The organism is Ningiella algicola, from assembly GCF_028401415.2.
GTDB lineage: Bacteria > Pseudomonadota > Gammaproteobacteria > Enterobacterales > Alteromonadaceae > Glaciecola.
In genome coordinates, this window is sequence record NZ_CP171821.2 from 1,672,190 (window position 1) to 1,787,532 (window position 115,343).

Sequence of the window (115,343 nt, forward strand, 5' to 3'; positions counted from 1 at the left end):
GCCTTTATGCGTATCCTTAGCAACAGATGAGAACACCCCACTTGGAAACCATGTTTTTGCTATATCTATCGATTGATTCTTCAGACAAATCGGCCTCACAAAAGGGACGACTATATCGCTAAAGGGAATAATCAGCGCCATTTCATCAGACAACAATCGCCAACCGTTGTTGGCTAAGTATGCAGTTAGCGTACTTTTACCTGAGCCCGGTGGCGCAGGAAAGATAATTGCCTTGCCATTTTTTTCCAATACTGCACTGTGAATGATAACGTGTTGTAATTCATGCGCGGCTACAGTCCAATTCATACCCCATTCGAGCATAGCAAAGCCCTGATTATGATTTAGTGGCTTAAAAGGCTCTCGTGTATCACAAAAAAAGCGCGCCTGAGGTTTGTAAAAACTTCTGACACCACCACTTTTCATAACAGACAGCTGATAATCAATATAGTGGCAAGATAAATCGCCATCTATGAACTTTTGCTGGTATATTCGTTTCGCGTTATCGAGTACTAAATCGATATCAGTGATTATCTGGAATCTAAAGGGAGATAAGTCGAGTTGAAAGGTCTTGGATTTCAATTATTCGATGCCGTCGTCTTTTAAACAAATAAAACCCTTCGCCAATAATTCTTCAATAACAGCTTGCGCGCTTGGGTTGTCTTCTCGGACACACTGAAATACTTCGGATATGGTTTCATGATTCATGCCGATAGAGACCACGTCTGTTGAGAATGGATTGTAAAATGCAACGCCGCTTTGATCAGAAAAGGGATGCGAAAGCATCCCCTTAACCAATATATATTGCGTCTTCACCAACGCGATTACATCATTAACCGACTAACTTGTCCGGTATTGTGTAGCTCTTTTAACTCCCGTGCAAGTTGACCTCTTCTATTCCTTGAGAGGTCTCTTAAGCGCGTGGCAAATTCTGCGGGATTACTAAACGAAGCTCTTGCATTTGCTATTCCGCCAGTGTAGACGACTGGGAAAACAACTCCTGAACGACCATGATGCAAAGCGTTAAAGTACGTGCTGAGGAGATAAACGTTTATTTCGTTTTCACCGCCAAATTCGTAAATACCATCTTCGTTGCGAGTTAGAATTTCACCAACCGTAACTTTGTTTCTTTTTTCGCGGCTGACGTTGTATGCACCCCGTCCGAATATATCCTTGAACCTCATTAACTTTTCATGCCTTTCCAAAGCATGCGCCCAATAATCTGGACCTTGAAGATGAAGAGATTGATTTCCGGCCATATCTGAGCCGTGGCCAGATGCAACGATTGAATTTGTGAGTCCACCTGTTGCCCAGACCGACTTAGCTGGAATCGAGGCAATCAGCGCACCGGCAGTCGCACTTCGTAAAAATTTTCGTCGTCCATTTTTCGACTCAGCAATCGTCGCTTTCGCATTTATTTGATCTTTTGAGTTATCTTGTTCCATTAGTACCACCGTGTTCTTCTATTACTGGGACAACATGCAATTATTACACCAAAACCCAAACTATTGATTTAAATGGAAATTCGTTAAGCACCCCATAGGAGGTGATAAATTTCCTGACAATTATAACTCAATATCATTCTTCTGCGCTAACGCTTTTAATTGTGCAACAGGAATAGCATAACTAATACCACTTGGATTGGTTAATGCAGCTTCCTTACCGGCCTGCACAAACACTTTATTTATAATCGCAATAACTTCCCCGCTTTGCACTTCAAATACGGGACTACCGCTGTTTCCCGGGTAAGCCGTGGCGTCCAACTGATAAATCATGAAAGGCTTGTTGAGGCGTTTTAACATATCGATTGTGAGTTGATTTGCGTTCCGTGCCGGATTGATGTCTGGCGCGACGGCCGCAATCATTCCTCTGTGGGTTGCAGGGTATAAGCCCAACACAGCGCCGATTGGGAATCCCGTAAAAAACACATCCGTTCCTGCGGGTTTTAAATTGCGTTCTGCCAGCTTTAAGGCTGGTAATTTTTCAGACATGGACAATATCGCCAAATCGTGGACCGGGTCTATCGCGAGTAACTCCAATTTTAGCACCTTCATTCGCTGCCCCTCTCCCGCCATTGCCACATAATTTTGCACAATATCGAGTCTTAACTCTCTCGCAACGACGTGATAGTTGGTGACAATATAGGACCCATTTCCTGTTACGAATCCTGTTCCGAGTAACTGAGGGTTTTTTGCTTCCAGTGGAGTGAAAATTCCAATTCCAACAACGGATGGCGTTATCTCATTTATCAATTCAACCATAGACGTAGAGGCAACAGCTTTTGAACAAGATAAGAAAATAATCAACGCCAAGCTTGAGCTTACTGAGAATTGTTTAATAGGAAAGAAGCTAATTGTTTGAAGATACATGTTATTGCAACGCCTGATTATTTAATAGTTTCTGACTGACTTACAATTGTTACCTCAGTCATTACTGAAATTACTGTTATGGTTTAGGTTAAACGATAATAGCCACTTGTTTAACTGCTAGTGACATTAAAATTAAAATATGATGTAAAATTGTTGACCTCATTTACGAGCTAGTTAGGTATGTACATCACATACGCGCACTTGTAAAAATAGTTGCGTATTGCAACTTTATATGCTCACGCCCGCCGCTTTAATGAAAATAGCAAACAGCGAAAGGTATCCCACACACTTATTAGGTATTTACTTTAATACCTTTTGAACGCTTTTGTACGCGCTTTTATGGCTTAATTTATGCAATCAAACTTATGATTTAAGTGAATATTTATGGACGGACAAGCTAAAAAATGTCGCTGAAGTAAACGCTATTCATAACGCGGGAAGGAAAATTTGATAAAAAAAAGTGCTTTACTTTCATGATGTTCACGCTAACATCTGTGGGAAATGCGAAGTCTTTTGTGTTGCAATTCTGCGACATTATAGCGGTCCACACTCGTAACATGCACTTTCCGTTTCAAATTTATACCTTTAAAGATCATTTAATACACAGCTTGCCTTGGAATCGCAGTAAGGTTGTGTTCGATGACTGGAGAAATTGCCATGTTAGTACAAAACACGAAAAGTGTAGAAAAACCAAGTTTTTTACCACGTGATACGGATATTACTTCAAAACTAGGGTCACAAAAAAAGCAAAAAACGGATGCGTCTGCGCGCCGACTAGAGCGCAGGCGGTTGCACGAGCAACAGGTTCAAAAAGAAGCTCAATGGGTTCTTCAGCACTTTACCAAGCATTTTAATGCTGTGAAGGCTGAATCTAAAGCCGAGCTTGAAAGCGCATATCGCATTCGGCACGAAGTTTTTTGCGAAGAAATCAAAATTTTCGAAGGTAACGACACACGACTCGAGAGAGATCATTACGACGACTATGCAGAACAGTGTTTAATTCAGCACAACCGTTCGGGCGATTACGCTGGCAGCGTTCGTTTGATAATGCCTGAAAACGAAAATCAAATTCTCCCAATCGAAAAACAAGGATTACAATTTATTGATAATAAGAGTGTACTTCCAAGTAGGTTTAATCGAAATGAAGTCGCTGAAGTTTCAAGAATCCTTATTCCAAAAGTGTTTAGACGCAGAAAGTTAGACTTAGCAGATTGCGCTGCAAATACTGGAATCAATGTAGAGCTCTACGATGAGAATGACATCAGGTGTTTTCCATTCATTGCAGTTGGTTTGTATATGGCATGTACAGCCATGTTTAAGAATCGCGGCAAGAAACACATATACTTTATGGCTGACCCACGACTAGGAAAAAGTATGCAAGTCGTTGGACTAACCATGACACAGATTGGCGAAGAATTTGAGTATGTTGGGCGACGTGTGCCATACTACATTGACTTTGAACATTTTCTGGATAACCTTAAACCATCTTTTGAGTGCATGCTCAATCAATTTTTACGGACAATCGATTAAAAGCTCAGCGCCGTATATCTGTACTTTATAATACTAACAGGGACGTTTGCGCAGTATTTTTTTATAGCATTTTTCAGTAACTGATGTTAATTCTTGTTGTATTGTGCCGATACAAAGCACATGCAACGTTAACGAAAGTACGAAAATTATGTTTGAATACGAAAATGCCTTTTCCCGCAACATAGGCTGGATAACCAGACAAGAACAGTCTGTCATAAGACAATCGAAGATCGCCATTGGCGGGCTTGGTGGCGCTGGAGGAGAACATGCGCTTACTCTTGCGAGAATGGGCTTCGAAAACTTCCATTTATCCGATTTCGACGAATTTGAAATTCACAATTTCAATCGTCAGGCCGGTGCATTTATGTCAACAGTCGGTAAACACAAATGCTCCACGATGGCGGACATGATCAGGGATATCAATCCAAACGCTAACATTAAAGAGTTTCCCACAGGCCTAAACGAAGAGAACATTAATGCTTTCTTTGAAGGTGTGGATGTCTACGTAGACGGCATCGATTTTTTTGCACTATCAGCCAGAAAACTCGTCTACCAAGCCGCTCAAGATAGAGGTATTCCAAACCTTTTGGCGGCGCCTTTAGGTTTAGGCGTTTCCTTAGTTTGCTTCACAAAGGATTCGATGGGCTTCGACGAATATTACCGATTTAGTGAGAGTAAATCGGATGAAGAGTCGTTTATTAAGCTGTTGATAGGTTTGTCACCTGCATTGTTACACACGAAATACCTGGCAGATGCAAGCGCAGCAAACTTTAAAGAACAGCGCGGCCCCTCAACGCCCATGGCAATCAAACTGTGTTCAGGTTTACTAGTGAGTAATGTTTTTAAACTAATCTTGAAGCGCGGAAAGGTAGTAACTGCACCGAGAGTTCTCCAATTCGATGCGTATCGAGACAAGTTTGTGACTTCTTACTGCCCTTTTGGAAACGGTGGACCAATTCAGCGACTGAAATACCTTATCGCGAAAAAAACGGTGTCGTAATCTTAAGCTGTTATAGAATAAGCGGCGCTCAGCGTACTTAAGAGTTTTACATACAGGTGACTTGAATGACGCCCGTATCTAAATTGCAAAGAAGTATGGCTCTTTCCTCACTATAAATGATTAATTGCCTTAAAAAAGTGTCTGTTTTTTTTACAACTTAGTACAGCAAGTAATTAAAAATTTATATTTTTTTATACATTTCAATAACTTGCTTAAGTGGCACGCCATATGCTTAATCGTTTCCAAGCAATTAGCTAAATACACAATAAGGAAAGTATAATGCTTAACACATTTAAAAAAGTTGCACTTGCAGGGGCATTTTTGACGATGTCAGCAGCTTCTTCTGCAGCGGGTCTACCGTTTACGATAGATAACTCACTTGGTTACACAGACGGCGGAACAAGCACAACGTTTACCGCGAACATCATGAGCGGTAATTACCAAGAGGTTATCGTGGTAACTGACGCAGCGGCTGGTTTGTTTGAAGCGACAATTCTTTTGTCTTACACTTCGTTTCAAACCTTCCCTAATAACACGGGTTTGACAACTGACTACGGTTTGTATTCGATGATTAACATCAGCGGTCAAGTTACAGACAACTCGTTACCGACAAGCATCACGACTGGTAATTGGACGGGCGATTTTAACATGGTACTAGACGTAGAGACCGACACCAACACATTCGTTCCTAGCGCGCTAGCAGGTATCGGTATGGCTAACCTTTCGGCTGCTGAACTCGATGACGACATTGAGTTGTTCACTGGTACGATAGCAGGCGGCGGTTCTGTTGGTAACTTGAACGCAGGTGGGTTCGGCCTTGATGGGAACAACATCACGCTATCTGCTGACGGTCTCAACTTCTTTGTTGCACCAAACCCATTTTACCAGCTACTAATTTCTGACGGCGACTTAGAGGACTTCTTTTCGCAAGTTGACTTCTCACTTGAAGGTGTTGTTCAGCGTTTCAGTGGTGAAGCTAGCGTAGAGTTTGTTTCTTCACCATCAGTAGTTGCGTTGCTTGGTCTAGCACTTGCTGGCATAGGCTTTAGAGCACGCAGCAAAAAATAAACTACCGTTTTATTCGAAAAGCGACCTTATCGGTCGCTTTTTTTTTGCTTATCGATTATCTTATTCGCTCTTACACGGAGTGAATAAATGTCTAATAGTTTAAAAACATTCGGAATTTTATGTTTCGCAGTCTTTATGAGTGCCTGCTCTCAGCAGCTAAGCGAAGAACAAGCAATTGAAGAAGCAAGCACCGCGATTTCAGAAAATAGACACGATGTCGCAGAAATTATATTAAAAAAGTATCTTGCTAGTGATAAAACATCCGATCCGGCAAGGATACTACTTGCAAAATCTCTGGTACTGCAGGGTGAATACCAAAACGCCATTTATCAATACGATAGAATCAACTCTGCGCTAGACGCCGAAGCCTTTGAGCTTCAGATGGAAGCTCGTTATATGCTCGATGAGAGAGAGCCTCTAATCGAGTACTACGAAGCTAGTCATCGAGACAGCAATATTACCAATGCGGACATTGTCTATGCTTTGGTTAAAGCAAGAGTTCAACAAGACACCACTGCGTTTGATGATATTATTAAAACCTTATCTTCGATAGACCAGACAAACCTTAGCTTTCAACAACTTTTTGCTCAATCTGTGAGCATGTATGAGGCAACGCGCGATACTAGCGAATTCTTAGTTGCACTGGAAGATTTCCAGCAAAACAATCCAAATTACGCCGACAATTGGCTGTTCCTAGAAGTGGCTGCCAATTTTGCACTGGCAGAAATGAACTTTGATCATGCGCTTGCGCTCTTCGAACAGCTCATAGATTTAAGGCCCCAATCACCAAAACCAAGGCTCTCAAAAGCAACAACGCTTGTTTGGGCAGAGCGGTGGGACGAAGCAGAAAGAGCTATCAATCAATTGCTAGCGCGCTACCCTGAACAACCCGTTGTGAACCAATTAAAAGGTCTTGTCTTGATTGAACGACAAGACTTTGAAACAGCTAAGCTCCATATCGAAAAGGCAATTGTAGGAGGTTACGAAACACGCAGAAATTTGCTTATCGCAGCTGAACTTAATTTCGCCCTTGATAACTATGAGCAAGCGATAGATTATCTTGAAAGAGGCCTTCAAGGCGTCACTCAAAATACAAATTATCATAATATGCTCGTTTATTCTCGCGCCAAAGTAGGAGATGAAGAGGCAGTTCTGTCTCAAATCGATAAAGCATCTGTCGTTTCGAGAATTAATATTAGCAATATGGCATCGTTGATAGATGGCATGAGAGAAACCGGCAACACAGAAGGCATTCAAAGACTGGCTTCAACGCTCAAGGATAAAGCAATAGCCGACCCAGCAGTACAGCTTGAAGCGAGCGTGTATCAACTTCAAGGTAATCCTGAAGCTGCATTTCCAGAAATTGTCTCGTCTAGTCAGAATTTTATACAGCAATATTTACGCAGTGATGACTCTGCAACTTTTTCGCCAGAGAGACTGTTCGTTGCAAAGAGCTTTCTTATCGGAGATTTAGTGGAGAATAAGCGTTTCCCCCAGGCACTTGACTTAGCCAACGCGCTTATCGAAAAGTCGCCCGACGAACTCACTAATTACGCCTTTTTAGGCGAGATATATAACGCTCAAGGAGAGTTTGACAAAACCTTAGCGCTGTTTGAAGAAAAGCCTGAAGCCTTAACAAATGCCGCAGCGTACCAATTAGCCACTTCTGCATACCTTGGCTTGTCAAACGTGCAAGCTGCAACTAATACAGTTCGTCGAGCATTAACAGAATTTCCTTATAATATCGTGTTGCTTCAACAGTATGTGTTTGTTGAGAACACCCGCGGTGAGCGTGATGAAGATTTTATTAGCGGACGATATCGAAACCCATCTACCAGCGAGTCCGATAGCATATTCATGAATTTTTACTATGCCATGCATAATGAAATGGATAAAGCTATAGAAGCAATTACGCAATTGTCTGATGATACGCCCAAAAGCATCCTTTATTGGTATACCGTCGCACAAAGCTATATTGAATCAAATGACTTGTCGTCCGCTAAGCAGGCAATTGATAATACTAAAACGCTTGATTTGGTCTCGTATCAAGAGCTTCAATATGTGCTAAGCACTTATCAAACATTGGACGCGAAAGCTGACGAGTTAGAAGTTATCAACAAGTACTTGCCTTCCTTTCCAGTTAACAAAGATATCAGGCTTAGAAAAGTGGCTCTTTTACTGGATCTCCAACAGGCGACAGACGCCTATTCCATGCTGGGTACCTTCGAAGACGACTCTGAAACCTATTTTCGATTAAAAGCCCAAGCCGCATTTAATTCTGGTAATCTCACCGATGCTGGCACATGGTACGATCGAGCTTATCGAGAGTATCCTAATGTTTCCACGGTCATCGACTACGCTCAGTATTTAGTCAGTGTTGGACAGAACGAACGGGCGCGGAATATTCTTGGGCAATTCAACAGCACTCAAGAAACAAACCTCAATACTTTGTTGTTCCAAGCAACACTGGAAAGCGGAAGAAAGTCCATCAGTTTATATGAATCGGTTCTTGAAATAGACGCCACTAATCTGATCGCACTAAATAACGTTGCGCTGCAATTACTCGAGATTGGTGATACACAAAGTGCGCTTGATTACGCGACTCGCGCAAGTGAACAAAGTCCTGATAACGCAGAAGTCAAAAACACCTTGGAGATGGTCAAACAGAAGATGTAGCCCCGGTCATATATGCCTTTACTTAGGTTCTCGTTTTTATCACCTTTGCCGGATTACCAGCAACAATGGATTGAGCGGGAACCTCATTCACCACCACCGAACCTGCAGCAATAATGCTGTTTTCACCCACATTTGACATCACCACTGCGTTATTACCAATCCAACAGTTGGTGCCAATTTGAATTTTTTCAAACACACCTCCTTGTTCTCTAATGGGTTTAGTCAAGTCCTCAAAGTTATGCTGTTGTTTGCCACTTAATATATGAACGCCGCTTCCGATGAGCGTATCTTTTCCAATTTTACATTTCCCGATATTGCTTTGTGGGCCAATATATACGCCTTGTTCAATATCCGTATCCATATGCGAAAGCAAAGTAGCAAAACTCAAAACTACAGTGCTATCGAATCGCGCTAACGCTATTGAGTAAAAAGCGCTTCGCAAGTAACACCCTATTTTACCCGGCAACACACTCAAAAATTGACTATGCGCACTCAGCGCTCCATCTTCATCAAATATACGAAGGAGAAAAAATGTAAGGATTGCTGGCAGTACTATGATGAGTGAAATGAAATAGACTACTTTTTTTATTATGCTTTTCATTGTCGATTTACAGCCTATTGACTTATGCGTTTTGATATAGGTAATTCTCGGGCTAATCGCTCGTTTGTTTGCGCGCTGATCCCCCACAGTTCGAGCATAGAGCATATCAGCAATTACTCCCGTGGAATAAGCGTATTTTGTTGATTTATTCACCGCCGTCGATTAGATTATCATCCTCTTTTATTCTGGTACAGGGAGTTCACAACAGATGCAGACAATGCAGCAGGCAGACAGCGTCAAATTGAAGCTTGAAGACGATCGCCCTTTGCTTATCGTCGTTGTTGACACCGAAGAGGAGTTTGACTGGAGCGCACCTCCCAATCGCAATGAAACAAGCGTTTCACATATGCACAGTTTAGACCTCACGCATAATATCTGTACTGATTTTGGACTCTCTCCCTGTTACGTTATCGATTACCCGATTGCATCTCAACGAGATTCAATCGAAATACTGCGTGCCTATGCGGATAAACAACAATGTGAAATTGGCGCCCATCTACACCCCTGGGTAACCCCTCCAATGACAGAAACGCTCTCCGTTTCCAATATGTACCCTGGAAATCTCGACAAAGAGATTGAGTTTGATAAATTGCAATCGCTTGTGAATCAAATTGAAACCAGTTTCGGGCGTAAACCTACTAGTTACAAGGCGGGTCGCTACGGCTTTGGCACAAATACGCTCAATACAATTAAAGCGCTAGGCTTTAATGTCGACTTGTCTTTTTGCCCGCCTGTAAATCATAGCGCCGATGGTGGGCCCGATTACTCTCACTGCACTTCAGATATTTTTCAATTTCCCGATAGCAATATATTGGGTATCCCCATTACAGGCGCATTTACTGGCGCGCTGGCCAGCATGGCACCGCAAGCTTTCGATGCAGCTAAACGTTTAGAGGCACTGAAAGTGCCGGGTATACTCTCAAGGTTAAATTTATTAGATAGGTTGATTCTATCGCCTGAGGGATATACTTCAGATGAACATATTCGGCTTGCGAAACACCTATATAATAAAGGACAGCGAGTATTCACCTGGAGCTTCCATAGTCCAACCGTTGTGCCGGGATTTACCGAATATGTACAAAGCGATGCAGACCAAGCGCGATATTTAGACGCATTTAAGCGCTTTTTTGATTTCTTTTTTAATGACATGAACGGACGTGCAAGCACGCCGGCACAAATATACAAGATGACGGAGATGTAAAATGATTGTTTTGGGAATATCCCCATTAGACAAAGACGCCACAGTTTCAATTGTCAAGGATGGCAAGGTACTATTTGCGGCTGGTGAAGAACGCTTTTCGCGTAACAAGCAGCAAGATGGATTTCCACATTTTGCTATTGAAAAGGCGCTCGACTACACCGGATTGTCGGTATCCGATATCGATAGGGTTGCCTACGCGTTCTTAGATGCAGAAAAAGAAAAAGAAATATTCACTAAGAATCTGAAAAATGAGCGCGATTTCATTAATGCTTTTGATGCGCCAGACGTGGCAAGCGCCATTAAAGATGCTAAAAAGCGAGTTCCTAACCGCAAAGAAGCTATCCATGGCCTAGATAATCCTAATGAGAAAATGGATAAAAGCATCTTACACAAGACTTACTATAACATGACATCAAAGAGCGATTCGCTCTCCAAAAAAGCCGCTATTGATGGTTCACAATCCTGGGCTGAGGTGGCAGAAGAAGGTCATTTCGCTTATCAAAAACAGTTACTAGATGGTCTGAAGAAATTAGGTTTAGAAGATAAGCTGGTTAGAATCGACCATCACCTGTCTCATGCAGCCAATGCGTATCTTTGCAGTGGATATGATGAAGCGCTCTGTATCACTTTAGATGGCTACGGTACCGGCCTCGCGGGCTCTGTTAGCCTTGCTAAAAACGGAAAAATTAAGCGCTTGCATGGAATTGAATATCCAAGTTCATTAGGCACTATGTACGAGCACGTGACTTCAAGTCTTGGTTTTAAGCCTTCCCGTCACGAAGGTAAGATTGTCGGTTTAGCGAGCTACGGTGACCCCGACATTCTAACTCCCCTGCTGATGAGCCGAATCGAGCAAAAAGACGGCGATTTTAAAATATACCAAGCAAACAACATATATTTATCACGCTTATTAGCTTCTGAGTTTCCGAAGATTGACGTTGCTGCAGCCTATCAAAAAACACTTGAGCTCGTGGCAAGTGAGTTTGTGAGCTATTGGGTTCAAAAAACCGGGATTGACACGGTGGTGTTATCCGGCGGTGTTACTGCAAACGTTAAACTCAACCAGCGTATTTTTGAAGTTGATGGCGTAAACCATATATTTGTATATCCAAATATGGGTGACGGTGGGTGTGGGACCGGCGCGGCGCTCTATTTAAGTAGTAAAGGCGTAGAGCCAACAATATCTAACGCATACTATGGCCCTGACTATAGCGACGACGAAATAAAGCAAACCTTAGAAAAAGAAGGTCTTGCGTACACGCAACCCGAAGACTACGCAGCTAAGGTGGCGCAACTTATTCATAATGGCAATGTAGTGGCTCGATACAGCGGCCGCATGGAATATGGCCCCAGAGCCTTGGGCAATCGCTCAATTATGTACCATGGCCGGGAGCCGGAAGTAAACCAATGGTTAAACAAACGCTTAGGACGAACTGAGTTTATGCCCTTCGCGCCAGTCACTTTGTTTGAGCACGCAGATGAGTGTTATTTGAATGTTAAAGGCGCAGAACATGCAGCTGAATTTATGACAATTACCTTCGATTGCACTGACAAAATGAAGCAAGACTGTCCGGCTGCTGTGCACATTGATGGCACTGCTCGTCCGCAGTTGATAAGACGTGAGGTAAACGAAGGGTATTACGACATTTTGTCCGAATATCACAAAATAAGCGGTATCCCAAGTTTAATTAACACAAGTTTCAATATGCATGAAGAGCCTATTGTATGCTCGGTGGAAGATGCGGTGCGCGCTTTCTTGCAAGGGAAGCTTGATTATTTAGCCATTGGTAGCTTTTTAGTGCACCACCCCGAGAACACCAAAAATTAAATCGGTGAGCAATCAGACTATCAAGGTTGAAATTCAACGGGAATTCAACCTTGATATACTCGCAAGGCAATGGCAAACGCTGGAGCAAGTCTCGACCCATCGCTTTTTCTTATCTTGGCATTGGATATCGGCGTGGCTTAAAACCTTTCCTATATCGCCTATTCTTATAAGAGCTTTTAAAGGTGAGCAAACGCTTGGCTTGGGGTTTTTATGTGAAAAATCATTTCGGCGAAACCGTTTTTTTTCTATTAAACAAATTTTACTGAATGAAGCGGGTATCGGTAACTATGACCAACAATGGATTGAGTACAACGATTTCCTTGTTCACGACAGCTTTCGAGATGACACTCTCAGCACAATGTTAAACGCGATACACAATGAGCTAAATTGGAATGAGTTTGCCCTAGGTGTAAGCGATTCTGCCACTGTAATGAAATGGCAAAAAGTCTTAGGTCTACAGCCATACGTGACATGGAAAACTCGCGCACACCATTTAGACTTAAGCGCGCTTCGACACTCACAGAACGATTACTTAGCGTCACTTTCTAAAAACTCTCGCTCTCAGATAAGGCGAAGTATCAACTTTTATAAAAAACGCGGCGACCTGCGCATAAAGCATGCTAGCACTGTGAATGACGCCTTGGCTATGTTTGATAAAATAGCACCGCTGCACATTGAGCGGTGGGGCGAGGGTTATCAAGAAAGTGGCTTTGCTAACCCGCATTTCGTCAATTTTCACAAACTCATCATCCGTGAAAGTTTTGAAAGTGGGAATGTGGATGTTATACAGGTCAGTGTAAATGAAGATGCAATAGCGTATTTCTACAACTTTATTTACCAACAACGCGTTTATTTTTATCTGAGCGCATTGCAATACGAAAGCGATAACAAAGCCAAACCGGGTTTAGTCGGGCACGCACTGTGTATTCAAGAGTACCTCGACAATGGTATGCAAAGCTACGATTTTATGGGGGGTGGAGAAAAGTATAAAGATAGCTTGTCTACTTGCCACGACCAGTTTTATCGCGTTTCATTTCAGCGGCCTACTGTTGCGCTTAAATTAGAGTCTAGTTTGCGCAAGCTTAAAAATCGCATAAAAAACCATCAAAGTTTGAGCTTTGATGCACCTGAGTCGGACTAGAGCATGAGTAAAAAACGCTATATCGTACTCATATTAGCGTGCATAGGCTTTGCTCTTGCTTCGTTGTGGCTCAGCGAGCGAAACAACCGCCTATTGCTTCGCTATCTTCTGGATGATTATCAATCAACACAAGGGCAATCAACCCTGCTCGTGGGAAGCTCAACTATTGCCCGGTGGCCCACGCAGCAAATGCCGCGTTGTCTGCCTGCTGCAAAACGCGGTTTTGAAAATGGCATGGTGTCGCATGCAAAGCAATATCTTAGCTTGAGCCCTCAAAGTCCTAAGCGCGTTGTGGTGTATGTAGGCGAAAACGACCTGTATCAAAGCGTGGACACAGACACTCTGCGCGACAACACCAGCGCCCTCATTAACGACTTGTTAGCGTCGAGCGTTTCGCAGGTGTATGTATTATTAGTGAAGTATTCACCTAGTCGAGCCAAAAGCCATGCAGAGTTTGATAGTTTTAATCGCTGGTTGGTCGAAAGCTATGCTGAATCAGAAAAGGTCAAACTAGTACCTTTAGATAAAATTGCATCTAGCCACTTTTATGTCGGGGATGGCATTCACCTTAACCACGCAGGGTACAAATTGCTGTCGTCTTGGGTTAATAGGATGTGCACAGGTGAAGCGCTTGAACAGTCGCTTATATTACCTAGATAGCTTGCGCGCTATCTTGATGCTCCTTGGCGTGGTGTTGCATTCGGCTGCGCCATTCACTCAATCAAAATACTGGTTAGTAAGCTATTCCAATTCGTCACTCTTTTTAGATTACCTTAATGCAAGCATTCATAGCTTTAGAATGCCGCTATTCTTTATGATTGCCGGTTTTTTCAGCTTAATGCTAATCGAACGCATGTCCAGTGCCCAATATCTTAGAAATAGGGTGCTGAGGCTTTTACTTCCATGCGTTGTGGTATTATTCACCTTTAACATGCTTCAAGCGCTGGTGCTTACTTATTTCAGCCAAAGCTACGAAGGCTTTGACCTTGAAAATATCCTGTCACATTGGCAAGGACATTTTTCAATATCCCATCTGTGGTTTCTGATCAATTTGTTTATTTATTGCTGTTTTCTGTTGCCAGCAGCTTGGCTGACCCATGCCTTGTTCAAAGACGCTTTAGCGAGGCTTAGCATATATCGTCACAACAAAAGTCTCTGTCTAATACTGGGAATGCTTGCTCTCCCCATGCTCAATACTCTGGTATTAGCTATTGGCCAAGCTGGCCTTCCTATCTATGAAACGTTCTTTATTGTCGGGATGCCATATTATCTAGTCTACTATTCAATATTTTTCTTTGTTGGCGCTTGGATATTTTCCTTTAAAGATCTATTGTCGATTATCGAAAAACAGACTTACCTTTGGTTAACTGCATTGCTGGTGACCAGTGCCGTGCTATATTTTCACCCTTTCGATAACAACAACATAGAAAAAGTGGTGGTGAGCTATCTTGAGGCGCTGAGAATTCTTGTATTGTGCTTGTTTATTTGGAGCGTCTTTAGCAGGCTAGTGGTGCAAAACAATGTAATTTTAAGCAAGCTCTCAAACGCATCCTATACAATCTATCTTTTACATCACTTTTTCGTTGTTGCGCTAGTGGTTCTGTTGATTGAGTCAGGTCTGTCATTACCCCCTATTCCCGCCTTTTTGCTTATAATGACGGTAGTGTATGTGCTTACTTATGTTATTCACGCAAAAGTCATCAATAAAAGTGCTGCGATGACGAGACTCTTGAATGGAAAATAGTCAAGTCTCTGGGTATACTGCAAAGCACGCTCGACATGGTCATATTGCTGATTTGAAAACATTTTCTCTTTGCATCTTCTCCCTACCTGCTGACATCACTAAATGGCATTCGTTTAATTTCGGCTTCCCTGTACCGCAGTCCCAAAAGCTTAGCGTCGATACTCAATTAGCCGTTGTAGATGCACAGCAAAATCGAATCAGCGCTAACATTGAAGCTGTAGGCTTTTGGCCCAATGGCACCATTCGATGGGTTTCGGTGGAGATTAGCTTGTCACCTGGCGCTTTGTGCGGTGATTACTTCCTTGTTCAGACAGAGATTTCGTCGCAAACTAGCAATCAGTCACTGATAGAATCAAAAGACGGTGTTGATATCTCACTCGCTTACGGCGAGCTGAACATAGCCAAACATCGCTTTATGAGCCTTAGCTTTCGTTCTTTGGCCGATAAACCCATCCATTCAAATTTTTGTTTAGCTTTGTCGGATGTTCATGCTGACATCTTGAGTCTTTTGGCACAAAACGATGGCGATATCGATGGCGATAATAATGCGCCTCAGACCGAAGTAAATGCTGCAAATTGGCAACTTGAATCGGTAAATACATCCATAGCCAATCACCAAAACCAAAATGCTGCAAATTGTCATAAAATAGAGCAATACGCGCATTATGTGCTGATTCCTAGTTCGAGCGACAGTAATGACAATGCCGGCTCGTCAGGAACAATGACAAAACGAATCAATTTGAAGGCTGAAGTCACGATTTGGACGAAAGAGAACGTTGTTGACCTTCATTTTTCTATACACAACCCACTTGCTGTGCATGAGCATAGCGGAAAATGGGATTTAGGGGACTTAAACAGCATTCAATTAAAGCATTTATCAATTGATGGCAGAATTGAAGGTGTTGAGCATCAAACACTGATATTGGATGATAAAGCGTATTCAGGTTTTGAAAGTGCTCATCTTACGCAGCACAGCAGCGGCGGCGAGAACTGGAACTGCGCCAATCACGTTGAAGCTGATAATAAAGTTAGGCTTGAAGACCCAAGTGCTGCACTGACCATCACGGATAAGGCTGAAAAAAGGTCTTACGATTGTGGTAGGGCATCACCCGCACTTAAGTTTGGAGGAAGCGAACAAGCAGAAAACAATAGTCTTATCATATTGCCTGTTCACTTCTGGGAAAAGTTTCCCAGCGCGTTAGACCTAATTCAAGCAAGCAATAAAGCTACTTCTGCCAACCTTCAGTACATGCAAACAGGCACTATCCTAGAGCTTCAAGCAGGAGAGACAAAATCTCATCGTTTGCTTTTAGGTATTGGCAATAGTGAACTTAGCGCTAAGGTGCCGCCAGTCAAATTAAATACCGAGCACTTTTGCGACGCCAAAGTGCTACCTTGGTTCGATCAATATTTATTGCAAGACGACCTTCAAAATATGATCAACAAAGGCTTAGATGGAGAATCAAACTTTTTTGCCAAGCGCGAGGCATTAGATGAATTTGGCTGGCGTAATTATGGCGATATTTATGCCGACCATGAGGCACATAAATTTGACGGGAAACTACCCTTTATATCGCACTACAATAATCAATATGACCCTTTATACAGCTTTTACAAGCAGTTTATGCTGTCAGGAGAAATATCATGGAAGTCACTTGCAGATGATTTGCTCGACCATACCTTAAACATTGATATTTACCGCACTGAGCTTGACAAGCCTGACTACAACAATGGGCTTTTCTGGCATACCGACCATTACGTGCAGGCCTGCACGGCAACTCATCGAACCTATTCTAAATATCAAGCCAGCGGCGTTTACTCAAACCATGCTGGCAGCGGCGGCCCAGGCCCTCATCACTGCTACCCAAGCGGATTAGCACTGTCATATTTTTTAACAGCTGACAGACGAGCAAAAGAAACCGTGTTAAACATGGCGCAATGGATGGCTAACATCTATGAGAGTGATGGAAGTTTGTTAGGAAAGCTACTGCAGTTAAAAAACGCCCAATATGTGAAAGTACCGTTCAAAAATAAGCTATTGCTAGGCACTGGGACTGGCACAACGCGAAATTCAATTACCAATCAATATCCGCTTGACAGAGGCACTGGAAATTATCTCAATGTTTTATTAGATGCTTACGACGTATCGCTCGACGAGCATTATTTGAGCGAAGCTGAAAGGGTGATAGTTTGCACCATTGATAGTGACGATAAACTAAGCGACGGCCGATTTGACGATATTGAAGGGACTTGGTTTTATACTGTTTTTCTTCAGGCTGTCGCAAAATATCTCTATATCTTGGGCGCAATGAAGCTATCGCGTCCCGCAGCGCAAACGATCCTTTCGACCTTTCTTCACTATATTGATTATATTCTACAGCACGAAAAACTATATTTAGATCAAGCGGATAAACTTGAGTATGCGAACGACACATGGACGGCTCAAGATATTCGCAAAGTACAGCTGCTCGGTATTGGAAGCTGGTTTGTAAATGAGAACAAGGCTCGAGAATATCGCGAAAAATCGCAAGCCTTACATAGGCAAATAGTAGAACGCCTAGAAAACAGTGACGAAAGTGAGTACACGCGATTATTAGTACTGATGATGCAAAGTTATGGTGGCGTGCAACTAGCAAATCGAAAGCCTAAAGAGTTTAACATTATCCTTGATGACACACGCTATGACGAAGGTGCTTTAAAACGCAGCTTAATTAAACGTATCGCTAGATTTATCAGGAACTATTCATTGAAGAATGAACGCCGAAGTATCGCGCGCAGAATACCTAAACTTCGAAAATGGGTAGGCCAACCGTGAGTAAAAAAGTCAGCTTTATTATTCCGCATATGGGACGCGAAGAACTGTTAGCCGATACGCTACTGTCAATTAGCAGGCAATCCTGCGATCTGACTCAACTTGAGGTTATCATTGTTACTAAGAACCCCTCTCTTGCGCCCGATACGATAAAGCCTGAAACAAATAATGAGGAAGCGGAAAATAGAGAGGGTTCACCGTTAAGTATTAGGGTTTTTCAAGCGCCGCTAGATAAAACCATCTCATTTCAGCGTAACTTTGGTGTTCAGCAGTCAAGCGGCGAATACCTTGCATTTCTAGATGCTGACATTTATTTATCACCGAATTGGGTAAACGCTATGCTCACACTTTTAGAGCAGCATGATGATTTTAGGCTCGTTAGTGCAGTTCAAAAAGCAAGCGAGAGACCCAGTCCCTTAGAAATGCTAAGAACAGCATTAAGTAATGCTCACATAAACTGCAATGTTGAGTTTCTACCCGGTCGTAATTTGTTGCTGAGCAGACATACTTTTAACCAATCGGGAGGTTTTCCCGAGTCCTTAGAGACTTGCGAAGACTATGTCTTTACTCAGCGCGTCGCCGCGCTTGGACACCTTTATTACTCATCTGTTGCAGACTATATTCATTTGGGTGAAGACAAGAAGCTTTGGCCAATGGCCAAAAAGGAAGTCTGGAGAGGTTTATCAAATATTGACTCCTTGAAAGGAAGGAAGATTCCCATCAGTGAGTGGCCAAGTTTTATCGTGCCACCCGCATTCTGCCTGTCGTTTATCTTAGCCATAGTGTGCTCTGTGTTTGGCCTAATCGATTTAGCTATTGTATGTTTGCTTGTGTTTTTCAGCATTTTGTTGGCATATGGCATACGTTTGCGAAGAATCACTTATGGAAACCCTAGCCTTAGGTATATTTTTGCATTCTATCTATTGTATTTCCCAGCGCGTACAATAGGCACAATTCGTGGCGCGTTGCGTTCGAGAACCTAAGGTTTTCGACAGGTTAAACTTACAAAGCCCATTTACTTCGCAGACAACACCAACAAATGAACGCCGATACATGACTAAACCGCATATATTACAATTTATCTGTTCCACAGGCTTCTATGGTGCTGAACGCTGGATTTTGGCACTTTGTAGAAACACGCCAGCAAACGATGCAAAGCATTCCTTAGCCGTTACCCTTGAAGAAAACTCAAAAGACTTAGAGTTGGTAAAAGAATTTAAGCGCGACGGTGGCGATACCTTCGAAGTACCGATGTCTCATAAATTCGACTTTTCTGTGGTAGGGAAACTGGCTGATATTATCAAACGCAAAAAAATCGATATCATTCATACCCACGGCTACAAGTCAGACATACTAGGAATATTGGCGGCAAAACGGGCAAAGATCCCTGTCGTGGTCACCCCGCATGGATTCGAAAACGCCGAGGATTTTAAACTAAGAGCGTTTATTTATTTAGGATGCCAATCAATGCGTTTTGCAGACAAAGTGGTTCCCCTTTCTCCGCAATTGATGAAAGACGTTAAAAAATATGGGATCAAAGCACCAAAGCTTGAATACATTCAAAATGGCGTCGATTTAAGTGAAGTAGAAAAAGTGAAACATGCGCCTGCTAAAATCGCTAGCGAAAAACTGCGCATTGGATTCATTGGTCAAATGATCAGCCGCAAAAACATCATCGATATCTTGGATATATTTGAAGCAATCGCCAGTTCTCGCAGCGATGTAGAACTCATTCTATTGGGCGATGGAGACGAGCGCGCGAGCTTGGAGCAATATTCGAACACATTGACAAGCAAAAGCAACATTCATTTCTTAGGTTACCGAGATGACCGCCTCGACTATCTGCGCAGCTTCGACCTCTTCGTGATGACCTCGACTTTAGAAGGTATTCCAAGATGCTTAATGGAAGCATGCGCAATGGGCATTCCGGTTGCCGCATATAACATCGCTGGTATTGATCAGCTAATTACGCATAATCAAACAGGTCTGTTAGCCGAGTTACATGATAAATCCAGTTTAACTAAATATTGGACAACACTTCTTGACGATAAGGACACTGCCTCGAAATTGGCTGAAAATGCATCAAAACATGTCACGCAGCAGTACTCTGCAAAGCGAATGGCAACGGAATATCTCGGGCTCTTTGAGCGTCTGCTTGCGCTAAACACGGCGAATTAAGGCAATGCCGAATATTACCGTTCACAAAATTGATCAAAACCGTGCCCCTGAGTGGGATGCATATGCGATGCAAAGCGATCATGCGACTGCTTACCATCTTTTTGCATGGGGTCAGGCGGTTGAAGCGGCATATGGATACATTTGCCATTACTTTATTGCACAAAGAGACGGCAGCACCGTTGGTATTCTGCCGCTCGTGGAAATGCGGTCGCTGAATTTACAAAAACTACTGTGTGCCCTTCCCTATTGCGATGTTGGCGGCCCAGTTGCAGACTCTGAGGAAATTAGCATATGTTTGACTGAGCATGCTTTAGATTTTGCAAAGGCATCTCGCATCAGTAACATTGAGCTACGCTCATCGTCACGTAGCTTAGTTGAGGTGCAAGACACCCTCCCTGGCAAAAAAGTGCGAATGATGCTCTCGCTTCCAGATTCATCAGACGGGCTTATGGCGCAATTTAAATCAAAACTTCGCAGCCAAATTAGAAAAGCTGAAAAAAATGGCTTAGTTGCAGAGGTGTCTCACTATCCTCAAGGCAGCAATGAACGTGAAGAATTTTATAACATTATCTCAAGTAATATGCGCAATTTAGGCTCTCCTGTTCATTCGTTTGCATGGTATGAAGAAGTACTTGAAGCTTATAAAGATAGGGCGTTTATTTCACTTGTACGCTTTGAGGGAAAAGCGGTAGGTGCTGCTTTAGTATTGGCCTGTGGCCAGCGCGCAGTGATTCCTTGGGCATCAACTTTAGCTGAATATAATCGCTTGGCTCCCAATATGCTGTTGTATTGGTCAGTCTTAAGTGAAGCGGTTAAAATCGGTGCTAGTAATTTTGATTTTGGGCGTTCAACTGTGGGTGAAGGTACCTTTAACTTCAAAAAGCAATGGGGCTGCAAAGCGCAGGCGCTAGAGTGGGTATCATATTCAAGCGGCAATAAGCTACAAGCCAGCAATGACACGAAAGGAAAAGGCAGAATCATTGTTGAGAGAATCTGGAAGCGTCTACCTTTGGCGGTATCCAATACGATTGGTCCACACTTACGCAAACACATTAGTCTATAGGAAGGAAAACATGTGCGGCATTGCTGGTTTCTCAACCCATGAATACCCAAATTTAAGTAAAGAACATTTGCTTGCAATGGGTAATGCCATTCGGCATCGAGGTCCTGATGCTAATGGCGAATACCTTGATGAGCATATTGGGCTTTGTCATCGTCGTTTAAGCATCTTGGACTTGTCGGAATCAGGCAATCAGCCGATGTTCTCTCAAGATGAGCAATGCGTGATCGTTTTCAACGGTGAAATTTATAACTTCCCAGAACTTCGAACCGAATTAGAGGCGCAAGGAAGCTCATTTGTGTCCAGCACGGATACCGAAGTTATTCTTCATTTGTATCAGAAAATGGGCATAAAATGCCTAGAAAAACTCAATGGCATGTTTGCTTTTGCGCTATGGGATAAACAAGCCCAGTCGCTATTTATAGCGCGCGACCGAATCGGTAAAAAGCCTCTTTATTTTTTGTCGTATGAAAACCGCTTTGCCTTTGCATCTGAAATTAAATCCTTGCTCTGTTTACCCGATGTGCCAAAAGAGATCCGTTCAGATGCGGTATATGATTTCTTTGCCTATCAGTATATCCCGGATCCCAAAAGCATATTCAAACACATACATAAACTTCGACCAGGCCACTTTCTGCTTTATAAAGCGGGCGAAATCAGTATTGAACAATACTGGGATGTGGACTTCTCTGCACAAAGCAATCAATCTGAAGCTGAATTCAAAACCCAGTTGCAAGACTTGGCGCAGGCATGCACCAAACGGCGGATGTTAAGTGATGTTCCACTTGGTGCGTTTTTAAGTGGCGGTGTAGATTCTAGCGGCGTCGTCGCGATGATGGCAAAAGAGATGCAAAATCAGCAGCATAGCTCTGATACAAACCGAAAGAACGAGAAAGATCGCGTTACCACTTGCACCATCGCTTTTGACGACGACAAGTTCAATGAAGCCGAGTTTGCGCAAAGCGTCGCAAATCAATACAACACTGATCACCATGAATTTATGGTGAGTCAAAATGTCAGCGATACATTAGAAGACATTGTGGCCTTTTTTGATGAGCCCTTTGCAGACCCTTCATTAGTGCCGACCTTCTATGTATCCGAACTTGCACGACAAGCCGTGACAGTTGCGATTGCTGGGGATGGCGGGGACGAAGTATTTGCAGGCTACCAAAAATATAACACAGATGATATTGAGAACCGGCTACGTGAAAAGTTTCCTTTATGGATGCGCACGCATGTATTCCCAAGCCTAACAAAGATATTCAGTCGATTTGAAAACAGGGTTCTACGTAAAGCACATTCACTTTTCAGTAGCTTAAGCGTCTCCCCTGCTATGGGCTTTTATCTCACTAACTCACAAATCAAAGATCACCAGTGGCAAAACTTAGTCAAACCTGAGTTTGCAGATGCGCTTGGCGCTTATCACCCAAGTGAAAATACGCTGCGTGCCTATGAAAGTGCGAAAGGCAAAGATCATCTATCCAGAATACTGTACACCGATATGAAAACCTATTTGCCTGGAGGTATTTTGGTCAAGGTGGATAGAATGAGTATGGCAAACTCGTTGGAAGTGCGAGCACCGCTGTTAGACAAAGAGATGATTGAATTCGCTGCCACCATGCCATCTGAATTAAAGTTTAAAGACGGTGAAAAAAAGTATCTATTAAAAGAGGCTTTTAAACACTTACTACCCGATGACATTCTTTATCGAAAAAAAATGGGCTTTTCAGTGCCGCTTGCTTCTTGGTTTCGAGCGGAGCTAAAAGGCCTTGCTGAACGCTATCTTGTCAACACTCCAAAAGGGCTAACACAATTTTTTAAGCAAGCTGAAATTGAACGCCTATGGCAGCAACATCAAAGCAACCAAGCCGATCATTCTAATCTGCTTTGGTCGATGTTGATGTTCGAGTTGTGGTGGCAGCGTTATATGCTTAACGACCAACACGACTCTTATGCGCAAAAAGGCGAAGTTTCAGCATGATAAAAGTTTGCCACCTCACTTACGACATGCGCATAGGCGGCGCCGAAATGGTGATTAAAAATATCATTGAAGGCAGCGATAACGCCGAATTTGATATGAGCCTTTTTTGTCTTGAGACGCCATTAGGTCCTTGGGGTATAGCATTAAAGCAAGATGGTTTAACGGTAGGAGAGTACTCCCGGCAACCGGGATTTGACCTTCAAGCAATTAAGATGATTCGCCAGTTTGTGAAGCAAAACGAAATCGATGTACTGCATTGTCATCAATATACTCCTTGGTTTTACGGCACAATAGCCTGCTTAGGGTTACATACAAAGATCATTTTTACTGAGCATGGGCGTTTTTATCCTGATATACGCTCTCCTAAGCGTCGATTTATCAATCCTATTTTGCGCTTCTTCACCGCTAAGATAACAGCTATATCAAAAGCCACTGCCAATGCCCTGCAAGAATTCGAGTACATTCCACTGCCTTATACTCAAGTCATTTATAATGGAATAAGTGAACAAAATCCTGAACTTAAATGCAATATTCGCAACAGTCTGAATATTGACTCAGACACGCTTATTCTTGGCACCATTGCCCGTTTCGACCCAATTAAGAATCATTTAATGATGCTTGAGGGGCTGCATCTAGCGCTGCAAACGGGGGTGAAGGCTCACTTTTTACTGGTGGGCGATGGCGAGCATCGACAAACAATCGAGCAAAAAATTGAAGCATTAAACTTAGACGGGCATGTCACAATGACTGGCTACATAAGTGCACCATTTGACTACTTGCATGCGATGGACGTTTTCTTACTTACTTCGTTTAGCGAAGGCACATCAATGACCCTCTTAGAAGCAATGAGAGATGCGAAGCCATGCATTGTGACTGATGTGGGCGGAAACCCCGAAGTGATTGAGCATGATTACAATGGTATAGTAATCCCCAGCGGTGACAGCAAGAAACTCGCTAATGCGATAGGGAAACTCGCCGTTAATGAGGATATAAGAGAAGGTATGGGTAAAAAAGCTATTCAACTATTTAGAAAAAAGTTTTCTGCTTCTCAGATGAATATTGCATTTGGTGAAATATACCGAGCGCTGTCAGGACGACAAAACTAGAAAACATGGACGAATTGAATCTCTAAAGGCACATGATTTAAATGATAAGCGCATTATTTTTCTATTTTTCTATTTTTCATTTTTAGTATGCATCGTTAATTCGATACGCATCAGTGCGATTTTTATTTTTGTGCTTTACCAAGCCTACTACTTTTTTAATCCTGCCACGAAATGGTGGGGAACGCACATTCCGGATATTCGATTCTCATTTTACATTGTATTGACGCTGCTGATTATCTGCGCTTATAAATGGAGCAGTCTCAAAGAAAATAAAATCCACAAAGTCCCTCAATTTTGGTTTTTATATATCATGGTGTTGCTTTACGCCCTTGTGACACCAAGTGCCGTCTTTCCTGACCGACAGATCATGGCGCTCGACTATCTGGTGACGGTGGCCATTCTCGTCACAGTTGTTTATAAATTAGTGAGAACGGAACGTGAACTAGACTACATTCTCTGGGGCTACATGGTATTTGCCGGATACTTGGGGTATTACGTCAGTCAATTTGGTAGAACCAGTTCTGGACGGTTCCAAGGCGCTGGCATGGTAGATTCGCCCGATGCGAATGGCGTCGCCGCAGCAATTGCACCTGCACTTGTCCTTTGCTTGTATTATTTCTGGGTCAATCCTAAGTTTCTAAATCGGGTCATTCTGACAATTTTAGGTGCATTTATGGCAAATGCGCTTGTACAGCTTGGTAGCCGCGGTGCATTTTTGGGCGTAGCGGTATCGGTATCAGGTTTTTTGTACTATTTATACTTCTCGAAAATGCGCAAGAAAAATCAGCGGATGAGCGTTGTGTTCCTCACCATTTTTGGCCTTATTGGCGCTGTATCTGTGACTGATAGTGCCTTTTGGCAAAGAATGACAACCATGCTTACGCAGTCTCAAAATATGGAGCAAACCACAACAGAGACTGGCGCTACACGATTTAAGTTTTGGGCCGGCGCTTGGGATATGGCAAAAGATCATCCCTTTGGCAAAGGATCAAGTGCCTTTATTTTTTACTCCCCCGTGTATGTCCCTGAGTCTGTCGCCACTGGCGCCAGTCGAAACAGAGCAGTACACAGCACATGGTTTGAAGCGCTCACTGAAATTGGCTACCTTGGCTTACTAATGCTCATCGGGGTTGTGTATTACAGCTTAATTACGTCAAGACGGGCTGCAAAACGTTTGAAAGAGCAAAACAAGCTGCCTCAATATTATAAAGTAATTGCAATTCAGTGTGCCTTCTTAGGCTTTATTGTGACGATGACCTTCCTTAATCGCTTACGCGGTGAGATGTTGTATTGGTGTATTCTATACTGCTCAATTGCTTATAATTTGTTTTACTTAAAGGCAGAGGCTGCGGAGAAAAACGCTGACATGGAAAATGTGCAACCTAAGCAAGGTGTTACGAAAGCGAGTATATCCACCCGTCGAAGTATTGAGGCTGCTAAAAAATAATGCAACTCGTGAAGCATCATCCAGCACCGAGGAAACCGTAAACCTTGGCAAATATTCTCGTAGTATCACATCGCGTACCCTTTCCACCAAACAAAGGTGAAAAGCTGCGGACCTTCTATCAAATAGAAGCATTAGTAAATCATGGCCATAGCGTCACGGTTGCTGCCCCTATAGAAAGCGAACAAGATAAGGAACACGTTTTAGCATTAGCTAAGCGGCTCAGCATAGCAGTACACACTTTCAAACTGCCCCATAAAATTTTGCGAATTGCACGCGCGTTGTTTAAAAATGAATCAATCAGTAGCGCTAATTTTTATGCAAAGGATTTGTCAGCGTTCTTGCTTCGGCATGTTGAAGACTTTGACATCGTGTATACATGCGCCTCCTCATTAAATAGCTATATTTTTCAGCTCAAACTTCATCAAAAAGCTATTTGCATGAGCGATTTTATGGACGTCGATTCGGACAAGTGGCGACAATATGCAAAAAATGCGAACGTGCTTATGCGCTATGTTTACTCTCGCGAAGCCAAACTGATTAGCGAACTTGAAGACAAAAGTGTCGCATACCTAGCTAGATGTTTCGTGATCGCGCAGGAGGAGAAACGGATATTAGAATCGCAAACAAAAGACACCTTAGCTGACAAACATTCCAATATAGGTGTATTGGGCAATGGGGTAGACGTATCTGAATTTGCGCATTGTCCAAACAAGGCAAACCATATTATTGAACTCGTATTTGTCGGCGTCATGGATTACAAGCCAAATGTAGAAAGCGTGCACTGGTTTGTAGATAACTGCTGGGCTAGAGTGAAAGATGCTGTGCCGAACGCTCGCTTTACTATTGCAGGAATGAACCCGGTTCCGAGCATACAGCGTTTAGAAAAATTGGACGGGATTGAAGTGACAGGTTTTGTGGACGACATTATGCCCTATTTTGATAGAGCACATATTTTCGTTGCTCCGTTTCAAACTGCTAGAGGTGTTCAAAATAAAGTGCTCCAGGCGATGTCATGCGGCTTGGCTGTGGTAAGCACTAAGCTGGGTATTGAAGGGATATTTCACGAAACCGATAAGGATGTGATTATTGCAGATTCAATTGATGACTTTTCCAGTGCGCTTATTCAACTGTCTCAAGATGATGCGCGACGACAGACGCTAGGAAAGTGCGCAAACGAAAGGATCGTAAACGAATATTCCTGGGAGGCTGCCCTCAAACCTCTATTAAGTGCTGTCAGCCTTGCCTCTGTACAGGAAGAACATGATGTCAGCTAAACGTTATGCAATTGGACCAATGGTAGGCTTACCCTCTACTGAGTGGGTGGGGCGTGACGTTGCACAATACATGCAAACACAAAACATAAACGTGGAATTGTTTAAACATTATGAATCGCTATTGGATGTTGACGTCGTTTATGTCATTAAAGTGATGCCAAGCGTAAGCTGGCTACAGAAGCAAAAGGCGCGCGGCAGCAAGCTTATTTATTTTCCAGTGGATATATTTGACCATCCTTGGCGTGAGATTATGTATCGAGAGCATTTTAAATACTTTGATGCCTTCTGCGTGCACAATACTCGCACCCAACCCATATTTAATGTGGAAGATGCTCGCCTGTTCTTTGTAAATCATCATCTAAAATATGAATCAAATCGTTCAGTCGAGCAAACATCTGGTCAAGTCCTTTGGATTGGACATCTGGAATACGTTCCCAGTTTGATCATGTATCTTGCGAAACTTCCTAAGCTCGCTGAAAATGGTTTTTGCATCCTAACGGACTTAGAAAAATATGAATTCTACCGACATCAAATCCAGCAAGAGCTAGATGAAGCAGGTATCGATTACTCTGAAGAGTGGGAAAATGAAGCATCGTTGCTGCTAAGTGGACATAGACTCACGCAATGGAGCGAACAGGAGCAAGCAAAACAACTGCAAAGCTGCGTTGGCGCAATTGATACTAAACTGGATAAATACGGACATAACTTTAAACCCCCCACAAAAGCCCAAAAATATATATTTAATGCGATACCATTCGCATGCCCTAGTACCTCCTATTCTTCTGAGTACTTTCACCAGATTGGCTTTGAAGTTCCCGACTCAAGTGATATTGAAAGCTTGTGCTCAGCCGATTACTTTGCCAAAGTGACTGAGTTTGCAAAAGCTAATCGACACATGGTAGAGATTGATTCCGTGGCTAAATCTTATTTATATGCAGACTCCGCATCAACGTTTCGCCCTAAACCCGGCAGCGTTTGGTTGTCGAACACTAGAAACGCAATTAACCAAATACATGTATTTGTGATTCGCGCGGTTAAAAAGCTCGCAAAAATAATTAAACGGAAGTAGTTCATGCTGTTATTTACCATCGTTGTGCGCCACCCCAAAACCAGTAATAACTATGTTCACGTTTGTACATTGCTCAAGCGAACCATTCGCTCCGTGTGTCAGCAGCAAAACGCTGAATTTTTGTTGGTGGTAGCATGTAGCGAGAAACCGGATTTTGATATAGATGATGAGCGCGTGATCTTCAAAACGATTGATTGCTCTATTCCTAAGACGCGTCACGAAATGTTAATGGATAAGAGTGTCAAGCGCTTAGTCGCGTTTCAAGAAGGGCTTCGACGCACAAAATTTAGCTATTTGATGATGTTAGATGCAGATGATTTAGTTTCAAAGAATCTAGCCAGTTTTATTCTCTCAAGTTTACCAGATGGCGCTTCCGGGGCACGACTCAACGCAGGCTATTTGCTTGACTTTAACAACCAGCGTTTGCAAAAAAAATATGGGTTTAACCATTATTGTGGGAGTAGCCTGATTTATAATATTAATGACGTAATATCGATGCTTGGAGTAAGTAAAAAAGCGTTTATGGCCCTCAACACTCAAGCTGAATTTTTGGAAGCCTGCGACAATTATGTAATGAAAGAGATGCTGGGCGATCACCGTCATCCTAATCATTTCTTTAAATCAAAGAAACGTCCACTGGTGCAAATTTATGAGCCTCTCGCATGCTGGGTGGTCAATAATGGTGAAAATCTTTCCAAAACCACGATCGGACGCGGGGCAAGAACAATGAACTCAGCCATGCTGGAAGAGTTTGCTTTGACCAAAGAGATGAAGCCTGTCGCACCTTCGATTTTAGACCAGTTGATAGAGCAAGGGCGTTTTCTAAAATCAGTGTTTGGACACTATTACCGAACCCTCACCAAGCGTTACTAGGGCGCTTGTTACTTTGCTGTATGGCCTTACCAAATTACCTTGTAATATTCAGGCACCGCGGTCTAAATGAGATTTACATAATCGCATCTATAATATTCTGGTTATTGTCTTTAACCAGGTTTGCCAATCGCTCGCTATTGTCATGCAACGCAGGCGTATAAGCCGATAAGTCCTGCTTTGCAAGCGCTACAATTTCCTCAAGACGCATTGCCTTGTTAAACGGAGCAATACTCCAGTCTTTAAGAAAACTATCCACTTTAGTAATGTCTGGATTGAGGCCAAAATGAGGATGGTTAAAAGCCATTGCCGTAATAACACCGTGCAAACTCGTACCGACAAAGAGTTTTGAATGCTTTATTACGTACATGATTTCCCATACATTTAAGTCATTAGCAAATAAGACTTCACCATCAAAAGCGTCACCAACCGCTTTCAAATAGTCTGCATCATCGTGCCCTGAAGCGTAGCCTATAGGTAATAAAAAGACCTTTTCGTGTCTGGCGTCTGCTATCTGTTTCAGCGCGCTGGCAGTTTGTTCTGGTGTTTCTTTTACCTTGTAAGGCGATGCCTGATAACAAAGAAATGCGCATGAGCAGGTATTTATGAGAGTGTCTCGCACTTTGTCTTTAAGAAAGTCATCGTCAATCACGTCTGAAATTAAGAATACGGAATCGGGATACAAATGTAGATTGGATATCTCTTTTGACACATTTGCTTCGGTGCGTTTATCACGCACAGACAAATATGCAGCCTTGTTTAAGCTGTCAAGCACTTGGACTTTTTTGGCTCCAGACAAACCAGATATTTCGCCACCGACAGTATTAAAAACAAGTGAAACTCCCTGTGGCAAATACTGCATATCAGGAATATATGGAAATTCCCATTTTGTGCCATAAAAAGGAGAGGCCAAAACTGCTAAGTAGCGACGTAATAGTTTTCTTCCTGCTCGCATTAACAAATGAAACAGCTTGTTGTTTTGCATGTGCATAAGTAAAGCAAGATTGGAGGCACAAAGCACTTCTCCACCAATCACGATGATGGCGGAGCCTGATGGAGCAGTTTTCAACACTTTCTCAATAGGCTCAGTTTTTGGACTTGCGTATTGTGAAAGGTCAGACTGGCTTATCGAGGCGTATACGATATCAAATTCGTTTGTTAGCGCTGGACAATGCAGCTCTATATAACGAGCGAATACCAGTGGCATCAAATTATCACCGTAATTGTAACGGTCGTAGGCGCCGTATAAGATAAGTTGTTTCTTCAAATCCACTTGTCCTTTATAAAACTGCTAAGATGGGTGAAAGGCACACCGTATGTGTGTAAAATACTGATGATTAAAGAGTTTACCATCGCGAGCTAGAGACGTCATTGAAAAACCTACAAAGCTATAAACAAAGAATCATCGAAGCCGTACGCTATGACGCTAATGGTATCAAGTTTGTATTTTGGCCCTTCATATGGGCTTATTTGTCTATGGCGAAACGTGGCGATACAAAAGCATATGCTGATGCGCTGTCGAGTGTCTTTCGATTGTCTTGGCCTGGTACGTATTCGCTTGTACTTAAGCATATTAAAGGCTCGTTTTACAGCGCTAATGGACAACTGAAAGACGAGGTGTTTGAGACCTTCATTGGTAATATTGACAACATAGAACGATATCGACAGTTTATCGACCATCCTGAAAACATGCTCGACGGAGTGATTACTGTGATTGCGCCTTATACCTCAGAGAGTAAAGGTGTACTTGTTATTGCCTATAGTTATTACTTTCAGATTTTCCTAAAACTCTTTGACCATGAATCGGTCGCTGCACGTTATCACATTGTGCTCGAGCCAAGCTGGAATGGTTTGTCTGACCCATCAATACTCAGTTTTAGCAAACTCACCTGCCCTGTCTTTGTTATGGCTTATGAGGACCGCGATTACCAGCTTTTGCAAGATTTAAATAGCAACATAGTACCGGTGAAACTCAGCGCCAACTGGTTTATCGACCCGCAAAAGTTTAATCACGCGCTGCCTTTCGAAAAGCGCGATATTGATATCATTATGATTGCCGCATGGGCCAAATTTAAGCGTCACGACCGATTCTTTGAGGCTCTCTCTTCGCTTAAATCCGAAGGCATGGATTTGAAGGTAACATTAGTAGGTTACCCTAATGACATGACAATGGACGATATCAAACAGCTCGCCAGAGAAAAAGGCGTAGATGATTTACTCACGTTCCATGAATGGATACCAAGCGAAAAGGTTTCAGAGCTAGTGGGACGCGCCAAAGTGAATATCATTTGGTCCCGATTCGAAGGGCTCAACCGAGCCATTATTGAGGGCATGTTCTGTGACACGCCTTGTATTATTCGCGAAGGATTTAACTTTGGTATGCGCTACCCGTATATTAATGAACAAACAGGTCTTTATTCTGGCGAGAAAGCACTTCCAAACACGATAAGGCACGTGATGAGTCATCACGCTGAGTTTTCTCCTCGCGCTTACGTCGAAAAGTCTCACAATTGCTTCGTTGCTACGCAAATTTTAGCCGAAGCAATTAAGGCGGCAGATCCACATTTTGAGACGGCTAATTTAGTCGATAAAACTAGCGAGCTGGATGGCATGATATATGTCGATGAATCGAATAATGAAAAGATGAAAGGCGATTACAAGTATCTGCAGAGCATGATCAACTAAGCTGAATCGTATGTAAGCGGCGAAGTATGAGGACACAAATCAAACTGCCGAACAACGGGAAAAGCCACATAGCGAAATAAGACACTTTTTCAAAATAATATTTTTTGGTAATAAAATGACTCGCACTTTCCCAAACCGTGAACTTATCGTTATAGGCGCCTTTAAAAAATTCAGCATCTCGCTGCGTGTAACCTGAAGCCAAATATCGTTGATTGACACTGGTAATATTATCTTCAAGTTGGCTGACTGGGTAAGGTAAAACCACGCCAAAATCAGGATCCAATACTATATCTCTTCCATCCGCTTTAGCGCTAACAACAACATGACCATGAAACGTAATAATGTTGGCAGGTATGCCTTGCTCTTCTAACAACTGCTCTAGCACCATAGATACTTCACCGCATAAGCCAATACCCCGCTCCATGCTCTTGTACGGGTCAGCAAAGTGATAACGTTGATACTCAGGTATAGGCGTGATGACTCCCATCAAATACAGGATCCAATTTTCCCAAACGGGCACTAATTGATTAAACTTTGATGGCTCATAGTCTTCCCAGTGAATGTGGGCGGTGCCATCGGCGATGACTTTGGTTAAGCGTTGACTGTACGCTAAATCGCTTTCATTTGGCTGGCGCTTCACTTGGTTGAAATAGTCTTGTTTGCTTAGGCGTATGTCCATCTCACCAAAGCGCAATTCATGCGCCTCAAAACGCTCAGGGCGCATCGTTTGCGTTAATCCGTAGAGACTGATGAGTAAAAGCGCAACACATAAGGCTAATACTAGCCATGCCCCAATACGCAAAATGTTGCTAGCCACCGGAAAAGACCTGTTGAGACCGAGACACCACCTGTGACAACTCATTCATTATTGAAGCACTCATTTGGGCAATTTGCTGTGTGTTTTCAATATCTACGCCAACAGCAACAAGACCGGAATAAGGATTACTGCCTCCAAGGCGCTGAATGGCTTGAATCAACTTAACATCTTTCGCTGTTCTAAGTACGTCAGCATTCACTACATACCAATAATAAATCAGTTTCTGTTGGCCGGAAGGACCGGCAACAAGTTCCTTGGTGATTGATACACCATCAACATCTAAGACCTCACGCTCAACTAAAGTCCAACGCTCTTGTTGGTAGAGCCTGTTAAGTGAACTGACGACCTCGCCTTTCTCTGGGCTGTACAGTGCGGAAAAAATTTGCAGCGTTCTACCAGCACTTTCATAATAATTAAGGCTTGCTGTCATCGCATCCGGGAACACAGGCTGCCACCTAATGAGGCTATTCCCCATGTCTTCATCGTACGCCTCACCTGGGCTAGAAGGAAGCTTACTAAAACCAAGAGTAAGCTGAGCATTAGAAGATGAAATCACCGTAAAAGACTGCATGCGAGAATCTTGATACAAGGCAAGTACAAGAATAAGCAAAATACTGAATAAGGGAGTAAACCGAACTCTAGGGTTAAGTAATTTAGGCGCATCCACTGCGTTTGATTGAGCTTCGCTTGAAGTATGTTTGTTATCAAAACGTTTAACTACCTCACCAATCACAAGTAAGCAAATAAGGACAAACGCAAAGAAAAACCAACCGTAAATCAGATGATCAGCGCCAACGGCATGCTCCATGTTAGTTTTATGTGCAATCATAATGATGCCATAAACGCGAACCGCATTAGCTAAAATAGGAAGCAAAACCGATATTACGACAAACAAAATACGGTAACGCCAAGTGTTCAAATTCATGTAGCCATACAGATTTCCGACCACAATTGACGCAATCAAAAAGCTAACCCCTGAACAAGCTTCTGCGACTAAAAATTTTCCACCAGGAATTTCGATGAACAAGCCAGAACGAAATAGAGGCACACCCGAAGCCGCTAGCATCTCGACCGACATATCTGCTGTGATTTCTTGAAGAAAGGGAATCAATTCTTCACCCACCGGTATAGCAAAAAGCATAAAAGCCAATGGGAACTGAAGTTGCCACGCGATACGGTCACCTAGAAATAACCATATGAATGTTGGGATCATGGCAAATAAAGCAGCATGTTGAAAAAGCTGTATGTCAGAAGCGGTGCCGAGCGTATAAAGAATAAGCTGCAACACCAGCGCGATAAACGCTAGCCAAGAGGGTTTGACTGTCGATAAGTCAATTTGCTTTCGTTTTTCCCATATTAGATACGCCGAAGCAGGCAAAACCAAAGCACAGTGGTTATAAATATCATTGGTCAACCAAATCAGAATGGCATTGTAGAATGGCTCAAAAACTAAAGTTAAAAACAGCAATGCTGTTATCAATGCCACACCGTAAAAGCGAGAGTTGAGCGCGAGCGGGTTCATCATTTAGCGAGACTCTGTGTTGGTATCATGTAGCAAACTAGAATAAACCTCATTCATGCTCGACCATTGATAGTCATCTAACAGTTTTGTAAGTTTTTTTTCCATTGCGTGAAGGTTTATGTAATGTCGCAACTTTGATTTAAACGGCGCATCTTTCACTCTAGGCTGATGCACATCTATCTCCCAGGGGTGAAAATAAAAGTTATATGGATGTTCGTGCTTGGCGATATACGCTTCAATTCTGCGTTTAGAAATCCAGTAAGGCATTAGCCTAAAATAACCGCCACCGCCGATTCCCTTATTCTTATTAGCATCGCGAAGCGTCGGCACAGGAATCTCTAATATCCCTTCGTCTCGCCAGTGTGGAAAGCGCGGCCAGTCCGGAACGCCATATAAATCGTGTTCAATAGGGTAAGTGCTCGATGAATACGTAAAGCCTAAGTCCACCAAGATATCGAATACCCACTGATTGCTCTTGTTGATAGAAAAGCTAGGTGCTCGATAGCCAAGCACCGCCTGTCCGGAGACCTGTTCCAAAATATCCTTACTTTCAAGTATATCAGCACGCACTTCTTTCTCGCTCATCGTCGTATTACGGCGATGGTTAGTACCATGACTTGCCAGTTCATGGCCCTCATCTGTAATGCGTTTAATCACGTCTGGGCAGTATTTTGCGACCCAGCCTAAGGTGAAGAAGGTGGCTTTCACGCCTTTTTCATTAAATAAATCGATAAGGCGATGAGTGTTGTCACCGACTCTGGGCGAAATATCGCCCCAATCATTTGGTGAAATAACTGATTCAAATGCCGATACATGGAAATAATCTTCCACATCAACCGTCATGGCATGAACGCGACTGCCGTCACGAAGCGGATAGCGCGTTGCGTCACTCAAGACTATCTTCCCTTCCCAAACAAAATAATTTCAACGGTTCGCACCAGAATCAACAAATCTAAAAGCAAGCTTTGATGCTTAACGTAATATAAGTCGAATTTTAGCTTTTCGAGAGAATCCTTCACGCTAGCGCCGTATGGATAATTCAATTGTGCCCAACCAGCTAAACCAGGCTTAACGTTGTGTCTTTGTTCGTAGTAGGGCACTTCTTTAATGAGTTTTTCAACAAACTCTGGACGCTCTGGACGCGGTCCAATAAAGGACATATCCCCTCTAACTACATTGATCAGCTGCGGCAGCTCATCGATTCTGTATTTGCGAATAAAGGCACCAATTGCTGTGACGCGATTATCATCCTTAGAAGCCCACTTAGCGCCATCTTTCTCAGCGTCGGGCCGCATGCTGCGAAACTTAAGGATATCAAACAGGCGCCCATCTTTTCCTACACGCTGCTGACGGTAAAGCACTGAAACGCCCGTTCTTCTGCCGTCGTCAAGGTATATGATAAGGGCTGTGATTAACATTATGGGCCAAGTGAGGAACAATAAAACAGCGGCTAAAGTGACATTTATCCAAAAATCTGCGAGCTCTCTAAAATAGTTTTGAGATTGAAAGCCATTTGAATAAATTACCCAACTCGGATACATCAAATCCACTACGATTTGCCCCGTTTCGCGCTCCATAAAATCGAGAATGTCGGTGACTTTCACACCGCGAAGACGAGTTTCGAATAATTGTTTTACCGGAAGCGTCCCGCGACGCTGGTCGCAAGCAACCAATACTTCAGCTATATCATTTTCCAAGATGTAATTCGATAAGTCTTCTGCAACATTCAACTCGATGATGTTTTCATTTTGAATGCCTTCGTGACTATCGTCGCCGGCAATTTTAACAAACCCAACCAAATCAAAGTTAGCCCTGTCAACATCGCGTCGCATCCTTTTTTCAATGACGGATGCTCTAACACCAGTGCCCAAAACGAGCAACCTAGGTTTGGAATAAAAAGCGTCGGTGCTGTGAATAAAGTAGCGAAAAATAACCAGCGCTAAAATAATAAGCGGCACCGCAGTTGGCGCATATAAAGGATGGGGGGCGAATTGTGAAACAATGACGTTTGAAACAATTGCTACAACGAAGAAGCTTAATATGACACTAACAAAAACACGCCTGATGATGCCACGAAAAGGCTCACGCAATCGTGCTTCGTACAATCCGACCGACAGGTTGACTAAAACAATTGAGAAGGTGAACACAGAGACGTTAAATAAAATAACTGCGTTATTGGCTGAATAAATGATATCTAGCCACTTCAGACCCAGTGCCGCGAAATATGCCACATACCCGATGATTGCAGCTTCGCATAATACAAGTTTATACGATCGGCGACTTTTAGACTGCGAAGACGATGCCATATATTTCTATAGTCCTTTAAAAATGGTAAGGCTGAATTAAAAGTTGCACGAAACGATGGACCGCTTTACATTAACAAGGCGGGCATTATAGAGCAACTAAAGAGCCTCAATCAACGTATTGATTTAATACATGCTGTTATCAGCGAATAGGCTAGTGAGGATAAGTAGTGAAATCATCGGTATTTTGGTGCATACTTCACGCGATAAACTTATAATGTTCACAGAACACGATAGCGTATATTCAGAGTACAAACATTAAGGAAAATTCCATGAAATACTCGCGTCATTTCTTACTCATGCTGGGAACAGTGATTGTCTCTGCCATCTTAAGCGGTTGTGCTTCGCACAGTGACCTTCCAAGCGCAACATCAAGAGCTTCACTTACCAACGACGTGAATGATTACCAATATTTGATTGGTCCCGGTGATCAGCTTTCTATTTTTGTTTGGCGTAACCCGGAAATCTCCGGTAGCTTTATCGTCAGACCTGATGGAAAAGTCACTACATCGCTCGTTGAAGATGTTGAAGTAGCGGGCCGAACACCAACCATGCTGGCGCGCCAACTTGAAGAACAATTGTCGACATATATTAATAATCCCCGTGTAACGGTATCGGTAAATGGCTTTGTTGGTCCATTCAGTGAGCAAGTTAGAGTAATTGGTGAAGCAACTAATCCAAGAGCGGTTAACTACACCCAACATATGACATTGTTAGATCTGATGATTCAAGTGGGCGGTTTGACCGAATTCGCGAATGGGAACAGTGCCAAGTTAGTACGAGTGGTTCAAGGACAGCAAACCACTTACAATATCGCCATTGATGACTTGATAAGAGAAGGCGATATTACTAAGAATGTTGATATCTTGCCCGGTGACGTGGTGATAATTCCGGAAGCTTGGTTTTAGAAAGGACTTAGAACTACATGCAAGATTTACAACAAACAATCCAACTTCTGTTGGATTATGTTAGAGGCATATGGATACGAAAACGATATCTTATCATATGTTCTTGGTTGATTTGCCCAATAGGATTTGTATACGTCGCCAGTTTGCCTGACGTTTATCGTTCTGAAGCGCAGGTTTTTGTAGACACTCGCTCTATGCTCGCGCCATTGCTTGTCGGTATATCAATATATACCAACCCAGAGCAAGAAGTTCAGATGATGGCTAAAACGCTGCTTAGTCGATCAAATGTCGAGGAAATTGCGCGCGAATCTGACTTGGACATAACGGTCACGACAGATGCAGAGTACGAGGAACTAATCGCTGAGCTAACAAGCTCAATTAGACTGCGCTCCACCGGCCGCGATAATATTTTTACTATTTCTTATACCGCAGAAAGACCTCAAATTGCACGAACTGTTGTTCAAGAAACCTTGGACATATTTGTTGAAGGCTCACTTGGTAATAATAGAAGAGATTCTGACACGGCATCGCGTTTTTTGGATGAACAAATTGCAGAATATGAATCGCGACTAACAGAAGCCGAGCAGCAACGAGCCGATTTTCAGCGAGAACACGCTGACATATTGCCGATGCAAGGAAGCTTCCACAGCAATCTTCAAAGTATAAACGAACAATTGTCTCAAACTCGCTTAGCCATTAGAGAAGCTCAACAGCGAGCAAATACTTTGAAGAGCCGACTCACAAATCAGCGTCCTTCTTCTGATAGCTTTTCAGTCAGAGACGGTGATTCTGCTCCGGTTATCACAACGCGCTACGACTCAAGAATAGTTGGTCTGGAAGCAAAGTTAGATGAGCTCAAACTCAGATTTACTGAAAAGCACCCTGATGTTGTCGAAACAGCGACCTTGCTTGCCTCATTACAAGATGCTCGAGAAAAAGAAATACAAGCGTTTTTGAGCAACGATACCCCAAGTGATGCTCCACTTAATCCGTTGAATCAAGAGATTACTCTCGAAATAAGCAAACTAGAGGGGCAAGTTGCGTCTTTGCGCGTAAGGGAAGCCGATTTTGTTGCCAAAATAAGTGACTTACAAAACAAAATAGATCTAGTTCCGCAAATTGAAGCTGAAGGAATGTCAAGAAATCGGAATTACGACATCATAAAGCAAAAATATGAGGAATTACTGGCGAGAAAAGAAGCAGCTGACATCACCAAACGCGCAGAAGTTTCATCTGAAGATCTTCAGTTTCGCATTATTCAGCCGCCCTTAGTGCCGCCTGCACCGACAGGACCAAATCGCTTTTTCTATTACACAGGCATTTTGTTGCTTGGCTTTGGCGCAGGTATCGCGATTGCATTTTTGCTCAGCCAAATAACCCCTGTACTGGTGCGAGGTCCGCAGCTAACGACAATGACGGGTTTCCCAATTTTAGGCGCGGTCACCCATTTACAAATCGACCAAATCAAGAAACGCAATCGTTTGAGAATGCTTGTGTTTATTGCATCTTCAAGCGCAATATTCTTTATGTTTTGCGTGCTGGTAGTTGCTGACATTCTAAACATCAATGTACTTAGCAGGGTGATGTAATGAAAAGTACAATAGAGAAAGCGCTACAAAGACAAAAAGAGGCAGAAGCGGCGAAAAAAGCTGAAAATTCGAAGGATTCAAGCGCTTTGGAGCAAGCAGCAGTCGATAGCACTCAGGAAACATCCTTAGAAAAAGCAGCTGCTGTTAACAAGGTGCAGACGGGCGAAACACCTAATGAGTCAAGTACAAATGACGAGATAACAAGGTCTCGAACCTTAGCCGCACCTCAAATAAATGATGACCCAGATAAGTTAATGACGGTTGATCTTCAACGACTTGAAGAACTGGGGTTTGTCACCTTAACTAATGCGAGACGCCAGATAAACGAAGAATATCGTGAGATTAAACGTAAGCTAATACAGAATGCGTTTGGTCCCTTGTCTAAAACGCTACCAAATAGCAACATTATTATGGTGAGCAGCGCCCGCCCCTCTGAAGGAAAAACATTTACTGCGGTAAATCTAGCTTTGAGTATTGCTGCGGAACAAGATAAGACTGTTTTACTAGTAGACGCTGACGTACTCAAACCGAATGTGTTAAGAACATTGGCGGTCCCGGAAAAGAAAGGGTTGATGGATTATCTGCTGGGCGAAACTGAAGACATTAGTGATGTCTTATATAGAACAAATGTGCCAAAGCTTAGAATCATACCTGCCGGAAGTTCGCACCATCTTTCAACCGAATTATTAGCCAGTGGAATAATGAATGAAACGGTCAATGAGTTTTCAACTCGTTACTCTGACCGCGTCGTGATTATCGATACTCCTCCTTTGATTGGCATCAATGAATCGGCGGTGCTCGCAAGCTTTGCCGGTCAAGCCGTTATCGTTGTGGAGGAAGGCCGAACTAAATTACAAGATATTCAGCAAAGCGTTGAGCGGCTGAACCCCGACATGGCAATTGGTTTCGTAGTAAATAAATCAATCGCCTCGTCTGAAACCGGTGGTTATTACGGATATAGCTACTACGGTGGCGACCGAGAGCGAGCATAGAGAATGACACTAGCACGGACTGCATCCATTAAAGACATAAGTAAATGTGTTTCGAAACATAGATTTGCCAAAATCAGCGCATTGACTGCATGCTTACTATGTGTGTTTGCGAGCAATGCAGGTGAGCTCGATTTAAAAACGGGTGTGAGTGTTGAGTACGTTGTTCAGACCATTGACGATATTGATAATGATACTGAGCTAGATTCCGACAATGTGATCATTCAGCCCTTTTTGTATGCAGGCTACAATGCTCGCCATATGGATATGTTTCTTCGCGCTACACATAACCATGTGCGCCGCTCACTTGACGAAGAAAGCTTTACTAACAACTACGTTGATTTAAGTTACGGCGGGCGAGTTGACTTAGTTGATAACCTCTTAGATCTGCGGGTTCGCGGCTCGCAAACATATCGCTCCTTATTTGCGAATTCATTTTTAGTCGATGATTTTTTGCTCAATGCGCAAGACTTAAGAAAGATCAACACCAACCAAGCTACGCTTTCATTCAATCGTCCGACTGGAAACATTATTGGCGTAAGAAGTTCTCTGTCACTCAGCAGGATAAAAGCAGATGAGCCAGAAGAGCCAGAATTAACACCAAACAATGCCTTTAATATCAACAATACCAATATTGATGGCGCGATAAGTGTTGAAAGCGGAATTGATTTGCGCCCATTCTTGTTTGATATCAGCCTAAATGCACGTAAATTTGAACGTGATAATTTTAACAATACAGGCCTTCAGCAAGATTTTAACAGTGAATTGGCTAACGTGCGCGTAGGCTCGTATGTAAGCAATGACGTAAGTGTAAGATTGCTTGGCTATTATGAGAACAACGAAATCACGAATGACGACCTCGTAGGGCAATTTGACTCTTTGCGGGAATTCTATTCATATGGCGTTGGCATCGCTTGGCAACCTTCAAACAATCGTTTTATTGAGATTGGTTTAAACTCTTCAAGAACCGAGGGTGGAGCGGGTGACGAGGAGGACGATGACGACACCTTTATAAGCTTAGATATGCGTTGGGCCTTTTCTTCAAGAACACAGCTTCAAGGCAGTTACTCGCGCAGATTTTTTGGGGATGCGGGCAGATTCTCACTATCTCACACATTGCGAAATTGGCGATCAAGTATTTCTTACTCTGAGCAAGTGACAACAAATTCACAACTTTTACTGAGAGAGCAAGATGGCTTATTAGTGTGCAGCAACGGCATTGCTGATTTAGCAAATTGTCGTTTGCCCGAACCTGGAGATGAAGAGCTTGCGCCTGGCGACGTCCTGCTTCCAGCAACGCTTCCTAGTTTTGAATTAAATGACCAAGTGGTACTTAGAAAATCGCTTTCTGCGCAAAGCACCTTTGATTTAAGACGTTCTACGCTCGTCGCTACAATAACTCGCAGCGACAATGACGAACTGGATGCTCAACGCGAAGTAGACACCTTTGGCGGTAGTGTTCGTTTATCCATTGAATTAACGCCTCGCACAATTTTGAATATGAACGCAGCATACACGGATATCGAACGTGAGCTTCAAGGTGAAGCCACAACTTCCATCATCCAGCAAGTCGGGATTGACATCAAGCGCCAAATAAGTCGGCGATTCTCAGTCAATGTTGGCTATCAGTATCTGGATAGAAGCGGCGATGCAATCGATCCGATTGGCGGCATTCAGGGCATCTCAGGTCCCCTCACCGACAATAGAATATCGGCAAATATCCAGTATGAGTTCGATAATAATCGCTAGGTGGTTAAACTCACGTAAGAAGTCAATTAAGCTGAAACCTGTTTAATTAGTCTTCTTTCTTTAAGCGAACGTAAGCCTGATACTTCTGTTTAAGCATCTTGTCGATGTACTGCGTCAATTTAATTTTATGTTTAATTGCATCGTCTAGTGCATCAACAAGCTCACCCAGCATCTCTTTATAGTAGGCAGCTTCTTGGATTTTATTGCCATTTGGCGTTAAAAACTCTGTTTCGGGTCGCGCCTTAGCTTGGTCAGATTTATGGTCAGTTTGTGAAGCGTGTTCAGAGCCAGCACTTTCACTTTCCAGGCCGAATCCTTGTTCTTCTTTTGGCGGCACAAACATTTCCGCTTTAACTTCATCAATCACTTGCATAACCGCTTCCGCAGAAAACAGCTCCAGCTCTTCAAGAAAGCCAAATAACAATATTCTATCCATCAAGGTATTCACCTTGCGTGGAACACCCGTGGTGAATTGATAAATCGCATCATAAGCCTCATCACGGATAAGACTTTCTTTATCACAACCTGCATGGTGAAGGCGATGTTCAACGTATTCTTGCATCTCATCGCGACTCAAAGGCGTTAAGTGACATGAGGCAACAATACGCTGTCTAAACTGCTCCATGTTCGGTGCCCGCAATATTGGCTGCAATTCCGCTTGCCCCAACAAAAAGCTCTGAAGCAAAGGCTTCCCTTGTAATTGGAAGTTCGACAGCATTCGAAGCTCTTCAATCGTCTCTAAAGGCAGGTTTTGCGCTTCATCCACCAACAACAAAGCGCGCTTACCATTGCTATGCAACTGCTGTAAAAAAGTTTGGATGCTTTCTAACAAATCAGATTTGCTGCGTGATTCCACCGGAAGATTAAACTTTGACGCCACCATTTTAATCAATTCGTCAGGAGAAAGCTTAGGCGTCACGATTTGCGCGGCGTAGATATCTTCTTCTATCTGGTCTAGTAAGCTATTTGCAATCGTGGTTTTGCCAGTGCCGATGTCACCCGTGATCACAATGAAACCTTCAGCTTGAGACAAGCCGTATTGCAAATATGACATCGCGCGCTTGTGCAACTTACTGGCGAAAAAAAACTCTGGGTCTGGCGTAAGTTGAAAAGGCTTTGAATTCAGGCCGTAATAGCTTTCATACATAATATTGTCCGTTGTATATTTCCATTATATGAGGGATAAGCGCATTCACGCTCTACCAATACATGTCCTTTCGGCGCGATACTATACACTATTGTTAAGGTTGTGTTGACCCTTGCTTAACGATTGTCGTTTTCCAGGATCTGAGAAATGATGCCTGTAGTTGATACGCCATCCTCAAAAGTTAAGACCTTCACTTGACCACCGTTTGCCTTTACCTCTGCTGAACCTACGATTTCCGCCTCCGCGTAGTCCCCCCCTTTCACCAATACATCGGGTAAGACTGCCTGAATTAGGCGCTGCGGTGTTTCCTCAGAAAATTCGACAACCCAGTCGACAGCAGACAAGCCTGCCAGCACTGCCATGCGCCTTGCAGCATTATTCACTGGCCGCCCTTCGCCTTTTAAGGCTTTCACTGAACTATCTGAATTTACGCCAACAATCAGCCTGTCGCCGAGCGCCGCAGCTTCGTTCAAATAACTGACATGGCCTGCATGCAAAATATCAAAACACCCATTGGTAAACACGATCCGCTCTGCACGATTGCGCGACTCTTCTAGTGCTACCAGAAGCTGAGCCTCACTCATTTGCCCACCGTCCATAGATTTGTGTGAGTTTATTGCAAGCGCAAGTTCGGTCGTCGTAGCCGTTGATGTACCAAGCTTGGCCACAACAACGCCAGCAGCGTGATTGGCCAGTTGGCAAGCATGCTCCATGCTGGTGTTTGCGCCAACGGCACATGCGAGTGTCGATACCACCGTATCCCCCGCCCCAGTTACATCAAACACTTCTTTTGCTAACGCGGGAAGATGATGCGCTTTACCCAGCGCACTGAACAGCGACATTCCTTGTTCAGAACGTGTCAGCAAAATATTTTCCAAGTTCAGCTGAGCACAACTGTCACTCGCTAATTGGTGAAGCTCATCTTCACTCATTATTTGTGATGAAGTTTGCTTGGCAAAGGCCTGAGTAAATTCACTCATATTCGGCGTTATGACTGAAGCGCCCGCATATTTACTGAAGTCACTACCTTTGGGGTCAATTATGACTGGAACATCCGCCTCTTTGGCCAGCGCTATCAGCGCCTCAACCTCTGACAAACACCCCTTATTGTAATCTGACAACACCACTACATTCACGTGTGACAGCTTCGACTTATACTTTTCAAGCAACGCAGTTTTATCAGCTCTGACAAATGATTTCTCAAAATCTAATCGTAACAACTGCTGATTGCGACTCATTACGCGCAACTTAGTGATGGTGTCAAACTCTGGCAAAGTAATAAAATCGATGTCGACATTTCTGGCTTCTAGCTGAGTGCGCAGGATATTACTTGTTTCATCACGCCCCACCAGACCTAACAGTGACACCTTTGCACCAAGCGCTGCTGCGTTTACTGCCACATTGGCGGCACCTCCGGGACGATCCTCTATATCGTTCACGTTCACAACTGGAACGGGTGCTTCCGGCGATATGCGGGCTGTTGCGCCCGACCAATATCGATCAAGCATTATATCGCCAACAATGAGAATCTTACTTTGTGTAAAATCTGGAATTTGCGCCATGACTTGCTACTATGCCACCATCAAGAAAGTGTTGAGTGCAAGTATAACAGTGGTGGTTAAAAAAGCAGTATCGCCTTGGTTTTTATATCTCATTAAAGCAGGAAATGGCTCGCTTTATACAGGCATTAGTAAAGACGTAGAAAGGCGGTTTAAAGAGCACTGTGCGCAATCGTCAAAAACCGCAAAAGCACTGCGGGGCAAAATGCCCTTACAGCTTGAATTTGTCGCTATATTGCCCAACCATACAGAAGCACTGAGAGCAGAAATTTGGCTCAAAAAGCAAACGCGCGAAAAAAAACTCGCATTAATTCAGCAGAAAATATCTCTTCCCTACCAACACAATTGTTGTTCGAGCAAGATTGTTTTAAAGAATTTGACTGATCAATAGCGCAATACCAATTGCCAATGCGGCCTCTATACTGGCAATGCCAACATTGTGCTGTAAACAAACTTCTGTTTTCCAATTAATGCCAAACAACACCAAGCGCTTTGATATGGAGGTAGTTAGCATCAAAGCACTAGCCAGTACAAGCGCTACAATCAGCCATCCGGTAACATTACTGACGTAAGCCTGAGCTTGGTATTCTAGTAGTTGGCTAGCGGCAGACACGGCTATCGCAATGCCGATTAAGTTGCCGCTGTGCTGAATGGCAAGTGCTAATTGCCCCATACGAAGTGCTTTTTGAAAGGAGTTGTCCTGATTTTCTTCAGCGTAGCGATACTCATAGAGTCTGGTTGCAAACAACAGCACCGTCATGACCACCAAAACGCCCGAAAATACTGCGATGAAGGCATTTAAGTCAGTGCCTTGCGCCCAATCGATGATACTTTTCGCAATGATCGCACAAGCAACAGCACTGGCGGCATCCACTATCGCAACTGACACGTTCTTATCAGCAATAAACGCCTCTTTGTCCAGACGGTTAAGCACGACTTTATCGTGCGCATACCGTCCCAATTTAACGAGTACAATTCCCATTGCGCCAAAAACCAAAATACCCACTGCGGCTTGCTCATAACCAAGTCCAACATGACGCCCGACTACCGCTGATAATACGATCATTAATGACAGCATGCGCCCTGCTATGCTTATACCAAATGCAAAGTTATCTCGCTCCCCTAGCTCCTGAGCTACGTTAGTGTTTGAATATACCCCTGATAAAACACGCAGAATAACGAGAAGCGCAATCACAATTGACATATCAATCGCTAGATAAATCGCCAGCTCTCCTGACAAAGGCTGAAGGTGCATCAGTTGACTCATATTTTTCTCGTTCCTCTACGATGTGTTTAATACTATGATAAGAAAAAAGAAACAGCGCGGTGCCATCTCATAGAAGCTAATCTAACAAAACTACTAACAGAAAAAAGCAATGATGCCATAGATACGCTTATCAAAAATTGTGATAAGCAAATGGATATCAAGGGATATCATACCTTCTTATCTAATTTGTTGCCCTTGAGTGATTTTGTTTGTCGCACGTGCCAGCAATACCCAAGTATCATGCACTCGCTACTATTTGACATTTACGCGAAGCCCTTGTCGACATGCATGAACGCGAGTGATTCTATTGAACAATTTAACACCATACTCAAGCACCGTAAAAACGCACACAATATACATGCAGTGAGTACTGAGGAACTCGACTTTTTTAATGCGCTACGGATATTTCGTCATACGCAAATGGCAAGGCTTGCTTGCTTAAACCTGCTCGATGTTCACGACATTTCGACATCTATGAAACAAGTGTCGCTGCTTGCGGACTTTATTATTTCACAAGCCTACCAATGGCTTCATGCGCAATTGCTGAGCCGCTACACAAATGAACCATGTCAACAAGACATGCAAATATTGGCGATGGGCAAACTCGGTGGTCATGAACTTAACTTTTCATCCGACATTGATCTTATTTTTGCTTATCCTAAAGCGGGTGTTATTGCCGGATCGCGCAAGGAAATTGAATACCAGAGCTTTTTTACCAAACTCGCTCAGAAGCTGATTAAAGCCTTGGATTCGGTAACAGAACACGGCCGATGCTACAGAGTTGATATGAGGCTTCGACCTTTAGGTGAATCTGGTCCGCTGGTGATGTCTTTCGCCGCATTTGAAAGCTATTATCAAGAGCAAGGCCGCGCCTGGGAACGTTTTGCCATGCAGAAAATGCGTATCGTCAACGTTTATGACGACATTGCCTCACATAACGACTTAGTAAAAACCCGATTTCTAGCGCATTGCGAAGAGCTAAAGAAACTCATCAAACCTTTCGTGTACCGCAAATATATTGATTTCACAACCCTTGATTCAATTCGAGAAATGAAGCGCTCTATTCAAAAAGAAGTACGCCGACGCAGACTCGCCAATAACCTCAAATTGGGCGAGGGCGGCATTCGAGAAATCGAGTTTTTCAGTCAGTCTTTTCAACTTATTCATGCCGGTCGCATGCCGGATTTGCAGGTATTAGGAACCATGGAATCACTGCGCATGCTCAGTAAAAGCAAGTTGCTCTGCTCAGGTGTAGTCGAGACGATGAGCAAGCATTACATATTTCTCAGACAAACTGAGCATTACCTTCAAATATTCAATGATGCACAAACCCAAACGCTTCCCGAAGATGATACTAATCAAACCCGGCTGTGTTACTTGATGCAACTAGACCAATACGAAAAGTGCAAAGCAAGAATTGCACAAGTCATGCAGGGCGTTCATAAAGAGTTTAATGGACTTATCGAAGATGCTAATACACCGAGCAAAACCGATACACACTCCACTGACGCAGATCAAAGCGTAGGCGAGTCGCTTGAAGACCTTTGGGAACTAGAACTTTCTGATGATGAGTTCGCAGAGCTTGTTTTTTCGGTATTTCCCAACAAAAACCGTGTGCAACAAAATGCCATAGCGCAGTTTAGTGAAGCCTTGTTTGCCGCCCTAAGCGATTACAAACAAAAACTTAAAAAGCGCTCAATCACGGAGCGAGGTATGCGCTCGGTGAATCGACTGATGCCAAAACTCATTGGCGAACTAATTCAGGACATTCATCCGAATCGCCACCTTTTGTCGATTCAAGGCTTATTTGACATCCTCAGCGCAATAAGCGGTCGCGTTACTTATATGGATTTACTGCTAGAAAACCCCGATGTTAGAGGGCGTCTGAACAATCTTTGTCGAAAGAGCGCGTGGGTTGCCAGCCAAATTGCAAAACACCCCATCCTTTTAGATGAGCTTTTGTATCCAATTTATCTTGAGTCAGATTCTCTGAATTTAGTGCAGTTTAAACAGCAGTGCAGCTCAGACTTAAGACAGTCGCTGCTTCGCATCGACCCAAACGATCAAGAAGTCATCATGGAAGCGCTTCGCCAGTTTAAACATGCTTATCAGTTAAGAGTCGCGGCATCTGATATATCTGGAACGCTAGCCGTCAATCAAGTAAGCGATCGCCTTACGATTCTGGCAGAAGTGTTGTTAGAAGAAGTACTCAATCAAGCATGGAGACAGCTGACCAACAAACATGGTTTCCCGACTGACAAAACGATGGAGGACAAGGGCTTTGCCATTGTTGCTTATGGCAAATTCGGAGGGATAGAGCTCAGTTATGGTTCAGATTTAGATATTGTCTGTTTGTATGATTTAAATTCGTCGGGTCAAACAGATGACAGCGGCGAGCGAAAATCTATTAGCCACCAGCAGTTTTATGTCAAATTGGTACAGCTAATTACACATTACTGCACGACCCGCACCTATCAAGGCGTGCTGTATGAGATTGATCTCAGGTTACGTCCCTCTGGTAATTCCGGACTCTTGATTTCTCATATTAGTAGTTTTGCGCAATACCAAATGAAAGAGGCATGGACATGGGAGCATCAGGCGCTTGTGAGATCAAGACTCATTATTGCTTCTACTGATATCAGTGCCGCCTTTAACACTATCCGCAGTGAGGTATTAAGCCAGCGACGGGAAAGTGAGTCTTTACGCAAAGACATTGTGCAAATGAGACAAAAAATGCGCAATCATCTGGACAAATCCAAAGGCGGATTAATTGATATTAAGCAAAGCAATGGTGGCATTGTCGATATTGAGTTTATTGTCCAATACTGGGTGCTTCAACATAGCCACAATTATCCATCACTTCACGAGTATTCTGACAATCTTAGAATCATTGACCATGCAGCGAAGCACCGTGTTATAGACGCCCAAACTGCAAACAATTTACAAATGCACTATCTGTGGCTTCGCCATCTAGGGCACCGAATGCAGCTATCTGAGCGCAGTCTAGCCGAACCATCAAAGAAAATGGAAGAGGTGCTCAGTAGCGTTAAAGCACTATATAAACAGGTATTGATGCCTCAATAAGCCCTTAAATAACCTCAACTCAATCAAGAGCGGTCTATTTGACGGCACTGATTGAGCAAAACCTGATCTTGCTGGTCAGTAATGACTAACACGCGTTTGTCTTCGCAGTAGTATAGCTCGACATCGCTTGGAAAGTTGGAATCGATTGCACCTGCGAGCTCACCCAGCATGCCTGTAACTGTATTTTGAGAAACAAAGCGATGACGTACAATAAAGTCTTGATTGAGATGCCACAGTAAAAACATACCTTCCTCTGTGACATAGGATGACGCATTAGTCATCAAAGTGCTGTCTTGCGCAAAAGCGCGACTCTTGAAGCTTCCTTGGGGATCAAAGTCGCTAACGCGAGGGAGCTGTGAGGGTGATAACTCTCTGATTTGCTCAATAAGTGACTCATCTGACATATCAAGGGGAATCACATAGTCACCGTGTTTTTGTTTAATTTCATCAGGCGACACTAAGCTAAACTCTTCGTAGAATTTAGCCATATTCGTTTGTATCGACTTTTTTTCGATTACATTGCCTTGTGCATCAAGCTGCTGCTCGACTGGCATGTAGACGATCACCAACACTGCACCCACTATGACCATTGTCATAAAGAGTAAGCGTTTTACCCAAAACCCCATAACTACTCATACAGTGATTGCGGCGCATCCGCTGGCCGCGTTTTGAATCTTTTGTGCATCCACAAGTAGCTTTCAGGTTGCTGCTCAACCAAGGCTAATATGTCGTGGTTGAGTTGTGTTAATGCACGCTCTTTGTTGTTATCGACCAAATAGTCGATTGCTGGACAGCATTTTAGTTTATAGCCATTATTGGTGTATTGAGACGTCAGTAAAATAGGAACAGCATCGCTACGTTGAGCAAACATTAAGGTAGCGGTTGTGGTGGCAGTTTGCTCAACCCCGCCAAATGGCACAAACGCACTCTGCGCTCCACCGTAGTCTTGATCAGGCAAATACAAACAAAGCTCACCATCGTTAAGCGCTTCAATCAAGGCACGCGCATTACGTTTATGGATCATGTATTTATTTGAACGATTGCGCCCGTGATACTGAAAGTAGTCCATAAGGGGATTATTATGCTTTCGATAAAAAGCGATACTTGGATGAGAAAAACCGATGCCCCTGCAAGCAAACTCTAAGTTGACGTTGTGCAAGGCAAGACCAAATACACCTCTACCACTTTTTAAAACGGACTCTATGTGTTCAAAGCCCTCTATTTCAAAGTGTTTTTTCACTCGCCAGTCTGGCCACCACCACCCCATAGCGGTCTCGAATAAGGCTACCCCGGTGCGCTCAATATTCTGTCGATACACCTGCTCGATGCGCGCCTCACTCCAGTGAGGGAAAGTAAGTGCAATATTGCGCTTGGCAATGGCCGCCCTTTTAGGCGCAATACGAGCAATTAGGCGACCAACACCTTTGCCGAGTTGCTTTATGATTGAGAACGGCAGCCAAGTTGATAGATATAATAACGCAGCACCAAACCAGACATGCCAAAAATGAGGGAGTAAAAAACGAGCTTCAAATTTCGGAGCAGTTACAGACTGTTTTGCCAATGGTAATGATTACTTGCGTGAAAAATGGTTGCATTAGTGTAACACTAAGTGAGATACGAGCAATATGGGGCATGCTTGAGGTCAGCCGATGCTTGCCTCGGGTAGATTAAAAATTACTGTCGATGTATTTGAGTTTTTTCTCAAAGGCTTCAAGATGACTTGATGACTCATAGTCAAAGTGATATTGATTATGAAAACCAAAACTCAATTTTACTAATGCATCTTCAACATAGAGGGTGTAGCCATCGAAATCAGTATACGCTTTGATACCCTCTAACACGTGAGCATCATCCTTTCTTTCACCATGCTGCTTTACTTTTTCATAGACACGTAAAAGTAACTTGCTATCTAACTCGTTTTTCATCGCGACCTCTTAACCTTCTCAACCTCGTTTAAAAGTTCACTCGCAAGCCTAAATAAAACGCGCTAGCAGAGTAATCTTTTTCGCCTCTAATATATTCTACTTCAAAGCGCATCATGGTTGTATGATGAACGTAGAAGTCAAAACCGGCGCCGATTACCCCAGCCATCAGGCTCTCGTCAAAACGACAAAGCGCCTCACCGCAATCAAGGTTATCAACGCTTTGTATATTGGCATCTACACGCATTGCACCCACCCTGTAAAAAAGCTCGCCAAATTGACCACGTGCTTTACCAAGCGCAGATAGATACAAACCAGAGAACTCCGCAATATCGGAATCAATGCCTGGGAGTGCGTCACTTGCGTTTTCTTCGCCTAAGGATTGGAAGCCCCCTTCAATATACCATTGAGGCGATATTTCATAGCCAATCCCAAGTTTATAACTGGCTTTATCTAACTCATAGTTCTCTACTTCGTTTTGGACATATCCGCCTGCAACAATGCCATAAAGGGAACGCTCCGCCTGAACAGAAAATGTGACCAATAAGCTACAAACACTAATAACAATGACCTTTGTGAAACAAAACTTCATACATTTACTCTTTATTTTATTCTAATTCAGTTGATATATTACTTGGCTCGATAAATCGCTCTAGATAAAGCATAGCTTCGTTTAGAAGAAATATTCAATTTGCAAACTTACATGATCATCTCGTCTAATGGCAAACGTCGGATCGCTGGGCTCGTCACTTGAGAAAAAATAAGCATTTAGCTCTACCCGCCAGTCTTGATTTAGGCGTGTAGACGCCTCTACAAACGCAGAATAACTGCTAGATTCATCCAAATCTTGAACAAATGCGAGCAACACTTCGGAGCCATAAAAATCGTTAATCTGGATTCGCGAGCCAAGCATTAAATCGTTCTGACCAAATATCAGCGGATCGTTTTCGCGCTCATCAAACTGATGCTCCATTAAAAAGCCAACATCATATCCGCTGCCGTAAAAATCCACCCAAGTATATTCAAAACCAGCTACGTGCGCATAAAAGCTTTCGTCAAGGGTTTTTCCTTGCAGTGCTTCTAGCTTAAGAATCCACGAACCTGTGATATACGCGGCATCAATGCTGCCTTGCTGAAGTAAGTTGTATCTTGGCGCTAGACTTATCGCGCCATTCTCAGCTTCGACAAATACGATTTCTGGCAAGCGATTTGTGCCATCAAAATAGGACAAGCCAAACTCTAAGCTGCCGAAACTCTGTTGCCATCTGATTGCGTAATCAATATTCGTTTCTTCATCTTCTGATTCATAAAGGGCGTTATCAACGTCAATGGGTAAAATCCCTCGTAACCTTCCATCCTGACCGGCAAAGCTTCGCTCGCGAAAATAGGGCAGTAGGTAAAAGTTTATGCTTCCGCTATCTAAGAGGTAACGAATATCAATCATAGGCTGACCCAGCTTGTCTTCTTGGTCGATTTCTTCAACAAAGTCGGTTTGATTGATAATATCAACTAAATGCAAGGACTCAGTTTGCCCCCAAAACACTTTGCCAATGCCCGCTCTAATTTCCCATTTATCAAAATAATGCGCGTACATTGCCTCGCGAATATCAGCATGGGTTCGCTCATCATCTCGTTGATCGACTCGGCCAAAGCCGGTAAATGTAAAAAACCCATTATCTCCCACTGAACTTTCATACGAGGCTAATACAGCGCCCGATAACTGACTATTGGTTTGATTAACGTAAGCGGGTTCTTCTAAAAAGACTCGTTGCTGTAGCGATAAATTCCCTGATACTTCCGCATGCGCTGAGCCAATTGAGGCTGCGCTAGCCATTATCAAAGTAAGCATGGCTGAAAGACGAGCAGTTTTCATATTATTTCCTATGATTTACTAAGGGTCTTACTATTCGAAGACTCGTAAATATGCTTTGACGCCTAATCCGGCGTAAAGCATAGATTATTTGGCGCGTCTTAGCGCGTTTTTGTCAAAATCTTTCGTGTCGAGGCCTTCTTTGAATCGAAGGTCACTTGTTAGTAGTGTCGTGCTCTTTCCGGTTTGCATATTGTCCATATCGGCGCGCAAGGCTCTCCAGTATTGACCTTCATACTGCTGGTAATCGTCCAAACTAAGCACTTTTAACAACGCGCCTTTTCTATCATAAAACTCGGTTTGTTCTAAACGATAGTGCTCTTTGTCTACCCAGACAATTTGCTTCGAGTAGCCTGAGAATTCATCTACCGGCACTTGTTCCACAACATACATGTCGCGACCGTCAAGCTGTTCGTCTCGCAGATACTTAAAGGTAAATTTTTCGACCTCAAACGACACCATATCTTCAAAGGCAAACTCACTCCCCATGAATGGACCTGACTTGTTGCGTGTGGCAATTCGCTTCACACGTTTGACCGCAGGTAGATAAATCCACTGATCGTCTGGACCTTCTATGTGAGAAAAACTCAAAAATGCTGTGCCCTCGACGTCGCGAGGTGCATCGAAAATAGTCAATGATTTGTCACCATCATCATCAACTTCGAGCGTTTTTACTCTTATTTGACGCACCGACTCTCGGCCATCAGGGCTTCGCAAGATCATTTCCATATCGGCGCTAGTATCGACCCAACCTCTGTCTCTATTTTTAACTTCTGTCGCTATTTCGAGACCACGTGCCGCATCGTCAGCAAAGGCTGCAGGTGCAAACGTTAAAACGGCCACACTCACAAGTGTTGCTAAATGGGCGCTAGCCTTATCAAAAAAAGATAAATGTGAATTTGGCGCGAGACTGCACTTAATGGCAGTCTTAGCAAGGGGAATACATTGTAATAAAGGCATAATTTCCTCATTTCGGTTTTGCTTTGCCGCCTTGGTAAAACCTGAAACAGCATCAATTATATGAAGCAAGTAAGGCTCTCAGACTCTCGCTTGTTATCGCAGAATCAAGCTTGGCTTTGGTATTCATACTATTCATTTCATACACGGGCGCATTGGCAGGAGTATCGTGAATCCATAAAGCAGCGACGATAAATTCTGCTTTATGCGCACTTGCGTACCCTTTTGTACCCATTCGTTCTTTATGCAAAATAGTTGCCAGTGTGCAGACTTAACTACGACGCAATTCGCTTAAGTATATATTGAAATACCCATTGCACGAAATTTGGGTGTAAAGTCCGTCGTACAATTTTTATTCAGTGGAAACTTTGACCTTTCAATTGTTTTGTGTTTTCATAACAATTATCAACTGGTCAGATGAGCGGATAAGTTAATTATGAGCCTACGTACGAATCTTAAAAAAGTGTTACCTCCAATTTCAGTCACCGAACAGGAAGCGCTAGACGCGGGTGACGTATGGATTGAATCATCGATATATCAGGGTAAACCGGATATGCAAGCTTTAAGACAGCTTCCAAAGGCCAAATTAAGTGCAGATGAACAAGCCTTTCTAGACGGACCTGTGCAAACGCTATTAGAAATGATAGACGATTTTGAGCTGACCAACAGTAAGCATATTCCCGATAATATTCTCGATTTTTTAGGCAAAGAAAAATTCTTTTCCATGATTATTCCAAAGAAATTTGGTGGCTTGGAATTTAGCCCTTATGCCAACTCGACCATTGTTGCCACCATCGCAGCAAAAAGCGGTGCGATTGCAGTAACGGTTATGGTGCCCAACAGCTTGGGTCCCGGCGAACTTCTCATGCATTATGGCACCGAATCACAGCAAAACTATTGGCTTCCGCGCCTTGCTGTTGGTCAAGACATTCCTTGTTTTGCATTAACAAGTCCTGAAGCTGGCTCAGACGCGGGTTCTATTCCTGACGCAGCCATTGTTACCAAAGGCATGTGGGAAGGCAAAGAAGTATTGGGCTTGAGTGTATCATGGGATAAGCGCTACATTACCTTAGCACCAATTGCGACAGTATTAGGTCTTGCATTTAAAGTGTTCGACCCTGAGCAGTTATTGGGAAGTGAATTAGAGCTAGGCATTACCTGCGCATTGTTGCCGAAGTCTCACCCTGGTGTGGAACTAGGCAATCGCCACGACCCGATGGGCATGCGTTTTTACAACGGTACTACACGCGGCGAAAACGTTTTCATTCCTATGGACTTTATCATTGGCGGCCAAGACAATATTGGCAAAGGCTGGCAAATGCTCGTGAGCTGCTTAGGGGCTGGTCGCGGTATTTCATTGCCCGCTATGGGCGTAGCGACCGCGCACTCAGCGTTCAAATCAACCGCAGAATACTCATTTGTGCGCGAGCAGTTTGGCGTTCCAATTGGTCGCTTTGAGGGCATTCAAGATAAACTTGCCGACATCGCGGGTAAAACGTTTCTGTTAGAGGCGATGCGCGTGCTGACCACCGAAGGTTTAGGCGAAGGCTTAAAACCCTCCGTAGTAACCGCTATAGCAAAGTATCACATGACCGAGCTCGGTCGCGACGTGATGAACTCTGCAATGGATGTGCAAGCAGGAAAAGCGATTCAACGCGGCCCACAAAATACACTTGCGAATGGTTACTCTGCATTGCCAATTGCGATCACGGTTGAAGGTGCAAACATTCTTACCCGTAATCTAATGATATTTGGTCAAGGTGCGATGCGCTGCCACCCTCATCTGAAAGAAATGGTAGACCTGATCCACAGCGATGACTCAGTCGCAGATGCAGAATTTAACAAAGTACTAGGGAAAACGGTTAGGTTTAGCGTAAAAAATGCGCTGCGAAGCACTGTGAATAGTTACCTGCCCTTCATGCGAAGCGCTGAATCAAGTTTGCTTGAAGTGCGTCCTTACGAGAAGCGTCTTAACGCGTTATCGTCTAAATTGGCGCCATTGGCAGATTTCTCATTGCTAGTGCTCGGTGGAGACTTGAAAAAAGCTGAGCTACTGTCTGCTCGTTTAGGCGATGTCATCAGCTATGTATACGCAGCTATGGCAACCGTGCGTTTTTACGAGCAACGTGTACAGAATCGACAAGAAGCACTTCCGTTCTTTAAGTACGCTATGGAATGGTCGCTGCAACAAGGCGAGAAAGCTATTGTGGACTTTGTGAATAACTTCCCCAACGCACCGACTCGCTACTTAATGCGCACGCTAACCAATACATATAGCTCATCTGTACGTGGGATCAGCGACGACTTGATTAGAGAACTGTCAACAGCCGCTCTTCAAGATTCTGATATCAAAGCGGACTTAACGCATTTGGTCAAAACCATCCCAGGCGATGGCAATGATATAAATGAACAAGCATTCAAAGCGAAGCACGCAGCAATGCCATTGTTATCAAAAGTCCACAAAGCGCTTAAAAAGCATCCCGTCATCCCCTTCGTTTCGTTTGAAAACGTGGTGAATAAGCTTCATGAACTAAATGAGCTCAGCGATAGCGATAAAGCGACCTTGTTGGACTACAACGAAAAGCGCAAATTGGCGGTACGCGTTGATGAATTTACTTTCGATATGGTCGACGTCAATGACTTAGACCGCTCGGAAGATAAGCAAGCTGACGCTGCATAAAAATTGCATATCAGAAAAAGGCGCTATTACCAGCGCCTTTTTTAATGCTCGGTACGCGGGTGTCTGTTTCGTCGCACCTTGAATACCAATTTGGCTGATACATGGGTAATCACCGTCACCCTTAGTTATGATATCCTTCATTGCGTTAAGTGCACACTTAAGGAAACACGTTTCAATAATGGCTCAGCTCTACTTTTATTATTCAGCGATGAATGCTGGAAAATCAACTTCGCTTTTGCAATCTGCTTACAACTACAAAGAAAGAGGCATGCAGGTTGCGCTATTTACAGCTGCGTTCGACACCCGATTTGGCGAAGGAAAGATCGCATCAAGAATAGGCTTATCTGAACCTGCTCATTTATTTGCTACTGACACTGATTTGTTTGAGACTGCAAGCGTGTTGCATGGGCAGACTCCCTTGGGCTGCATATTCATAGACGAAGCTCAGTTTTTAAGCAGAGGACAAGTAAAAAACTGCCTGCGTATCGTAGATGAGTTAAACGTACCTGTTCTTGCTTATGGCTTACGAACAGACTTTCGCGGAGAAACCTTTGAGGGTAGTCAATATCTACTTGCCTGGGCTGATAAGCTCTCCGAACTAAAGACAATTTGTCACTGCGGGCGAAAAGCTAACTTTGTTGCAAGGCTTGACGAAAAAGGGGAAGCAATCGCACAGGGACAGCAGATTGAAATTGGCGGAAATGACAAATATGTATCTATGTGTCGAAAACATTTTAGCGAAGTCACCGGCTTTAATAAATGAACTTTTAGGCAATACTTGCATTGTTAACGATTAACCATAAACGTCGATATTTTTTACAAGCCATTATCACTTAGCAGCTAACTTACTGTTTATATTAATTATTTTAATAGGCACAGTTTATGCTTAGTCTAACTCAGGTCAGTCGCATACATTCACTCTCGTTTTTAGCGTGGACGCACATGTCGCTGCACCTGCCGTCTTTTCAATCTTGTCTCTTACACTCGCAGGGGTTTTTCTTCGCAGAAAAATCTAGACAAGATTGACTAGTACCAAGGGGCCGTTGTTTGGCCCCTTTTTTTAACTCCCGCAATTTTCCAAGCTGTGATGCAAAGCCTTACTTAAGCTTTGATACTTAGCCTTACAAACATCATTTCAATTGATGATCCCAGTATCAGAAAAGCAATTTAATGATTTTGCATGTATCAACTAGTATAAAGGCATAAAATTGAATAATTCGCCTCGTAACTGTTGCAAGGTTTGGAGTGACCATGGACTTTTCCTACAATGAAAAAACTCAAGATTATCTAACTCGCCTGAAAGCGTTTATTCGCCAAAACATTGAGCCAATCGAAGATAAAACTTACGCTGAAAACGAGCACATAAATCCAAGCGGAGACTGGCTAAACTGGAAAGTTCTAAGTCCAATAGAAGGTCTGAAACAACAAGCCAAAGAAGCAGGGCTTTGGAACTTATTTTTGCCCGATGAAAGTCTAGGTCAAGGTCTAAGCTGCACCGAGTATGCGCCGCTAGCTGAGCAGATGGGACGAATACTCTTCGCCCCAGAAATATTCAATTGTAATGCACCTGATACGGGTAACATGGAAGTGCTTTATCATTTTGGTAACGAGCAGCAACAAGCAACATGGTTGCAGCCACTATTAAATGGTGAGATACGTTCCGTATTTGGTATGACTGAGCCTGACGTGGCCTCATCGGACGCTACAAACATGCAAGCAAGCATCAAAGAAGAGGGTGACGAGCTCGTACTGAACGGCAAAAAGTGGTGGTCCACCGGTTTAGGGCATCCTAATGCAAAAGTCATGATTTTTATGGGCTTGTCGAACCCTGAAAATGACAAACATAATCAGCATAGTATGGTAATTGTGCCACTAGACACGCCAGGATTAACCGTCAAACGGATGCTAACAGCGTATGGCGATTATGACGCACCATTCGGGCATGGCGAAATGGAACTAATTAATGTTCGCGTACCGAAGGAAAACTTGTTAGTCGGAATGGGCAAAGGCTTTGCCATCGCGCAAGGGAGACTTGGCCCAGGCCGCATCCATCATTGTATGAGAGCTATTGGCATGGCTGAGAAAGCGTTGGAGCTTGCTATTAAACGCGGGTGCGAGCGAGTTGCATTTGGTCGCCCCATCATTGATATTGGCGGAAACAAGGAGCGCATTGCTAAAGCGCGCATGGCCATCGAGCAAGCGCGTTTACTGACCATGCAAGCAGCGTGGAAAATTGATAACCTAGGCGTGAAAAACGCAATGGTAGATATTTCCGCAATTAAGGTCGTGGTGCCCAATATGCTGCAAGAGGTAGTAGATATGGCGATTCAAATGCACGGCGGCGCAGGAATGTGCAACGACTTTGTATTGGCAAGACTCGCTGCTGGTGCTCGATCATTAAGACTAGCAGACGGTCCTGACGAGGTGCACATGGCGATGGTGTCTCGACTAGAACTTAAAAAGTATCGGTAGGCTCATGACAAAAGCAGTGTTAGATACAGCAGGAAAAGTTAGGCCCGGAGAAGAGTTACCCATCGAGCCACTTAAAGAATGGTTGCAAACAAATTTAAATGACACAAGCAATCCTGATGCATCAAAAAGTGACTACAGCGGCGATGTCAAGATTACGCAATATTCAGGGGGTGCCTCGAATTGGACCTATTGCCTTGAGTTTGCACAGCAGTCATTGATTCTGCGACGTCCACCTGCCGGAACCAAGGCAAAAGGGGCTCACGATATGGGGCGCGAATATCGCCTTCAAGATTCGCTTAAACCCGTTTTTGACAAAGTACCCCAAATGCTAGGATATACGGATGACGACAGCATTATTGGTGCCGAATTCTATGTCATGGAAAAGCTCAATGGCATTATTCCGCGTAAGCATTTTCCCAAAGGCTTAAACATTTCCCCGCAGCAAGCACATAAGCTATGTACTGTAGCCTTAGATGAGTTGTGCAATTTGCATAATGTTGATTATAAAGCGGCTGGTCTTGACCATATCGGTAAAGGTGAAGGTTATACAACGCGTCAAATAACAGGATGGATATCTCGCTATACAAAAGCTAAAACCTGGAATGTGCCCTCAGCAAAAAAAGTGATGAGGTGGTTAGAAGATAACTTACCCGCGAAAGAAACGATTTGCATTACGCACAATGACTACCGCTTTGACAACCTCGTTTTAAGCGCAAGCGAGCCGACAGAAATCATCGGCGTGCTTGATTGGGAGCTTGCAACGCTGGGCGACCCTTTAATGGATTTAGGCAATAGCATCGCATACTGGGTGCAGGCGGATGACGACTTCCTTGCGCAGAATACACGGCGTCAGCCGACTCACCTGCCGGGGATGATGACGCGGCAAGAAGTGATCAACTATTATTGCGAAAAGCAGAACATCGAAGCGAAAGACTTCGACTTTTATGAAGTTTATGGACTTTTCAGACTGGCTGCGATCGTTCAGCAAATCTATTATCGCTACCATCACAAACAAACTCGAAACCCAGCCTATAAGAACTTATGGGTATTCGTACACTATCTTTTGTACCGCTGCAAAAAAATTATTAAACGATAAGGATCAGAGCGTGCGAAAAAACATTCTCATTACAGGAGCAAGCTCTGGTCTTGGAAAAGGTATGGCCATAGAGTTTGCCAAAAAGGGACACAATCTTGCTCTTTGTGCCAGGCGTGTCGAGCGCCTGGAGGAATTGCAAAAGGAATTACTGAACTTAAATCCCGACATACGTGTGCTAATAAAGTCTCTCGACGTTAACGATCATGATGCCGTATTTACCGTTTTCGAAGAATTTCGACAAGCGCTCGACAGCTTAGACCGTGTCATTGTAAATGCTGGCATGGGCAAAGGCGCTTCACTGGGCACCGGATATTTTAAAGCCAATAAAGAAACAGCTATTACTAACTTTGTATCAGCCATTGCTCAATGCGAGGCAGCAGTGGGCATTTTTCGCGAGCAAAACCAAGGGCATCTAGTCACCATTTCTTCCATTAGTGCAGTGCGAGGTTTTCGTCGCGCATTAAATGTATACGCTGCAACAAAGGCAGCTTTGAGCTCTTTAAGTGAAGGTTTGCGCATTGACTTACACAATACCCCCATTGTGGTTTCAACTATTCATCCAGGTTTTATTCGCAGCGAGATAAACGAAAAAGTCGATAAGGTTCCGTTTATGGTCGACACAGAAACCGGATGTAAGGCCATCGTAAAGGCGATTGAAAAAGAAGGCGCAAATAGTTATGTGCCGAGCTGGCCTTGGTCTGTGCTGCAATTAGTGTTAAGAATTGCACCACTTTCGTGGCTTAAGAAAATGAGCTAGCGCGTAAATTGGAAGCCAGTATATTCACGCAAGTCGCGCTACCAGCTGTCCTTGCGCTTATCATGTTTGGGATGGGCTTAAGCTTAGAAAAAAGTGATTTTTCGCGCCTGCTTAAGATACCCAAAGCCGCAATAATTGGCTTAATCGGGCAGATGATAGTCCTTCCCGGCTTTGCATTTACACTCGGTGTTTTGTTTGCAGAGCCTGCCATTGCCATTGGCTTAATGATCCTCGCCGCATGCCCTGGGGGGACGACCTCTAACCTTATCAGTCATATCGCTCGTGCTAACCTTGCGCTTTCGGTCACGCTCACCGCATTAACCACAGTAATATGCGTAATCAGTACACCTTTTATTATAAAAGCCAGTATTGGTTATTTTGAACAAGGAACTGCAACTGACTTTTCACTGCTGAACACATCATTGAGCCTTTTGGTGATTTCACTTGTTCCCATTGCTTTAGGAATGTTGGTAAGAAGTAGATTTTCAAAAATGGCAAGGCGTGCTGAACCCAAATTTAGAACCCTTTCAACGGTTTTCATGCTGTTGTTGATTGCCATTATAAGCTATCAAGAGCGAGAGATGTTGCTCGACTCTTTTCCAAGCGTCTTTATCATCGCATTTTCTCTTAATATTGGCGCGACATTTTTAGGTATCGCTCTTGCAAAATTAGGTGGCTTGTCACGCAAAGACGGATTAACGCTTGGCATTGAAGTTGGTACGCAAAACGCAACCCTAGCCATCCTAATAGCAGCGACGTTTATACAAGTTCCAGAATATGCAATCGCTGGGGCAGTATATGGCGTTATTATGTATATTGGCGCATTCTTGCTAGTGGCGGGCACTCGACTAATGTCGCCGAAGAAGGCCTTATAAGAGCGCGCAAGGGCAACAGACACGGCTACGTTACTCCGGATAGTCAACAATTGCATAGGATAAATGTATTCAATCTATGCGTTATCGGCAAAAACTGTCATCATTATTCATTAATTTTAGTTTTCTTAGCACAAGCAGTCTCTCTATGAACAAACCTCAAGTCTTACCAAATAATCCCAATTTTTCCTCGGGTCCTTGCAGTAAAAGGCCTGGCTATGATGTTAACAATTTAGATTTGAGCGTACTCGGTCGTTCACATCGTTCTGACGTCGGGAAATCAATGCTGGGTTTAGCTTGCACAAAAACAGCAGAAGTATTGGGTCTTCCACGAGGATATAAAGTCGGCATAGTGCCAGGTTCTGACACTGGTGCTGTCGAGATGGCAATGTGGTCTTTGCTAGGGTCACGTCCAGTAACAGTGGCTGCTTGGGAGTCATTTGGCGGCGGGTGGGTAAGCGATGCACTTAAGCAATTAAAATTAGATGCAAAGGTGCTTGAAGCTGACTATGGACTATTGCCCGACCTGACCAGCGTGGATTTTAGCCATGACCTCGTATTTACCTACAATGGCACCACGTCTGGTGTTAAAGTACCTGATGGCGACTGGATCCCCAGCACTCGCGAAGGACTGACGATATGCGATGCGACGTCTGCTGTGTTCGCAATGGATATGCCGTGGGAAAAACTAGATGTAGTGACTTACAGTTGGCAAAAAGTGCTAGGTGGCGAAGGCGCGCACGGCGTCATTATTCTGAGCCCAAGGGCAGTTGAACGACTCGAGTCATACACTCCACCGTGGCCCATGCCTAAAATATTCCGTTTGACCAAAGGTGGGAAACTCATTGAAGGGATATTTAAAGGTGCAACCATAAATACACCATCCATGCTCTGTGTCGCCGATTACGTAGATGCACTTACATGGGTAGAGAGTATCGGTGGCGTCAGCGCCGCAATCAAACGCTCTGAAGATAATTTAGCCGTCATACGGGCTTTTGTAGACCAGCATTCATGGATTGACTTTTTAGCAGCAGACAAAAACACCATCTCAAATACGAGCGTTTGTTTAACCATGCAAGCTAGCGAAACGCAGGTGAAAGACATTGTCAAATTACTTGCTGCTGAATCAGCCGCGTTCGATATTGGCGCTTATCGGGATGCCCCTGCAGGAATTAGAATTTGGTGCGGAGCAACAATTGAATCGTCTGATGTCGATGCGCTTATGCAATGGTTAAATTGGGCTTACAGCGAAGTAAAAAAATAAAAATACTCTGACCGCGAGAAAACACTCACATGTTCAAAATTAAGACTTATAACAAAATATCTGATAAAGGCTTGTCGCGCTTTGGGCAAGACAAATACCAAGTTAGTGATAGTACTGAAAAAGCCGACGCGATTGTCTTAAGAAGCCAAAAGTTACATGACGAAGTACTGCCCGATTCAACACTGGCCATTGCGCGTGCGGGCGCTGGCGTCAATAACGTACCCATTGACGATTGCACAAATAAAGGGATCGTGGTTTTTAACACACCAGGCGCAAATGCAAACGCTGTGAAAGAATTAGTATTAGCGGGTATGTTGTTAAGTTCTCGCGGTATTATTGCTGGTCGAGAATTTGTCAACACCTTAGGTCAGATGGATGATGCGAGTGAAATGTCTAAGTTGCTTGAAAAAGAGAAAAAGCATTATTCCGGAAGCGAGCTTGCTGGCAAAAGTCTTGGCATTGTTGGTTTAGGTGCAATTGGTTCAATGGTTGCTAATGTTGCATTAAGTATGGATATGGAAGTAAAAGGGTTTGATCCTGCTTTGTCCGTTGAAGCCGCGTGGCGTCTACCTAGTGAAGTGCAGCGCATGGAAAGTTTGCACGCCTTGTTAAGTGAAGTCGACTATTTGACGTTGCATGTGCCTGCCATTGAAGCCACTCATCACATGATAAACGCGGATACGCTAAAACTGATGCGTCCCGATGCTGCTATCATGAATTTTGCGCGAGATGCCATTGTCGACCCCAAAGCTATCGTTGATTCACTTGACGCCGGCAAACTTCGCCAGTACGTGTGCGATTTTCCAGAGCCTTGTCTAATTGCACATCCCAAGGTCATTGCTCTACCTCACATTGGTGCAAGTACCGCCGAAGCTGAAGAGAACTGCGCTATTATGGCGGTAAATCAGTTAAAGGAGTTTTTGGAAAACGGCAATATTGTAAATTCGGTAAACTTTCCGAAAGCAAGAATGGGACGCAATGGGTCTGCATGCAGAGTAACATTTGCAAACGACAATGTGGCGGGTGTTTTAGGAAACGTATTGTCGATATTCGCTGAAAATCAAGTTAACGTTCTAGACATGATGAACAAGAGCCGAAACAACGTCGCGTATAATATTCTCGATTTTGAGGAGAAGCCAAGCGATCAAGTGATCGAACAGTTAAAGAAAGTCGAACACGTTACTTCTGTTCGAGTGCTTTGTAAGACGTAAATTACCGTGCATTTGAGTTGTGTGTGGGCGCTGACGGTAGTTTTCAAGATTGCTGCAAAAGCGACAGCTTGTATTGAAGTTTAATGCAAATTTCCGCACACTAGAAACACTAGCCATTGAAGTGTTTGCCCCATGTCAAAAATGCACCTCCTTCCTACTCCGCTTGCCCTGCTAACTGTATTGGCAGTGCTCACGCTGTCACCACGCATTGAAGCCTACTCCAAGGCCTTCAGTGAAGACACTATCGATAATGCGGCCAAATCGGCTTTAGAAGCATTTCAAACACCTGGAATCAGCGTAGCAATCGTTCATGACAATACATTAATTTACAGCAAAGGCTTCGGTTATGCTGATCTTGAAAACAAGCTTAAGGTTACCCCTAGCACCTATTTTAGACTAGCATCAACCAGCAAAGCCTTTACGGCTGCCGCCCTAGCCATTTTAGTCGATGAAAAGAAGTTAGCGTGGGAGGATTTAGTCATCGATCACCTTCCGCAATTTAGATTGCAAGATGCCTACGCAACGATGAATTTTACCGTCAGAGACTTACTGACTCACAAGAGCGGTTTAGTGAGCGGCGCGGGTGATAGTATGATTTGGCCGGAACCCAGTGGGTTCTCTCGCAAAGAGGTTGTGTCTAAGCTTAAGCACTTCACGCCTGCTAATCAATTTAGAGCGCGCTACGCCTATAGCAACGTTCTTTACATCACCGCAGGCGAATTAATTGAGGCGGTTACTGATGAGTCTTTCGATGAGTTTATAAATGACCGCTTGTTCAAGCCTTTGGATATGGCTTGCTACGCTGGACAGATGCCTGAAGCTGCGGTTGTTAACAGCGCTAAACCTTATGGGCACAATGAGGCGCGTGGCATTTACGCCATTCCTCGCAATGCAATTTACGGAGATGCGCTGATGTCAGCTGCTGCGGGTGGAATGGTCTGCAACGCTCAGGATATGGCAAAATGGATTCAAGCGCTGTTATCACAAAGCAATTTGCCGTTTTCTGAATCGCAACTTGATAATATGTGGCGAAGTGAAACCATCCTGGGCGTCTCCGAAACAGATACCGACTGGGACGGCACACATTTTAGAACCTATGGATTGGGCTGGCGAATCTCCAACTATGGTAGATACAAGCTTGTTTCGCACACCGGCACACTATCCGGCTATCAAGCCTATGTTGCTTTGCTGCCCGAATTAAATCTTGGCGCGGTTGTGCTGAATAATGGTTCAAATTACGGCGCTCGCGGCGCAGTTATGCAAACAATATTAAAAATGTTTGTTGATGATGATCCCAAAGACTGGATACGTGAATATCAATCCTATCAGAAAGAGAGAGAAGAGGCTTACTTAGCGCGCGCACGCGAACCTGAACCTCTGCTTGAGATGACGCTGTCGTTAGACGACATCATTGGTGAATATAATGATGCATGGTTTGGAGCGGTAAGTATCAAAAAATCCGACCAAGGTGTACGTTTCATCTCTTCTCGAATGACAACACTTAGAGGAACGCTTGAACCTTTCCAAGAGCGAAGCTTCAAAGTGGTGTGGGATAATCAAAACGCCGCATCAGATGCCTTCTTGCATTTTGATGCCGATGTTTTACGTAACATCAAAGGATTTACAATGCATCCGTTCACGGTCAGCGAACGCGAAAATCATGCGTGGCGAGACATGCGCTTTGTTAAGCAAACTGATTAGAGCATGTTTACATTGAAATGCACTAAGATAAAAGTAGCTTTGCCGTTTGCTTTAATATTAATTCTCACCAGCTTAATAGGATGTAAGGACTCAAAGCATGAGGTCTTTGATAACGTTGATGCAAATAGCGAACAAGTGAGTAACGAAAGGCCCCCAGAAGTACCGGTAAGTTATTTTAAACCGCCATTATTGAAACAGCTCCCGCTTGTCATAGATGAAACAGGTGAAATGATATGGGGGGCAGCCACAGCAGACGTCGACGGCAACTTATTTTTTGCGGTTTCGTCTTATCAGCAAGATAATAACAGTGCCTCTTTGCTGAAATACATTCCTGACTCTGCCCTGACCATTCCTCGTTCAGATGTCATTACTCAACTTGCCAGTGAAGGCAATCTTGATGACGATATTATTCAAGATAGGATCCAAGGCAATATGGCGATGGCAGAGGATGGCTATTTGTATTTTGTGAGCATGGACTATAAGACGGAGACTCGCGAGAAGCAGTCACTCTATGGTGGCCGTCTGTGGCGCAAGTTACCCCAATCAACCAATTGGGATTTAGTGCTCAACTCAGATGCATCTCTGGCGACTGTCCATACACATGGACAATTTGTATATACGCTTGGACACTGGGGACATGTACTGTATCAATACAATACACAAACCCAGCGAAGTACCAACATACCCGTAGGTTCTGTGCCAGGACATTACTCTCGTGACTTTCTGGTCGATGCAAGTGGCAGTATATTTGTTCCGCGTATAGAAAAATTACAGGATGGAGAAATCAATGCTGTACTCGTTGAAATCGACGAGTCTTTAGGCGTTGCGGATTTTCATCCGCTGAACCATTACTGGAATGGCGATGGATTTGGCAATCATGGGATTGTTTCGCAAACCCTTATGGAGAACGGTGAATTATACTTTGTCACCTCCGGTGGCTACTTATACAAAATCACGCAAAACGAAGTTGGCCGGAACGTCGTACACGAATTAGGCTTATTCGATACACAGCAAACCAATATGTATATCTCTGCCCTGTATTCGCCAGATAACAACAGTTTATTGGTAGGATTGGGGCGCAGTAAAGAACACGATGAGTATCGCTGGTTTATAAGAGAGTTGAATACGCAAACGACGGTAAGTTATCCCATTGTAGAGATGCCCAAACAGAGCTTATTGCTATATGGCGCCGGTAAAAATGAGCAAGGCCTCCCTCTCATTGTGGGTGGAGATAAGCGCGGCACGGATACCTATAGAGCCGTCGCGTATGAGATAGAATATCAATAAACCTGAATAAGGCGCGCTTGTCGGTAAAAAATGGTCAGATTTGCTACTATTTGGTTTGCTAGTAAAATCATGACTGCATTTAGTCAACTAAGACACTGATATTAAAACGCTTTTTATTTGGCATATAGCGTGCTTATTAAGCATATGCCAAGATCTGGAAATGGCTGAATTTGCAAATTTAACAACGCTGACGAATGCGAAAGGAAACCCCATGCCAGTAAAATTAGAAGACCGCCCTATCGAGCAAGTCAAAGAAGAAGTCATTGACGTACTTGTACATAATTACAGCCGTGGATACATCTCTGCAGACGCGTTTGAGCGCAGGCTCGACGTCGTCATAGAATCCGAATCTACCGTGGCAATGAAAGCTGAAGTTGAGGATTTAGAAGCCCTTCCGGATGACTTCATCAGCGAGTCAAAAGAAAAACAATTTGCACCACAATATGCTGAAGAATCTGCCGAAGAAAGCGACATACTGGTGAATGTTATGGGAGGTTCAGATCTAAGAGGCTCTTGGGTAGTGCCTAAAAAAATCACTAGCGTGAGCATTATGGGTGGCGCAACGCTAGATTTTAGCGATGCACAATTTTCATCGCCTAACACGACCATATACTCCGTCGCTATTATGGGCGGTGACACTATTTACGTACCTGAAAATGTAAATGTAGTATGCAAAGCCTTTTGCTTAATGGGCGGAATTAGCAATAAAGCACCATCAATGGGCGGCAGAAATGCGCCTACCATTACAATAAAAGGGTTTATGCTTATGGGTGGTTCAAATATTAAGCTTAAACACACAATTAAGGAAAAATTCATAGCCTTTGCGAATCAGATCAAGGCAACGTTTGAGAGTGGTAAAACATAAGGTCATAGTTAAACCAGATGTTCGATGGAATAAGCTTATTACTGCTTTTCGTAAGAATGTTTAATGGATAGGTTGTTTGGAGTGGCGTACAGAAAAACTAGTGCTATTGTCTAAAGAAATTACTCAGCGTTTATGCTACAAATAAATAAAAGTGTATCAATGGTAGAGAACTCTAAAGTGTATAATCGCGTTCACTTTTTACTTGTCTTGTGCTTGTTTATCAGCAGCCCAACAAGTGCTGAAAATAAAAATATCGCATCAAGCCAAAGCTGTCAAAAAGCGGACTTTGCGATTTACAACACCACCGTATACACCGTTGACGAGCGAATGCCCAAAGCAGAAGCGGTGGCCGTTTTAGGTAATAAAATTGTCTTTGTAGGCTCCAATACGGCGCTTTTATCTTCAGTCTGCAAAGACACAGAGCTGATGGATATGGCTGGCAATTATGTTTATCCGGGCTTTAGCGATAGTCACCAACATGTTGAAGGTGTGGGTGAACGTCCAAAGACCCTAAGCTTGTTTTCATATAGCTCTTTAAAAGATACGGTAGCTGCAATCGAAGATTTCGCACAACAGGTTCCCGTTGGTCACTGGGTGCAAGGTCGTGGCTGGATTGAGCGGGAATGGACTGACGAACAGCGCTTCTTGAATAAGTGGGACGTTGATCATTTCACAGCCGATAAGCCCCTTTTTATGCCACGCGCAGACGGCGTTTCTGCCTTGGTGAATTCGAAAGCCCTTGCACTGGCTGGTATTGACAAGAATACGCCAGACCCCGAAGGCGGCAAGTTCGAACGCGACGAAAAGGGTGAAGCCACTGGCTACGTTCTTGCCACCGCAATGGAAATCTTTCGTAAGCTCATACCTCCAAAGACGCGAGAATATAAAAAACATAGCCTAATACAGGGAATGGCAATAAACGCCAAACAAGGCTGGACCGCAACGCAAGATGCGGGGATGCCTTTTGTCAATATTGAGCTGATGAAAGAAATTCAAGCCCAGGGCAATATGTCGACAAGAATTTATGCCGCCGCAAATGTGCAAGAGTCAGAAAAGATGTTTGCGCATGGCAGCTACGTAAGCGACGATCATATGTTCGAAGTGCGAGGCATAAAAGTCTACATAGACGGGACACTTGGATCACGTGGTGCAGCTTTACTTCAAAACTACGCCGATGCAAACCATCGGGGCTTTATGAATCGAACCAGCAAAAACGATCTAGACCCTATATTGCGACAAGCTTTGCGAGAAGGCATCCAAATCCAAACACATGTGATTGGCGATAGAGCGGTCCGCTCTTTACTCAACTGGTATGAAGCAGCCTTCAATGATGTCTCATACGAAGAGCGAGCAGTTAAGGACCCGCGCTGGCGTCTTGAGCATGTGCAAATTATTACTCCTGAAGACCAACAGAAAATGATTACATTGGGTGTTATCCCCTCAATGCAGCCAAGCCACGGAATTGGCGACCTAAACTTTGCGCTTGCTAGGCTCGGTTTAAAACGTTTGGAGCATGCTTACCCATGGCAAAAGCTGATCGAGCAAGGTTCAATAATACTTGGGGGTTCTGACGCTCCCGTTGAATTAGGCGATCCACGCATTGAGTTTTACGCCGCAGTTGCGCGCAAGCGCCTCGACGGAACAAGTGGGCGAGGCTGGCATCCTGAAAGCGCAGTCAGCCGCGAGGATGCCTTAAAGATGTTTACTATATGGCCCGCTTATGGCGCATTTCAAGAAAACATCCGCGGCTCAATCGAAGTGGGGAAATTGGCAGATTTTACGATTATGGATACTGACTGGTTACATGCTTCAGAAGAGAAAATTCTGTCAAGCGAAAATCAAATGACAATAGTAGGCGGGAAGATTACTTATCAAAAAGGCTAAGGCCTGTCGATCTTTTCTGTATGAAGTCATTCGTAAAAACATTCTGCATCACAAAGGCGCAAAATCTAAGGGACAAACCACCAAAGTAGTGCAAGTTGCAGCTAAGCAAAAAAAGTACGTAGTCTTGAGCACATTAACAATCCAGCCGTCGCAATTTAACTTAAACTTTAGAAAATAAGTATGCGAGATTCTTATCCTATTGTTTTCATTATTAAATTACGCTCTCAAAAAAACTCAAATAGCAAAGTAGATTAAACTAAAAACAGTTACCTACCCAAGATTTGGCAACGCCTGTTTACATCGTTCAATTACTTTAAACAGCGGGCACAGTTATTGCTCATTCTTTAACCACACATGCTGAATTTACACACTCACTTTTGAAGGCTAGATGCCTAAACACATGTCTGGGACTCGATGGATATCGATATTGTGCTTTTTGTCATTACCCTATGCTGCGCTGGCGCTGTAGCGGGGTTAATGGCGGGACTGTTTGGGATTGGTGGCGGTTTTGTCGTCGTCCCCGCCCTATTGGCAGTGTTACCGTTTTATACGAGTGACACTGATCAATTAATGAAAGTGGCAATAGGTACCTCTTTAGCATCTATCGTTATATCAAGCGCGCGTTCGGTGCAGGCTCATAATAAAAAAGGTGCGGTGGATTTTAATGTGCTGAAGTCTTGGGCCTTGTGGTTAATTATAGGCGTGACAATAGGACTTTTCATTGCATCCATAGTTAACAGCACTACATTAATTCTCATTTTCTCCGTGGGTGTTTTGGGATTTGCGTTGTTTTTTTTATGCCCCAAACTCTTTTCGTTTAGTTCTCCCGATTGGAGCATGCCCTCAGGCCCACTAAAAGTTTCACTCGCTTCCTTTTTGGGTGGATTCTCAGCGTTGCTGGGAATAGGCGGTGGAACCATCACCGTCATCACAATGGTGACTTGCAACCGAAGCGTTCATCAAGCCGTGGCAACCGCAGCAGGTGTCGGTTTTATTATCGGAGTGCCCGGCGCAATTGGATTTTTATTGATGGGTCATAATAGCGTTGGCTTACCTTTTGGCACATTTGGATATGTCAATTTGCCAGGGCTGCTCGCCATCAGCATAGGGAGCTTAGTTACTGCGCCGCTCGGGGCCAAATTGGCACACCTCATTGAAGAAAGATTATTGAAAAGACTGTTTGGAATATATCTGCTAAGCGTATCGCTTATGATGTATTTAAAAACCATATGACAAAGCTTACTTGGCCTGGCCTATTCTGATAGAAATGGAGAACTACAATGTCTAACACTCAGTTTGATCGACGTGATTTTATAAAAACAGCGCTTGCTGGTTCAGCTGCAGTCAGTTTGGCGTCGCTTGCTATACCTGCTATGGCTAGACAAGAAGCACATTCTTCTGCACTGCATTACGGTCCAATGCCTGGCATTGCGAAGCTAGATGCCAACGAAAACCCGTATGGTCCAAGCAAGGCTGCACTTAGCGCTATTATGAAAGCAAGCCAACAAGGGGGTGCCTATTATGCCTATGAAACAGGTCTAAGGCTTATTGACATGATTGCTGAACGCTACTCATTGAAACCAGAGAACGTTACCCTTAGCTCTGGTTCAAGCGGCGTACTAACTTCTGCGGCTCTTTATGCGTCTCAAACAGGCAAAATACTAGGACCAGATTTATTTTGGGATACCACTGCACTAGCACCCCACAATCAGGGAAAAGCAGATATTTTGCGCCTGCCCAAAACAAACGACTTAGCTATCGACTTGGACGCATTTTATGAAGCCATTACTGATGAAGTTTCAATGGTTCAAGTCACAAATCCCAATAATCCAACGGGACGTGCTCTTGATCCTGTTCAGTTAGAAAAGTTTTGCATAAAAGCTTCAAAGAAATGCTTGGTTTTAGTCGACGAGGCATACAACGAATTAACCGATATGCCAGAAAAGCACTCAATGATTCACTTGATCAATAAAGGCCACAATATTGCGGTAGGGCGCACCTTCTCAAAAATATATGGGCTGGCAGGCATGCGAGTAGGCTATTTATTATCGAGCGCCGACAACATTGAAAAAATTAGCAAATTTGGTATGGGCGGATACGCAATGAACCAAGCCGGACTTGCAGCAGCTATTGCATCCTTTGATGATAATGCTTTCCTAACATTCTCCAAAGAGAAGATAGAACAAGGCAGAGAAATGGTAATGAGCGCAGTCAAAGCCAACGGCCTCTCTGCGCTGCCCTCAACGACAAGCTTTGTTTTTGTGAATCTTGGCGATGTTAATGCAGACAAGTTTAGAGCAGAAATGAAAGCGCAGAACGTTATGATACGGGGCGTTTACAGGGATTACCTTAGTTGGTCGCGAGTGAGCATGGGGAAAATTGAGGATGTACAAAAATACGTAAATGCTCTACCTAGAGCGCTTGATACTCTGAGAAATACCTAGTGATTAGCTGATATCTGTAGCCTAAATCAAGCGCTGTCTATCTTGATTGTCATTATTGGTGCGATGTGCTGAAGTGTGTCGCACAAAACCGGTGCAAAAACATATACTTAGAATTACATAGAACTCTAAACCATTGATACTATTGGTCTTTCTACTTGGCACTAGTTTTGAATATTAAACACGACTCGCCAAAAATAATATTTACCACATTTCTCGTCATAAGGGAGAAGGCCGTGAAACACATGCTCAATGAAAACACCATAACCACGAAAAAAAGTGCGATTTATGCTGCTTGTGCTTTAGCACTCGCATCAATGTCACCCATTTACGTTAATGCTCAAGAAGAGGATGGTGCTGAAGACCAAGAGACACCAGAGAACATTATTGTTACGGGTACGCGTATGACCAACCGTTCAGCCGCTGACTCACCCGTTCCGGTTGATGTCATAAGTGGTGAAGAGTTTCGCCAAAACGCCTCTGCAGACGTTCAAGATATGCTAAGAACCTCGGTTCCCTCATTCGATATAAATACCCAACCGATAAGTGATGCTGCGACCATAGTTCGACCTGCTAACCTGCGTGGCTTATCGCCTGATAACGTGCTGGTTTTGGTCAACGGTAAACGTCGACACCGTGGTTCAATCATTTCGTTTCTCGGCGGAGGTATTTCAGACGGTGCACAAGGCGTAGATATTTCTGCTATTCCGTCTATGGCATTAAAACAAGTTGAAGTGTTGCGAGATGGCGCTTCTTCTCAATACGGTTCAGATGCGATTGCTGGCGTGCTTAACTTTATTTTGCGGGATAATGCCGAAGGGCTAGAGTTTCAGGCACGCTATGGTTCCACATATGAAGGTGATGGCGATAATTATGTCGTCTCTGCAAACGCGGGGTTCGCGCTTGGTAACGAAGGCTTTGTGAACATCACAGCAGAAATACGTGAAGTTGATGGCACGATACGATCAGTGGTGCGAGACGATGTGGCGTTTCAAATTGAAAATGGCTATACGCCCGTTGCGGATTTCGAGCTTATCAACAGCTACACCAGTGAAGTACCTCAATATTGGGGCCAGCCCGATGTTGAAGACGATATAAAGCTGTTTATTAATTCAGAGTACGAAATAAACGAATCGGTAGAAGCCTATCTCTTTGGCAACTACGCTGAGCGCATGGTTACGGGTGGATTCTTCTATCGCAACGTTGTCGGCGGCCCATCTGGACAGCGTGGCGGCGTATATCGTGGTCCCTTAGTAGATCCTGCAACCGGTTTTGAAGACCCAAATGGCGTTGCCTCAGTGCTGGTAGGTGATCTTGATGGTTTAGGCGTCGGTGGTTCTTGTATAGCGGGTATTCCACTTGGTGGTCAAGGCGGTGTTAACCCTGACGCTACTTTACTTGCCCAAGTAGCTGCCGATCCTAACTGTTTCTCGTTTATTGAAACCATCCCCAGTGGGTTTGTACCCCGTTTTGGTGGCGAAAATGAGGACATGTCTATTACCGTGGGAATTCGTGGCGACCTTAACATCGGAACTGGTCTTTTTTATGATTTCAGCGCTCAACAGGGCTCCAACAGAACAGACTTTTTCATCAGAAATACGATTAATGCATCGCTTGGACCTGATTCTCCCAGAGATTTTGTGCCGGGTGGGCAAGAGCAAACCGAAACCCTTTTCAATTTGAACTTTGTTTATGCTACCGACGTTGGTTTGTACTCTGATTTGAACATTGCGTTTGGTGCAGAGTATCGCGAAGAAGAGTTTGACTTATTTGCAGGAGACGCAGCATCTTTTGCGCTGGGACCGTTAGCAAGTCAAGGCTTTGCTTCAAGCTCTAATGGTTTCGGCGGATTTCCCAATAGCACCTCCGCGTCTCAAGACAGCCAAGCTGTTTACATCGATCTTGAGGCAGACATAACAGAAAGTTTGACCTTACAAGCTGCCGTTAGAGGGGAAGACTTCAGCGAGTTTGGCAGCACGACTGACTATAAAATAGCTGGTATCTTTCACGTTACAGATGAAGTGCGCATTCGCGGCGCCTACTCAACTGGATTTCATGCGCCTACTGCTGGACAAGCAAACATCACAAACGTGACTACGCAGAATATTAATGGCACCTTGGTAGACCAAGGTACACTGCCATTGTCGTCCGTCGCCGGGCAACTAGCGGCAGATTTTGTAGCGAGCGCGGGTAATGGACGACCTGAATTGGGGCCAGAAGAAGCGGTTAATTTCAGTTTCGGCATTGGTTTTGAAGTAGCAGGAAGTTCGTGGACCATAGACTATTACAACATCGAACTAACTGACAGAGTAGCATTGGGCGCTAATGTTGATTTTCTGTCTGCATTGAATTTTGCAGGCGGGCCAGGTTCTGATTTTGCTACCGTCTCGGAGGGTTTAACGATATTGGATGCGCAAGGTATCGTCAATCGACAAGACTTTATTGGATTGGATGACCTATCTCAGTTCCGGTTTTTTTCTAATAGTTTTGATACGACCACTCAGGGCCTCGATATCGTAGGTAATCTAGACTTCGATTTCATGGGCGGTGAGTCCCGCTTAACGATTGCGGCTAACTACAATGAAACTGAAGTCGACGATGTGGGCACAGTCAACCCCATAAGCGACGGGCGAGTGCGCGCAATTGAGGACTTACTCCCAAACACGCGAGCTAATGTTTCTTGGTCACATACTGATGGCCCATTCCGTACCTTGCTGAGAGCAAATTATTATGGAGGCTGGGATGACACTGGCAACGGCGTTGATGATATAAGTGCTGAAGTGCTAATTGATGCGGAATTGGCGTATCAATACTCGGAGCACCTTGAGTTAGTCGTTGGTGTGGATAATTTATTCGATACCTACCCCGATGAAAACCCAAGCGCTGGAAGCCTCGGTCAGCTCTATTCAGAGGCAAGCCCTTTTGGTTTCAATGGCGGTATGTGGTATTTGCAGGCCAGAGTAAGCTACTAGATACATCAATTTTTGAGAGCCGTATGACATGAGCCATCTTCTATAAGCAGATGGCTCATTTTTCGTTAAGCTACTCGTTTTAGCATCTATTTGTTTGCCATGATGAGAACTCTGGATATGAAATTGCCCAATGACTGTTAAGGACTTTGATTGGGTATTAGAACTTAATCAAGGTAATGCGCTGAACCTTAAAGAGATGGTGAAGCGACTTGATGTGAGCGCTCTTAAGGCGCATCACTCTCTTTTCGATCGTTTTCAAATAGTGTTTGTAATTCCTCTCTACCTTGTGCGGCGGTTTTGACCAAACCGTCAAACTCCATGTCCTCTTCAATCACTTTGCTCAGCATTTGCTGATCGTGTTGCTCAAAGATGTCTACCATGCTTTCGCTTTGTCCTTGGGTATAACCATAGGCCTGCAGCACATTTTTACAGGCGCCAATACCCGCGTCAAACATTTCTCTGACGATATGTTTAACGCCTAATTTACCCAGCTCAGTGGCATGAATTCGGTTGCGGGCGCGCACAATAAGAGATACATGGGGATACTCTTTTAGAATGAGCTTAGTCAGCTTGGTAATTTCTTCTGGATTATCGATGGCAATGAGTATTACGCGCGCCTCATCAATTCCAGATTTTTTTAATAAGTCTAACCGTGTTGCATCACCATAGAACACGCGATTGCCAAATTTCTTTACGAATTCTATATGCTCAGCGTCTTTGTCCATTGCGGTAAAAGCTATGTTGTTGGCTGACAGCACGCGGGCTGTGATTTGCCCGAAACGTCCGAAGCCAGCGATAATGACTTGAGGCTCATCGCTATCGGCATGCGTATCGTACACTGCAGGGCAGTTTTTAGTGTTGAAAAATAAAGAATGCAAGATCACTAAGGGCGAAGTGAGTGCCATAGAGATGCCAACAATCAAATTCACCTGCCCCGCAATTTCCGCGCTCAGCACGAAGCTAGATACTGCGAGGGTCATGACTACAAAAGCAAACTCACCACCTTGGGAAAGCATTAATGCCACTCGCATGGAGTCAGTGTTTGACTGCTTTGTTGCTTTGAGTATTGCAAAAATAATGAGCGCTTTAATAAGCACCAATAATATACTCATTCCCACAATAAATAATGGCTCAGCAATCAATAAGCCTAAATCTAAGTTCATTCCAATTGCGATAAAGAAAAGCCCGAGCAAAAGACCTTTAAATGGCTCAATCTCCGTCTCTAACTGATGTTTAAAACTGCTGTCTGCTAACAAGATGCCTGCAACAAATGCCCCCATGCCCATTGACAGGCCCGAAGCAGACATTGCAAGCGCAGTCACTAACACAATAAATAAAGCGGCAGCAGTCATTACCTCTGAGCTGCCATATCTGGCAACAATGCGTAAAAAGGGATTGATCAAAAAGCGTCCAATAACCAGTACGGCTAATACAGCAAGAATGCTGATATACCAAGCAGGTCCTTCTTCGCTTTGGGTGGGTGCAAATGATGCTACGATGAGCAAAATTGGGATGACGGCTACATCTTGCATTAATAGCATCGAAAAACCTTGCTGCCCGGGTGGCGTTTTCAGTATTCGCTGTTCGGTCATAAGTTGTATGGCGAAGGCGGTGGATGACAACGCGAGGGCAAGGCCGATAGTAATGCTTATGGGAAGCGAGAGGGAAAAGAGTAAGTAACAAATCGCGCCAATGACCAGGGCACTGACAAAGAGCTGGCTTCCTCCACTAAATAGAATTTGATTGCGCATTTTCCATAAGGTTTTAGGTTCAAGCTCTAGACCTATTACAAACAACAAAAGCACTACGCCAAGCTCAGCAAAGTGCAAAATGGTATAAGGGTCGTCAATAAAATTAAGCGCAGATGGGCCAATGATAATACCGGCAATTAAATAACCCAGGATACTGCCCAGCTTCAAACGTTTAAAAAGCGGCACCGCAATCAACGTAGCCCCTAAGAAAATAGCAACCGACCCTAGCAAACTCATTCGTATAAAATTCCTAATTCGTCTTTGCTAGCAGTGTAGTCTGATTTTAAATAATTGTCTTTGCAGAATATTGCTGTGATGATTGTTTGGAAAGTGAAGTATAGAAGTTTGGTTTCAGTAAGATTGACAGTTAATTAGAGGGGAAGTTTCGCGTTTGAAAACCGCTGTGCACCCGTCCTTGGGCGCTCGGCGAAATCGTCCGTGATTTCGACGTTTTCAAACGCGAAACTTCCCCTCTAATTAACTGTCAATCCCCACCATCATTTGATGTTTTAAGCTAGAAAAATAACCGCTCTTTGGCAGAGCGGTATGAGGCCTATTTAATTTTTAAGAACTTATCTGCGCCGAGTTTCCCTGCACCCCAAATAATATTTGCGATGAGCATGAGTCCCCAAACGTAGTGAAGATATAAGGCTGCTGCTGGAATGTCTTCTAAGCTAATAACCGCTACGTAGTTTACGATGAAAAGGCCAATCGCTGCTTTTCGCGTGAATAAACCTAATGCTAATAGTACGGGAAGAATAAGCTCACCCGCTGTGGCCAAATATGCGGCGCTTACATGGTCTAATACGGGAACGGCATATTCGTATTCAAAAAGTAGAAGGGTTGATTCCCAATCGTTAAGCTTAGTTAAACCTGATTTGAAAAACACCCATGCAACGTAAAGTCGCGCAGCAAGCAATGCTGGGATATCAAGATGGTTTAGAAGTCCGAAGGTGCGATTGTACAACTCAATGAGTTTTTTCATGTCAGTATTCCATTTGTTTGTGTTTCAATTTTATTGGGTTGAGTGCACACCAAAAATGCGTTTTTCTTGTATTTGTTCTGTTAACCATGGCTCTAATGCCTCTGGTTGTTGTTCAAAATGCTCAAGTACGCTGGCGATGCTGTCTCTGCTATTTAATTGCTCAAATGCTGTTTGATTAATGTCACTTAAACTAAGCAATTTCGCTTTATAGTCAGGGCGCCACAGCATAATAGACCGAGCACGGTCGGAATTTATTGCATCGCTTATGGAATTATTTAGTTTTTGCATGAATGCTTCTCGCTCGGCTCCCTGTTCATGTAGGCTTGGCGTATTTGCAAAGTGATAGAAAAGTTCGACCGGAAATAAGAATTTGGCAATTGAAAAGCCGGGCGCTAAGGTAAATTTAAGCTCGCTGTGAGGGCGCTCGTTAAGCAAATTGAATGACTGAGCATCAAAGGCGACGTCTTTTTCACGCTCTATTGTGCCCATTCGCCAGTCCAGTTCAGCGACTTCAGTTAAATATGGCATGCTATCAATACCGGGAGTTTGCATAATAAATGGCGCAAACTCTTCGCCAAAATCAGCCCAATCAAATTGGGCTTTAGGGTGAGCGAGTAAAAAAGCGCGCGCTAATCCTCTAAAATCGGCCTCATCTAATAAAAAATGTACAGTCGGAAATGAAATAGACATCGCGCGAATGCCATTTTCGATGAAGTTATTGTGGTAGACCTGCACACCGTTTAGCTCATGGCTCGCCGAATTAGCACTGAAGATGTTTTTAATTAATTTTTGTTGATAGTTCAAGCGCGTTCCCTCTTTGCTTATGACTTAAGATGGGCGTTTTGCCTGCGCTAAGAGCTGTCGGGCTTTTGCGCCTTGCTGTACAAGCACTTCCCAAGTGGGCAAGTTCGTATCCCATTCAACCAGTGTGGGCGTAGAACTAAATCGCTTTACTGCATGCTTATAAATCTGCCAGCACTGCTCTGACACTGCTTGTCCATGATCATCAATGATGAACCCGGCAACCTGCTGCTCACTAAATCCAGCTAAATGAATCTCGCCCACTAGTTCAGGCGGGATCTCGTCGATAAGCGCTGCAACATGCTCTAGCACGTTTTGCGTGCCTTGATTGAGTGCGTTCACAATTAAGTTATTCAAATCTAGCAACAAGCCGCAGCCAGCGTGCTTACACATGGCAATCAGAAACTCCGTCTCTCGCATCTCATCAAGCGCTTGAGCTTCCATGTCAGATGGTTTGATGTAGGCAGACAGATTCTCAATAAGGATTGGGCGTTTAATGGCGTCTTGGAGCTGCTGAATATTGTCAGATATTGCGTTTAAAGAAAGCTGATTATAAGCAATTGGAAGCAAGTCGCCAGAATGGTAAATCTGTCCATCTATATTGGCCCTGTTAAAGCAAAGATGCTCGGAGACCATTAAGGGGTCAGTGCGCTCAACTAAGTCAGAAAAAAGCGTTAACTGATCCTTTGGCAAACGTAACTGAGAACCCAACCCAAGTGAAGTACCATGAACACTGACGTCGTATTTTTCTCTCACATCGTAGAGCAATTCGCGCGTAATACCTCCTTTGGCGTAAAAATTCTCAGCGTGGATCTCAACAAAATCGATGGGATGAGTAGAATGGTCGTGCGCTAAGGCATCGTCGTAATGTAAATGACGAAGCCCGACACCAACTAATGGTCCGGGCTTCAATATTTGCGTTTCAGCAGAAGATGATTGCATCAACTTAGCTGTTTTTGTTAGCCTGCATTTTTTCGTAAATCTCTTTGGCTTCTTTACGGCTATAGCCACCAAGGTCTTTACATGTGCCGCCTGGAACTAGGCGCCATTCACCAATATCGTTATCTACAGTAGACTGACCCGCACAGCTGTGTGTACCTGCTAAATTACCACAGTCGTTTTGACCTGCTGGTGAGATGCCGTAGCACTTTTCTTTTTTCTTACTTGCTGCTTCAACAGAGTCAGCAACACCCATGGTCATTACAGTAGCAATAGCGGCAGCAACAGCGATATTCGTTTTCATAGTGATTTCCTTTGTTTAAATTTTAGCACCTAACATTTGTTCGTATTTATCAGGGCTGTTTAAGTAATAAAATAGTCAGTTAATGATGTTTATTTAGCTTGGTTATTTAATTAAACCGGTGAAAGCATCGATTTCTTTCACCCGTTTTTCATTTTTTTAAAACTTACAGCTCTGCAATCGACTTGTTCTCAATATCTAACCAAATGTCATTGCCAGTTTCAATATTTCCCGTGCGGTCTTTATCCCATACTCGTTGTGCACCAGCGTTGAGATTAAGATACAGCTTTCCGTCAACTACTGCCCATGCAGTCGGATCTACATCATACTTCTTTTCTTGCGTAACACCAAAAGCACAGTATCCGCCGTATTGAGGTGCGTAGTTATCAGGTGCGCTTTCAAACAATGATTGGTTCTCTTCGCTGGCAAAGTAATACGTTGCACCGTTATGTTTTGCTGAGTATTGCTGTGAACCTTTAGTGGGTTCAGACACTGTAAAATACGCCACCGGATCGTAGCCTTTTATGGCAACGCCGCTTTCATCTACATTTACCGCTTCAAGTGATGAGTTAGATTGACTGGGGATTAGCCCGCAAGATGTAAGCACAAACGCTATGAATAATGTAGCGATAGTGAGTTTTTTTGACGGTAAAGACATGTAAGTAGCTCCATTTTGGTTAAGTTGGTATCTCGATAATTCGCTTTGCCAATTGGGCGTTTGATTACCGAGTCACTAATAAGACCTGAGCAGCTTATGAACACTTTCACTTTTTTTAAAAAAACTTCTCGGATATCGCCTCAAGTCATATTTGATGCGGCTTTGTGGAAGGCTTAAATTTGTTAGAATGATTGGAAACTGGCACAAAACTAGCGCTAAGTTGTGCTAAATGATGCTGCATCGCGAACACAACTGCGATCACAATAAGCAATAAATAGTGCAATCCTAAAAATATATAAAAGGTTGTTTGCTCTAAGAGCAGGCTTTCTCTGTCAGGGCTAAATAAAAACTGAAGTGGCGTAAAAACCGTGTTGTATTTAAACACGAGGTCTACAAGGCTTATGCTGATTAACCAGTGTCCGACAGGCCCTGATGCACAAATGAATATGACGCCCGTTACTATCGACGCAAAGGAAGCAGACGCTCTTTCTTCACTGAAAAGTTTTACAAGCATACGGCTGCTTATCAATATACACGGCGGGTAGAATGCAAATCCAAGTAACGCTATGCTGTACCCATTGTTTTTCATCAATTCGGTGAGGTTATCTGTGCCTGCCTGCACAACCACGACCAGATAAGAAAATGGCACAACTAACATAGCCCACGCGCTATACAGTATGAGGTGATAGTTTAATGAGCGCGGCAAATTACGCGCTGCACACACATCACTGGCTATGACTACATATAAAAACACAAAGGGTAAAGTTAGCGCAAAAAAGCGATAAATAATTTCCACTGGATGCGGCAAAAAATTCCATACTGGAAAGCCAACCACGTCCCATAAAGCTTCATGCGGGAAGACGATGTGAGCGCCAATGCTTATTGATAAGCCAATTATTACACAAGCAAGCAGTGTGTCTTTGGAATAAAGTCGTCCCAAGCGATTTGCACGCCCTATCACGACCAACGGCGCAAAAGCTAAACTGACAAATAAGAATGATATGAACAAGGGAGAAAGCGGTGCGGGGTATTTATCAAACACTTCTTTGACGTTGTATGGCGTTGCATCGAGGCTAAGCAAAACCCAAAGCGCGACAGCTAGCAACAAGGTCATGCCAATGAAAGATATGACGATAGGTCTGATCGCCTGGGTACGCCGAAGTTCTGGTGTTTTCTTTGTAGAGTAAATGCTAGTGCTGACACCATCAGCCGCATTCATGTCGTGGCGAGATGATAGTGCTTGCTCGGAGCGAATCTGATTTACTGCAACGCGCGTTTTGTGCTGCATGGGTTGTCGCGTTTGATGAGAGCGATAGAGTGTTAACCCTAAGCAAAAACCGAACACGTTTAACAAGGTGTCGGAAACGGATGCTACTTTATTCGCCATCAACAATTGTGTCAGCTCTAACGCACTTATCGCGGCGAAGGTCAGCATTAACACAAACACGTAATGCAGTGTGCTCGCCTTAGCTTTGTGTCTGTAAAACTGCACTAACAGGCCCAAAGGGATAAATAGCGCAGTCTTTCGCACCAATTGCGTGATCGCGACAAAGGGTTCATCTGCCCAATAAGCCAAAAAGGGAATAGAGAAAAATCCATCCACCCTAGCCCAAAACTGCCCTCGATTTACCACCTCAATAGGAAAGGTGTATAAACCTAGCAAGACAAAGAAAAAACCAAAATAAGCGATGATGGCGTAAAACGAAAGCCTTTGAGCACGAGATTCACCGTGTTCTGCCGACCCATTGGATGATGACGTACCTCTTTCAATTGAGTGGAACAACTTCCGAGCAATTACAATCCCAACAAAAGCAGCTATGACATCAGTGATATCAGTGAAGCGACTTAAAACAGGCAGTTGCGCCAGCTCAATGGCAATGGCAGTAAGCATTAAAAACATCGTCGTTTTTTGCGGATGAAAACGATCTGACTTTATATAGCACCACGTGATAGCAGCCCAAATTAATATATCGATGATGATGCTAAGGGAGCCGCTGATAGGTTTGCGGGTAATTTCGTAAAAGGGGATTGTTGAAATCCGTCCATCTGCCCATTTTTTTGTCAGTTCGGTAAAACTTAAGGATAAATCGAAGGGCATTAAGCTGTAGATAAACAAGATAGTGATGATCACAATGCCATATACCTGCCACTTATCAGAGCGCTGCTCAGATGACATTTTCAGCAAAAGGGCATGGGCGCGAGCTTTGGTCACAGCAAAAATCAACAGGGTGAGTAATATCCCTAAACCCTGCGCATAGACGTCTTTAAACGAAGTGGTGCGCCTGTCGATAAATAGCTGCGCAAATTCTATGGCAATGGATATCGCGCCAATGCCTGCTATCACTAAAACGGAATATAGGAATATCTTAAAAACGTTTTTTTCGCCTGATTTGAGCAACATGGCGCAATAAAAGAGCGGCGCCATTAACAAGAAGTTCGTGAACCAGTCGGCACGTTTGTCAGGGTCAATGGCGAAGTCTAGTTTATCAAGAGACGCAAATATTGATATTGCTTCAGATACACTCACGTCATTGAAATTAAGTGGCACAAGGCTGCCATAAATGACGAACAGCAAATACGCCAGCGTCGCTAGCAGTATCCGCTGCCTCACATTTGCCGCGATTGCCTCATGCATGTCTACATTCATCCTTAATGTTCATCGTAGCTAATCCATTCTTGACCCTTAAAACAAGGTTATTAATCTGAGCTTGGTTTATCCTCAGTTTCGGATGCTTCTCTATATTTTTCAAACCAAGCGAGTATATTTTCAATCTTCCCTACCATTCTAGACGGTTTACTCGCGATGCCGTGAGAGGCTCCAGGCACTTTCACTAATACCGTATCTACTTTTAACAGTTTCAAAGCTTGATAGTACTGCTCAGTCTCTGACATAGGTGTCCGTTTGTCATTGACGCCTGTCAACAACATTGTAGGTGTTTTTACATTCGCCACTAAAGACAGCGGCGAACGCTCCCAGTAATGCTCTAAATTATCCCACGGCATACCCGGGAACTGATAGGGAATTTGATACAAACCGCTGTCTGCTGTAAGCACTTTTGAAATCCAGTTGATCACAGGCTTTGCCACCACCGCAGCCTTAAATCGGTCAGTCAAGCCAATTGCATAGGCAGTTGCAATACCACCAGCTGAACCACCGGTGATAAACAAGTTATCAGGATCGGCAACGCCTTTTTCGATTAGCGCATCTATGCCCGACATATGATCGGCAAAATCATACTTTGACGAGTATTTGTTCTGCAACAATAGCGCGAAGCGCTCACCATAACCTGTACTGCCGCGATGATTATTAAAAAACACGACGTAGCCCTCGGCTGCCATGCGCAGCACTTCTGATGAAAAGTGTGGACCATATGCCAAATGTGGACCGCCATGAATCTCGATAATCAAAGGATATGTTTTGGAGGCATCATACTGTGGCGGCAGCACATACCAGCCATGAATTTCTTCGCCATCAATCGATGACTTGTAGGTAATCTCTTCAATAGCGCCTAAATTCTTATGCGCAAACAGGTCCTCATTGAGCCGGGTAAGCTGAACTTCTTTGCGCCCGTCTTTTATATACATGTCCGCTGGTCGGTCAAAACGCCCTTTGGTAAAGGCAATGACACCGTCAACAGCGCTAAAGTCCCCGCTCGTATAAGGTCGCCCCAAGGACTCACCCCCCAAACCAGACACTTCATTCTCATGTTTGCCTGACAAGCTGACATAATCGACTTGCGTGACGCCTCTGACCATTTGCTGATAATACAGGCCACTATTACCCTTCCACTGAAAGTTGGATAGACTGTTGTCGACATCCTCTGACAGATTGCGATCATTGCTACCATCCACGTCCATCACGTGCAAATACCGGTTGCGATAAGCAAGCTTTTTATCATCACGTTTAGAATACGCAATCAATTTACCGTTGGGAGAAACCACGGGACTGCTTTCAGCGCCAGGTGCATCGGTAATCTGTGTAATGCTGCCATTAAGCGTCACCATAAATATATCCGACTCACCAGGCTCATACTCCCAGTTGTCACTTCGATTTGCTGAGAAGACAATACCTTGGCTGTCAGCTGTCCAGCTTAGGCTACCGCTATGATGATATGCGCCGCTAGTAATTTGGCGAGCAGTACCGCCATCTGCTGGCACAGTAAAAATATGCGTATATGCTGGCTCCAAAACGCCTCGCCCATCAGCTTGATAACGCGCTTTGGTAATGTATTGAAACGGCTCAGCCCATTCTGCCTCTTTGGGTTTATCTGGCATTGATACCGATAAAGGCTTTTCTTTTACCGACACACTCATGGTAAATGCGAGTTGTTTACCATCAGGCGACCATGCAAGCGATGAGGGCGACTCCCACACATTGCTAATCAATGCAGTTTGCCCGCTGTCCATCCAGCGAACATAAAGTTGGGGCTTTCCATCTGAATTGGAAATATAGGCTAAGCGCGACCCGTCGGGTGACCAGCGCGGTGAATAGTAGTTGCTCTTGGAAGATAAAACAGGACGATGACTTTGACCGTCAGTACTCGCTATCCAAATACTCGAGCGTGCGCTATCGGTCATAATATCATTGGAACGCCTAACGTAAGCGACGTGCTCTGCATCAGGTGAAACTTGCGGATCGCTGGCAAGTTCTAACTCAAAAATGTCCTGCGCTTGAAAAATTAATGGCGCGTCTTCATCCTCTACGCTTGATGAGTCTGCCCAGGCACTAAAGGAAGAAAGCAACACAATGGAGCTTGTCAGCAAGGCCTTTGTCACCTTTTCCTTTAACATTACGCCCATGTTCCCCATCTCTCTATTTGCAAATAAACGCTTTTTCAAGGTGTTCCCCCTAATCACAAAATGTGGTTGTTGTTCAGACTCATGTGCTGGACACTGCTGCTATATAAACTGCTGCTGTCGAATGACTAGTACGAAAGCTCATGCAACAATGTATGCATATCTGGCTGCCATTGAAAGTCTTTCATTTTTACGCGATTGTTAAATACTGCCACGCCTTCTTCTTGTAGCTTGCCTGTTTGCAGTCTTGCGTGTTCGCTAGCCTTATCAAACGCGATTTCTCCGCTACTTCGAACGATACGATGCCAGTTAACGCTCCTCGGATGCTCACGATGTTTCTCAGAGCTTGACGATAGAGTGTTGTGCAAAGATTCGTACTGCGGCAAGCCGCCAAGGGCTTTACCGACCAATCTTGCCCTCCCTGGCAAACCCGCTAAATCTGCAATTTGCCCATAGCTAGCAACTTTGCCTCTGGGCACTAAATTCACAACTTTATAAATATTAATGTATTTTTTTGGGCTAGCGGCTTCAATAGGGCGCATATAATAAATTCTTTAAATCTTTAGGTAACAGCGTGTTTTACTTGGTATTCACTGTTCAAGTATAGCTTGTTTTCCATTACTACCTTTAGCCGAAGTGCAGCCTCAAGCATGTCTTGGTGACGCAAGAATAAAGGTGAAAAACCTAACCGCAAAATATTTGGCGCACGAAAGTCTGCAATCACCTTTTTATCAATTAAGGCCTGGCAAATCGCATAGGCATCAGGATGTGAGTAAGCCAACTGGCTACCGCGCTGACACGGCTCACTTGGCGTAATACAAATAAAGCCATCGTTTGGCAAAAAAAGCGCATCAAAGCATGCTTCAAAAAAACCTAGCAAACTCACAGATTTTTCTCTGATTTGTTGTGCACTTAAGCCATTGAAGATATCAAGCGATGCATCTAGGACGCTCATTGAAATAATTTGCGGCGTGCCTGCTAAAAATGCCCGCACGCCCTGCCCTGCCTCGTATTTTTGGGTGAACTCGAAGGGTTTTTTGTGGCCCATCCAGCCAGATAAAGGTTGGCGAATATCGTTCAAGTGACGTTTTGCGGCATACACAAATGCGGGCGCGCCCGGTCCACCATTTAAATACTTATAGGTGCAGCCCACCGCATAATCAACATTACAGCCATTCAAATCTAATTCAAGGGCACCAGCGCTGTGAGCTAAGTCCCATATCACTAAAATATCGTGACGATGTGCAGCCTCTGTGATCGCAGCCATGTCCAAAATACGTCCGCTTCTGAAATTCACATGAGTTAGCATAAGCACAGCGGCTTGTTCAGCATACTTATCAATGCTGCTGAGAATTTCGTCCTCGTCAATGCATACTAATTCGCATTTGCTTTTGCCCAGTAAATCACTTAGGCCCTGCACCATATAAAGGTCGGTTGGGAAATTATCTGATTGAGACAGCACGAGTGATTTATCGCATTTATGCAAAGCGGCGCACAGCACTTTGGTTAAGTTCACTGAAATAGAGTCGCATGCGATAACTTGAGACGCTTCTGCACCCAGTAATGGTGCGATTTTAGCGCCCACTTGAGCGGGCAAATCAATCCACTGATGTTTATTCCAGCTGCTGATGAGGTCATCGCCCCATTGCTGTTCTACAACTGTTTTAGCACGCGTTTTCGCCGCCTTTGGCAAGGGCCCTAATGAGTTGCCATCAAGATAGATACAATCTTCAGGCAACAAAAAGTCATTTAAAATGTGTTTTAAGGGGTCTTGCTGGTCAAGACTTGCAGCTTCGCTTCGAAGGCGCTGACTTAGATCTGTCATTTAGGCATCTTCACTCTTAAAAATGGAACCGAACGATGAATTACTCAATCAGGGCTTTGCTTCAAACCTGGCAAGTACATCAAGAATGTGTTTAAACGCAAATGTACCCGGATGGATCCAATCAAAGTGCCCGGCTTCTGACTCGAATATTTCTGTGGCATCTGGATGTCGAGCAAATTTTGCATCTACGATGGTATCTTTTCCTCCTATGAGCACAAAAGCTGAGCCTGATTCAAAGTCATAGTTTAGTACTGAGGCGTGTTGGTATTGCTCAAGTCTTTGCTCAGCATCGCCGCCCATAAACACAGGGGTTGCCGATTGACAAGCGTTGTCGCCTTTGGAATATCCAATTATGTCAACAATGGGCGCAAGTCCAATAGCGGTGGAATCAGGCCATTTGTCACTTACATTAAGATCATCGTTTTGAGGTAGCACCTTTGCAGACGCTAGCATTGCTAAATGTCCGCCCGCGCTGTGACCCATAAACACCAGCGGAAGCGCGCTAAACGAGTCCGGATAATCATCTTTTATTTTATGTACAGCCAGCACAATATCTTCAATCGCCACCGGCCATTCTCCCCCGTTGCCTGCACGGCGATATTCCAGACTCCATACTTGATAGCCTGCTTTGGATAAGGCGCTGCTAAATGCCTGAGTATGCTCAATATCAAATTGCGATAACCAGCAGCCGCCGTGTATAAACACGATATTTGCCTTTGCCTGATTGTCTAGCGGTCGATATCGCCAAATTTGCTGGTTAGGATCTTCGCCATAAGAGATCACCTGTGCAGGGGGCTCAAAGGCCAAGCTGGTCACATCCGAGAAGGCCACGTTATGTGCTAATGAATTAATCTTAAGTTCACTAGGTGTTTGTTCGACCTGCGTTTTTAATGCACACGCACTCACGCAACATATCAAAAGTAGTAATAAAAACGGTTGACTCATCCATGGATTCTCATTGCTGTTGGATCAGGTCTTTAGCTTATCATCCAGCCAGTCAAAAGTATCTTGCCAAAGTGAATGCGCGTGCTTTTGAAAATAGCCCATATGGTCAATCGACTTCATGCCCGCCTCTTGTGGCGAAATATCACGAGGGACAACACGCGCATTCTTATAGCCTTTAAAAAATGCATCTCTGGATGCAGGCTGTGCCCATTTGTCGTCTAGTGCATTGGCAGCCACAATTTCTTTGTCGAATTTTGCAAACTGTTCGTGCAAGTGTTGCATATTTGGATCATCAAAAAAGTAATGCGGGAAACTGCACCAGTGCTTCCACTGACGATACACATCTATCGGCAAATCCTCTCCCATGCCTAGCTTGCTCCACGCTAGAAACCCGTGTCGTTTAACAATAGCGGGCGCAATGACTCGCCACCAAAAAGCGACTTTGTAACGCTCAAGAACAGGCATGTATGAACTATTGCCCGCTCCGGTTCCAAATACATAAGCACCTTCGATTAAATGGGCATTAGGCAAAAGCCCTACGGCATGCCCACCGTAGGAATGCCCAATGAGGTAAATGGGTAAATTGAAACGCTGGGCATAATCAACAGCAGCGGCTAAGTCTTGTTGCGCCCAATCAAGATAGTCCATTTTTAAGCCCTTAAGCGAGCCGGCTTTTGACTGGGCAATACCTCGATAGTCTAAGGTCAACACATTAAACCCTGATTTGTTGGCAGCAAATGCATAGCGCTGATAAAAGCGCTGTGGCACGCCCGTCGCTCCAGCGAGCACAATTTGCGCCTTCGGCCGGTATGCCTGATAAACCATGGCTCGCAGTGCAGTATCGTCTTGCGTGCGCAACTGAACGCTGGCTATTGAGAGAGTTTTCATACTTCCTTCCCTTTTGCTAATGACTTGGAAAAGCGAGGAATAGAGTATAAAGTATGGAGCCAAGTCCATAGTCAACCGTTTTTTGTTTGGTAAGGAAGGTTTATTATGAAAGCAAGCGAAATTTCCATAGCGAGTGGCGTATCAAAAGATACGCTACGTTACTATGAAAAAACTGGGTTGATAACGCCGCCAACGCGCGGAAAAAATGGATATAGACATTATCAAAAAACACATTTGAAACAGCTTAAATTTATCAAATTCGCACAATCTGCTGGCTTTCCCCTTTCTAAAATAAAGGAAGCGATTCCATTTTTAGACAAACCAGAGCCAAAATGCCCCAGGCTAAAGGCGGCGTTGAACGAACAACTGAATGCTATCGATGAAAAAATTATCGCTTTAAATGAGGCAAAACAAACTCTCATTAAATGGATGACACAGACATATGGTTAAGCAATATACGCTTCAACTTCCGCCTTTTGCTCGCGGATTTCACATCATCACAGACAATATTCTCAATGCCATAGGAGAACTGCCAGAATCGGGCTTACTTAGCGTATTTATTCAGCACACTTCAGCGTCGCTTACGATTAATGAAAATGCCGATCCGAGCGTGAGGCGCGATCTGGAAAGGCATACCAACATACTAGCGCCAGAAAATGCTCCCTATTTTGAACACACATTTGAGGGGAGCGATGACATGCCAGCACATATCAAAGCGTCGTTGTATGGCAGTAGTGTGAATGTCCCAATCTTAAATTCTCGACTTGGTTTAGGTACATGGCAGGGAATTTATTTAGGCGAGCACCGCGACCATGGTGGTCGCAGGCGTTTGTTACTTACTGTAATAAGTTAACGATTTAGACCTGTAAATCACTGAAACTTTGCATGAGGAGATCTTTTGCATGTTGACCTTCAGGCGTACTTAAATAAGCTTGAATTTGTTGCGCAAAACCCATAATCATATTGCTATCTAAGCCTAATGATTCAAATTGCTGAGCAAGCAAGGCGGTGCCACCAAGTTGCTCGTTAAGCTGCGCAGCCTGCCCTAAAAGATTACCTAATCCGCCAGACTCTCCTGCCATATTGCCGATATCTGGAAGCGCATCTAATATGCCTTCTGTGCCGGGTAGTTGATTAGCAAGAGCTGAAAAGTCATCGGAAGATAAGTTGGATTTAGCATAATTCATTAAGCTTGCCACTCCACCCTGCGCTTGTTCCTCACTTACGCCAAGCGTGCTGGTTAAGCTCCCAAGTAAACCTGTGATGCTTGGGCTTGATGCCATTTCCAGTAGCTCTGATGCCGAATCTTTTTTATTCATCACTTCGCCAAGCATGCTTTGTTGCGCGTGGCTTTGAGCGCTCATCGTTATTAAGCTCAATACAAGCGCCGCACATGCTGAGCGCGCAATGTTGGTACAGGATACAAATCCTTTAAAGCGGTTTTCCATAGTAGTTTCCTTATAATGTGGTTTTGACAGTAGTGACCACTTCTTTGGCCAATGACACTGCATCATCTGTTGAATCGGCGCGCGCTAAGCCAACCCCCATACGCCGGCGCCCTTTTACCTCTGGCTTAGCAAAAAGCTTTAAGTCGGTGTTGGGTTTTGCCAGTGCCGTATCTAAATTGCTGAAATTGACATGTTCAGAACGACCTTCAACTAAGAGTGCACAAGATGCCGAAGGACCATGAAAAGCGATATTCGGAATCGGCAAACCCAAAAACGCGCGTGCATGGAGCGCAAACTCCGATAAATCCTGCGATATAAGTGTGACCATACCCGTATCGTGTGGGCGTGGAGATACTTCGCTAAAATACACCTCATCGCCTTTAACAAACAATTCTACACCGAATAAGCCCATTCCACCGAGTGCTTCGGTGACTTTTGACGCAATTTCTTTTGATTTTTCAAGCGCCGCTTCGCTCATTTTTTGAGGCTGCCATGATTCACGATAATCGCCGTCTTCTTGGCGATGCCCGATAGGCTCACAAAATGATGTACCGCCCTGGTGCCGTATTGTCAGCAAGGTAATTTCGTAGTCAAAATCAATCACCGACTCAATAATCACTTTGCCTGTTCCTGCTCGACCGCCCTCTTGTGAATACTGCCAAGCACTGACCAAGTCATTCTCGCCCTTGATTAAGCTTTGTCCCTTGCCTGAAGAGCTCATGATGGGTTTAACAATACATGGGAAGCCTATTTCTGCTGCAAGCTCTTCAAACTCTTCCCATTCACTGGCAAATACATAATTGGATGTGGGTAAGGCAAGTTCTTCTGCAACTAGGCGGCGGATACCCTCGCGATTCATAGTTAGGTGCGCCGCTTTTGCACTAGGCACAACGTTAAACCCGCGTTGCTCCAAAGCGAGCAAGGCGTTGGTCGCAATCGCTTCAATTTCAGGCACAATGTAATCTGGCTTTTCGGCCAGCACAATATCGTCGAGTGCCTTTTCATCCAGCATGGAAATGCAATATGAGCGATCAGCCACTTGCATGGCTGGTGCATTTTGATAGCGGTCTAGCACAATAACTTCGCATCCCAAACGCTTTAACTCAATGACAACCTCTTTCCCAAGCTCGCCACCGCCACAAAGCATTACTTTTGTGGCGGTATCTGAAAATACAGTTCCAATTGACGTCATTTTTATTCCTTTTGAATGCTCAGTAACGATTAAGCTTGATGTGATTGCGTAATGACAGGTTTAGAGCGAAAGCTCTTCAAGTTTAAACGACGCTGAATCAAACACTTTGTTGCCTAAACCATATGCGGTAAAGCTTACTTCGCTTTGCTTCAAATCCTCCGCCCAATCGATTTCGACTAAACCATAGTGAGTATCGCGCACCGCTTTACTGACACGAAAGCTATTGGGTTCATCAACTTCGCTAAATGATTGGGTCATGCCGCTGGAAGTAAAATCCCAAATAGGATAGGGAACCTGATCTGCCTTTTGCCCTACATCACGTGAGATTTCCATTAAGTGTCTGTCGCCACTTAAGAAGAACACGTTTTCAGCGTTGGTTTGTGCAATTAATGTGTAAAGACGGTCACGTTCGTGAGGCATATTACCCCAGCTCTCCCAGCGATGCTCGTAAGCCACCACCTGAATACTGCTTACGATAATTCTGACGTCGGCAGGTTCAACCAATTGTTTGGCAAGCCAATCCCATTGCGCCTTTCCCAATAAGGAACGTGACTTATCGGCGGTGGGTAAGTATCGGCCAAAACCCTGTGGACGAGGCCCTGGTCTGATGTTTAACTCATCGCGATGGTAGCGGGTATCAAGCATAATGACTTGTACGCTTCGCCCCTCGTCTTCAAATATTCGACTATGATAAATGCCCGCTTGCTCGCGCAGAGGATCGTTATTGTCAAAGCCAAAAAAGTCTAAAAAAGCCTGCTGACTTTCACGCTTTAAGGGATACTCCTTTCCCGCATCATTATAACCATAGTCGTGGTCGTCCCATGTCCCCATAAAGGGAACACTTGCCCGCACTTTTTGATACTCTGGCTTAGCGATGACTGCGTCATAGGCTTCTTTAAAGCGCGCTGGGTCAGTTACTGGACCCCTTATGCGATTTCCTTCACTGTCGGTTTGCACGTCGGCATACTGGTTATCGCCAATAAACAAAAACAGATCTGGCTGCTTCGCTCCAATGTCGTTCCATATAGGCTGAGGCTCTGTTTCATATGCGCAAGACCCAAAGGCTATTGTAAATTGACCATCGTCTTTTGGGACATAATTGGCATTTTGCTGAATGGCGGCGAGGCTTTGTGAACAAATCATCAACAAGGTCATTATCACAACCGATGTCAAACTCTTGATTTTATTTAACCGAAAAAACAGTTTCATTTGAATCTCGCTTATATGCATGTATTCGAATTATTAAAGGTAAAAAGACGTCATCTTAAGCTTACTGATTACTCAAGCGCTTACCGAAAGAAATCCCATATGCGGGCGTGCGCATCTTGAGCACTGGATCATCACTTCCTTTAAATCCTGCCGACAAAACATTCGGATCGAAGTTAGTTGGATTGCACGCTTCGCCGCCCGCTGAAATTAGTGTTAATGTGCCCAGTTGAATCGTTTCACGATCTTCTGGCCACGCAACAGACGGGTCTGTATCAGCGTCTCCCTCTTGACCGAGCGTTGCGGTGAGCGTAAATGTGGCCTTCCCTTGCTCGATATCTTGCACTAATCGCTCCTCTAAGTATTTAGGCCCTAAGCTTTCCTTGTCTTGTTCACTTAAGTTCTGTTCACCAGCATCAGGACTAAGCGTCCATTTAAATTTAGTTAACTGACCGTTGGTATTTTCCATGTAAAAAGTGTGTATGCCAAAATAACGTTCAGCAGCATAAGAAGCGGGCGTTGGGTTTGATTGAGACCAGGCAACCGCATTTTGTACACTTGGATTTGCCGCAATATAGGCACCTAAAGCAGCCATGTCAGGCCGGCCGCTTTCATCAGGGACTAAATTTTGTAAAAAGCCAAAGAAGGTTTCAGGATCTTTACCGGTAAAAAAAGGCGTATTGTTGCCCGTGATATTGTGCCTAGAACCATCTTCCAAAGTAAGTGAAATACCGATACCTCTCACACCCGTTTCCCGTTCATCGCTCAATGGATTTGGTCCGCCGACTGAAAATCTGACTTGTGCAGGCACACTAGACTGTTGAAACATAAGTGAGCTAGAGTATTTGCTCGCGTCTTCATTTGGCGTAAATTCGCCATTTGCGCACACGCCTGCTGCGTGCGCTTTACGAAAACCTGCGTGCTTGCCACCGAGCTTTTCAAACAGCTCGATAAAATCGTTTGCGCTTACACTTGCTGGTGCTTGTTGAGCGGATACATTTGCCGTAATCAAACAAGACAATGCAAGGGCGCTTAGGGTGGCTTTTGGGGCTATATTCATGTTATTACTCTCGTCTGGTTTAAGGCTTATCTGTTACCGCGCCGGTTGATGCGGAACTGACTGTTTTTGCATATTTTGCGAGTAAACCACGGGTGTATCGCGGCGCAGGTTTTTGCCAACTTTGTTTGCGAGCTCGCATTTCTTCATCAGAAATATCAAGTGTCATTTCCCGCGTTTCAGCGTTGATAGTAATTGCGTCACCGTTTTTAACCAACGCGATCGGACCGCCCTCATACGCTTCTGGCGTCACATGTCCTACAACAAAGCCTCTGCTGCCACCTGAAAATCTACCGTCGGTAATCAGCGCAACATCATCTCCCAAGCCTTTCCCCATAATCGCTGAAGTAGGGCTGAGCATTTCACGCATGCCCGGGCCCCCTTTTGGTCCTTCATAACGAATAACAACGACATCATTTGCCACTACGTTACCATTAATGATGGCTTCAAACGCTTGTTCTTCTGAATCGTATACTTTCGCAGTACCGGTGAAGCTCAAACCCTCTTTCCCGGTTATTTTGGATACCGCGCCTTCGGGTGCTAAGTTTCCGCTAAGAATCACTAAGTGGCTGTCTTTTTTAATTGGCTTATCTAGCGGTAAGATAATATCTTGACCATGCGGATAATCAGCGACATTGGCTAAATTTTCTGCCATGGTGTTGCCTGTGACTGTCAAGCAATCACCATGTAGTAAACCTGCCTCTAATAAGCGCTTCATTAAGGGCTGGATCCCACCAATTTCGATAAGTTCAGACATCAAATACTTTCCGCTAGGGCGTAAATCTGAAATAACCGGCGTACGTTCACCAATGCGGACAAAATCATCTAGCGTGACTTCTACGCCCACTGCATCTGCCATTGCAATAAGATGTAATACCGCGTTAGTGGAACCTCCCAAGGTAATAATCAAAGTAATCGCATTCTCAAATGCTTTTTTTGTCATGATGTCGGAAGGTTTAATATCGTTGTCGAGCAAGTGCTTAATGGCAATACCAGCATTGATACAGTCTTGTTTCTTGCTATCTGAAACGGCATTTTGGGCAGAGCTATTCGGTAAGCTCATTCCCAATGCTTCAATTGCTGAAGCCATTGTATTGGCGGTGTACATTCCCCCGCACGAGCCCGGGCCAGGAATGGCTGTTTTTTCAATTTTAGTAAGCTCAGTAATGGGAATATCCCCTGTCGCGTGCCCACCTACTGCTTCAAATACTGACACAATATCAGTGTGATTTTCGCCCGGTAAAATGGTGCCGCCATACACAAATATGGACGGGCGATTAAGGCGCGCTAAGCCCATTAAACAACCCGGCATGTTTTTATCGCAGCCGCCTATGGCGATAATACCGTCATGCCCCATACAAGCAGAAACCGCCTCGATTGAATCGGCGATTACTTCCCGCGATACAAGAGAGTACTTCATACCCTCTGTTCCCATTGATATGCCATCAGAAATGGTAATGGTGTTGTAAATCACGCTCTTTGCACCGGCGCTATCCACTCCCTTACCCACTTCTTCGGCCAAGTCATTAATGTGCATATTACAAGGCGTGACCATACTCCAGGTTGACGCAATACCCACTTGAGGCCTCTTAAAATCCTCATCACCAAAGCCTACAGCTCGCAGCATGGAGCGGCTCGGCGCTTGTGCTGTGCCATCCACTATTTTACTGGAATACTTACGGGAACTATCCTGACTCATTTACCTACTCTCGTTGTTCGTGTTATTAAATCGCTGTATAGATAATAGAATGTATTAAGGCTTACACAAACTCAATTGCTTTGTTGTATTATCTAAATAAATATTTGATGAAATTTTGATGAAGGAGCCCCATGCGAATTTGCGGCGTTGAGATTAAAGGCACAGAAGCAGTAATTAGTATTCTTGAGTATAAAGAGGGTTTGTTCACTATTCCCGATTGCCGTGCCAGAAAGGTAGAGTTTAGCAAACGCAATCGCAGCTCAGACCTTAACTATTTTCAGACCAGTTTTAAACAGTTGATGAACGACTACAAAGTCGATCAGGTTGTTATTAAAGAACGTCCTCTAGCAGGAAAGTTCTCAGGCGGTGGACTTGGATTTAAGATGGAAGCTGCAATTCAGCTTATTCAAGGATTAGAGGTGAGCCTGATGAGTGCTCAAACACTTAAAGCTAGCTTGAAGCGTAACCCAGTTGCAGTGAGTTTTGCAGAGACTGGCCTGAAAGTGTTTCAAGAACAGGCGTTTAATGTGGCCTATGCGGCGCACATGAATATACAATATCCGCCAGAAGCCTAATTAGGAATAATTAGCATTCTGGCAGATAAGTATTTTTTAGATACGTTGCGGCGATAAAAGCCAGTGTGTTCTATAAGGTCACGTCTTTGTTTGAGAATGAGCGCGCAAAACGGCTTAGCGACTTACGGTTGCAGTAAACAGTCTCAGTTTTTATGCCGTGTTTTGCACGAGCTTCTTTCTCTCCCAATACAACAGCGTCAACGCAAATTTGCGCGGCGTCATTGTCCATTGCGACTAGCTTAACCTGTGTGAACGTTGGCGCTACTTCCTCGGTGTCTGCTTTTTCAGCAAATTTCTTCGCAAATTGGGTGATGCTCAAGCCGTTACAGCTTACTGTTGCTCTGAAGCTGGCAAACGAATCGCCATTTGCGCGAATGAATGATTTTGCAGCGTCGATACCCTGTGTTGCAGCAACATAGCACGCCTGTGTTTCAGTAGTATTGTTTACTGTTTTTAGAACGATGTTATTCGCATTCGCGTTAATTGAGCAAAGTGCAGATGCTACAAGCGCAGAACTAATTGCCGTTTTCTTTAAAACTGATTTTATTGATAGTGTATTCATATTAGTGCTTCCCATTTTGTAATTTAATTAGATAATTGTGTGTGCTGATTTCAATTATCGACATAAAACCCACAAAATAAAGCTATTTTTGTAATTTAATTACAGATTTAATAAATATTTCATCTTTTAGTGTAATTTTAAGTAGTTTAATTACAAAACTGTACAGCACGTTTACATTGTCGTTATAGATTTAACACTTCAATCGCCGAAACAGCGTCTAATCCATTCAGCTATCTGGCTATGTGACTATTATCTTCAATCCCTATACTTAGCTAGAACATGTTTATCTTTGTTCATCGTTTAAAGATAAAACTTTTTTATTCAACTCATTAAGCGCGGCCACAGAGAACCCACGATCGTAAAAATAGCTCACCTCGCCCTTACTATTCACCAATAGTACGCGCGAGTTTTTAGGTGATATGTTACCGGTATAGCGCTGAACTTTGTCACCATCATCATAGATGGTGATGACGTCTGACCAAATCTCACGCGGGATCCCCTCTCTCATCGCATCGTCAATTCGATTGCTAAACCAGCCCGCAAAAGGGTTTTTAATTGCGGGGAGTTCGTATATCGCTACCGTATCTGGCCGACTATCTTTTGTCATATCTAATCCGATTAACCAGCGGTCAATATCAAACTGCGATTTGTGCACGTAGCCGAACAATAAAATTGCAGGCTGACCTTCAAAGTCATTTGGAATAGTCACTTCAGTTCCGTCCAAAGTGCTGCCAGAGGCAGTGATTAAGGGTTGATTTAACTCAACCTGGCTTTCGTAGCGGTAGGAGGAACAGCCGCTAATAAAAATAGCGGTGATCAGAATCATCAAAGGTTTCAACAGACGGTTACAAAGCCGCATCAAACTCGATAGAACGAGGGGTGTCATTTTTAGCTCTCCAATTTAGCCAACCATCCATGTAGCGTTAAGCGCTAGCGCCTTTTATACGACGGAGAGTAAAGCTGGATTACATCTGTGCCCGGCAAAAATATACGGTATTAAGGCAGGCGCACTTAAAAAGCTTACATGCGTTCAAATACTTGCTAAAGAAAAACTTACACTATGCGAAAGGCTTGTCGAGTTTTATACTACGGCGAAACTTATTATAGTTTGCGGTGTTTTACTCAAGCGTTAATACCAACCTTCTTCGAAATTACTTTTATACATAAAGGAAACTCATGGCTCATATGAATCATCTTAAACAACTGGAAGCAGAAGCCATACACATTATGCGAGAAGTGGCTGCAAGCTTTGAAAAGCCATGTATGTTTTATTCCATTGGTAAAGATTCTACAGTTATGCTGCATCTAGCGCGCAAAGCCTTTTACCCTGACAAGGTCCCTTTTACCCTATTGCATGTTGATACCACGTGGGAATTCCACGAAATGGGTGAGTTCAGAGATGAGCTTCGCGACAAACTCGGTTTGGATATTATTGTTCACATCAATCAAGAAGCGCTGGATTTAGGCATACACCCCATCGAGTCGGGCTCAGTTAAGTACAACGACCACATGAAAACGATTGCGCTAAAGCAGGCTTTAGATATTCATAAATTTGATGCTGCCCTGGGTGGTGCTCGAAGAGACGAAGAAAAATCGCGAGCAAAAGAGAGAGTGTTTTCCGTTCGAAATGCGGATCATCAGTGGGACCCAAAACAACAGCGTCCAGAATTATGGTCACTGTACAACACACAAATAGATAAAGGCGAATCAGTTCGCGTGTTCCCGCTTTCAAATTGGACGGAGCTCGACATTTGGCTTTATATTCTGCAAGAGCAAATTGATATCGTGCCGCTTTACTTTGCTGACGAACGCATTAGCTGGGTAGATGAAGACAGCGGACAATTACTTGCGCTAGACGACGAGCGTATGTTGCCCTACCTAACTGAAAAAGAAAAAGCATCGCTGGAGAAACGCTGGATCCGCTTTAGAACGCTAGGCTGCTATCCGCAAACCGGCGCAGTCATTAGCAAAGCCACGTCTCGAGAAGAAATCGTCACTGAAATGATGCTGAGCAAAACCAGTGAACGAGAAGGAAGGTTGCTTGATAAAGATCAAACCGGCTCAATGGAAAAGAAAAAGAGAGAAGGTTACTTCTAAACTACGCATCCAAGCGGCTAATATACGTGCAACAATAGATATAAAAAAAGGCCCCAAAATTTGGGGCCCAAAAATCACACTCTAGGGAAGGACACACAAAACACTCTAGAATAATGTCAAAGTAAGATAATGTTTAACTCTTACTTTACTGCGTTCGAAAGTGCTAAGTATCACGATTAAATAGACAGCGGTAATCGCAAATAAATTCCATTTATTTTCGATTTTTTTGACGAATTCTCTTAAGTTATTGATTATGTTAGTAAAAATGATGAATAAAATCATCGTACTTAGCGGCGCTGGTATATCTGCTGAGTCTGGAATTAAAACCTTTCGCGATAGTAATGGCCTGTGGGAGAACCACAGCGTGGAAGAAGTGGCTACACCGCAAGGTTTTTCTGCTAACCCTACTTTAGTGTATCGCTTTTATAATCAGCGACGTGCTCAGTTGCTTGAAGGAAAGGTCAAACCAAACGCAGCGCATTTCGCATTGTCGGAGTTTGAGTCATATTACCCAAGGCACACTCATATTATTACTCAGAACGTTGACAATCTTCATGAGCAAGCAGGAAGTAAGAATGTCTTGCACATGCATGGAGAATTATTAAAAGCCAAATGCGTCACGACCAATAGGTCATTTTCAGTTGACTTTAATTTTGATGAACACATTCCATGCCCTTGCTGCGACAAAAAAGGCTCCTTGCGCCCCGACATTGTTTGGTTTGGTGAAGTACCCTATTACATGGAAGAAATTGAAGCGCTTATCGAGCAAGCCGATGTGTTTATCTCGGTTGGGACATCTGGCAGTGTTTATCCTGCCGCGGGATTTGTGCAGCTAGCAAATGCGGTTGGCGCGCACACCATTGAAGTTAATATTAGCCCGAGTGAAACCAAGAACGCATTCGCCGAGCATCGATATGGCCTGGCCTCCGAAGTACTGCCTAAGCTGCTTAACGAATTACGCAGCGCAGAGCCAATTTAAGTCCAGTTTTCGTGCATCGAAGTGGAGAGAATTAGTGCCGCTCGCCCACATACTCATCATAGCTGCCTTGAAAGTAATTCAGCTTTTTGTCTTTAATCTCAATAATTGAAGTAGCCAGCGTGCTCACAAACTCCCTATCGTGGCTCACAAAAATAAGCGTGCCGTCAAACTCCTTCAACGCTTTATTAAGTGCTTCAATCGCTTCCATATCCATATGGTTGGTGGGCTCATCCATTATAATAACGTTGATTTCTTGCATCATCAGCTTGCCGAACAGCAAGCGATTTTTCTCACCACCTGAGCAAACGCTGACATCTTTATTGATATCGTCTGAGCTGAATAAGAGCCTCCCTAAAATAGCCCTTACTGCTAAGTCATCATGTTTAGGCGTGCGCCACTGCGACATCCAATCAAACAAATTCATGGAAACTGCAAAGTCATTACTGACATCTTGCGCTATGTATCCAATTGCAGCATTTTCTGACCACTTCATAGTGCCGCTGCTCGCTTTAAGCTCGCTGACTAAACATCGCAAAAACGTGGTTTTACCCGCACCATTTTCGCCTATCACCGCGAGCTTCGCGCCCGCATCGAGCAGTATATCGCCGCCTTTGAACAGCATTTCGCCATCAAAACCGTGCTCAAGATTATGCATTTCAAGCGCCAAGCGATGTAATTTTTTATGCTGCTTGTATGTGATGTAAGGTGTTTGACGAGACGAGGGGATCACTTCCTCAAGCTCAATTTTTTCCATTCTACGGGCGCGAGAAGTCGCTTGTTTCGCTTTTGAGGCATTCGCTGAAAAGCGTGCCACAAAACTCTGAAGTTCTTTTATCTCTTCTGTTTTTTTTGCGTTTTCGCTTAGCAACTGCTCTTGCACCAAGCTAGATGCTGCCATATACGCTTCGTAGTTACCGGGATAGATACGAAGCTCACCATAGTCAATATCCGCCATGTGGGTGCACACAGCGTTTAAGAAATGACGGTCGTGCGAAATAATAATCATGGTGGATTTACGCTGATTCAGCACATCTTCTAACCACTTGATGGTATAAATATCGAGGTTATTGGTGGGTTCGTCGAGGAGTAAAATATCCGGCTCTGAAAATAAGGCCTGCGCAATGAGCACGCGCAATTTTAAACCCGGTGCAAGTTCGCTCATCAAACCAAAATGATTTTGCTCATCAATACCTGCCTCAACGAGGAGTTCAATTGCGCGGGTTTCTGCGGTATAGCCGTCCATCTCAGCAAACTCAGTTTCAAGATCGGCAACCCGCATGCCGTCGTCTTCCGACATTTCGCTCTTACCATAAATAATGTCGCGCTCTTGTTTCACTTCCCAAAGACGAGCGTCGCCTTTTATAACGGCATCCACAACAGTAAATTCTTCAAAGGCGAATTGGTTTTGGTTGAGCGTGCCTACTCGTTCACCTGGCGAAACTGATACATTCCCTGTAGTGGGCTCAAGCTCGCCCGAAATAATTTTCATGAGGGTTGATTTACCGCAGCCATTTGCGCCGATAAGACCATAGCGATTGCCATTACCGAATTTAGCGGAAATATTTTCAAAAAGCGGTTTTGCGCCAAATTGCATAGTGACATTAGCGGTGGTGATCAAGTGAGATTCCCCAAAAAATATGTATTGTATGAAAAAGCGCGCGCACTATACCTCAATACATGCATTAGCGATAGAACAATGAGCTTGGCAAAGCATAAATTGCTATAGTAAAGCAACACAGCAAAACATAGAGGCATAGCGATACACTATGGTGTTTAAAGGACTTATAGGATTCCCTATTACTCCGATTAAAGAGAGTAAGGTCGACCTTCCCATTCTCGATAAAATTCGCGAGCATCTTGACCAATCTGGTTTGGACGCCATTGGCGTACTAGGCAGCACAGGGAGTTTTGCGTACTTAGATGAAAACGAACGTGAACGAGTGATGGCTTGTTGGAGCAAAGCCTCAACGCCCTGGATTGCAGGTGTTAGCGCGACGACCACCGGCGAAGCTATTCGGCAATGCAAAGCTGCAAATTACCATGGTGCGCAAGGGGTTATCGCCAATGCCTTCTCGTATGTACCGCTCAAAGAAAATGAGTTACAACGCTACTTTCTAGAGATTGCAGAGCATAGCCCACTTCCTTTATGCGTATACGACAACCCTGTTAACACAGGACAAACCCTTAGTTTTACGCTTCTAGAAACGCTTGCATCACACCCAAATATACGCGCGATTAAAGCCTTTGCTCAAAGCAATAATGAAGCATTGCATAGCAAGCTAAGCGCGCTAAATTGGCAGGCAGGATACGCGGTGGACGCCAATTGCTGCGAGGCGATGATAAAGGGCGGCAAGGCTTGGTTTTCGACGCTTGCTGGCACGATGCCAGAGCTATTGGTGCCAATTATGAATGCGATAAAGCAAACAGAATATGATAAAGCCCGAGAATCACATCAAGCTTTATCACAATTGTTTGAGTTGATGCGGGAGCATAGCGGATTTCGTTTAATGCATGCCCTTGCCAATCATAAAGGCTGGCAATGCGAACTGCCGTCGCCGCTTATACTCCCCCAAATAGCTGATTTAGAGAAGGTACTAGGGAGTTAGCTGGTTTGAGCCACTTTGTCTTTGTATTTTTCAAAGACTTTTCCGGTGCATGCCCACACCATGAGCCCGCACCAAGCGATAATCGAAAAGCCTGCGGGAACACAGGCAACTAGAATGTATTTAGCATGCGCAGGGTTTAGCACCGCTGCAACCATTGCGGGTAAAAACCACACTACCGCTACTGCAAATAAGATGATGCCTATTTGCACGCCATTTAAGCTTTGTAGCTGTGCCCAAAATTCGTTAAACATTTCCATTATAAATCTCCGTGTATCAAAAAAGTTGCTGCAATATCGGCTAAAGAATGCGATCTATAAGGGTAGTCTGCACAAACGCAGTTTTATTACAGGTTTTGAAATATAAAGATGATGCGACAATACAATTTGCGTATACTTCGCGGGTTCGCAATATTCACAATTTTATGGAAAGCTTCATGCTGAAAACTTTAGGTCTATCACGGATTTTTGCCGGAACACTCATTGTACTAACAACTCTGCTTCTCGCGTCGTGCGCAGTAAATCACACCTCAACAAAAACAGTTTACAAGGCAGATGAAAGTTTTGAACCGCTTAGCAGTGTGTTGGTAATTGGAATAGGCAAAAACAGAGACAACGTTAAAAGCTTCGAAACGATGATGGTTGAAAAGCTTGAATCAAATGGCATAAATGCAGTGAGCGCGCATCGCAAACTCGCTAAAGACCTTAGCATTGACCGTGCATCTGCCACCCAGTTAATGCGTGACTATCAATCACAAGGCGCCATTGTCGTGCGCGTGCTAGATGCGAAAATTAATCGAAGCGAAAAAGAGAGGCGCAAAGAACTGGTTGCCGAAGCTTCAAGGCTAGATTCCTTTTGGAATGTGTTTGCGATCGATGTGACTGAGGAAGATGTTATTCTGGATCCCAGTGATGAAATTTCTACCGCATTTTTAATCTCGACCGAGGTATATTCGGCTGCGAATGGCAATAAGCTGAGTATCCTTGAAACGGAAGTTTCTGGAATTGAAGATGCAAGAAGCAAAATGCTTTCCGCGATTTCGCATTCAATAGATGCATTGAAATCTGAGAAGGTGCTTGAATAAAGTATTGAAGGGCCGCTTTTAGCCTCTAACTTAGGCGATACTAAGTATTTTTGTTCAATAGCCTACATAGCAAATACCCTAGATAAAGGCTAGCGCCAGTAACGATGTTTAACATCAAGACTATTCGCATTGGTTCGTCCGTCATAACTAAAAATATGTTGAGTGCGCCATAGCCAACGAAATATAAAATGATAAGTAGCCAGTACAATATCTTAGTTGATTTATCCAATATGCCTCCTCAATCAATAAGCGGCCGATAAATGGGCCGCCTATGACTTTGCTTTACAAATCGTGTTTACCAGTATCCAGCGCCGTACATTGCAGCTGCAAGGCCTACATCGGCAGCCACGACTGCCATAATGAGCGGTAAAACTCCGCCATTAACTGATTCTAATTCCTGAGTGTTTAATTGTTGCATAGTATATCTCCTTGTATATGCGTTATCGATAATTAATCTGATGCTGACATCGCGATCATAAGACTAATCAGCGCCGCATCAAGTGCGACTGCCCCAACAATAATTGGCAGAACGCCACCATTGACGGTTTCTAATTCATCTATCCTTAGCGTTTTCATAATAATTCCTTTATTCAAATTTAGAAGAAATGACGCTCTTTAATTCCAAAATGTGGTTTTGCTGAGCTGTCGAGAAAAATAATACTTGGATAGTTGCGTAGGCATAACTGTACGGCAGGATGGTTTAATAAATGAATCTAGTCATGCTTAATGATATCTTGAATATACGCATGTATTTACCAATTACTCGAGCGTATGATGCAGTGCAACTTTTCGACCGGAAAACGCATTCAAAGAATCGTCAGTTTTCATACATCCCCATTGCCTATCAATATAAGGCAGCGCTCATTAAAATGGTCATGATTAATGAAGGCATCCAAGCAAAAACCGTGGTGATGCCTACTAAAAACTGATTGATGTACGGGTTACTAGTAATGTTATGGTGTTTCATATGAGCATATTATTGTGCTTCACTCATAGAATAAGGCGGTTGTACCGCATCTTTTGCCCAATCCGCTAAAAGCTCATAATAGCTGTCTGTTACTCGAGTATAGGTTCGCTGACCGTCGCTTCCTTGTTCAAACTCCCACATGCCATGATCCGTGTTAGGAAAAACAAATATTGTGATGTCTTTTCCTTCGCCTCTAAGCGTTTGCAATCTCTCAAGGCTTTTCGCAATTGGCGCTTCGCGATCGTTTTGCGCAAGCACCCATAGTTGCGGCACATTGACATCACGCAAAACATCCATGGGCTTAATCGACCAATCAATGTTTAGGCGGTCGAACATGGGGATCCCTTTATCCCTTAGCTCATCGGTCGACATCCCGAGTAGCACCCCTGTAAAACCACCTTTAACCAAGGGATACCATTGTTCAGGTCTGTATTTATCTCTAAGCGTGTCTAATTCTTGAAGGCCATCTTTATACGATGACACGGCGAGGCGCGCGGTCACGTCTGTTATTTCTTTTGCTTTGGTGATGACGTCGTCGCCGTATCCTGCTTCGCGCAATTCCAGCTCAACCTGCGATGCATCCTCTTCAAGAATGTCGACCACCAGTCCATAGCCAATACCGATAAATTCTGCGCCTGATTTTTCAGCCGCAAGCGGTGCAACCCATCCACCTTGGCTAAATCCAAAGAGACCAAAGCGAGCGAAACGCCCTTGTGCAATACGTTTTGCCTCTTGTGAAGCTGCGGCCAGGTCATCGGCAAGTTGCACAAAGTTTTGCGAATATTGCCCTTGTGAGCGTCCCGTACCCCGCTTGTCGTAAACGAATACCGAAACCCCTCTAGCAACAAGCTGATAGGGATAACTTACCGCTTCAATCCATCCACTTTCCTCCGAGCCATGGGCCAAAGCAACCAGCGGAGTATTTGGGCCTGCATCTGCTGGTTCAAGAAGCTGGCCCGCAAGAAGTGCACCGTCTGAATCAAACTCAGTATCTGTGGTTAATATCGCTTGTATTCGCAATACTTTAGACTGTTCAATTTTAACGGCACCCTCGCCACACTGTAGCAGTCCTTCGTAATCTATTTTTCCAGTTATACCGTTGTTAAAGGTGTAATAAGCATTTTCATTTCTGCGCGTAATGACTACGAAGTCGCTAGATTCCCCATACACCCCAACCTCGCAAGATCCGGCGACAAACGCCGTCTCAGGAATATTGATGGGCGCTGTATTGTTATTGCAGCCTGCTACAAAAGTAGCAATAACGCCAACGACTAGATAAATCCGCATTCAAACCTCTCTTTTTACTAAATTGCAATAAGCGCTGCTTAGTGCAAGCTTTGCTTACGGCCGCACGACATCGTTAATTGAAGTCAGGTCAAGATCAACTGGTGGCATAAAAACCTCGATATCAACGGTGTCATAATGTTCGCCATCTGCAAAAAGCTGGAGTTGATAAATACCATCATTTAAATTGACCGCCCAAACGTCTAATTGCAGGTAGTTTCCATCTTGTAAAACTTGTGGTGTATCAAATGGCAGCAAAGTGTAACGATTCAAATCGAGTGGGCTTATCAAAATTTCAGATGCTAAAACAATATCAGATTTAACGGTGTTCTCTGAGCCCATTAATAATTGAGCAGCTCTGTGAGGTAAGGCTCTAACGTCTGGGCCCGCGGCTCCTGTTGCATTATCTACAAGCGAGTCATACAGTTGCGGCCCTAAACAAGATACAACCATGTCTTGACCTCCTGTAGTGCCTTCAGGTAGAACGAAGGCATACTTTGGATTGATGGAGTCTTGGCCACGTCGTTTCGAACCGTCAATTAATTCATACTCATAAGCAATCTTTAGCTCGTTGATAATTTCCAAGTTTTGAGAAAGAGCATCTAAAGACGAATACAGTAGATAAACGGCTCCTCCGTCTTCACACCTCACAAAGTATTCTGCTTGCTCAGCTTTAAATCCATATTCAATCTCGTGTAGGCTTGTCATATCACTCAAATCAACTACGTTAATGTGCGCTGGCAATGAGCTTTGATTGGCATTTTGTTGATAAAACATTTTCGGGTCGAATCCCCACAAAGCATCATTAGAGTAGTTGATGATCTGCTTGGTAAACGCTAATTTTCTGTCTTCTTCTGCGCTCAACAAACCATCTATTTTAATTTCTGCCGTGTCCACAATGACGTTTTGTTCATCTAAGGCAAGCGTTGTTGCTATAAAATTCTTCACAGGCGCATCTTTAACCTTCACCGAAAGATAGTTTTGCACATCCTGCCCTATTGAACTTATCGGCAATTCTAGTTCAATCCTTGCTTCTGTTGGCAAATACTTAGGGTCAAAACTTGGCTCATCGAGGGAGGAAAGCACAAAAGCGAATTCATTTACCAAATGATTATTGCGAATATTTCTAATCAACACTCTAAACTTATGTAAGTGAAATTGAGAAAATCTTTCTACACTAGGCGAAGGGGCATCGAACATGGTCTGCCTCAACTGATAGAAGAATGGAAACTTTGGCGACATTATGCCCGCAGGATCCATGCGACTCATTTCTGTTTGTAAACGCTCAAGCTCAGTCGCTTCATAAAAACGCAAATCTGCCGGGTTGCGCGCAATAAATGCTTGAGCCTCTGTTAAGGTTGAAAAGTCCTCTAAATAGTCAGACATTTCCGACAAATCGTAGACAGTAGGTAAGCCTGAAACAGGCGTAAAGCCGTTATCTAAATCACTTACACCATTATCAATATAGTCGTCGTATATGTAACGACTATATTGCTCGTAGAGTTCGCCCCGCTTGCTTTGGGCAATTTTTAATTGATTGGTGCCACTTTCATAGATATTGACCGGGAAAACCATGTGGACTTTATCTGCGAACATTTTTTGATAAAACATTCCGTTAAAATAATGCAGCCCCAACCCAAAAAACGGGATTAAACTTACAAGCACTAACATTCGCTGTTTAAAGCGGCGACTATTCTTATCGTTTGTATCCTTTTCAGATAATTCTTGCTGTATTTTTGCGACATCATCGAATAAATGCGCAGCTTGATTCACCTTAAGGTTTTGCTGAACGGCTTCGTCTAAATTTTGCATAAAGCGCTCGTGCGCTTGCCCTCTCGTGGCGCTGATTTTGGATGCTCTTGAAATTTCGGCTTTTAGTAAGAATAAGTCGTGAAGAATATCGGTTTGGTCTTTCAGTGGCGCCTCGCCATCTGTGCTTTGAAGCTTCATTATGTTTGCATGCAACACAAGCAAGCTTTGTGGGTTATACACTTGATTTTCGCAACCCACCGCACCAGATGTGAGTTTGCTAAAATTAGATATGAAATCGCTGAGTACCATTTTTGTGCCTTTTGCGAGTTGGTCAGAGGCCAGTTTTATTGTAATGACGGTTGTCACAAGAATTTACATGACTAGACGCCGTTTTTTCCACTAAATAGAGTATTCAGGTTTACTCGATCACTTCAAATCACTCTATGTTCAGCTTACAAAGCTTCCAAACATTTACAACGAGATAAACCAGTTAGACGTAATGTGTCTGATACGTCAACTGTAAATCACGAAGGAAATATTGGCTCTGCAACACGGGTTGCCCGACTCTTCAAGTGCCCCTTCGTGAATATTGACAGACTTGAACGACATGTCAGATACTTTTACACTTAACTCGCCTCGTATACCACTGTGTACCTAGAGTGCCGATATTTATTGGTTTGGTACGATTAGTGCTTTCGTTTGCACGAAGCAAATTATTTAGACACAACACTATAATAGATAAGGAGTATTTAAAACGATGAACTTTATTAAAGGCCTAATGTTTTTCGCTGTTGCCTCTGTCTCGGGAATCACCCATGCAGGTTTAATTGGAGCAACCGTTGACTTGTTTGCTGATAATGGTTTTAGATTCAGCGATGGTATTGCGATTTGCAAATCTGCTGCTATCGAAGGGGACACTGTAGGAACAGGGATTGAACTGAACAGCTCAGATTGGTCAAGAGATGTTTGCTCTGGCACTTACAGTGTTGACATTACCGACCAGCAAATTTTGCTTACAGGCCTAGAGTCGGGTACTTACGAATACGCACGTTTTCGTCTCGATGTTATTTCAGGAACTACAATATTAGCCGCAAGTTTTGATGGCTATACTTCTAATTTCTTAAATCCTGCGGGCGACTTCAACGACGAAAGCTTTCTGCCAACGGTCACTTTCGGAGCAGATTTTGTAGAAATCGTTTGGGACACGTTTGGAACTGGCGAATTCTCCTTCAATGGCCCTGGAAACTTCGGAGTTGCTCCTTTTGGCTCGGCCATATTCTCGGTTCAGACTGACAGAGGAACGTCCAACCCAGTGCCTACACCTTCGACAATTCTTCTTTGCATCTTTTTTAGTTGCCTAGCAGGGGCTAGAGGCATCAAACGATACTCTATTTCGAATCAAAGATTTCAGTAAAATTCGTGTGAGGTTAAATTAGGCGATTCAAGTAGATGAAAAACCGTTAGCTCATAAACTTACTCTAACTATTATTATTCTTATTGCTTAACATTAAATTCATTCACGTTTAATGAAATTATTCACAAACTGAACGTCGCAATTTTATCTATACTTATTGATACCATATCACGGCTAAACAGCTTGTTTAAAATCGCCTCTTTAAATTTCTCTGAATGTCTCTCATACTGCATCACATAATACTTACCACCCCCTGTTAATTTAAATATTTTCTAGACGACACGTAGTCTGACAAAAGGGGGTTAGGGTTGTGTTAGTGACAGACGAAATACTAACTATTCAAGAAGTAGCGAAGTTAACGGTACAGAGTTAGCTCGACTCATGTTGCGGTATAATATTGGCAGTCGAGATGAACAGGTATTACGTCTGAAAAAGATTGACGAAGAATTCTTCGACCAATAAAGGATTGAGGCTCCATCATGGATAAAAAAGCACTATCAGAAAGAGATATTTGTACCAAATTCATAACACCTGCAATTGAAAAAGCGGGTTGGAAACAAAGTCAATTTCGAGAAGAGGTAAAACTTACTGATGGTCGCGTGATGGTTAAGGGTAGACTTGCGGCTCGCGTTAAAAACCCTGAGAAAAAAGGCGGCCCTAAAAGAGCTGACTATATTCTATATGCGAAGCCTAATCTTCCAATTGCAGTAATTGAAGCCAAAAAGAATACACTATCTGTCGGGCACGGAATGCAACAAGCTCTCAGTTATGCGGAGATGCTCGATATTCCATTCGCAATTAGTAGCAATGGAGATGGGTTTCTTTTACACGATAGGACAGCTCTTACGACACCTACAGAAAAAGAATTAAGTCTCGATGAGTTTCCATCGTTACAATCAATTTGGCCTATTTATCAACAGTGGAAGGGCTTAACAACAGAATCATCAGAATCAATAATTTCTCAACCTTATTACAGTGATGGGAGTGGGAAAGAACCTAGGTACTATCAGCGTGTTGCGATTAACCGAACAGTAGAAGCTATTGCTAAAGGGCAAAATAGAATACTTCTAGTTATGGCTACCGGCACAGGTAAAACATATACCGCTTTTCAAATTATTTGGCGGCTATGGAAGTCAAAAACAAAGAAGCGAATCTTATTTTTGGCAGATCGTAACATTTTGGTTGACCAGACAATGCAACAAGACTTTGCTCCTTTTGGCGAGGTTATGCATAAAGTTACCAATCGAGAAGCAAAGAAAAATTACGAAATATACCTCGCACTCTATCAAGCTGTTACCGGTAAAGAAGAATGGAAACAGATCTACCGTCAATTTCCCGCTGATTTTTTCGATTTAGTTGTGATTGATGAGTGTCACCGCGGCAGTGCAAAAGAAGACTCTGCCTGGCATGACATACTTAAGTATTTTGAAAGTGCTACGCATATAGGTCTTACGGCTACTCCAAAAGAGAAAAAGCCAGTTGATGGCGAAATTATAAATCCTGAATTTAATATCAAGTATTTTGGTGAACCCATCTATACGTATTCACTAAAACAGGGGATTGAAGATGGTTTTCTCGCGCCTTACAAAGTTGTTCGTATAGCAACTAACGTTGACGCCTTGGGCTACACACCAGAAAAAGGAAAAACAGATAGATACGGCCAAGAAGTGGAGCAACGCCAATACAACACTAAAGACTTCGACCGAAACCTGATATTACAAAAGCGCACCCGTTTCGTCGCAAACAAGGTATGGGAATACTTAGAAAATACCGATCCAATGGCAAAAACCATTGTGTTTTGTGACGAACAGGATCACGCTGAGAGAATGCGCCAAGAATTAGTCAAACTTATACCGGCCGCTGCCAGCAATCGTCGTTACGTAATGAGGATTACAGGTGATGACAATGAAGGAAAGGCGCAGCTGTCATATTTCATAGATAACGACGAGCCTTTCCCAGTCATTGCAACTACTTCAAAGTTGTTGACGACTGGAGTTGACGCTAAAACCTGCAAACTGATTGTTCTTGACCAAAACATAAACTCGATGACTGAGTTCAAGCAGATTATCGGCAGAGGAACACGATTAAGAGAAGACTATAACAAACTCTACTTCACTATTATGGACTTTAAGGGTGCTACCCGCCTATTTTCAGACCCTGATTTTGATGGTGAACCGGTCATTATTTACGAACCTGATAAAGATGATCCAGTAGTTCCGCCAGAAGAAACCGAAGAAGGTAGTACACCTGAAGATTCAACGACCCCAGAAGACTCTTCTCCGCCACAAGCCGCAGATGAGTCCGAGATCCGTGAACCCAAAAAGAAATTTTATTTAGATGATGTGGATGTTGACCTAGCCGCAGAGCGCTCTCAGTATCTTGACGCGGATGGTAAACTCATCACTGAAGATTATCGTGTCTTGCTAAAAGACCAAATTGAACAGTCATTAAAAGAGAGTTTTGGTACCCTTAGTGGTTTTTTAAAACGCTGGAACGAGAGCGATAAAAAACAAGCCATAATCGATGAATTGGCTGAGCAAGGTATCAAGTTAGAATTACTCCAACAAGCTATCCCTAATGGCGAAGAATTAGATGTATTCGACTTGGTAGCACACGTAGCATTTAACCAGAAGCCTTTAACCCGCAAAGAAAGAGCAAACAACGTTAAAAAACGTGATGTGTTTGGGAAGTATGGCGAACAAGCCAAGGCTGTACTTGAAGGGTTGGTTGAAAAGTTTGCTGAACATGGAGTCCAAGACATTGAAAACCCACAAGTATTAGAACTACCGCCCTTCGACCAATTAGGCAGTAAGACCCAAATACGACGAGGCATTTTTGGCGGCGTAGACCAATATCAAAACGCTATCAAAGAATTAGAAACCGAATTATACAAAGATGATTTAACTGCGTAATCATCCCAAAAGATGAGATTAGAATAATAAATGAACTTAAGTAGCACCATAAAAAGCATTCAAGACATCATGCGTAAAGATGATGGTGTCGATGGAGATGCTCAACGACTTGGCCAATTAACTTGGATGCTTTTTCTTAAAGTATTCGACCAGCGCGAAGAGGAGTGGGAAGACGACAATAGTAAATATGAATCCCCAATTCCAGAAGGCCTTCGATGGCGAGATTGGGCAAAAATGAATGATGATGGTCAGGGTAAAAAGTCGCATAAGATGCCGCCATCCTCAGTTATTGGATTTGTAAACAATGAGCTATTCCCCAAGCTAAAGAGCATTGATGCGAACGAAAGTGCAATTCATAAAGTAATCAGAAACGTCTTTGAAGACGCAAACAATTACATGAAGTCTGGCACACAATTACTAGCTGTAATTGAAAAATTAGAAGAAGCAATTAACTTTCACGATTTCAAAACTCGCGCTCAAATTGGCGACGTCTACGAACAGTTACTAAATGATCTACGAGGTGCTGGCAACGCTGGGGAATTTTACACACCTCGCGCAATTACTGCATTTATGGCTGATAGGGTAAACCCTCGGCTAGATAAACGTGAAACTGTGTTGGATCCTGCATGCGGAACCGGGGGCTTTTTAACTGCCGCGATTGATCACTTGCGCAACCAGCGCACGTCAAAGTCGGGCACAGAGGATCAAAAAGCCATTGAGTCGTTAATACGTGGCATCGAGAAAAAACAACTGCCGCACCTGCTGTGCACCACTAACATGCTGCTACATGGAATAGATATACCTAGTCAGATCGAACACAAAAACACTCTGGGCATCGGCTGGAACGAATGGAGTGCAAATCAAAAGGTCGATTGCATCATCACCAACCCTCCATTTGGTGGTTACGAAGACGATGGTGTAGGCAGCGATTACCCAGCAGATTTGAAAACCCGCGAAACCGCCGATATGTTTATGGCGTTGATCATCAAAAAGCTATTAAAAGAAAATGGCCGCGCCGCGGTTGTGCTACCCGATGGTTTTTTATTTGGCGATGGCATTAAAGGCACGCTAAAAAAACTACTACTACAAGACTGCAACCTGCACACCATTATCCGCCTGCCCAAAGGCGTGTTTGCCCCATATACAACTATCAAAACTAATTTATTGTTTTTTACCAAAGGTGCGCGAGTAGACGATGGCAGCGAATACTTTCACACCGACACGATTTGGTTTTACGAACATACCTATCCGAAGGGCTACAAGAGCTACTCCAAAACAAAACCCATTCGATTAGAAGAGTTTGATGCAATTAATGAATGGTGGGGGGATGAGAGCAACGACTTCGCCAGTCGCGAAGAAAACGACTTTGCCTGGAAGGTGGATTTTAAAAACAAACGCAAACAGGCCGAAGCCGACGCAGCGCCTCACTGGGCGAAAGCCGAAAGCTTAAATAATCAAGTAAGCGCTCTGGATAATCGCATCCGTGATTTGCGTGATTCTATTAAAGGCGTCAGCGACAAAAGACAGCGCCAAAGCGTAGAAGATGACATCGAAGTTTTAAAAACAGAAAGTGATGGACTGCGCATAAAAGCACGTGACGCACAAGCCGCAGGAGATCGCCTATATTGGCCAATTTTCAATCTTGATGAATCGAATCCCAATAAGCCCCAAGAAGAGAGCCACGACCCAGACGAGCTACTGATTAAATACAAAAAGCTATTAGGTGAAATTGAAGAAACCGAAAACCAGCTTAAAAGTGAACTGGCAGCCGCGCTTTCTCACCACTTTAACGATGAGAAAGCCTGATGGACGCGAATCAGTTTTTGGCCGAGTTTGGTCATATTGCCAATTCGCCGGGGGGCATAGCTCAATTACGGGAGTTGATTTATCAATTCGCCGTTACGGGAAAGCTCACGCAACAGAGAGAAGAAGATGGTGGCGCAGATTGCGTGCTCACAAATGTAACTCGTATTCGTAAACAGTTAATAGCCGAGAAAAAGTTTAAGCGTTCGCCAAAGTTGGAATCTGCACAATTGGTACCACCGTTAATTGAGTTACCGCCCAGCTGGCGCTGGAGTCGCTTGCTCGATCTGGGAGAAATCAATCCACGAAATCAAGTCGAAGAAGATCCGGAATCAATGGTTATGGCCACTTTTGTGCCAATGGCGGCAGTTTCCGAATTGCACTCAATCACCATAGCTGGCGAGGTTAGGCCGTGGTCAGAAATAAAAAAAGGTTACACACATTTCGCAAATGGCGATGTCTTATTGGCTAAGATCACCCCGTGTTTTGAAAACGGAAAGTCGGCAGTGGTACAAGGGCTTGAGCACAATATCGGCTCAGGCTCTACAGAATTTCATGTTTTCCGCCCCATAAGCGAAGACGTTAATCCAGCCTATATTTATCTTTTTATTCGCTCACCATTATTTCGCGCAAAAGGCGAAGCCAGCATGACAGGCACCGCAGGACAAAAGCGTTTACCTACGGATTACTTTGCATTATGCGCAATGCCATTACCCCCAACCGAAGAACAATCCCGCATTGTCGCAAAAGTCGATGAGCTGATGGCCTTATGCGATCTGCTGGAAACGCAACAACAAAAACGCCGCACCCTTCAAAACAAACTGCGCCATGCCACCTTGCAAGCCGTCGCGACTAGCAAAAGCCCGCACGAACTGCAAGAGAGCTGGCAACGCCTGCAAGCCAACTTCGGCCAACTTTTATCTACGCCGGACGATCTGGTTGCTTTCAAAGGGCTGATACTTGACCTGGCCGTTTCCGGGAAATTATCCAATCTCGAACATCGGCATGAATCAACTGGTGAGGAGCTATTGGAGGCAATAGCTCAACGAAGAGTTGCTTGGTCACAGGAAGTTGAAGGTCAGGAAAAAAAAGAAGCGCAGACCATGCTGAAAAAGCTGCGCACACAACAGGTTAATGTACCTGAGACAACTCTACCAGAGCATTGGACGTGGGCGACCTTTTTGCAGGTTTCACAAGCTGTAGTCGACTGTCACAATAAGACTGCTCCATACGTTGCAAGCGGTATTCATTTGGTTCGAACAACGGATATACGAAACGGGGAGATGAACCTCACAAACACCAAAAAAATTTCCGAAGAGACTTTCGATTATTGGGCTAGGAGAATGCCACCAAAAGCGGGAGACATTTTTTTCACTCGAGAAGCACCGATGGGAGAAGCTGCGATCGTTCCTGAAGACGAAAAAGTCTGTCTTGGTCAGCGCACCATGTTGCTCCGTCTATTTCCAGAATTATTTAATAATCGTTTTTTGCTTTATGTGATTCGCAGCCCCGGCTTTCAAGCACGAATGGTTGAAGCGGCCATTGGGATGACCGTTAAACACTTGCGTGTTGGTGGTGTTGAGGATCTAATAGTTCCCGTTCCACCAAAACCGGAGCAGGATGCGATAGTCACAATCATTGATGCGCTTTTTGCAGTATGTGATCACTTTGAAAAGCAACTATCGAAGAAGCAGCGCGTTGCAGAGAACTTAGTTTCAAGTTCCGTTGCTTCTCTTACCGGCATTGCCATCGAACAAGAAGAGGAACCTATGAAAGCCCCACAAACTGAACTGGTGGCACCGGTGCGTTTAGGCACGCCGCCCGATGTCAAAGCCCAAGCCCCGCTGGCCACCATTCTCGCCCGCCATAACGGCGAGATGAGTGCTAAAGATTTATGGCAACGTTTCGGTGGCGAGATTGATAGCTTTTACGCCCAGTTAAAAACCGAAGTAGTCCACGGCTGGTTACTGGAACCCTCGCCTGCCACAATGCTTGAA

98 protein-coding genes (2 of these 98 running past the window's edge) are annotated in these 115,343 nt (G+C 43.8%); 53 read left to right on the top strand and 45 right to left on the bottom strand.

The genetic code is table 11. The features are described 5' to 3' along the window. The 4 genes from PN836_RS07350 to PN836_RS07365 all read right to left on the bottom strand — a co-directional run. Window positions 1-579, bottom strand: partial view of an HprK-related kinase A gene (locus tag PN836_RS07350; protein ID WP_395344596.1) — the 5' portion only. It extends 291 nt beyond the left edge of the window; the window shows 579 of its 870 coding nt (coding positions 1-579); it begins with the start codon at window positions 577-579; its stop codon lies off the left edge, out of view. After that, window positions 580-813, bottom strand: coding sequence for a hypothetical protein (locus PN836_RS07355; RefSeq protein WP_395344597.1), 234 nt, complete (start codon window positions 811-813; stop codon window positions 580-582). A gap of 8 nt (window positions 814-821) precedes the next feature. Next, window positions 822-1,442, bottom strand: a complete 621-nt coding sequence (locus PN836_RS07360; RefSeq protein ID WP_395344598.1) for a hypothetical protein — start codon at window positions 1,440-1,442, stop codon at window positions 822-824. A gap of 120 nt (window positions 1,443-1,562) precedes the next feature. Continuing rightward, window positions 1,563-2,366: a S1 family peptidase gene (locus PN836_RS07365; protein WP_395344599.1), complete on the bottom strand. Its 804-nt coding sequence runs from the start codon at window positions 2,364-2,366 to the stop codon at window positions 1,563-1,565. A gap of 657 nt (window positions 2,367-3,023) precedes the next feature. On the opposite strand from PN836_RS07365, the gene PN836_RS07370 reads away from it, so the two are divergent. From PN836_RS07370 to PN836_RS07385, 4 genes are all read left to right on the top strand, one after another. Continuing rightward, window positions 3,024-3,896 carry a PEP-CTERM/exosortase system-associated acyltransferase gene (locus PN836_RS07370; protein WP_395344600.1) on the top strand — a complete coding sequence of 291 codons (873 nt, stop codon included), beginning with the start codon at window positions 3,024-3,026 and terminating at the stop codon, window positions 3,894-3,896. Between the two features lie 148 nt (window positions 3,897-4,044). Beyond that, complete coding sequence (locus PN836_RS07375; RefSeq protein ID WP_395344601.1) at window positions 4,045-4,896, top strand: ThiF family adenylyltransferase; 852 nt, start codon at window positions 4,045-4,047, stop codon at window positions 4,894-4,896. A 279-nt stretch (window positions 4,897-5,175) separates the two neighbouring features. Beyond that, window positions 5,176-5,964, top strand: coding sequence for a flocculation-associated PEP-CTERM protein PepA (gene pepA / locus PN836_RS07380; protein WP_395344602.1), 789 nt, complete (start codon window positions 5,176-5,178; stop codon window positions 5,962-5,964). A gap of 87 nt (window positions 5,965-6,051) precedes the next feature. After that, window positions 6,052-8,640, top strand: coding sequence for a tetratricopeptide repeat protein (locus PN836_RS07385; protein ID WP_395344603.1), 2,589 nt, complete (start codon window positions 6,052-6,054; stop codon window positions 8,638-8,640). A gap of 22 nt (window positions 8,641-8,662) precedes the next feature. Here PN836_RS07385 and PN836_RS07390 read toward each other — a convergent pair whose 3' ends face one another. After that, window positions 8,663-9,241 carry an acyltransferase gene (locus PN836_RS07390; RefSeq protein ID WP_395344604.1) on the bottom strand — a complete coding sequence of 193 codons (579 nt, stop codon included), beginning with the start codon at window positions 9,239-9,241 and terminating at the stop codon, window positions 8,663-8,665. A 208-nt stretch (window positions 9,242-9,449) separates the two neighbouring features. Here PN836_RS07390 and PN836_RS07395 point away from each other — a divergent pair, with 208 nt between their 5' ends. The 15 genes from PN836_RS07395 (at window position 9,450) to PN836_RS07465 (ending at window position 28,955) form a co-directional block, all read left to right on the top strand. Beyond that, window positions 9,450-10,442, top strand: a complete 993-nt coding sequence (locus PN836_RS07395) for a polysaccharide deacetylase family protein (protein ID WP_395344605.1) — start codon at window positions 9,450-9,452, stop codon at window positions 10,440-10,442. Window position 10,443: 1 nt separating this feature from the next. After that, window positions 10,444-12,270 carry a carbamoyltransferase gene (locus PN836_RS07400; protein WP_395344606.1) on the top strand — a complete coding sequence of 609 codons (1,827 nt, stop codon included), beginning with the start codon at window positions 10,444-10,446 and terminating at the stop codon, window positions 12,268-12,270. A gap of 4 nt (window positions 12,271-12,274) precedes the next feature. Continuing rightward, on the top strand, window positions 12,275-13,411 hold the full coding sequence (locus tag PN836_RS07405) for a GNAT family N-acetyltransferase (RefSeq protein ID WP_395344607.1): 1,137 nt from the start codon (window positions 12,275-12,277) through the stop codon (window positions 13,409-13,411). Window positions 13,412-13,414: 3 nt separating this feature from the next. Next, window positions 13,415-14,071, top strand: a complete 657-nt coding sequence (locus PN836_RS07410) for a GDSL-type esterase/lipase family protein (protein ID WP_395344608.1) — start codon at window positions 13,415-13,417, stop codon at window positions 14,069-14,071. Beyond that, the gene (locus PN836_RS07415; RefSeq protein WP_395344609.1) at window positions 14,043-15,155 is read left to right on the top strand and encodes an acyltransferase family protein; all 1,113 of its coding nucleotides are present in this window, start codon (window positions 14,043-14,045) and stop codon (window positions 15,153-15,155) included. Before PN836_RS07410 ends, PN836_RS07415 begins: the two co-directional genes overlap by 29 nt. Next, the gene (locus tag PN836_RS07420; protein ID WP_395344610.1) at window positions 15,145-17,970 is read left to right on the top strand and encodes a hypothetical protein; all 2,826 of its coding nucleotides are present in this window, start codon (window positions 15,145-15,147) and stop codon (window positions 17,968-17,970) included. The genes PN836_RS07415 and PN836_RS07420 overlap by 11 nt, the downstream gene beginning before the upstream one ends. Beyond that, window positions 17,967-18,950, top strand: coding sequence for a glycosyltransferase (locus PN836_RS07425; RefSeq protein ID WP_395344611.1), 984 nt, complete (start codon window positions 17,967-17,969; stop codon window positions 18,948-18,950). The genes PN836_RS07420 and PN836_RS07425 overlap by 4 nt, the downstream gene beginning before the upstream one ends. 70 nt (window positions 18,951-19,020) lie before the next feature. Continuing rightward, window positions 19,021-20,145, top strand: coding sequence for a glycosyltransferase (locus tag PN836_RS07430; protein WP_395344612.1), 1,125 nt, complete (start codon window positions 19,021-19,023; stop codon window positions 20,143-20,145). Window positions 20,146-20,149: 4 nt separating this feature from the next. Further along, on the top strand, window positions 20,150-21,208 hold the full coding sequence (locus PN836_RS07435) for a FemAB family XrtA/PEP-CTERM system-associated protein (RefSeq protein WP_395344613.1): 1,059 nt from the start codon (window positions 20,150-20,152) through the stop codon (window positions 21,206-21,208). A gap of 10 nt (window positions 21,209-21,218) precedes the next feature. After that, window positions 21,219-23,186: an asparagine synthase (glutamine-hydrolyzing) gene (gene asnB / locus PN836_RS07440; RefSeq protein ID WP_395344614.1), complete on the top strand. Its 1,968-nt coding sequence runs from the start codon at window positions 21,219-21,221 to the stop codon at window positions 23,184-23,186. Continuing rightward, window positions 23,183-24,292 (top strand): glycosyltransferase, encoded by a 1,110-nt coding sequence (locus PN836_RS07445; RefSeq protein ID WP_395344615.1) that lies wholly within the window; start codon window positions 23,183-23,185, stop codon window positions 24,290-24,292. The genes asnB and PN836_RS07445 overlap by 4 nt, the downstream gene beginning before the upstream one ends. Further along, window positions 24,255-25,739 (top strand): O-antigen ligase family protein, encoded by a 1,485-nt coding sequence (locus PN836_RS07450; protein ID WP_395345527.1) that lies wholly within the window; start codon window positions 24,255-24,257, stop codon window positions 25,737-25,739. The genes PN836_RS07445 and PN836_RS07450 overlap by 38 nt, the downstream gene beginning before the upstream one ends. 44 nt (window positions 25,740-25,783) lie before the next feature. Continuing rightward, on the top strand, window positions 25,784-27,013 hold the full coding sequence (locus tag PN836_RS07455; RefSeq protein WP_395344616.1) for a glycosyltransferase: 1,230 nt from the start codon (window positions 25,784-25,786) through the stop codon (window positions 27,011-27,013). After that, window positions 27,000-28,082, top strand: a complete 1,083-nt coding sequence (locus PN836_RS07460; RefSeq protein WP_395344617.1) for a hypothetical protein — start codon at window positions 27,000-27,002, stop codon at window positions 28,080-28,082. The genes PN836_RS07455 and PN836_RS07460 overlap by 14 nt, the downstream gene beginning before the upstream one ends. A 3-nt stretch (window positions 28,083-28,085) precedes the next feature. Continuing rightward, window positions 28,086-28,955 carry a glycosyltransferase family A protein gene (locus tag PN836_RS07465; protein WP_395344618.1) on the top strand — a complete coding sequence of 290 codons (870 nt, stop codon included), beginning with the start codon at window positions 28,086-28,088 and terminating at the stop codon, window positions 28,953-28,955. Window positions 28,956-29,028: 73 nt separating this feature from the next. Here PN836_RS07465 and PN836_RS07470 read toward each other — a convergent pair whose 3' ends face one another. Further along, window positions 29,029-30,225: a polysaccharide pyruvyl transferase family protein gene (locus tag PN836_RS07470; protein WP_395344619.1), complete on the bottom strand. Its 1,197-nt coding sequence runs from the start codon at window positions 30,223-30,225 to the stop codon at window positions 29,029-29,031. A 98-nt stretch (window positions 30,226-30,323) separates the two neighbouring features. Here PN836_RS07470 and PN836_RS07475 point away from each other — a divergent pair, with 98 nt between their 5' ends. Beyond that, window positions 30,324-31,637 carry a glycosyltransferase gene (locus PN836_RS07475; protein WP_395344620.1) on the top strand — a complete coding sequence of 438 codons (1,314 nt, stop codon included), beginning with the start codon at window positions 30,324-30,326 and terminating at the stop codon, window positions 31,635-31,637. Here the strand turns inward: PN836_RS07475 and PN836_RS07480 are convergent. From PN836_RS07480 to PN836_RS07495, 4 genes are read right to left on the bottom strand one after another with little or no spacing between them, the layout of a single operon-like run. After that, entirely contained in the window at window positions 31,630-32,454 is an 825-nt protein-coding gene (locus PN836_RS07480; RefSeq protein WP_395344621.1) for a hypothetical protein, read from the bottom strand. The genes PN836_RS07475 and PN836_RS07480 overlap by 8 nt on opposite strands. Then, the gene (gene xrtA / locus PN836_RS07485) at window positions 32,447-33,979 is read right to left on the bottom strand and encodes an exosortase A (RefSeq protein WP_395344622.1); all 1,533 of its coding nucleotides are present in this window, start codon (window positions 33,977-33,979) and stop codon (window positions 32,447-32,449) included. The genes PN836_RS07480 and xrtA overlap by 8 nt, the downstream gene beginning before the upstream one ends. Next, complete coding sequence (locus PN836_RS07490) at window positions 33,980-34,819, bottom strand: XrtA system polysaccharide deacetylase (RefSeq protein WP_395345529.1); 840 nt, start codon at window positions 34,817-34,819, stop codon at window positions 33,980-33,982. A 53-nt stretch (window positions 34,820-34,872) separates the two neighbouring features. Beyond that, the gene (locus PN836_RS07495) at window positions 34,873-36,282 is read right to left on the bottom strand and encodes a TIGR03013 family XrtA/PEP-CTERM system glycosyltransferase (RefSeq protein WP_395344623.1); all 1,410 of its coding nucleotides are present in this window, start codon (window positions 36,280-36,282) and stop codon (window positions 34,873-34,875) included. A gap of 296 nt (window positions 36,283-36,578) precedes the next feature. Here PN836_RS07495 and PN836_RS07500 point away from each other — a divergent pair, with 296 nt between their 5' ends. Genes PN836_RS07500 through PN836_RS07515 form a run of 4 tightly spaced genes read left to right on the top strand, consistent with a single transcriptional unit; the run spans window position 36,579 to window position 41,514 of the window. Further along, a complete protein-coding gene (locus PN836_RS07500) occupies window positions 36,579-37,187 on the top strand; it encodes an XrtA/PEP-CTERM system exopolysaccharide export protein (protein WP_395345532.1) in 609 nt (202 codons plus the stop codon). A gap of 17 nt (window positions 37,188-37,204) precedes the next feature. Then, on the top strand, window positions 37,205-38,776 hold the full coding sequence (locus PN836_RS07505) for an XrtA system polysaccharide chain length determinant (RefSeq protein WP_395344624.1): 1,572 nt from the start codon (window positions 37,205-37,207) through the stop codon (window positions 38,774-38,776). Next, a complete protein-coding gene (locus PN836_RS07510; RefSeq protein ID WP_395344625.1) occupies window positions 38,776-39,768 on the top strand; it encodes an XrtA-associated tyrosine autokinase in 993 nt (330 codons plus the stop codon). The genes PN836_RS07505 and PN836_RS07510 overlap by 1 nt, the downstream gene beginning before the upstream one ends. A gap of 3 nt (window positions 39,769-39,771) precedes the next feature. Beyond that, entirely contained in the window at window positions 39,772-41,514 is a 1,743-nt protein-coding gene (locus tag PN836_RS07515) for a hypothetical protein (RefSeq protein ID WP_395344626.1), read from the top strand. A gap of 46 nt (window positions 41,515-41,560) precedes the next feature. On the opposite strand, the gene PN836_RS07520 is transcribed toward PN836_RS07515, so the two are convergent. After that, the gene (locus tag PN836_RS07520) at window positions 41,561-42,661 is read right to left on the bottom strand and encodes an XrtA/PEP-CTERM system-associated ATPase (RefSeq protein WP_395344627.1); all 1,101 of its coding nucleotides are present in this window, start codon (window positions 42,659-42,661) and stop codon (window positions 41,561-41,563) included. A 116-nt stretch (window positions 42,662-42,777) separates the two neighbouring features. Next, entirely contained in the window at window positions 42,778-44,223 is a 1,446-nt protein-coding gene (hldE, locus tag PN836_RS07525; RefSeq protein WP_395344628.1) for a bifunctional D-glycero-beta-D-manno-heptose-7-phosphate kinase/D-glycero-beta-D-manno-heptose 1-phosphate adenylyltransferase HldE, read from the bottom strand. Here hldE and PN836_RS07530 point away from each other — a divergent pair. Next, on the top strand, window positions 44,222-44,611 hold the full coding sequence (locus tag PN836_RS07530) for a GIY-YIG nuclease family protein (RefSeq protein WP_395344629.1): 390 nt from the start codon (window positions 44,222-44,224) through the stop codon (window positions 44,609-44,611). The genes hldE and PN836_RS07530 overlap by 2 nt on opposite strands. Here PN836_RS07530 and PN836_RS07535 read toward each other — a convergent pair. After that, entirely contained in the window at window positions 44,588-45,487 is a 900-nt protein-coding gene (locus tag PN836_RS07535) for a DUF350 domain-containing protein (protein WP_395344630.1), read from the bottom strand. The two genes, PN836_RS07530 and PN836_RS07535, sit on opposite strands and share 24 nt — an antisense overlap. A gap of 150 nt (window positions 45,488-45,637) precedes the next feature. On the opposite strand from PN836_RS07535, the gene glnE reads away from it, so the two are divergent. Beyond that, complete coding sequence (glnE, locus tag PN836_RS07540) at window positions 45,638-48,571, top strand: bifunctional [glutamate--ammonia ligase]-adenylyl-L-tyrosine phosphorylase/[glutamate--ammonia-ligase] adenylyltransferase (protein ID WP_395344631.1); 2,934 nt, start codon at window positions 45,638-45,640, stop codon at window positions 48,569-48,571. 23 nt (window positions 48,572-48,594) lie between these two features. Here the strand turns inward: glnE and PN836_RS07545 are convergent, their stop codons facing one another. The 7 genes from PN836_RS07545 to PN836_RS07575 form a co-directional block, all read right to left on the bottom strand. Continuing rightward, window positions 48,595-49,197: a TcpQ domain-containing protein gene (locus tag PN836_RS07545; RefSeq protein ID WP_395344632.1), complete on the bottom strand. Its 603-nt coding sequence runs from the start codon at window positions 49,195-49,197 to the stop codon at window positions 48,595-48,597. Window positions 49,198-49,199: 2 nt separating this feature from the next. Continuing rightward, on the bottom strand, window positions 49,200-50,132 hold the full coding sequence (lpxL, locus tag PN836_RS07550) for an LpxL/LpxP family Kdo(2)-lipid IV(A) lauroyl/palmitoleoyl acyltransferase (RefSeq protein ID WP_395344633.1): 933 nt from the start codon (window positions 50,130-50,132) through the stop codon (window positions 49,200-49,202). Between the two features lie 106 nt (window positions 50,133-50,238). Continuing rightward, the gene (locus PN836_RS07555) at window positions 50,239-50,496 is read right to left on the bottom strand and encodes a DUF3081 domain-containing protein (RefSeq protein ID WP_395344634.1); all 258 of its coding nucleotides are present in this window, start codon (window positions 50,494-50,496) and stop codon (window positions 50,239-50,241) included. Window positions 50,497-50,524: 28 nt separating this feature from the next. After that, window positions 50,525-51,085 carry an outer membrane beta-barrel protein gene (locus tag PN836_RS07560; protein WP_395344635.1) on the bottom strand — a complete coding sequence of 187 codons (561 nt, stop codon included), beginning with the start codon at window positions 51,083-51,085 and terminating at the stop codon, window positions 50,525-50,527. An 81-nt stretch (window positions 51,086-51,166) separates the two neighbouring features. Continuing rightward, a complete protein-coding gene (locus tag PN836_RS07565; RefSeq protein ID WP_395344636.1) occupies window positions 51,167-52,366 on the bottom strand; it encodes a hypothetical protein in 1,200 nt (399 codons plus the stop codon). A gap of 84 nt (window positions 52,367-52,450) precedes the next feature. Beyond that, window positions 52,451-53,323: an outer membrane lipoprotein-sorting protein gene (locus tag PN836_RS07570; RefSeq protein ID WP_395344637.1), complete on the bottom strand. Its 873-nt coding sequence runs from the start codon at window positions 53,321-53,323 to the stop codon at window positions 52,451-52,453. A gap of 52 nt (window positions 53,324-53,375) precedes the next feature. Next, window positions 53,376-53,570 carry a hypothetical protein gene (locus tag PN836_RS07575; protein ID WP_395344638.1) on the bottom strand — a complete coding sequence of 65 codons (195 nt, stop codon included), beginning with the start codon at window positions 53,568-53,570 and terminating at the stop codon, window positions 53,376-53,378. Between the two features lie 186 nt (window positions 53,571-53,756). On the opposite strand from PN836_RS07575, the gene PN836_RS07580 reads away from it, so the two are divergent. The 15 genes from PN836_RS07580 to PN836_RS07650 all read left to right on the top strand — a co-directional run bounded on the left by PN836_RS07580 (window position 53,757) and on the right by PN836_RS07650 (window position 74,822). Next, window positions 53,757-56,000, top strand: coding sequence for an acyl-CoA dehydrogenase (locus tag PN836_RS07580; RefSeq protein ID WP_395344639.1), 2,244 nt, complete (start codon window positions 53,757-53,759; stop codon window positions 55,998-56,000). Between the two features lie 178 nt (window positions 56,001-56,178). Next, window positions 56,179-56,763 carry a thymidine kinase gene (locus PN836_RS07585; RefSeq protein ID WP_395344640.1) on the top strand — a complete coding sequence of 195 codons (585 nt, stop codon included), beginning with the start codon at window positions 56,179-56,181 and terminating at the stop codon, window positions 56,761-56,763. A 488-nt stretch (window positions 56,764-57,251) separates the two neighbouring features. Then, on the top strand, window positions 57,252-58,472 hold the full coding sequence (locus PN836_RS07590; RefSeq protein WP_395344641.1) for an acyl-CoA dehydrogenase family protein: 1,221 nt from the start codon (window positions 57,252-57,254) through the stop codon (window positions 58,470-58,472). Window positions 58,473-58,476: 4 nt separating this feature from the next. Next, complete coding sequence (locus tag PN836_RS07595) at window positions 58,477-59,568, top strand: phosphotransferase family protein (protein WP_395344642.1); 1,092 nt, start codon at window positions 58,477-58,479, stop codon at window positions 59,566-59,568. A gap of 10 nt (window positions 59,569-59,578) precedes the next feature. Next, window positions 59,579-60,325, top strand: a complete 747-nt coding sequence (locus tag PN836_RS07600; protein WP_395344643.1) for an SDR family oxidoreductase — start codon at window positions 59,579-59,581, stop codon at window positions 60,323-60,325. Window positions 60,326-60,333: 8 nt separating this feature from the next. After that, window positions 60,334-61,200, top strand: coding sequence for a bile acid:sodium symporter family protein (locus PN836_RS07605; protein WP_395344644.1), 867 nt, complete (start codon window positions 60,334-60,336; stop codon window positions 61,198-61,200). A 145-nt stretch (window positions 61,201-61,345) separates the two neighbouring features. Beyond that, window positions 61,346-62,461, top strand: a complete 1,116-nt coding sequence (locus PN836_RS07610) for a phosphoserine transaminase (protein ID WP_395344645.1) — start codon at window positions 61,346-61,348, stop codon at window positions 62,459-62,461. 29 nt (window positions 62,462-62,490) lie between these two features. Continuing rightward, window positions 62,491-63,672, top strand: coding sequence for a 3-phosphoglycerate dehydrogenase family protein (locus PN836_RS07615; protein ID WP_395344646.1), 1,182 nt, complete (start codon window positions 62,491-62,493; stop codon window positions 63,670-63,672). Window positions 63,673-63,804: 132 nt separating this feature from the next. Continuing rightward, the gene (locus PN836_RS07620; protein ID WP_395344647.1) at window positions 63,805-65,373 is read left to right on the top strand and encodes a serine hydrolase; all 1,569 of its coding nucleotides are present in this window, start codon (window positions 63,805-63,807) and stop codon (window positions 65,371-65,373) included. A 3-nt stretch (window positions 65,374-65,376) separates the two neighbouring features. Continuing rightward, a complete protein-coding gene (locus PN836_RS07625) occupies window positions 65,377-66,660 on the top strand; it encodes a hypothetical protein (RefSeq protein WP_395344648.1) in 1,284 nt (427 codons plus the stop codon). Window positions 66,661-66,871: 211 nt separating this feature from the next. Beyond that, window positions 66,872-67,525: a DUF1707 and DUF2154 domain-containing protein gene (locus PN836_RS07630; RefSeq protein WP_395344649.1), complete on the top strand. Its 654-nt coding sequence runs from the start codon at window positions 66,872-66,874 to the stop codon at window positions 67,523-67,525. A gap of 159 nt (window positions 67,526-67,684) precedes the next feature. Next, window positions 67,685-69,409: an amidohydrolase gene (locus PN836_RS07635; RefSeq protein WP_395344650.1), complete on the top strand. Its 1,725-nt coding sequence runs from the start codon at window positions 67,685-67,687 to the stop codon at window positions 69,407-69,409. Between the two features lie 414 nt (window positions 69,410-69,823). Beyond that, window positions 69,824-70,642: a sulfite exporter TauE/SafE family protein gene (locus PN836_RS07640; protein ID WP_395344651.1), complete on the top strand. Its 819-nt coding sequence runs from the start codon at window positions 69,824-69,826 to the stop codon at window positions 70,640-70,642. A gap of 47 nt (window positions 70,643-70,689) precedes the next feature. Continuing rightward, window positions 70,690-71,853 carry an aminotransferase class I/II-fold pyridoxal phosphate-dependent enzyme gene (locus tag PN836_RS07645; protein WP_395344652.1) on the top strand — a complete coding sequence of 388 codons (1,164 nt, stop codon included), beginning with the start codon at window positions 70,690-70,692 and terminating at the stop codon, window positions 71,851-71,853. A 242-nt stretch (window positions 71,854-72,095) separates the two neighbouring features. Next, window positions 72,096-74,822 carry a TonB-dependent receptor plug domain-containing protein gene (locus PN836_RS07650; RefSeq protein WP_395345534.1) on the top strand — a complete coding sequence of 909 codons (2,727 nt, stop codon included), beginning with the start codon at window positions 72,096-72,098 and terminating at the stop codon, window positions 74,820-74,822. 224 nt (window positions 74,823-75,046) lie between these two features. Here PN836_RS07650 and PN836_RS07655 read toward each other — a convergent pair whose 3' ends face one another. The 12 genes from PN836_RS07655 to PN836_RS07710 form a co-directional block, all read right to left on the bottom strand. Then, window positions 75,047-76,810 (bottom strand): monovalent cation:proton antiporter-2 (CPA2) family protein, encoded by a 1,764-nt coding sequence (locus PN836_RS07655; protein WP_395344653.1) that lies wholly within the window; start codon window positions 76,808-76,810, stop codon window positions 75,047-75,049. Between the two features lie 316 nt (window positions 76,811-77,126). Then, window positions 77,127-77,558 (bottom strand): DoxX family protein, encoded by a 432-nt coding sequence (locus tag PN836_RS07660; RefSeq protein WP_395344654.1) that lies wholly within the window; start codon window positions 77,556-77,558, stop codon window positions 77,127-77,129. Window positions 77,559-77,588: 30 nt separating this feature from the next. Then, complete coding sequence (locus PN836_RS07665) at window positions 77,589-78,362, bottom strand: DNA-binding domain-containing protein (RefSeq protein ID WP_395344655.1); 774 nt, start codon at window positions 78,360-78,362, stop codon at window positions 77,589-77,591. A 24-nt stretch (window positions 78,363-78,386) separates the two neighbouring features. Beyond that, window positions 78,387-79,301: a DUF692 domain-containing protein gene (locus PN836_RS07670; RefSeq protein ID WP_395344656.1), complete on the bottom strand. Its 915-nt coding sequence runs from the start codon at window positions 79,299-79,301 to the stop codon at window positions 78,387-78,389. 4 nt (window positions 79,302-79,305) lie between these two features. Then, window positions 79,306-79,602, bottom strand: coding sequence for a DUF2282 domain-containing protein (locus PN836_RS07675; protein ID WP_395344657.1), 297 nt, complete (start codon window positions 79,600-79,602; stop codon window positions 79,306-79,308). Window positions 79,603-79,765: 163 nt separating this feature from the next. Further along, window positions 79,766-80,257, bottom strand: a complete 492-nt coding sequence (locus PN836_RS07680) for a YHS domain-containing (seleno)protein (RefSeq protein WP_395344658.1) — start codon at window positions 80,255-80,257, stop codon at window positions 79,766-79,768. A 145-nt stretch (window positions 80,258-80,402) separates the two neighbouring features. Next, the gene (locus tag PN836_RS07685; RefSeq protein WP_395344659.1) at window positions 80,403-82,892 is read right to left on the bottom strand and encodes a VanZ family protein; all 2,490 of its coding nucleotides are present in this window, start codon (window positions 82,890-82,892) and stop codon (window positions 80,403-80,405) included. A 62-nt stretch (window positions 82,893-82,954) separates the two neighbouring features. Then, window positions 82,955-85,057, bottom strand: a complete 2,103-nt coding sequence (locus PN836_RS07690; protein WP_415926401.1) for a prolyl oligopeptidase family serine peptidase — start codon at window positions 85,055-85,057, stop codon at window positions 82,955-82,957. Between the two features lie 125 nt (window positions 85,058-85,182). Continuing rightward, window positions 85,183-85,596 (bottom strand): MGMT family protein, encoded by a 414-nt coding sequence (locus PN836_RS07695; protein WP_395344660.1) that lies wholly within the window; start codon window positions 85,594-85,596, stop codon window positions 85,183-85,185. A gap of 20 nt (window positions 85,597-85,616) precedes the next feature. Beyond that, window positions 85,617-86,879 carry a kynureninase gene (gene kynU / locus PN836_RS07700; protein WP_395344661.1) on the bottom strand — a complete coding sequence of 421 codons (1,263 nt, stop codon included), beginning with the start codon at window positions 86,877-86,879 and terminating at the stop codon, window positions 85,617-85,619. Between the two features lie 48 nt (window positions 86,880-86,927). Continuing rightward, window positions 86,928-87,824 carry an alpha/beta hydrolase gene (locus PN836_RS07705; protein ID WP_395344662.1) on the bottom strand — a complete coding sequence of 299 codons (897 nt, stop codon included), beginning with the start codon at window positions 87,822-87,824 and terminating at the stop codon, window positions 86,928-86,930. 24 nt (window positions 87,825-87,848) lie between these two features. Next, a complete protein-coding gene (locus PN836_RS07710; RefSeq protein ID WP_395344663.1) occupies window positions 87,849-88,712 on the bottom strand; it encodes an alpha/beta fold hydrolase in 864 nt (287 codons plus the stop codon). A 105-nt stretch (window positions 88,713-88,817) separates the two neighbouring features. Here PN836_RS07710 and PN836_RS07715 point away from each other — a divergent pair, with 105 nt between their 5' ends. Then, on the top strand, window positions 88,818-89,162 hold the full coding sequence (locus PN836_RS07715) for a MerR family transcriptional regulator (protein ID WP_395344664.1): 345 nt from the start codon (window positions 88,818-88,820) through the stop codon (window positions 89,160-89,162). Continuing rightward, on the top strand, window positions 89,155-89,565 hold the full coding sequence (locus PN836_RS07720; RefSeq protein ID WP_395344665.1) for a secondary thiamine-phosphate synthase enzyme YjbQ: 411 nt from the start codon (window positions 89,155-89,157) through the stop codon (window positions 89,563-89,565). The genes PN836_RS07715 and PN836_RS07720 overlap by 8 nt, the downstream gene beginning before the upstream one ends. A gap of 4 nt (window positions 89,566-89,569) precedes the next feature. Here PN836_RS07720 and PN836_RS07725 read toward each other — a convergent pair whose 3' ends face one another. The 5 genes from PN836_RS07725 to ilvD form a co-directional block, all read right to left on the bottom strand. Continuing rightward, complete coding sequence (locus tag PN836_RS07725) at window positions 89,570-90,160, bottom strand: DUF2780 domain-containing protein (protein ID WP_395344666.1); 591 nt, start codon at window positions 90,158-90,160, stop codon at window positions 89,570-89,572. 10 nt (window positions 90,161-90,170) lie between these two features. Next, window positions 90,171-91,352, bottom strand: coding sequence for a formate-dependent phosphoribosylglycinamide formyltransferase (purT, locus tag PN836_RS07730; protein WP_395344667.1), 1,182 nt, complete (start codon window positions 91,350-91,352; stop codon window positions 90,171-90,173). A 60-nt stretch (window positions 91,353-91,412) separates the two neighbouring features. Beyond that, window positions 91,413-92,561 carry an alkaline phosphatase D family protein gene (locus PN836_RS07735; RefSeq protein ID WP_395344668.1) on the bottom strand — a complete coding sequence of 383 codons (1,149 nt, stop codon included), beginning with the start codon at window positions 92,559-92,561 and terminating at the stop codon, window positions 91,413-91,415. A 61-nt stretch (window positions 92,562-92,622) separates the two neighbouring features. Beyond that, window positions 92,623-93,618 (bottom strand): catalase family peroxidase, encoded by a 996-nt coding sequence (locus tag PN836_RS07740; protein ID WP_395344669.1) that lies wholly within the window; start codon window positions 93,616-93,618, stop codon window positions 92,623-92,625. A gap of 19 nt (window positions 93,619-93,637) precedes the next feature. Further along, window positions 93,638-95,314 carry a dihydroxy-acid dehydratase gene (gene ilvD / locus PN836_RS07745; RefSeq protein ID WP_395344670.1) on the bottom strand — a complete coding sequence of 559 codons (1,677 nt, stop codon included), beginning with the start codon at window positions 95,312-95,314 and terminating at the stop codon, window positions 93,638-93,640. A gap of 131 nt (window positions 95,315-95,445) precedes the next feature. Between ilvD and PN836_RS07750 the strand changes: the two genes are divergently transcribed. After that, entirely contained in the window at window positions 95,446-95,889 is a 444-nt protein-coding gene (locus PN836_RS07750) for a DUF3010 family protein (protein WP_395344671.1), read from the top strand. Between the two features lie 70 nt (window positions 95,890-95,959). On the opposite strand, the gene PN836_RS07755 is transcribed toward PN836_RS07750, so the two are convergent. Then, window positions 95,960-96,451 carry a DUF3718 domain-containing protein gene (locus PN836_RS07755; RefSeq protein WP_395344672.1) on the bottom strand — a complete coding sequence of 164 codons (492 nt, stop codon included), beginning with the start codon at window positions 96,449-96,451 and terminating at the stop codon, window positions 95,960-95,962. A 283-nt stretch (window positions 96,452-96,734) separates the two neighbouring features. Further along, window positions 96,735-97,337: a hypothetical protein gene (locus tag PN836_RS07760; protein WP_395344673.1), complete on the bottom strand. Its 603-nt coding sequence runs from the start codon at window positions 97,335-97,337 to the stop codon at window positions 96,735-96,737. A gap of 290 nt (window positions 97,338-97,627) precedes the next feature. Here PN836_RS07760 and cysD point away from each other — a divergent pair, with 290 nt between their 5' ends. Next, window positions 97,628-98,548 carry a sulfate adenylyltransferase subunit CysD gene (cysD, locus tag PN836_RS07765; protein ID WP_395344674.1) on the top strand — a complete coding sequence of 307 codons (921 nt, stop codon included), beginning with the start codon at window positions 97,628-97,630 and terminating at the stop codon, window positions 98,546-98,548. 265 nt (window positions 98,549-98,813) lie between these two features. Beyond that, complete coding sequence (locus PN836_RS07770) at window positions 98,814-99,527, top strand: NAD-dependent deacylase (RefSeq protein ID WP_395344675.1); 714 nt, start codon at window positions 98,814-98,816, stop codon at window positions 99,525-99,527. Window positions 99,528-99,558: 31 nt separating this feature from the next. On the opposite strand, the gene PN836_RS07775 is transcribed toward PN836_RS07770, so the two are convergent. After that, complete coding sequence (locus PN836_RS07775) at window positions 99,559-101,145, bottom strand: ABC-F family ATPase (RefSeq protein ID WP_395344676.1); 1,587 nt, start codon at window positions 101,143-101,145, stop codon at window positions 99,559-99,561. 148 nt (window positions 101,146-101,293) lie between these two features. Between PN836_RS07775 and PN836_RS07780 the strand changes: the two genes are divergently transcribed. After that, a complete protein-coding gene (locus PN836_RS07780; RefSeq protein WP_395344677.1) occupies window positions 101,294-102,133 on the top strand; it encodes a dihydrodipicolinate synthase family protein in 840 nt (279 codons plus the stop codon). Here PN836_RS07780 and PN836_RS07785 read toward each other — a convergent pair. Continuing rightward, window positions 102,130-102,390, bottom strand: coding sequence for a superinfection immunity protein (locus PN836_RS07785; RefSeq protein ID WP_395344678.1), 261 nt, complete (start codon window positions 102,388-102,390; stop codon window positions 102,130-102,132). The genes PN836_RS07780 and PN836_RS07785 overlap by 4 nt on opposite strands. A gap of 176 nt (window positions 102,391-102,566) precedes the next feature. On the opposite strand from PN836_RS07785, the gene PN836_RS07790 reads away from it, so the two are divergent. Continuing rightward, window positions 102,567-103,214, top strand: coding sequence for a hypothetical protein (locus PN836_RS07790; RefSeq protein WP_395344679.1), 648 nt, complete (start codon window positions 102,567-102,569; stop codon window positions 103,212-103,214). 295 nt (window positions 103,215-103,509) lie between these two features. Here PN836_RS07790 and PN836_RS07795 read toward each other — a convergent pair whose 3' ends face one another. Continuing rightward, complete coding sequence (locus PN836_RS07795; RefSeq protein WP_395344680.1) at window positions 103,510-103,632, bottom strand: class IIb bacteriocin, lactobin A/cerein 7B family; 123 nt, start codon at window positions 103,630-103,632, stop codon at window positions 103,510-103,512. Between the two features lie 32 nt (window positions 103,633-103,664). Further along, window positions 103,665-103,790 (bottom strand): class IIb bacteriocin, lactobin A/cerein 7B family, encoded by a 126-nt coding sequence (locus tag PN836_RS07800; protein WP_395344681.1) that lies wholly within the window; start codon window positions 103,788-103,790, stop codon window positions 103,665-103,667. A gap of 143 nt (window positions 103,791-103,933) precedes the next feature. Between PN836_RS07800 and PN836_RS07805 the strand changes: the two genes are divergently transcribed. Continuing rightward, window positions 103,934-104,143 carry a hypothetical protein gene (locus tag PN836_RS07805; RefSeq protein WP_395344682.1) on the top strand — a complete coding sequence of 70 codons (210 nt, stop codon included), beginning with the start codon at window positions 103,934-103,936 and terminating at the stop codon, window positions 104,141-104,143. Window positions 104,144-104,190: 47 nt separating this feature from the next. On the opposite strand, the gene PN836_RS07810 is transcribed toward PN836_RS07805, so the two are convergent. Together PN836_RS07810 and PN836_RS07815 are read right to left on the bottom strand one after the other, a co-directional pair. Continuing rightward, window positions 104,191-105,468, bottom strand: a complete 1,278-nt coding sequence (locus PN836_RS07810) for an alpha/beta hydrolase family protein (protein ID WP_395344683.1) — start codon at window positions 105,466-105,468, stop codon at window positions 104,191-104,193. 54 nt (window positions 105,469-105,522) lie between these two features. After that, window positions 105,523-107,583, bottom strand: coding sequence for a hypothetical protein (locus PN836_RS07815; RefSeq protein WP_395344684.1), 2,061 nt, complete (start codon window positions 107,581-107,583; stop codon window positions 105,523-105,525). A gap of 391 nt (window positions 107,584-107,974) precedes the next feature. On the opposite strand from PN836_RS07815, the gene PN836_RS07820 reads away from it, so the two are divergent. The 4 genes from PN836_RS07820 to PN836_RS07835 form a co-directional block, all read left to right on the top strand. Next, window positions 107,975-108,631, top strand: a complete 657-nt coding sequence (locus PN836_RS07820) for a hypothetical protein (RefSeq protein WP_395344685.1) — start codon at window positions 107,975-107,977, stop codon at window positions 108,629-108,631. A gap of 479 nt (window positions 108,632-109,110) precedes the next feature. Beyond that, on the top strand, window positions 109,111-111,543 hold the full coding sequence (gene hsdR, locus PN836_RS07825; protein ID WP_395344686.1) for an EcoAI/FtnUII family type I restriction enzme subunit R: 2,433 nt from the start codon (window positions 109,111-109,113) through the stop codon (window positions 111,541-111,543). Window positions 111,544-111,573: 30 nt separating this feature from the next. Continuing rightward, window positions 111,574-113,349: an N-6 DNA methylase gene (locus tag PN836_RS07830; RefSeq protein WP_395344687.1), complete on the top strand. Its 1,776-nt coding sequence runs from the start codon at window positions 111,574-111,576 to the stop codon at window positions 113,347-113,349. Continuing rightward, window positions 113,349-115,343, top strand: partial view of a restriction endonuclease subunit S gene (locus PN836_RS07835; protein WP_395344688.1) — the 5' portion only. The gene runs 15 nt beyond the window's last position; only the first 1,995 of its 2,010 coding nucleotides appear in the window; its start codon is at window positions 113,349-113,351; its stop codon lies beyond the right edge, outside the window. The genes PN836_RS07830 and PN836_RS07835 overlap by 1 nt, the downstream gene beginning before the upstream one ends.

Bases quoted from the DNA above. Each gene is read 5' to 3' on its own strand.
- PN836_RS07360 (WP_395344598.1), bottom strand. From the start codon at position 1,442: ATGGAACAAGATAACTCAAAAGATCAAATAAATGCGAAAGCGACGATT.
- PN836_RS07365 (WP_395344599.1), bottom strand. From the start codon at position 2,366: ATGTATCTTCAAACAATTAGCTTCTTTCCTATTAAACAATTCTCAGTA.
- PN836_RS07370 (WP_395344600.1), top strand. From the start codon at position 3,024: ATGTTAGTACAAAACACGAAAAGTGTAGAAAAACCAAGTTTTTTACCA.
- PN836_RS07375 (WP_395344601.1), top strand. From the start codon at position 4,045: ATGTTTGAATACGAAAATGCCTTTTCCCGCAACATAGGCTGGATAACC.
- pepA (WP_395344602.1), top strand. From the start codon at position 5,176: ATGCTTAACACATTTAAAAAAGTTGCACTTGCAGGGGCATTTTTGACG.
- PN836_RS07385 (WP_395344603.1), top strand. From the start codon at position 6,052: ATGTCTAATAGTTTAAAAACATTCGGAATTTTATGTTTCGCAGTCTTT.
- PN836_RS07390 (WP_395344604.1), bottom strand. From the start codon at position 9,241: ATGAAAAGCATAATAAAAAAAGTAGTCTATTTCATTTCACTCATCATA.
- PN836_RS07395 (WP_395344605.1), top strand. From the start codon at position 9,450: ATGCAGACAATGCAGCAGGCAGACAGCGTCAAATTGAAGCTTGAAGAC.
- PN836_RS07400 (WP_395344606.1), top strand. From the start codon at position 10,444: ATGATTGTTTTGGGAATATCCCCATTAGACAAAGACGCCACAGTTTCA.
- PN836_RS07410 (WP_395344608.1), top strand. From the start codon at position 13,415: ATGAGTAAAAAACGCTATATCGTACTCATATTAGCGTGCATAGGCTTT.
- PN836_RS07420 (WP_395344610.1), top strand. From the start codon at position 15,145: ATGGAAAATAGTCAAGTCTCTGGGTATACTGCAAAGCACGCTCGACAT.
- PN836_RS07430 (WP_395344612.1), top strand. From the start codon at position 19,021: ATGACTAAACCGCATATATTACAATTTATCTGTTCCACAGGCTTCTAT.
- PN836_RS07435 (WP_395344613.1), top strand. From the start codon at position 20,150: ATGCCGAATATTACCGTTCACAAAATTGATCAAAACCGTGCCCCTGAG.
- asnB (WP_395344614.1), top strand. From the start codon at position 21,219: ATGTGCGGCATTGCTGGTTTCTCAACCCATGAATACCCAAATTTAAGT.
- PN836_RS07445 (WP_395344615.1), top strand. From the start codon at position 23,183: ATGATAAAAGTTTGCCACCTCACTTACGACATGCGCATAGGCGGCGCC.
- PN836_RS07460 (WP_395344617.1), top strand. From the start codon at position 27,000: ATGATGTCAGCTAAACGTTATGCAATTGGACCAATGGTAGGCTTACCC.
- PN836_RS07465 (WP_395344618.1), top strand. From the start codon at position 28,086: ATGCTGTTATTTACCATCGTTGTGCGCCACCCCAAAACCAGTAATAAC.
- xrtA (WP_395344622.1), bottom strand. From the start codon at position 33,979: ATGATGAACCCGCTCGCGCTCAACTCTCGCTTTTACGGTGTGGCATTG.
- PN836_RS07490 (WP_395345529.1), bottom strand. From the start codon at position 34,819: ATGACGGTTGATGTGGAAGATTATTTCCATGTATCGGCATTTGAATCA.
- PN836_RS07495 (WP_395344623.1), bottom strand. From the start codon at position 36,282: ATGGCATCGTCTTCGCAGTCTAAAAGTCGCCGATCGTATAAACTTGTA.
- PN836_RS07500 (WP_395345532.1), top strand. From the start codon at position 36,579: ATGCTGGGAACAGTGATTGTCTCTGCCATCTTAAGCGGTTGTGCTTCG.
- PN836_RS07505 (WP_395344624.1), top strand. From the start codon at position 37,205: ATGCAAGATTTACAACAAACAATCCAACTTCTGTTGGATTATGTTAGA.
- PN836_RS07510 (WP_395344625.1), top strand. From the start codon at position 38,776: ATGAAAAGTACAATAGAGAAAGCGCTACAAAGACAAAAAGAGGCAGAA.
- PN836_RS07515 (WP_395344626.1), top strand. From the start codon at position 39,772: ATGACACTAGCACGGACTGCATCCATTAAAGACATAAGTAAATGTGTT.
- PN836_RS07520 (WP_395344627.1), bottom strand. From the start codon at position 42,661: ATGTATGAAAGCTATTACGGCCTGAATTCAAAGCCTTTTCAACTTACG.
- PN836_RS07530 (WP_395344629.1), top strand. From the start codon at position 44,222: ATGACTTGCTACTATGCCACCATCAAGAAAGTGTTGAGTGCAAGTATA.
- hldE (WP_395344628.1), bottom strand. From the start codon at position 44,223: ATGGCGCAAATTCCAGATTTTACACAAAGTAAGATTCTCATTGTTGGC.
- PN836_RS07535 (WP_395344630.1), bottom strand. From the start codon at position 45,487: ATGAGTCAACTGATGCACCTTCAGCCTTTGTCAGGAGAGCTGGCGATT.
- glnE (WP_395344631.1), top strand. From the start codon at position 45,638: ATGGATATCAAGGGATATCATACCTTCTTATCTAATTTGTTGCCCTTG.
- PN836_RS07545 (WP_395344632.1), bottom strand. From the start codon at position 49,197: ATGGGGTTTTGGGTAAAACGCTTACTCTTTATGACAATGGTCATAGTG.
- PN836_RS07555 (WP_395344634.1), bottom strand. From the start codon at position 50,496: ATGAAAAACGAGTTAGATAGCAAGTTACTTTTACGTGTCTATGAAAAA.
- PN836_RS07560 (WP_395344635.1), bottom strand. From the start codon at position 51,085: ATGAAGTTTTGTTTCACAAAGGTCATTGTTATTAGTGTTTGTAGCTTA.
- PN836_RS07565 (WP_395344636.1), bottom strand. From the start codon at position 52,366: ATGAAAACTGCTCGTCTTTCAGCCATGCTTACTTTGATAATGGCTAGC.
- PN836_RS07570 (WP_395344637.1), bottom strand. From the start codon at position 53,323: ATGCCTTTATTACAATGTATTCCCCTTGCTAAGACTGCCATTAAGTGC.
- PN836_RS07580 (WP_395344639.1), top strand. From the start codon at position 53,757: ATGAGCCTACGTACGAATCTTAAAAAAGTGTTACCTCCAATTTCAGTC.
- PN836_RS07585 (WP_395344640.1), top strand. From the start codon at position 56,179: ATGGCTCAGCTCTACTTTTATTATTCAGCGATGAATGCTGGAAAATCA.
- PN836_RS07590 (WP_395344641.1), top strand. From the start codon at position 57,252: ATGGACTTTTCCTACAATGAAAAAACTCAAGATTATCTAACTCGCCTG.
- PN836_RS07595 (WP_395344642.1), top strand. From the start codon at position 58,477: ATGACAAAAGCAGTGTTAGATACAGCAGGAAAAGTTAGGCCCGGAGAA.
- PN836_RS07610 (WP_395344645.1), top strand. From the start codon at position 61,346: ATGAACAAACCTCAAGTCTTACCAAATAATCCCAATTTTTCCTCGGGT.
- PN836_RS07615 (WP_395344646.1), top strand. From the start codon at position 62,491: ATGTTCAAAATTAAGACTTATAACAAAATATCTGATAAAGGCTTGTCG.
- PN836_RS07620 (WP_395344647.1), top strand. From the start codon at position 63,805: ATGTCAAAAATGCACCTCCTTCCTACTCCGCTTGCCCTGCTAACTGTA.
- PN836_RS07625 (WP_395344648.1), top strand. From the start codon at position 65,377: ATGTTTACATTGAAATGCACTAAGATAAAAGTAGCTTTGCCGTTTGCT.
- PN836_RS07630 (WP_395344649.1), top strand. From the start codon at position 66,872: ATGCCAGTAAAATTAGAAGACCGCCCTATCGAGCAAGTCAAAGAAGAA.
- PN836_RS07635 (WP_395344650.1), top strand. From the start codon at position 67,685: ATGGTAGAGAACTCTAAAGTGTATAATCGCGTTCACTTTTTACTTGTC.
- PN836_RS07640 (WP_395344651.1), top strand. From the start codon at position 69,824: ATGGATATCGATATTGTGCTTTTTGTCATTACCCTATGCTGCGCTGGC.
- PN836_RS07645 (WP_395344652.1), top strand. From the start codon at position 70,690: ATGTCTAACACTCAGTTTGATCGACGTGATTTTATAAAAACAGCGCTT.
- PN836_RS07650 (WP_395345534.1), top strand. From the start codon at position 72,096: ATGCTCAATGAAAACACCATAACCACGAAAAAAAGTGCGATTTATGCT.
- PN836_RS07655 (WP_395344653.1), bottom strand. From the start codon at position 76,810: ATGAGTTTGCTAGGGTCGGTTGCTATTTTCTTAGGGGCTACGTTGATT.
- PN836_RS07660 (WP_395344654.1), bottom strand. From the start codon at position 77,558: ATGAAAAAACTCATTGAGTTGTACAATCGCACCTTCGGACTTCTAAAC.
- PN836_RS07670 (WP_395344656.1), bottom strand. From the start codon at position 79,301: ATGCAATCATCTTCTGCTGAAACGCAAATATTGAAGCCCGGACCATTA.
- PN836_RS07675 (WP_395344657.1), bottom strand. From the start codon at position 79,602: ATGAAAACGAATATCGCTGTTGCTGCCGCTATTGCTACTGTAATGACC.
- PN836_RS07680 (WP_395344658.1), bottom strand. From the start codon at position 80,257: ATGTCTTTACCGTCAAAAAAACTCACTATCGCTACATTATTCATAGCG.
- PN836_RS07685 (WP_395344659.1), bottom strand. From the start codon at position 82,892: ATGCATGAGGCAATCGCGGCAAATGTGAGGCAGCGGATACTGCTAGCG.
- PN836_RS07690 (WP_415926401.1), bottom strand. From the start codon at position 85,057: ATGGGCGTAATGTTAAAGGAAAAGGTGACAAAGGCCTTGCTGACAAGC.
- PN836_RS07695 (WP_395344660.1), bottom strand. From the start codon at position 85,596: ATGCGCCCTATTGAAGCCGCTAGCCCAAAAAAATACATTAATATTTAT.
- kynU (WP_395344661.1), bottom strand. From the start codon at position 86,879: ATGACAGATCTAAGTCAGCGCCTTCGAAGCGAAGCTGCAAGTCTTGAC.
- PN836_RS07705 (WP_395344662.1), bottom strand. From the start codon at position 87,824: ATGAGTCAACCGTTTTTATTACTACTTTTGATATGTTGCGTGAGTGCG.
- PN836_RS07710 (WP_395344663.1), bottom strand. From the start codon at position 88,712: ATGAAAACTCTCTCAATAGCCAGCGTTCAGTTGCGCACGCAAGACGAT.
- PN836_RS07715 (WP_395344664.1), top strand. From the start codon at position 88,818: ATGAAAGCAAGCGAAATTTCCATAGCGAGTGGCGTATCAAAAGATACG.
- PN836_RS07720 (WP_395344665.1), top strand. From the start codon at position 89,155: ATGGTTAAGCAATATACGCTTCAACTTCCGCCTTTTGCTCGCGGATTT.
- PN836_RS07725 (WP_395344666.1), bottom strand. From the start codon at position 90,160: ATGGAAAACCGCTTTAAAGGATTTGTATCCTGTACCAACATTGCGCGC.
- purT (WP_395344667.1), bottom strand. From the start codon at position 91,352: ATGACGTCAATTGGAACTGTATTTTCAGATACCGCCACAAAAGTAATG.
- PN836_RS07735 (WP_395344668.1), bottom strand. From the start codon at position 92,561: ATGAAACTGTTTTTTCGGTTAAATAAAATCAAGAGTTTGACATCGGTT.
- PN836_RS07740 (WP_395344669.1), bottom strand. From the start codon at position 93,618: ATGAATATAGCCCCAAAAGCCACCCTAAGCGCCCTTGCATTGTCTTGT.
- ilvD (WP_395344670.1), bottom strand. From the start codon at position 95,314: ATGAGTCAGGATAGTTCCCGTAAGTATTCCAGTAAAATAGTGGATGGC.
- PN836_RS07750 (WP_395344671.1), top strand. From the start codon at position 95,446: ATGCGAATTTGCGGCGTTGAGATTAAAGGCACAGAAGCAGTAATTAGT.
- PN836_RS07755 (WP_395344672.1), bottom strand. From the start codon at position 96,451: ATGAATACACTATCAATAAAATCAGTTTTAAAGAAAACGGCAATTAGT.
- PN836_RS07760 (WP_395344673.1), bottom strand. From the start codon at position 97,337: ATGACACCCCTCGTTCTATCGAGTTTGATGCGGCTTTGTAACCGTCTG.
- cysD (WP_395344674.1), top strand. From the start codon at position 97,628: ATGGCTCATATGAATCATCTTAAACAACTGGAAGCAGAAGCCATACAC.
- PN836_RS07770 (WP_395344675.1), top strand. From the start codon at position 98,814: ATGATGAATAAAATCATCGTACTTAGCGGCGCTGGTATATCTGCTGAG.
- PN836_RS07780 (WP_395344677.1), top strand. From the start codon at position 101,294: ATGGTGTTTAAAGGACTTATAGGATTCCCTATTACTCCGATTAAAGAG.
- PN836_RS07785 (WP_395344678.1), bottom strand. From the start codon at position 102,390: ATGGAAATGTTTAACGAATTTTGGGCACAGCTACAAAGCTTAAATGGC.
- PN836_RS07790 (WP_395344679.1), top strand. From the start codon at position 102,567: ATGCTGAAAACTTTAGGTCTATCACGGATTTTTGCCGGAACACTCATT.
- PN836_RS07795 (WP_395344680.1), bottom strand. From the start codon at position 103,632: ATGCAACAATTAAACACTCAGGAATTAGAATCAGTTAATGGCGGAGTT.
- PN836_RS07800 (WP_395344681.1), bottom strand. From the start codon at position 103,790: ATGAAAACGCTAAGGATAGATGAATTAGAAACCGTCAATGGTGGCGTT.
- PN836_RS07805 (WP_395344682.1), top strand. From the start codon at position 103,934: ATGCTTAATGATATCTTGAATATACGCATGTATTTACCAATTACTCGA.
- PN836_RS07810 (WP_395344683.1), bottom strand. From the start codon at position 105,468: ATGCGGATTTATCTAGTCGTTGGCGTTATTGCTACTTTTGTAGCAGGC.
- PN836_RS07820 (WP_395344685.1), top strand. From the start codon at position 107,975: ATGAACTTTATTAAAGGCCTAATGTTTTTCGCTGTTGCCTCTGTCTCG.
- hsdR (WP_395344686.1), top strand. From the start codon at position 109,111: ATGGATAAAAAAGCACTATCAGAAAGAGATATTTGTACCAAATTCATA.
- PN836_RS07830 (WP_395344687.1), top strand. From the start codon at position 111,574: ATGAACTTAAGTAGCACCATAAAAAGCATTCAAGACATCATGCGTAAA.